This is a genomic window from Actinomadura madurae (assembly GCF_900115095.1).
GTDB classification, from domain to species: domain Bacteria; phylum Actinomycetota; class Actinomycetes; order Streptosporangiales; family Streptosporangiaceae; genus Spirillospora; species Spirillospora madurae.
The window spans coordinates 680,080-792,626 of sequence record NZ_FOVH01000001.1 but is presented as its reverse complement, the minus strand read 5'-3'; the positions used below and the strand labels follow the sequence as shown (position 1 = coordinate 792,626).

Below are 112,547 nucleotides of genomic sequence, written 5' to 3'. Positions count from 1 at the left end.
CGCCCGGCTACAGCGAGCCCGCCATCAGCACGGCCGGCCCCGAGAGCGAGACCGCGCCGTCGCCGGAGAGCTCCTCCCCCGAGGACTCCGCGACCGCGTCCCCGACCACCGGGCCCGGCCACCGCAACGACGAGGGCCCGGGCGGGTCCACCAGCGCCCAGGACGGCGACGAGGGCGGCTTCGCCGCGGCGCCCTGGCTCGCGGGCGCGGTGCTGGCGCTGCTGCTGATGGCCGTGCCGATGACGGTGCGGATGCTCACCCGGCGCCGCCGCTGGACGGCGCTCGCCCCGCCGCCGGCCGATCCCTCCCCGCGCCGGCCGGGCCGGGCGCGGGCGCCCTCGGCCGACCCGGCCGGCGCGGCGCACGCCGCCTGGCGGGAGCTGCGCGCCGACGCGCTCGACCACGGGCTGGAATGGCGGGCCAGCGACTCCCCGCGCGCCACCGCGCGCCGGCTCGGGGAACTGCTCGAACTGGACGCGGAGGGCACGCGCGCCCTCACCCGCATCGCCAGGGCCGAGGAGCTGGCGCGCTACTCGCGGACCCGTCCCAGCGAGCCGGCGGAGCGGCTGCGCGCCGACGTCCGGACGGTCCGGGAGGCGTTCGCCTCGTCCGTGGGGCGCCGCGCCCGGTGGCGCGCCCGGCTGATGCCGCCGTCGACGGTGGCGCAGACCCGCTCCGCGTTCCGCACGGCGGCGGACCGCGTCCTCGACGTCACCGCCCGCCTGAACGAGCTGCCGGCCCGCCTGCGCCGCCGGTAGGCGGCCGACTCCGGACACGGGACCCGGACGCACGGGCCCCCGGACACGCGTTCGTCCCGGCCTCGCGGTCGGCCCGCGAACGGCCGGGACGATCTGAAGACTCCCGCCGGCCGGGCGCCGTCCGGGGACGTCCCCGGAGGACACTCGGCCGCTCAATATCCATCTGGGGGGACGACCCCCAGCCCCCCGAAAAACCGGACTGAGCGTCGTCCTCCACTCCGCAGAACTCCGCTCCAGACGCCGCTCAGTGTCCATCTGGGGGACAACCCCCAGCCCCCCGAAAAACCGGACTGAGCGTCGTCCTCCGCTCCGCAGAACTCCGCTCCAGACGCCGCTCAGTGTCCTTCTGTGCGGCGGCGCCCGCTCTCTTCCATGCGCTCCATGAAGCCCGCCTTGGCGGGGCGGGCCTGCCGGCCCCCGCCGTCGCCCTGGGCGGGCTCGCTGCCGATGCCGGTCATCCGCTTCCAGCTCGTCAGCGCCCAGACGCAGCAGACGACCATGAGCAGGAAACCGGTCACGCTGATGGCGATGGTGACCGTGCCCTCGTTGATCACAAGGCCGGCCATCAGGGCGCTCACGCCCACGACGAACCCGAGGGCCGCCTTGACGATCCGGCGCTTGTAGTGGACCTGGGGGTTGGTCGAGCGAACCGCGTGAGCGAACTTCGGATCCTCGGCGTACAACGCCGATTCGATCTGTTCGAGCATGCGCTGCTCGTGCTCAGAGAGCGGCACGGCACCTCCCAACGACAGCTCCGCGACGGGGTATCCGATGCGGGACGCGAACGTCAACGGTGATATGCCCAGAATACGAGCACTGTCGAGCGTACGAAAGCGAACGGCCCGTCGAGGGCCCGGTGCCGGTCACCCCACAGCCTTCTTTCATTGTCTTCCGTCCCTGCCGTCACGTCCGTCACCATCCGCCGCACGCCGCACCAGCGCGGCGGGACGAACCGCGCCGCGGCCGAACCGGTGCGCGACCTGGTCCATGGCTCGCTCGGCCTCACGCCAGCCGCTGTCCGGCTCGTCGAGGGCGAGCTGACGGGGGGCCTCGCCGGCGGGACGCAGGTTCTCCACCCGCACCCCGACCAGACGGAGTCGTACCCGTTCCAGACCGGCCCCCTCGTACAGCTCGCATGCTGTGACATAGATCACACGAGCGAGATCGGTCGGCTCGGGGAGCGTCCGCGCCCGGGTGATCGTCCTGAAGTCGGCCATCCGCAGTTTGACGCTGACCGTCCGGCCGGCGTTCCCGCTCTCGCGCAGCCGCGCGCCGACCTTCTCGGCCAGCCGCAGCAGCTCCCGGCGGACGACCTCCGGGTCGTCGACGTCGACGTCGAAGGTCTCCTCGGCGCCGATGCTCTTGTCGGGCGTGTGCGCGACGACCTCCCGCGGGTCGCGTCCCCAGGCCAGCTCGTGCAGGTGCGCCCCGAGCGCGTTGCCCAGCTCGCGCCGCAGCGTGGCCGGCGGGACCTGGGCGAGCTGCCCCACGGTCCGCAGGCCCAGCCGGGTGAGCGCCTGCTCCGTCCGCTCCCCGACGCCCCAGAGCGCCGCGACGGGCAGCGGGTGCAGGAAGTCGGTCACGCCGTCGGCGGGCACGACCAGCAGGCCGTCCGGCTTGCACCGGGTCGAGGCGAGCTTGGCGACGAACTTGGTGCTCGCCACCCCGACCGAGCAGGTGATGCCCTGCTGGGCCCGGACCTGCTCGCGGATCAGCCGCGCGATCTCGGCGGGCCGGCCGAGCCGCCGCCGGGCGCCCGCCACGTCCAGGAACGCCTCGTCCAGGGACAGGCCCTCCACCAGCGGGGTGACCGACCGGAAGATCTCGAACACGGCCGCCGACACCCGGGCGTACTTGGCGTGGTCGACCGGCAGCACCACCGCCCGCGGGCACAGCCGCCGGGCCCGCGACATCGGCATCGCCGAGTGCACGCCGAACGTCCGCGCCTCGTAGGACGCCGCGGACACCACCCCGCGCGGCCCGGCGCCGCCCACGATCACCGGGCGGCCGCGCAGCTCGGGGCGGTCGAGCAGCTCGACGCTGACGAAGAAGGCGTCCATGTCGACGTGCAGGATCGAGCAGCCGGAGTCGTCCGCGGGCGGGCCCGGCTGCGGGCCGGGCCGGTGCAGCTGCTGCTTGCGGCTCACGGCCCCGTCATCCGGCCGGCTTGTCGGCCACCAGGTGCAGCTGGGTGGCGAGGTCGCGCAGGACGGGATGGACGGCCGCCACCGACTCCAGCGCGATCAGCGCGTCCGCGGAGCCGGCGTCGCCGTCCAGCAGGCCGCTCGGCACCAGGTCGGCGAAGATCCGGACGCCGTGCAGCTCGGCGACCCGCAGCCCGGCGCCGCGCACCAGCGCCGACAACGTCTCGCGGGTGAACCGGCGGGGCATCCGGTCGCCCTCGCCCCACCGCCCGGCCGGGTCGGTCAGCACCCGGCGGGCGTCGTCGAAGTGCCCGGACACCGCGCGGTGCAGCGCGGCGGCGATCTGCCCGGCGACCAGCACGCTGACCGAGCCGCCGGGGCGCAGGGCGCCGGTCAGCGCGGCCATCGCGGCGCCGGGCTCGTCCACGTACTCCAGCACGCTGTGGCACAGCACGAGGTCGGCGGCGCCGGGGCCGAGCAGGTCGGGGAGGTCGACGGCGTCGCCCTGCATCGCGCGCACCCGCACGCCGGACTCGGCGGCGCGGCGCTCCAGCGCGGCGAGGGCGTCGGGGTTGGCGTCGACCACGGTGACCCGGTGGCCGAGCTCGGCGAGCGGGACCGCGAACCCGCCGGTGCCGCCGCCGACGTCCACGACGTCGCTCTGGCCGGCCTCGGGGGTGATCCGCTCCAGAACGCCCCGCAACGCCTCCCAGAGCACCGCATTGCGAACCCGGCTGTATCTCATTGCGGTCCCCTCCTCCTTCGGGCCTTGGCGGCCCTCCATCGTCGGGAACCGCGCGCGATCGCTGCATCGCTCCGGCTCGCCTCGCGGCTCGCTGCGCGATCAGGTTCTCGCTTCGCTCGACCCTGCCTTCGGACGCGATCGCAAGCGTTGAGGTGGGTGCGTGCCGCGGTGCCGGTTGAGGTGGTCACAGTGAGAACTGCCTGGCCTTTCATCGTCGGCACCCGCGTGCTCCCGGATCAGAGGGACAGGGAGGGCTTGAGCTGCTGGAGGCGGGAGAGGAGGCCGTTGACGAAGCGGGGGGACTCGTCGGTGGACAGCTCGGTGGCCAGGCGGACGGCCTCGCTGATCGCGACGGCGTCGGGAACGTCGTCCACCCACAGGAGCTCGAACGCGCCCATCCGCAGGATGTTGCGGTCGACGACCGGCATCCGCTCCAGCGTCCAGCCGGTCGCGTAGGTGGCGATCAGCTCGTCGACGCGCTCCCGGTGCTCCTGGACGCCCTCGATCAGCCGGACGGCGTGCGGGTACTCGGCCAGCTCGTCCTGGTTGGGGCGGCCCCGGGCGGCGAGCACCGCCGCGGGCTCCTCCTCCCGCAGCTCCGCCGCGAACAGGATGTCCAGCGCCAGTTTGCGCGCCTTGGTGCGAGCCGCCATCAGCCGCGGCCGAGGTACTCGCCGGAGCGGGTGTCGACCTTGACCTTCTCGCCGGTGGTGATGAACAGGGGGACCTGGATCTGCGCGCCGGTCTCCAGGGTGGCGGGCTTGCTGCCGCCGGTGGAGCGGTCGCCCTGCAGGCCGGGCTCGGTCTCGGTGATCTCCAGCACGACGGCCGCGGGCAGCTCGACGTACAGCGGGTTCTCGTTGTTGAAGGCGATCACGGCGTTCTGCTCGGGGAGCAGGTAGTTCGCGGCGTCGCCGACGACGGTGGCCGGGATGTGCGGCTGGTCGTAGGTCTCGGTGTCCATGAAGACGAAGTCCTCGCCCTCGCGGTAGAGGTACTGCATCTCCCGCTTGTCGACGCTCGCCACCTCGACCTTGGTGCCGGCGTTGAAGGTCTTGTCGACGACCTTGCCGGACAGGACGTTCTTGAGCTTGGTACGGACGAACGCGCCGCCCTTGCCGGGCTTGACGTGCTGGAATTCCAGGACGGTCCACAGCTGGCCGTCGAGGTTCAGCGTCATGCCGTTCTTCAGGTCGTTCGTCGTCGCCACTGCGTTGTTCTCCCGGTCGCGACCCGCGCGTCTACAGGACGAGCAGGTCCTTGGTCGTTGTGGTGAGGAGCTCCGGGCCGCCCGCGCGGACCACGAGCGTGTCCTCGATGCGCACGCCGCCGCGGCCCGCGAGGTAGACCCCCGGCTCCGCGGTGATCGGAACCCGATCCACCAGCTTACCGGTCTTGTCGTACCCCATGAGCGGCGCTTCGTGGATCTCCAGGCCGACGCCGTGCCCGAGCCCGTGGGGGAACGCGTCGCCGTGCCCGGCCGCCGCGATGACGTCCCGGGCGGCTGCGTCGACGGCCTTGGTCTCGGCGCCGGGGACGGCGGCGTCGAGCGCGGCCCGCTGCGCCCGGTGCACGAGGTCGTAGAGGTCGCGCTGCCAGTCCGCCGGCTCGCCGATCGCCACGGTGCGGGTCATGTCGGCGTGGTAGCCGCCGTACAGGGCGCCGAAGTCCAGGGTGACGAGGTCGCCGCGCTCCAGCTCGCGCCCGCCCGGGTGGTGGTGCGGGACGGCGCCGTTCGGCCCGGAGGCGACGATCGACTCGAACGCGGGGCGCTCGGCGCCGAGGTCGACCATGGCCCGTTCGAGCGCGACCGCGACGGCCCGCTCGGTGACGCCGGCGCGGATCTCGGAGAGGACGGCCGCGAACGCGCGGTCGGTGATGGCGCAGGCCTCGCGCAGGAGGGCGATCTCCTCCTCGTCCTTGACCCTGCGCAGGTCCTCGACGAGGTGGCCGAGCGGGATCAGCTCCCCCTCGGCGTCCGCGGCCAGGCCGGCGTGCTGCTCGACCGTCATGTCGTGGGCCTCGAAGCCGACGCGGCCATGGCCGTCTTCGGCCGCCCTCTTCAGCAGGACGTGCGCCACCTGCCGGTCGACGATGACGGGCAGCTCGGGGCAGACCTCGGCGGCCATGCCGGCGTACCGGCCGTCGGTCGCGAGGACGGCGTCCCCGCCGGCCGGGACGAGCAGCGCGGCCCGGGAGCTGTCCAGGCCGGTCAGGTAGCGGACGTTGACGAGCCGGGTCACCAGCAGGGCGCCGGCGTCCCGTTCGGCGACGAGCGCGGCCAGCCGGCGGCGCCGCGCGAGGTGCGTCTCCCCCATGGGCAGGACTCTAGGCCACCCGCGCGGCGGCCGTCTCGACGCGGTCACGAACATGAGAAACTCTCGACTTTTGCTGGAGGGCTGGCCTAGGTTGACCGGGCGTGTGCTCCGTCCGTCCCCCCGCATGGACTTCCCCGGGAGTGATTCACCGTGACCCGAGTCAGCCGCCGCAGACTGCTCGGCACAGGCGCCCTCACCGCCGCCGGAGCCGTCGTCTCCGCCGCCGCGGCACCGCCCGCCGCCGCCCGCACCGCACCGCTCGGCGCCGACGTGGTGATCGTCGGCGCCGGGCTGGCCGGCCTCACCGCCGCTCGCGACCTCGTCGCCGCCGGGCGGTCCGTCATCGTCCTGGAGGCCCGCGAGCGGCCCGGCGGGCGCGTGTACGGGATGCCGCTCGGCGACGGCACCACCAACGAGGGCGGCGCCGAGTTCATCGGCCCCACCCAGGACCGCATCGCCGCGCTCGCGAAGGACATGGGCGTCGGTACCTACCCCACGTACAACACGGGCAAGAACGTCTACTACCGCAACGGCAAGCGGTCCCTCTACGAGACCGACGGCATCCTCGGCGCCGTCCCGCCGGACTGGGGCGTCGTCGACCTGGAGCTGGCCCTGCTGCGTCTCGGCACCATGATCAAGGAGGTGCCGGTCGGCGAGCCGTGGCGGGCCGCAAAGGCCGAGGAGTGGGACGCCCAGACCTTCCACACCTGGTCGCGGGCCAACACGATCAGCAGCGGCGCGCGGTTCCTCATGGACGCGTTCGCCTCCTCGACCCTGTCGGTGCGCTCGCAGGAGGTCTCGCTCCTGTACGTGCTGAACTACGCGGCCTCGGCGGGCAACGCGAGCACCCCGGGGACGATCGACCGGCTGATCAACACCAAGGACGGCGCGCAGGAGTCCCGGTTCGTCGGCGGCTCGCAGGAGGTGCCGATCCGGCTGGCGGCGAGGCTGGGCGACATCGTCCGCTACAACGCGCCGGTGCGGTCCATCGTCACCGGCTCGGGCGGCGTGACGGTCACCGCCGACGGCGTCACGGTGTCGGCCGAGCGCGTCATCGTCGCGATGTCGCCCGCGATCGCCGACAAGATCGACTACTCGCCGGCGCTGCCCGCGAGCCGGGCCCAGCTGACGCAGCGCTACCCGATGGGGTCGGTCGCCAAGTTCGTCGCCGTCTACGACACGCCGTTCTGGCGGGCGGACGGCCTGACCGGGCAGGCGATCGCCGACAGCGGCGCGATCGACGCGACGTTCGACAACAGCCCGCCGGACGGGTCGCGCGGCATCCTGATGGGCTTCATGAACCAGGCCAACATGCGAAGGCTGGACGCCGCGCCCGCCGACGACGTCCGCGCGGCGGGCCTGGACTCGTTCACCAAGCTGTTCGGGAGCCAGGCGGCGAACCCGAGCCTGACGGCGTTCCAGCGCTGGGACAACGAGATGTGGAGCGGCGGCGGCCCGGTCGGCGTCGCCCCGCCCGGCGCGCTCACCGCCTTCGGCCCGGCGCTGCGGGCGCCGTGCGGCCCGATCCACTGGGCCGGCACCGAGACGTCCGACTACTGGACCGGCTACATGGACGGCGCCGTCCGCTCCGGCGAGCGCGTCGCCAAGGAGGTCCACGCGGCCCTCTGACGCCGCCTCCCCGCGAGCCGTTCCCGCGCGGTTCCGCCGTCCCGGAAAGTAAGGATCAGATGGCGATCCGGACGGCGGAACCGTGCGTCTCATCCGGAGGACACGGATGAACGACGGAACGGAATCCGATGGTGCGGTACGGGAGACGGTCGGAGCGGGGCCTGGCGGCGCTGCTGGCGTTCGGCGCGCCCGGGGCCGGGCTCGCGATCGTCGTCGCCGAGGCCGCCCTCGCCGCCCACGGCCCGTCGGCGCTCATGGAGAACTGGGCGGGCACCGCGCTGATCATCGTGATGCTGCTCGCCGGGTACGGCCTGATCGTCTTCACGCAGCTGCGCTACGAGAACATCCTGGTGTTCTTCGGCGCCTTCCTCCTGCTGTCCTTCGGGGCGGGATACGTCGCCGAAGCGGTGCGGGAGCAGGCGTTGCACGAGCGGGGACGGACCACGGCGTGCACGGTGCGGAGTGTCGACCGGCGCGAGGTCACCAGCACCGACAGCGAGGGGCACACGACCACGCGCGTCTACTACGACCATGACCTGGCCTGCGCCGAGCCGCGGGTGCGGAAGATCACCACCGGTCCCCCGGCGGCGGCGAAGCGAGGCGACCGCATCCAGGTCGTGTACGACCCGCGCGGCCGCCTCCACCCGCGCCCCGCCGCCTCGGTCGAGGACCCGGGCGCCACCCTGAAGCGGGGAGCCGCCCTGTTCGGGGGCGGCGTCCTCCTGCGCGTGCTGTACGAGCTGAGGGTCCCGCCGTTCGGTCCCGGGTTCGGGCCGGGGTTCGGCGGCCTGGGCCGCAGGTGGCGGACGCGCCGGATGCGGCGGTCCTTCAGAGACCGGCCGCCATCTCCTTGACCTTCTCGATCAGGGCGAGGCGGCCCTTGTGGTCGCCGGCGATCGGGGTCACGTTGAGCGTGGTGACACCGGACTCCTTCATCGCCGCGAGCCGCTCGCGGACGTGCCCCTCGGAACCGATGAGGGACATCTTCTCCAGCAGCTCCTGCGGGACCTTGGCGGCGGCCTCGTCCTTCTTGCCGTCCAGGTACAGGTCCTGGATCTCCTCGGCCTCCTTCTCGAAGCCGTAGCGGCGGGCGAGGTCGTTGTAGAAGTTCTTGCCCTTGGCGCCCATGCCGCCGATGTACAGCGCGGCCATCGGGCGCCCGAACTCCAGGAAGCCCTGCACGTCGTCGCCGATCGCGAGCGGGGACTGCCCGACGACGTCCAACTCGCCGAGGGCCGGGTCGCGCCTGGCCTTGCCCGCGGCGAGGGCCGGGCCCCACACGTCCCTGGCCTTCTCCGGCATGTAGAAGATCGGCTCCCAGCCGTTGGCGATCTCCGCGGTCAGCTCGACGTTCTTCGGGCCGATCGCGGCGACCAGGATCGGGATGTCGGCCCGTACCGGGTGGTTGATGAGCTTGAGCGCCTTCCCGAGGCCGGTGCCCTGTCCCTCCGGCAGCGGCAGCGTGTAGTACTTGCCGTCGTGCTGGACGCGCTCGCGCCGCCACACCTTGCGGCAGATCTCGATGATCTCCCGGGTGCGGCCGAGGGGCGCGGTGTAGGGGACGCCGTGGAAGCCCTCGATGACCTGCGGGCCGGACGCGCCGATGCCGAGGGTGAACCGGCCGTCGGAGACGTAGTCCAGGCCGGCGGCGGTCTGCGCGATCGCGGTCGGCGTCCGGGAGTAGATGTTGAGGATGCCGGAGGCGATCTCCAGCCGCTCGGTCCTGGCGGCGATGTAGCCCATCTGGCTCACCGCGTCGTAGCTGTAGGCCTCCGCGACGTAGACGATGTCGAGGCCGGCCTTCTCGAAGTCGGACAGCTCCTCGACGGTCTCCTTGAAACCGCCCGAGTAGCTGAGCGCCATCCCGATGCGCATGGTGTCCGCGCCCCTTCCCTGCAAACCGAATCCGATTCCGGTCAACGTAACCTACTCCCCCCTCCCGGCCGGGACACGGGGGTCAGCCGAGCGCCGGGCCGTTCAGCGCGTCCAGTGCCGGCCGGTACAGGGCCGTGCGGATCTTGGCCACGACCGCGCCGTCCTTGCCCGCCTGCGACGCGGCGTGCTCGACGGCCGCGGGCAGCACCTCGTCCTCGGCCGCCGCGCGCTGCACGATCCCGGCGGCCAGCGCCTGCTCGGCGGTGTAGCGGCGGCCGGTGAGCATCGCCTCGTGCGCGGTGGCCTTCGGCAGCCGCGAGGTGATCAGCACGTTCATCCCGGGGGTGAAGCTCATCCCGAGGTCGACCTCGGGCAGGCAGAAGTAGCCGCGGTCCGTGCGCATGACGGCGAAGTCGTGGGCGAGGGCGAGCATCCCGCCGCCCGCGAACGCGTGCCCGTTCAGCGCCGCGACGGTCGGCATCGGCAGCGACAGGAGGCGCGCGTACAGCGCGTGCACCCGCCCGAGGTACTCCTCGAACCTGTCCTGGTTGGCGCCGAGCCAGTCCAGGTCGAGTCCGTTGGAGTAGAACTTGCCCGTGCCCACGGTGACGAGGGCGCCGGGCCCTCCGCCCTTGGCCACCTGGTCCAGCGCGCCCTCGACCTCGCCGAGGAAGTCGGGGCTGAACCGGTTCTCACCCGCGTCGAACCGCAGGACGTGCACGTCCCCGTCGCGGCGGAGCTCGATCATGAAGGTCTCCTCGATCCGTGCCTGAGCCCCGACCCTACTCGCCGGTAGCGGGCGGGAAGACCATGCAGGTCGTCGTCCCGTGCGCGACGAGCTTGCCGTCGGCGTTCGTGACGCGCCCCTCGGCCGTCGCGACCCTGCGCCCCATGTGGACGGTCGTGCCCTCGCACACCAGCCGCCCGCCCTCCAGCGGCACCGGCCGGACGAAGTTCACCTTCAGCTCCAGCGACGTGTAGCTCGCCCCCGCGGGCAGCGAGGTGTGCACCGCGCAGGCCATCGCCGAATCGAGCAGCGTCGACATGATGCCGCCGTGCACGGTGCCGAGGGGGTTGCTGAACTCGGCCCGCGGCGCCAGGGCGAACACGACCCGGCCGGGCTCCAGCGTCTCGGCGGTCATGCCGAGCAGCGCCCCGATGCCGTAGCTCGCCTCCCCGTTCTTGCCGAGCAGCTCCTTCAGCTGCTCCAGGCCCGCCGTGGTCTCCATGCCAGAGCCCCCCATTCGGTATGACGTCCGTCATAGCCAGCTTTTTCCATGACGACCGTCATGGTCAACGCGATGACCATATGATGAATGTCATAATCGGTCCATGGGGACCGACAGCCGGGAACGCATGGTGCGCAGCGCCGCCTTCCTCTTCCGCGAGCGCGGCTACAGCGGGACCGGGTTCCGCGACGTCATCGCGCACAGCGGCGCCCCGCGCGGGTCGATCTACCACCACTTCCCCGAGGGCAAGGCGCAGCTCGCCGAGGAGGCCGTCCGCTACGCCGGGGAGTTCCTGAACGCCGGCATCCTCGCCGCCACCGAGAGCGGCGACGCCGCGTCCGCCGTGGACGCCTTCGTGGGCTGGTGGCGGCAGGTCCTGATCAAGAGCGAGTTCCGCGCCGGCTGCCCCGTCGTCGCCGTCACCGTCGAGTGCCACGACGACGCCCCGCAGCTCGCCGCCGCCGCGGCGGCGGCGTTCGGCCGCTGGCAGGACACCCTCGCCACCGGCCTCGGCAACGCCGGCGTCCCGGACGAGCGCGCGTCCCGCCTGGCCCGCCTCATCGTCGCCGCCGTCGAGGGCGCCACCATCCTCTGCCGCGCCCACCGCGACGTCGCCCCCCTCGACGACGTCGTCACCGAACTCAAGGACATGGCCAGACGGGCAGCCCAAGAGGAATGACGTCGCCCTCCGCTCCGCTGGCGCTCCGCTCCGGTCGCCGGTGGGTCCGCGCGCCCTCGCCGGGGGTGGTCCGCTCCGGGCGCGGGTCCGCGCGTCCTCGCCGGGGGTTAGGGGGATTCGGTGGTCAGTTCGGCTATGGCTTGGAGGGCCAGGACGTAGGACATGGGGCCGAAGCCGGCGATGGTGCCGGTGGCCACGCCGGCGACGACGGAGGTGTGGCGGAACTCCTCGCGGGCGGCCGGGTTGGTGATGTGCACCTCGATGAGGGGGGCGGTGCGCTGGGCGAGCGCGTCCCTCAGCGCGTAGGAGTAGTGGGTGAACGCGGCCGGGTTCAGGACGACCGGGATGCGCAGGTCGGCGGCCTCGTGCACCCAGCGCAGCATCTCGGCCTCGTCGTCGGTCTGCTTGAAGTCGACGTTCAGGTTCAGGCGGCGGCCGGTGTCGCGGCACAGCGCGGCGAGGTCGTCGTAGCTGGTCGTGCCGTACTTGTCGGGCTCGCGGACGCCGAGGCGCCGGAGGTTGGGCCCGTTCAGGACGAGGACGGGGGTCATCGGCCGACCTTCCGGTACGCCGCGGCGAGCAGGGCCTCGTCCGGGCCTTCGAGGCGGCCCGGCTCGGCGATGCCGTCCAGGACGACGAAGCGGAGCGTCGCGCCGCGGGACTTCTTGTCGATGGTCATGGTCTCGCGCAGGCCGGGCCAGTCGGCGGCGTAGGAGACCGGCAGGCCGACGGAGGAGAGCACGTCGCGGTGCCGCTGGACGACGGCGGCGGGCAGGCGGCCGGCGAGGTGGGCCAGCTCGGCGGCGTAGACCATGCCAATCGCGACGGCGTGGCCGTGCCGGAACCGGTAGTCCTCGGCCTTCTCGATGGCGTGGGCGAGGGTGTGGCCGTAGTTGAGGATCTCGCGCAGGCCGCTCTCCCGGAGGTCGGCGGAGACCACGTCGGCCTTGACCCGGACGGCGCGCTCGACCAGCTCGCGGGTGTGCGGGCCGTCCGGGGAGGCGGCGCCCCGCGGGTCGTCCTCGACCAGGTCGAGGATCTTCGGGTCGGCGATGAAGCCGGCCTTGATGATCTCGGCGAGGCCGCTGATGTAGTCCTCGCGCGGCATCGTCACGAGCGTGGCGAGGTCGCACAGCACGCCGGCGGGCGGGTGGAACGCGCCGACGAGGTTCTTGCCCTCGGGGACGTTGATGCCGGTCTTGCCGCCGACGGCCGCGTCCACCATGCCGAGCAGCGTCGTCGGGACGAGCACCGCCCGCACGCCGCGCAGCCAGGACGCCGCCGCGAAGCCGGCGAGGTCGGTGGTCGCGCCGCCGCCGACGCCGACGACGACGTCGGTGCGGGTCATGCCGAAGCGGGCGAAGGACGACCAGAGCCCGGCGAGGACGCCGACCTCCTTGGCCGCCTCCCCGTCCGGGACCGGCAGCGCGTGGACGGTGTACCCGGCCTGTTCGAGCGCGCCGCGGACGGGCCGGGCGATCTCCGGCAACCCCTCGGCGTGGACGACGGCGACGGTCCGCGCCCGGTCGCCGACCATGCCGGGCAGCTCGCCCAGCACGCCCGTCCCGATGAGGACGTCGTACGGGTCGGCGCCGCCGACGTGCACCCGCGTCACCGTGCGGACTCCAGCGCCTTCGCGACGTCCTCGACGATGTCGGCGGGGTCGCGGCCGTCGGTGTCGACCTGCACGGTGCCGAGCCGCTCGTAGATCGGGAGGCGCTCTTCCAGCAGCTTGCGCATCTGGCTGCGCGGGTTCAGCACGAGCAGCGGCCGGGCGGACGCCAGGCCGACCCGCTTGATCGCCTCCGACAGGCCGACCCGCAGGTAGACGACGGTGTGCCCGGCCAGCAGCTCCTGGGTCTGCGGCGCGAGGACGGCCCCGCCGCCGAGCGCGACGACCCCCTCGTGCTCGGCGAGCGCCGCGGCGACGGCGTCGCGTTCCAGCTCGCGGAAGCGCTCCTCGCCGTCGTCGATGAAGATCTCGCCGATCGGCTTGCCCGCCGCCCGCTCGATGTCGGCGTCGGTGTCGCGCAGCGGCACGCCGAGCCGGTCCGCGAGCGCGGTGCCGATCGTGGTCTTGCCCGAGCCGGGCGGCCCGATGATGACTGCCTTCGGTCGCATGATGCCGTTCACTTGATCGTCAGGGAGGACAGGTAGCCCCGCAGGTTGCGGGCGGTCTCCTCGGCGGTGTCGCCGCCGAACTTCTCCATCGCGGCGTCCGCGAGCACGAGCGCCACCATGGCCTCGGCGACCACCCCGGCCGCGGGGACGGCGGTGACGTCGCTGCGCTGGTTGATCGCCTTGGCGGGCTCGCCGGTCTTCACGTCGACGGTGTCCAGGCGCCGCGGGACGGTCGAGATCGGCTTCATCGCGGCGCGCACCCGCAGCACCTCGCCGGTCGTCATGCCGCCCTCGACCCCGCCGGCCCGGTTCGTGCGCCGGCGGATCCCCTCGGGGGTGCCGTCGATCTCGTCGTGCGCCCGGGACCCGGGGCGGCGCGCGGTGGTGAACCCGTCGCCGAGCTCCACGCCCTTGATCGCCTGGATGCCCATCAGGGCCCCGGCGAGCCGCGAGTCGAGCCGCCGGTCCCAGTGGACGTGGCTGCCGACGCCGGGCGGCAGCCCGTAGGCGAGGACCTCCACGACGCCGCCGAGCGTGTCGCCGGCCTTCTTCGTCTCGTCGATGTGCGCGACCATCCTCGCCGACGCCTCGTCGTCGAAGCACCGGACGGGGCTGTCGTCCACCCGTGCGAGGTCGCCGGGCCCGGGCAGGACGCCGTCGGGCGCCGCGACCTCGCCGAGGGCGATGACGTGGCTGAGGACGTCCACGCCGAGGGCCTGCTTGAGGAACGCCTTGGCGACCGTGCCGAGCGCGACCCGCGCCGCGGTCTCCCGGGCGCTCGCCCGCTCCAGCACGGGACGCGCGTCGTCGAACCCGTACTTCTGCATCCCGACCAGGTCGGCGTGGCCGGGCCGCGGCTGCGACAGCGGGGCGTTGCGCGCCTGGGCGGCGAGGACGCCGGCGTCCACGGGGTCGGCCGACATGACCGTCTCCCACTTGGGCCATTCGGTGTTGCCGACCTCGATCGCGACGGGCCCGCCGAGCGTCACCCCGTGCCGGACGCCGCCGAGGACGGTCACCTTGTCCTGCTCGAACTTCATCCGGGCCCCTCGCCCGTGGCCGAGCCGCCGGCGGCGCAGTTCCTCGGCGATGTCCCCCGAGGTCACGCGCACACCGGCCGGCAGCCCCTCCACGATCGCGGTCAGGGCCGGGCCATGGGACTCCCCCGCGGTCAACCAGCGCAGCATGCGAACGATCCTATTGACTCCGGGCCGCCGCCCGTGACGGCGTCCACCATCTGAGAGGCTCGTCGGCGGAGGTGAGGGGTATGCGGAGGGTGCTGCTCGCCCAGGCGCGGGCGTGCGCCGACCTCGGGTCGCCGATGTACGCGGAGTTGCTCACGCGGGCGGCGGACGACCCGGGCGAGGCGGTCGCGGACGTCCTGGAGGGCCGGACGGGGCCCGGGTTCGTCCTGGGGATGCTGGGGACGGTGCACCGGCTCGTCCTGGAGGGCCGGGTGCCGGAGCTGGCCGCGCACTACCCGACCGCCGGGGGGACGGCCGACCCGCTGGAGGCGTGGCCCGCCTTCCGGGACGTGCTGGCCGCGCACGCGGCGGAGATCCGCGACGGGCTCGCTGACCCGCCGCAGACCAACGAGGTCGGGCGGGCCGCCCCGCTGGTCGGCGGGCTGCTCGCCGTCGCCGAGGCCGCGCGCCTGCCGGTCCGGCTGCTGGAGATCGGCGCCAGCGCGGGCCTGAACCTGCGTGCCGACCGTTTCCGGCTCCTGCACGAGACCGGCTCGTACGGGCCGGAGTCGCCGGTCGTCCTGCCCGGCGCGTGGCGGGGGCTCCCTCCGGTGGACGCGCCGCTGGCCATCGCGGAGCGGCGGGGATGCGACCCGCACCCGCTGGACGCGGCGTCGGCCGAGGCCCGGCGGAGGCTGCTGTCGTACGTGTGGCCCGACCAGACGGCGCGGGTCGAGCGCCTCCGGGCGGCGTTCGAGGTGGCCGCGCAGGTCCCGGCGGCGGTCGTGCGGGCGGGTGCGGCCGAGTTCCTGGACGGGCTCACCCCCGTGCGGGGGGTCGTCACGGTCGTGTGGCACTCGACGATGCGCGCGTACCTGTCGGGCGAGGAGGGCGCCCGCGTCGACCGGCACATCGAGTACGCCGGGGCGGCGGCCACCGCGGCCGCGCCTCTGGCGCACCTGTCGTTCGAGGGGCGCGACAGCTCGCGGCTCGACGCCGTCCAGGTCGTGGCGCTGCGGCTCTGGCCCGGCGGGGAGCGGCGGATCCTCGGCGAGGGGCCGTCGCACGGGCTGCCGATCACCTGGTTCTAGGCGATCTCCCGCCAGTCGAGGACGGGCGCGACGAGGTCGCGGACGGCGGCGAGGAACCCGAGGCGGTTGGCGCGCCGGGCCGGGTCCTCGTCCATGACCATGACGTCGTCGAAGTAGGTGTCGATGGGCGCGATGAGGGCGGTGGCGGCCGCGTAGAACTCCGGCAGTGCGGGGCGGCTGGGCAGTTCGTCGCGGACGCGGGTGAACGCCTCGTCGAGGGCCCGTTCCGCGGGTTCGGCGAACAGGGCCGGGTCGTAGCTGGCGCGCGTCCCGTCCGGGACGATCCGCAGCACGCGCTGCAGCGCCGTCACCAGCTCCTCGAACCGGGACGACCGCCGGAGCCTCGCCAGATCGGCCGCGGCCTGAGCGGCGTGGGCGGGCGCGCCCGCGTGCGGGAGGACGGCCCGGACGACGCTCACCGGGTGCCCCTCGTCCAGAAGGTTCTGCTCCAGGCGGCGCGCGACGAACCGCTCGGCCTCCGCCAGGGCGGCGGGCGGGACCTCGACCGGCTGGTGCCGGGCGGCGAGGGCGAGGCCGTCCCCGACCGCGACGGGCGCCAGGCGCGGGACGTCCCGCAGGATCGCGGTCAGCGCGAGCGCGGCCCGCCGCAGGCCGAACGGGTCGGAGCTGCCGGTCGGGGCGGAGCCGGTCGCGAACAGGCCGGCCAGCAGGTCGAGGCGGTCGGCGACCGCGAGGACGGCCCCGGGCAGGCCGCCGGGCAGGGCGTCCCCGGCCGAGCGGGGAAGCTCCATCTCGTAGAGGGCCCGCGCGACGGCCTCGTCCTCGCCGGCGCGGCGGGCGTACTCGCGGGCCATCGTCCCGGCGAGGCCCGGCAGCTCGATGACCATGGACGAGGCCAGGTCGAACTTCGCCAGCCCGGCGGCCCGGCGCAGCGCGGCCCGCTCGCCGCCGGCGAGGCCGAGGCGGTCGGCGAGCTCGGCGGCGATCGCGGCGATGCGGGACGACCGGTCGGCCATCGAGCCGAGGCGCTCGGTGAAGGTGAGCCTGCCGAGGCCCTCCTTGATCTGCTCGGGCGTGCTCTGGAGGTCCTGCCGGTAGAAGAACGAGGCGTCCTCGTAGCGGGCGCGGAGGACCGCTTCGTTCCCGGCCCGGACGGCGTCGTGGTCGCATTCGCCGTTGGCCGCGGTCACGAAGTACGGAAGGAGACGGTTCGTGGCGCCGCGCACCGGCAGGTACCGCTGGTGCTTGCGCATGACCGTGGTGAGGATCTCCTCGGGCAGCTCCAGGTACGCCTCGTCGAACGAGCCGAGGATCGCGACGGGCTCCTCGACGAGGTTCACGATCTCCTCGACGAGGTCCTGCTCGGACTCGAAGGCGATCGTGCCCCCGTGCCGCCGCGCGAGCGCCCCCGCGTCCTCGATGACCTGGGACCTCCGCCGGGACGCGGCGGGCTCGATCCCATGCTCGCGCAGGACGCTCAGCAGGGACGCGGCGTCCGGCACCTCGACGAGCGGCGCGGCGGCCGTGCGGTGGACGCGGGTGACCCGGCCCGCCCTCAGGTCCGCGACCGTGAACGGGACCTCCTGATCGTCGAGCAGGGCCAGCAGCCAGCGGATCGGGCGGGCGAACGACAGGCCGGGCGCGCTCCACCGCATGTTCTTCCCGGCGCGCAGCCCCGTGACGATCTCCGCCAGCAGGGCGGCGAGGACCTCCGCGGCCGGACGTCCCACGACCTTCCGGACGAAGCCGGCGTACTCCCCGTCCCCGACGGTCACCCGCCCGACGTCCGCGGCCTCGACGCCCTGGCCCCGCGCGAACCCCAGCAGGGCCCGGGTCGGCGCGCCGGACGCGTCGTAGGCGGCGGCGAGGCGCGGCCCCTTCACGACCTGCTCGGTGTCGGGCTCGCGCGGCTCCAGGTCGCGGACGACCACGATGATCCGGCGGGGCGTCGCGAACGTGTCGAGCGAGGTCGCGTCCGTGGACAGCCCGGCCTCCTCCAGCCCGGCCTCCAGCCGTTCGGCCACGTGCGCGGCGGTCCGTCCGACCTCGTGCGGCGGGAGTTCCTCGACACCGATCTCCAGCGCGAACGTCCCGGCCTGCGTGAGGTCCGGCAGCGGGCCCGGGTCCAGGGCGGCGGGCCGCGTGGAGGCGTCCCCGAGCGGATGCCCCAGCTCGGCGCGGCGCTCCACCCACAACCCGGCGACCTCGTGGGCCAGGCCGCGCATGCGCGCGAACGCGCGGGCCCGCTCGGTCGTGCCGATCGCTCCGCGCGCGTCCAGGACGTTGAACGCGTGCGAGCACTTCAGCACGTAGGAGTGGGCCGGGACGGGGAGCCGGGCGTCGAGCATGCGCCGCGCCTCGGCCGCGTACGCCTCGAACAGCTCCCGGTTCGCCGCGATGTCGGCATCGTCCAGGTAGTACCGGCTCATCTCGTACTCGACCTGGCCGAACGCTTCCCCATAGGTGATCTGGGGGGCGTACACGATGTCCTTGAAGTGGGAGACGCCCTGGAGCGCCATGAGAATGCGCTCCATCCCGTAGGTGATCTCGACCGACACCGGGTCGAGGGTCAGCCCGCCGGACTGCTGGAAGTAGGTGAACTGGGTGATCTCCAGGCCGTCCAGCCAGACCTCCCAGCCGAGCCCCCACGCGCCGAGCGCGGGCGACGCCCAGTCGTCCTCGACGAACCGGACGTCATGGGCGCGCAGGTCGATGCCCAGCGCGGCGAGGCTGCCGAGGTACAGCTCCTGCGCGTCGCCGGGCTCCGGCTTGAGGATCACCTGGAACTGGGTGTGGGTCTGCAGCCGGTTCGGGTTGTCGCCGTACCGGGAGTCGTCCGGGCGGACGCTCGGCTCGGTGTAGGCGACCCGCCACGGCTCCGGTCCGAGGACGCGCAGCGCGGTGGCCGGGTTGAGCGTCCCCGCCCCGACCTCGGTGTTCATCGGCTGCGCGACGAGGCAGCCGCGCTCGGCCCAGTGACCGGTGAGCCTGATCAGCGCGTCCTGCATGGTGAGCACGGCGTTCTCCCAACGAGGTAGGGCATCAAGGGTAGGAGGAGGCCGCCTGCCCGGGAGGGGTCACCTGCGCATGACGTTCAGTTCGACGCCGCCGACGATGCGGCCGCGCAGCAGTTCGGCGAGCCGGTCGGACACCCGCTGGACGGTGACCCGCTCGTCGTGGCCGGGGACGACCGCGAACCGCACCGCCACCTCGGCGGACGTCCCCTCGGTGACGCGGACGCCGCTGACGGACCCGTCGGAGCCGAACGCGGCCTCGACGGCGGCGAGGACGTCGGGGTCCTCATGCGGGGGCGGGACGGGGCGGCCCTCGGCCAGCATGTGCAGGTGCAGCCCCTCCACGGCGAACGGGACGGGGCCCGCCACGTCCACGACCAGGGCGTCGGCGCCCTCGTCCAGGGTGGCGCGGCACGCGTCGCCGCCGCGGACCGTGACGGGGCGGGCGTCGGCGCGCCACGCCTTCATCGTCTCGGTGCAGGTGAAGCCGAGGACGCCGCGCCGCCCGTCGTCGCCGATGAGGGTCGGCAGCGCCATCTCGCTCGCCTTCTCCCGGCGCGGCTCGCCGGGCGCCGCCTGCTCCTCCTCGGTGAGGACGGCGACGATCGGCACCAGGAGCCGCGCCGCCTGGAGGCGGCGCAGCACGGTGTGGGCGCCGGCGCGCCCGGCCGCGTACCCGGCGAGCGCCTCGCACAGGCGGGGGTCGGCGCTCCCGTCGTCCCCCGGGAACTGTGGTTCGGGAATCGTCAGTCCGGACACGGCAGGAAGGCTATAACCTCCGGCGACCGCGGTGGGCGACTATCCGGATACTCTCCGTTTCTCCGGCGCTCGACGGCTCAGCCCAGATCGGCGATGGCGGCGACGGTGCCGCCGCCGGACGGGCCCTGGTGGACGGCCGCGACCGACACGAACACCGCCGGGTCGCCGGTGACGGACGCGGCGACGCCGCCGACGCACGCCTTGATCTGCCGGTGCCAGTGCACGTCGGAGTCGTCCAGCATGATGTTGCGGCGCCCCCGGACCGAGCCGCCCGGGTCGGCCTCGCACTTGATGAACACGTTGACGAGCCGGTCGCCGAGGTCGGACGTGCGGGGCCGGTCGGGCAGGCCGAGGCCCGTCGAGGCGATCGCGTCCCAGATGCCGTCGGCGTCGAGGGCGTCCTTCATCACACCGTGCCCGGCCCGGTACCGGCCGCCGATGCCGCGCACGTTCCCGACGACGACGATCTGCGCCCGGTCCAGCTCCACCCCGGACGAGCAGGACGCCACCGACGAGTACAGCGACAGGTCCTTGTGGATCTGCTCCGCGGACGGCGTCTCGATCTCGCCGAGCGCGACGGCGATGCCGAGCGCGGTCGTGGAGTTGGAGATGTCCATCGACTTCAGCGTGTCCTCGGTGACGACGTCGCGGCCGCGCGCCTTGGCGTCGTTGATCGTGTCGAGGGTGAGCAGCGGCGTCTTGGTCTGGACGTAGTGGACGTCGGCCGGGTCGTCGATCCCCGCGATCTTCATGGCCTCGCGGACGCCGGCCGCGACCGTCTCGACCATCGCGGGGCGCCCGATGTCCTCGGGCAGGATGACCTCGCTCATCGCGACGCCGACCGACAGCCGGGGCTCGTCGGTGCGCGGCGCGGCCGCGGGGTCGGTGGTCGCGAAGACGGTGGCGTGCGGGCTGAGGACCCCGTCGGTCCCGCCGGACCACACGAGCGGAACGCGGGCCACCTCGTCCGCCGTGCGGGTGCCCCTGGCGAGGAGCACCTCGCGGAACGCCCGGTCGGCCAGCAGCCGCGTGTAGTCGTTCACGCCGCCGTTGCCCTCGGTCTTGCCGACGACGGCGAGGACGCGGTCGGCCTCCAGCACGCCGTCGTCGATCAGCCGGGCCAGCCCGGACGCGTCGGTCACGCTCTCGATGGGGATCTTGCGGACTTCGATCGGATCGGGCACGTCATCGCTCCTCAGCTGCTCTGCTCATCGGTCTCTACCCCGGGGCGGGCCTCGATGATCGTCCCGGCCTTGCCGTGCGCGGCGTCGCCGAGCCGCGGCAGCGAGGCGATCGCCGCGCGCCGCCCGCCCGCCGCGACGAACCGCCGCACCGCCTCGACCTTCGGGCCCATGCTGCCGCCGGCGAAGTGCCCGGCGGCGGCGAGCTCCGCCAGCTCCGCGGCGGTCGTGCGGTGCAGGGGGCGGGCGTCCGGCGTCCCGAAGCCGGCCATCGCGTTCTCCACGTCGGTGGCGATCACCAGCGTGGTGGCGCCGAGGCGGCGCGCCAGCAGCTGCGCCGCCAGGTCCTTGTCGACGACGGCCTCGACGCCGCGCAGCGTCCCGTCCGCCCGTACCACCGGCGCTCCCCCGCCGCCCGCGGCGACGACGACGTGCCCGGCGTCGAGCAGGGCCGCCGCGGCGGGCGCGTCCAGGATCTCCAGCGGCTCGGGCGAGGCGACGACGCGCCGCCAGCCCCGGTCCCCGAACCGCTTCCACGCCTCGCCGCGCGCCATGGCCCGGTGCGCCTCCTCCTCGGGGAAGTACCGCCCGATCGGCTTGGCGGGGGCGGTGAACCCGGGGTCGGAGGCGTCCACGAGCGTCCGCGTGACGACCGTGGACACCGGGCGGGCGGCGCCGCGCGCGGCGAGGGCCCGCTCCAGCGCGTTCATGATCATCACGCCGACGGTGGCCTGGGTCTGCGCGCCGCACCAGTCCAGCGGGACGGGCGGCACCACGCCCGCCGCGAGCTGGTTCTTGATCAGCAGGTTGCCGACCTGCGGCCCGTTCCCGTGCGTGAGCGCGACCCGCGCGCCCGCCGCCACCAGGTCGGCCACCGGGTCCATCGCGGCCTCGATCGCCGCCGCCTGCGCGTCCGGCGCGGCGCTGCCGTCCGGCGCGGTCATCGCGTTGCCGCCGAGCGCGATCAGGATCCGCTCGCCGTTGAGCGTCCCGCCGTTCCACGTCACGGACGGACGCTAACCCGCCTGGAGTGCGGCGCTCACGGGCGAAATCCGCCCAGCGGGCGCCGGTTCTTCGGCAGATTCCGACAGTCAGCGCAGCCGGGCGAGGCGCTCGACGGCCTCGTCGATGACCTCGTCCTTCTTGCAGAACGCGAAGCGGACGAAGTGGGCGCCCGCGTCGGCGTGGTCGTAGAACACCTGCGTCGGGATGGCGACGACGCCGGCCTTCTCCGGCAGGGCGCGGGCCAGTTCCATGCCGTCGGTGAAGCCGAGCGGGCGGATGTCGGCCTGGACGAAGTACGTGCCCTGCGGGCGGTAGGCGGTGAACCCGGCCGTCTCGAGTCCGGCGATGAGGCGGTCCCGCTTGGCCTGGAGCGACTTGCGCAGCTCCTCCGCCCACGGGATCTCGTTGCGCAGCGCGTACGCGGCGGCCCGCTGGTAGGGGGCGCTGACCGCGTAGGTGAGGAACTGCTTCACCGTCTGGACGGCCCGGATGTACGGCGCGGGCGCCGTCACCCAGCCGGTCTTCCATCCGGTGACGGAGAACGACTTGCCCGCGGACGACACCGACACCGTCCGCTCGCGCATGCCGTCGAGCGTCGCCAGGGGGATGTGCTCGGTCTCGTCGAACGTCAGGTACTCGTACACCTCGTCGGTGATCGCGACGAGGTCGTGCTCGCGGCAGACGTCCGCGATGGCCTCCAGCTCGGCGCGCGTGAACACGGTCCCGGCGGGGTTGTGCGGCGAGTTCACCAGGATCGCCCGGGTGCGGGGGCCGACGGCGGCGCGCAGCTCGTCGGGGTCGAAGGTGAAGCGGCCCTCGACCGGGCGCAGCATGACGGGCCGGCGCGCGGCCCCGGCGAGCGCGATCACGGCCGCGTACGAGTCGTAGTACGGCTCGAACACGATGACCTCACCGGAGCCCACCAGGGAGAGCACCGAGGCCGCGATGCCCTCGGTCGCCCCCACGGTCACGAACACCTCGGTCGCCGGGTCGTACTCCAGCCCGTACCGCTCCAGCCGCTGCGCCGCCACCGCCTCCCGCAGCTCCGGCAGTCCCGGCCCGGGCGGGTACTGGTTGCCCCCCGACCGGATCGCCTCCACCGCCGCGTCCAGCATCGCCGCCGGGCCCGAGGTGTCGGGGAACCCCTGGCCCAGATTGATGGACCCCGTCCGGACGGCGAGCGCCGACATCTCAGCGAAGATCGTCTCACCGAAACCCTGCATGCGCTCGACCAGTGGCTCACTCACGCCACAAGGTTAAGGCCCGGCGGGGCGGTCAGATCCAGCCCATCTCCTTCGCGGCGCGGGCGGCGGCGGCGCGGGTGGGCTCGCCGAGCTTGGCCATGGCGGAGGAGAGGTAGTTGCGGACGGTGCCCTCGGACAGGTGCAGCCGGGCGGCGATGCGGGCGGTCTCGGCGCCGGTGCCGGTGAGGCGGAGGATCTCGCGCTCGCGCTCGGTGAGCGGGTTGTCGCCGGCGGCCATGGCGCCCGCGGCGAGCTCGGCGTCCAGGTAGCGCCCGCCCGCGTGGATCTTGCGGATGGCGGTGGCGAGCTCCTGCGTGGGGGCGTCCTTGGCGACGAAGCCGCGGACCCCGGCGGCCATGGCGCGGCGCAGGTAGCCGGGGCGGCCGAAGCTCGTGAGGATGCAGACCGCGCAGCGGGCGCCGGACGCGTGCAGCTCCTCGGCGACGGTGAGCCCGTCCGCGCCGGGCATCTCGATGTCGAGGACGGCCACGTCGGGGTCGTGCGCGCCGACGGCGGCGGCGACCTCGTCGCCGCGGCCGGCCTCCGCGACGACCTCCAGGTCGGGTTCGAGGCCGAGCAGGGCGGCGACGGCGCCGCGGATGAGGTGCTCGTCGTCGGCGAGCAGGATCCGGATCACGCGGGCCTCCCCGCCGGGACGTCCGCGCCGCCGGCTCCGGCGTCCTCCCGCGGGAGCGGGACGGCGGCGCGCAGCAGGAACCCGTCGCGGCCGTGCCGGCCGGCCGTGATCTCGCCGCCGAGCACGGCGACGCGCTCGGTGAGCCCGGTCAGCCCGGAGCCCGCCTCGGCCCCGGCGCCGCGGACGCCGTCGTTGCGCACCTCCATCACCACGGAGCCACCGTAGAGGGTGAGCGTGATCGCGCAGTTCCGGGCCTCGCTGTGCTTGATCACGTTGGTGGCGCCCTCGCGGATGACCCAGGCGAGCACCGAGCGGACCTCGGGCGGCAGCCCGCCCGGCAGGTCGCCGATGTCGCAGCGGACCCCGGCGGCCTCCAGGACGGCCCGCACGCCGGCGATCTCGGCGTCCAGCTCGACGGCCCGGTAGCCGCGGACGGCGGCGCGGACCTCGCGGAGCGCCTCCCGGGCCGCGCGCTGGACGTCGGCCATCTCGGCGCCGGCGCGGTCGGGGTCGGTGCGCGCCGTCCGGATCGCGAGCTCGCTCTTCACCGCGATGAGGGACAGGCTGTGGCCGAGCAGGTCGTGCAGGTCGCGGGAGAAGCGGAGCCGCTCTTCGGTCACCGCGAGCCGGGCGAGGGCGTCGCGGGCGGCGTGGGCCTCCTGGTGCAGGTCCCACATGCGCCGCTGGTACCGGTTGACGAACACGACGGCCCCGCAGGTCGCGGTGTAGATGGCGAACAGGGCCGGGAAGAGCGCGTACCAGGGGGCGTCATCGTCGGGAAAGAGGTGGCCCGCCGCGGCCGTGGCCACCGCGGCGACGTACGCCCCGGTGCCCGCGCACAGCGCGCCGAGGCGCCGGCGGTTGATCGGGGACAGCGCCACGGCGGAGAGCCAGAAGGCGGGGATGGCGCTGAACAGCGGGCTGGTGTACAGCATCAGGCTCAGCGCGCCGGCGACGGCGCCGCTCGCCACGATGTCCCGCGCCGGCGCGGTGCCCTCCAGCCCCGCCCGGACGAGCCGCGCGTAGTACCAGGTGAGCAGGGCCAGTCCCGCGACCGCCGCGGCGATGACGGGCACGCCCGCCTTACCGTCGGTGTAGGCGTCCTCGAGCCCGATCAGGCCGGGCAGGACGAAGCCGGCCGCGGCGAGCATGAACGAGCGGTACGTCACCCGCCGGTACCGTTCCAGCCTGCGGGCGGCCTGCTCCTCGATGTCCGCGGTGGTCGCGACCGTCATGTCCTTGTTCCTCCCGGCATCGCACTGTATTCGGTGGCGGCTCAGGCGTGCCGCGGCTCCCAGCGGAACCAGCGGGTGGCCAGGACACGGCCCAGGGCGGCCCAGAAGAGCAGGACGAGGAAGGGCCGCACGCAGGTGAGCCAGCCCTCGCCGAGGCCGACGGACGGGTGGTCGGCCCGGTGCACGAAGTCCTGGCCGAAGTAGCCGGTCCGGACGATCTCCACCACCGGGCTGAGCGGGACGAGCCGGCAGATCTGCTGCCCCCACTCGGGCAGGCTCCCCAGCGGGAACATGACCCCGCCGCCGAGCATGCAGCCGAACATGATCGGCAGGACGGTCAGCTGCGCCAGCTCGGCGTTCGGGGTGATCCCGGACACCGCGAACGCCAGCGTCGCGAACACCGCGACGCCGCCCGCGAGCCCGGCCAGCACCAGGACGGGGTCGGCGGGCATCCGGCCGCCCATCCCGGCCGCCAGCACGGCCACCAGCGCCACGGCCTGGACGGCGTACATCGCGGTCGCGGTGAGGACGCTGCCGCCGGTGATCTCCGCGTCCGAGAGCGCGGTGCCGCGCAGCCGCTTGAGGGTGCGGTCCTCGCGGCGGGCGGTGAACACGGTGACCAGGTTCATGAAGACGGCGAAGACGAGGAAGAACCCGAGGTGGCCGGTGCCCTGCAGCAGGGCCCCGTCCACTCCGTCGATCTCCTCGCCCTTCGCGGGGACGAGCAGGGCGGCGAACAGGATCGGCAGGCCGAACACGGTGAACAGGCCGGTCCGGTTGCGCCAGAGCAGGGTCAGGTCGAGGCGGGCGACGCTGAGCACGGCGGAGGGCTTCATCGGGCGGCTCCTTCGGCGGTGCGGAGGAAGACGTCTTCGAGGGAGGCGCTGCGGGCCGTCAGGCCGTCCAGCGGGACGTCCCGCTCGTCGGCCCAGCGCAGCAGCGCGTAGAGGCCGGCCTGGAGCCCGGCCGCGTCGACGGTGTAGGACGCGACGGCGCGGCCCCGGTCGACGGAGATGTCGGCGCGGACGCCGTGCAGGGCGGGCAGCTCGGCGACCTGGAGCCGCTCGGGCATCTGGAAGGCGATGCGGTCGCCGTGCCCGGCGACGACGCCGGCGACGGTTCCGGACGCCTCGATCCGGCCGCGGTGCAGGATCGCGAGCCGGTCGGCGAGGTGCTCGGCCTCCTCCAGGTAGTGCGTGGTGAGCAGGACGGCTGTCCCGCCGGCCACCACGTCCCGGACGATGCGCCAGGTCTCCTGCCGGGCCTCGGGGTCCATGCCGCTCGTCGGCTCGTCCAGGAAGAGGACGGCGGGGCGGCCGAGCAGGGCCAGCGCGAGGTCGAGGCGGCGCTTCTGCCCGCCGGACAGCTGCCGGACCCGCACGGCGGCCTTCTCGGCGAGCCCGGCCATGGCGACGGCCTCGTCGCGGTCCCGCGGGGCGGGGGTGAAGGCGCGCCAGTGCTCGACGGTCTCGGCGACGGTGAGGTCGGCGAAGAAGCCGCCGTCCTGCAGCATGATGCCGATGCGGGGGCGGACCCTGCGGCGTTCCCGGTGCGGGTCGTGGCCGAGGACCCGGACCGTGCCCTCGTGGGCGGCCCGGTGCCCCTCCAGTGTTTCGAGGGTGGTGGTCTTACCGGCGCCGTTCGTGCCGAGCAGCGCGAACAGCTCGCCGGCGGCGACGTCGAAGGAGATCCCGGCGACGGCCTCGAAGTCCCCGTACCGCTGCCGGAGCCCGTCGACGCGGATGGCTGGGTGCGTTTCCATGCCGACAGCGTCGCGGCCGTGCCGGGGGCGCCGGTAGGAGCGCGTGTCACCGGTTCCGGCGGCGCCTGTCAGCCGTTCGGCATGACGGATGTCATGCGCGAAGGTCAGCCGCCCGCGACGCTGACCACGTGCCCGATGGCGGCCCGGTCGCCCGCCACGTCGAGCAGGGCGGCGGCGAGGTCCCGGCGGGCGATGGAGAGGCCGCCCAGGACGTTGCGGTCGGTGGCCCGGCGGTAGCGGCCGGCGCCGGGGCCGTCGGTGAGCCGCGGCGGCCGGACGATCGTCCAGTCGAGGCCGGAGGCGCGGGTGAGGTCCTCGGCGGCGCGCATGTCGGCGAAGGCGTGCTCGAGGAGCCGCCCCAGGACGAGCGGTTTCACCACGAACCGGGTGAGCGGGTCGTCGCCGGGCCCGGCGTGCAGCCCGGACGCGCTGACGAGCAGGAACCGCTCCGTCCCGGCGGCCCGCATGGCCGCGATGATGGCGCGGGCGCTGTCCGCGCAGACGCTCGTCGGCCGCCGGCCGTCGCGGGTGCCGATGGCGGTGACGACGGCGTCGCGCCCCTTGACCGCCTCCTCGATCGCGGCGGCGTCCATGACGTCGGCCTGGACGACCTCGGCGCAGGCGCGCACCTCGGAGGGCAGCCCGGCCGGGTCGCGGACGACGGCGGTCACCTCGTGCCCGGCGTCCAGCGCCCGCCGGGCGAGCTGGACGCCGGTACCGCCGGTCGCCCCGAAGACCGTGAGCCTCATCGCGTCGCTCCTAGGGTGAGTGAGTATTTACTAACCTATACTCTGGTAAGCGTTCACTCACCTGTCAAGGGGGCCTCATTGAGCGCGCGGGAGCGGATCCTGGACGCCGCGGCGGACATCATGCGGCGGCACGGGGTCGCGCGCGCCACCACCAAGGAGATCGCGAAGGCCGCCGGCTACTCCGAGGCGCTGCTGTACAAGCACTTCCGCGACAAGGAGGAGCTGATACTGCACGTCCTGAAGGACCGCATGCCGGCGTTCACCTCGATGGGCGTCCCCGGCGAGGGCACGGTGGAGTCGAACCTGGTCGCGGTCGTCCACGGCGGGCTGCGCTTCTACCGGCGGGCGTTCCCGATGATGGCGTCGATGGTGGCGCAGCGCCGCCTGATGGAGGCGACGCGGGACTCCCTGCGCAAGTACGGCGCGGGCCCGCAGGAGCCGGTGCACGCTCTCACCCGGTACCTGGACGCCGAGCGCGACCTCGGCCGGGTCGCGGCCGGCGCCGACACGCGGGCCGTGGCGGCGCTGGTGATGGGCGCCTGCTTCCAGCAGGGGTTCCTGCACTACTTCACGGAAGGCGAGACCGGCCCGGACCTGCCGGAGTCGTTCGCCCGCGCCCTGGTCCGCCCCGTCCTCCCGGTCCTGCTGCCCTAGGGGGCGATCGTCGCCAGGCCCTGCGAGGGCCGGTGGCGCGTGTCACAACACCGAACGGTCACAAGGGCCCGGTCGGCCGTTTCACCCTTGAGCCCTTCACCGGCTGACCGTGCGGGCCGCCCGCGGCCGGTCGGGCGAGCCCGTCGACGATCTAGGGGGTGATCTCGGGGAGGCGGGACTTGACGACCTTGCCCATGGCGTTGCGGGGCAGGGTGCCGACCAGGTGGACGACGCGTGGCCGCTTGTGCACCGACAGGCGCTCGGCGACGAAGTCGATGAGCTGCCTCTCGCCGAGCCCGTCGGCGACGACGTAGGCGGTGACCTGCTCGCCGAGGTCGTCGTGCGGGGTGCCGACGACGGCCGCCTCCCGGACGGCGGGATGCGCGAGCAGCGCGTTCTCGATCTCGCCCGCGCCGATCCGGTAGCCGCCGCTCTTGATGAGGTCGGTGGAGGCGCGGCCCACGATCCGGTGCCAGCCGTCCGGGCCGATCGTGGCGATGTCGCCGGTGCGGAACCAGCCGTCCGGCGCGAACGACTCCGCGGTGGCCTCGGGCCGGTTGAGGTAGCCCTTGAACAGCAGCGGCGCGCGGACGTGCAGCTCGCCGGGCGTCTCCCCGTCCGGCGGGACGGGCGAGCCGTCCTCGGCGGCCAGGCGGGTCTCGACGCCGGGCAGTGGGGTGCCGACGTAACCGGGGCGCCGGTCGCCGCCGGCGCGCGCGCTGATCGTGATGAGGGTCTCCGTCATGCCGTAGCGCTCGACCGGACGGTGCCCGGTGAGTTCGGACAGCCGCTCGAAGACGGGCACCGGAAGGGGGGCGCTGCCGGAGACGAGCAGCCGGGCTCCGCGGAGGGCCTCGGCGGTGGACGGGTCGGCCACCGTCCGCGACCAGACGGTGGGGACGCCGAAGAACAGGCTGCCGCCGTCGTCCTTCGCCGCCGCCGCGTACAGCTCGGGCTTGGGGCGTCCGGTGTGGACGAGCGGCGACCCGACCCGCAGGGCACCGAGGACGCCGAGGACGAGGCCGTGCACGTGGAACAGGGGCAGCCCGTGGACGAGCACGTCATCGGGCGTCCAGTCCCAGGCCTCGGCGAGGGCGTCCAGCCCGGCGGCGATCGCGCTCCGCGAGATCAGCACGCCCTTCGGCGCGCCCGTCGTCCCGCTCGTGTACAGGATCAGCGCGGTGGCGTCGGCGGGCACCTCGCCCTGGACGCTCCCGCGGTGCGGCAGCGCGTCGACCGGGACGAGGGGCGGCTCCCCGTCGGCGCGTTCCGCGCCCCCGGCGGCCAGGAGCAGGCTCGCGCCGGAGTCGCCCAGGATGTGGGCGCGCTCGGCGGGCCCGGAGTCGGGCGGCAGCGGCACCACCGGCACGCCCGCGAGGATGCCACCGGCGACCGCGGCGACGGTCTCCAGGGACGCCGTGGCGTGCACGGCCACCGCGTCCGCGCCCTGGATCTCCCCGGCGACGGCGGACGCCCGGCCGAGCAGCTCGTCCCGTGGCAGTTCCCGTCCGGCGACCCGGACCGGGCCGCCCGTCCCGCCGAGCAGGTCCATGTACTCGCCCTCTCCTTCTCGTCCGGCCACCTGGAAGTATGCCGTCCGTGCCGGAATCCGCCATGACCTACCCCGCGCTGGCCGCGCGGCTGCGCGCGCTGCCGCCGTCGTGCGGGCCGGTGCGGATCGTCGCGGTGGACGGCCCGAGCGGCGCGGGGAAGTCGACGTTCACCGACCATCTGGCCGAGGTCCTCCCCAGCTCGCCGGTCGTGCGGTCGGATGATTTCCGCGTGCCGTGGGACGCGGACCCTCTCACCTGGTGGCGTCCCCTGCGCGACACGGTGCTCGGCCCGCTGCGGGACGGCCGCCCCGCGCTCCTGCGCCGCTACGACTGGCACCGCGACCGCTACGGCCCCGAGGAGGAGATCCCGCCCGCTCCGGTCGTGGTCATCGAGGGCGTCGGCGCGGCCTGGGCCGAGTCACCCGCCGCCTACCGCGTCTGGATCGACGCCCCCCACGACCTGCGCCGCGCCCGCGCCCTCGACCGCGACGGCCCCGAGTACGCCGATGACTGGGACGCGTGGGCCGTCCGCGAGCGCTCCCACTTCACCGCCGACGGCACCCGCGCCCGCTGCGACCTCCTCGTGGACGGCACCACCTTCACCCGGCACCGCTTCGAAGCCGATGCCGGCGGGCCTAGAACGTCGCCGGCGGATAGCCGCAGGCGGCCTTGAGCGTCTCGTTGTTGATGTAGATGCCCCCGCCCGTGACGAAATCGCCGTACTTGGCCGACTTGGTGCCCGCGGGAAGGGCGCTCAGGGTGTCGGCGATCTTGTCGATCTCGGCGGCGACCTTTCTGGACTCGGCCGGGCCGTCCTTGTCGAGCCGCCGCCCCACCCTGCGGATCTTGGCCGCGGCGTCGCGGAAGAACGCGGCGTCGGCGGCGGAGAGGGCCTTGTAGTCGCCAAAGAGGGTGCCCGGGGGCGCGGCCATCTTCGCGTGCACCGCGTCCAGCTCGTCGAAGAGGACGCCGCACGGGTCGATCCTCTCGTTCAGACCGCACCCGGCGGTGGTCAACAAGGCGCCTAAGAGAACGGCGGAACCGGCGATCCTGGTCGCGGACATCGGCGAGGTACATCCCTTCGGTGGCGTTCGATCACCACTTCGATGCGGCGGTCCCGGAGCCGGTTCCTCAACGCCGGCCGTCCTGGTGGCGGGGGTGCCGGGGGTCGACGTTGGCGGTCAGGGTGCCGAGGAGGCCGGGCAGCTCCGCGACGGTCTCGGCGGGCAGGCCGGCCACGGTCTCCTCCGCCAGCGCGCACCACAGCTCCTTGACACGGCCGGCCAGCGCCGTGCCGCCGCCGGTGAGCTCGACGACGCTCGCGCGCCTGTCGGACGGGGCGGGGGTGCGGCGGATGTGGCCGGCGGCCTCGAGCTTGCGGGTCATGAGCGTGACGCTCGGCGGCTCGATGCCGAGCGCCTCGCTGAGCTCGGCCTGGATCATCGGGCCCGTCCGGGCCGGTTCGAGCAGCAGCGCCTCCTGGCCGGGATGCAGGCCGAGCGGGGCCGGCAGCGCCGCCGCCCTGGCCCGGTGGCGCAGGCTCAGGAGGCGGATGGCCTGGTGGTGAACGGCTACCTGCTCACCTTCGCCGGCTTCATGCTGCCGGGAGACCGCGCGGCCGACCTGTTCGGCCATCGCCGGACGCTGGTCGCCGGGCTGCTCCTGTTCTCCGCCGCCAGCCTGGCCGGCGGCCTGGCGACCGCGCCGGAGGTCCTGGTGGCGGCCCGCGTCGCGCAGGGCACGGGAGCCGCGCTGCTGGCCCCGGCGACGCTGGCCGTCGTCAACACCGCCTTCACCCACCCGCGCGCGAGCACGGGCGTTCGGCGCGTGGTCCGCCGCGGGCGGGGTCGGCGGGATGGCCGGCGCGGTCGCGGGCGGCGCCCTCACCGCCGGCCTGTCGTGGCGGTGGGTCTTCCTGATCAACGTGCCGATCGGCGCGGTGCTGATCACGGCTGGGCGTCCGCGCCCGTCGCCGGACCGGCCACGGCGGGCCTGGCCCTGCTCGCCGGCGCGCTCCGGGCCGGCCTCGGCCAGACACCCGCGGCCGTGACGTTCATGGTGGTCGCGCGCTTCACCGCCGCCCTCCTCCCGCGCACGGGCGTGCGCCGGCCGCCACCGCCTCGGATGTGAGATCGTCTAGTTCTGGACGATGTGGCGTGCCGAGGTGGTCGCGATGCAGGACTCCTCCGATGCTCCTCCGGCCGATGCCGCCTACCTCCTGCGACTGGAGGGGGCACGGCCCTTGACACTGACTCTTGTTCTGACCTGTGGACCCTTCGCCGCCTTCGGCGGGGTCCAGCTGGTGCGCGCCCTCCTCGGCTCGGGTTCGGGCGTCTACGGATGGCTCGCGCTGACGCTCTTCCCGCTGCTCTGCATCGCGCCGGCGGTGGCGCTCGTCCGGCGCTCCGACCGCGAGCAACGCCGCGCCGTACCCGGCGGGGTCATCCTGGCCGTCGAAGAGACCGGCCTCTACCTGGGCGAAGCACCCGCCCGCCGCATCCCCTGGTCGGCGATCGCCGAACTGGTCGTGTTCCGCCAAGCGATATCCGACGCCGCCAACGCCCCCACACTGGTCGTCGTACCGCGAAAGTCCGGCCTGGCATCCGTCCCCGCCGAACGCCGCCCGCACGACCCGCGCGAGTGGGGCACTCCTGTAGACCTCCACCTACGAGAACCCAAGCTGCGGAAACTCACCACCGCAGTGCACCAGTACGCCCCGGAAATAAACATCTGGGACGCCGGCCTTATCTAGCACTTCTCCGGACCCCGCGGGAATGAAGCCGGATTGAAACTGGTCGATGCTACGTTCCGGGCTACTCGGACTCCTACGGAGGTGACTCCCAATGTTCACTCTGAACATCCCCGAAGGTGCGGAGCTGCTCGACGAGCTCGGTGAGGTCGACGACAACAGGCCCGTGTGCTTGATGACCTTCAACTACTGCCCTGTCACTGACTGACGGGACATGGCCGCCGCGCACGGCATGGCACCGCCGCCGCGCGGCGGCCATGGCGTCCATTCCAGTGAGGCTCCCATGGCCGGTCCGGCCGAAATCGACGAATACAAGGTCTGCTTCGACGGAACACATCGCGCACGGCTCCCCGAGGACACCCTGCGAGCGTTGGAGCCGATCCTCGACCAAGTCGGCATCACTCGGATCGCCGACGTCACCTGGTTGGACGAGATCGGGATTCCCGTCTATCAAGCGATCAGGCCGGACTCGTGGTCCCTGTGCGTGTCACAGGGCAAAGGGCTGACCGGCGACCTGGCGAAAGTGTCGGCCGTGATGGAGTCGATCGAGCTGTGGCATGCGGAGCGGATGCCGGCCGGCCAGGTCCTCGCATCCCCGCGCGAACTCGCGTCCGAACTCGGATATCCGGTCGAGGAGCTTCCGCTCGCCCGCCGAAGCGCACTCGGCCCCGACATGCAGATCGAATGGTCGCAGGCGACGGAGATCGGCACCGGTGAGCGGACGTGGCTGCCCAGCGACCTGCTGAACATGGACGGCCGGACCGGGTCCCGGTGGTGCATGCCCTTGTTCGAGAAATCGACGAACGGTCTGGCGAGCGGCAACACGCTGACCGAGGCCTTGCTCCATGGCCTCTACGAGGTCGTTGAGCGCGATGCGCTGGCCGGTGCAGGCGCCGGGACCGGTGCCTCTGTGCTCGCGCTGGACAGCGTGGCCGGTCCGGCCGAGGAACTGATCGACCAGCTGCGGCGGGCCGGCGTCGACGTGCGGGTCGCGCTCCTCCCGTCGCCCGTCGGGCTTCCGTGCTTCCAGGCCAAGATCTGGAGCGACGGCCTTCCGATCGTCTTCAGCGGTGCGGGATGCCATCTCGATCGCGACGTCGCCCTGTGCCGCGCTCTCACCGAGGCGGCCCAGTCGCGCCTGACCATGATCTCTGGGACGCGGGACGACATGACCGAGTCGGAGTACCACCGGGCGGAGGGCGTGGTGTCCGGACGCCTCAGCCCGCCTGACTTCGCGGCTCTGGCCGACGGCACGCGGATGGTCGCCCACTCGGACGTCCCCACCGTGCAGCAGCCCGACCTGGTCGAAGATCTGCGCATGACCGCCGACCGTGTGAAGGCCGTGACCGGCCGGGAGCCGCTCTACGTCGACCACACGCGACCAGAGCCGGGTGTGTCGGTGGTGCATGTGGTCTGCCCGGGGATGCGGTTCGACCCTCGGCACAGCTGAGAGGACATATGCGGTACCTGTTCGCCGGGCCGACCCTGCCGGACGTCCGTGATCTCGTCGATGGGAACGCCGTCCGGCTCCTGCCTCCGGTCGCCGCCGGCGATCTGCTCGGCCTGCCACTGGCGGAGGGCGATGTCGTCGGCGTCATCGACGGATACTTCCATCAGCGAATGGCGGTGCGGCACAAGGAGATCTTCGCGGCCCTGGCCGGCGGGGTGCGCGTGCTGGGCGCGAGCAGCATCGGCGCGTTGCGCGCCGCCGAAATGGATCGCTACGGAATGGAGGGTGTCGGCCAGATCTATGCCGACTATCGAGCCGGGCTCGTTGTCGGTGACGACGAAGTGGCACTGCTTCATGGGCCCGCCGAGGCCGGCTACCCCGCTTTCTCCCAGCCTCTGGTCAACATCCGCGCCACGCTGGCGGCAGCGGCACGTGAGGCCGTGATCGAAGAAGATGAAGGTGACAGGCTGATCGGCGTCCTGGCCGCCATGCCCTACCAACGGCGCGATTATGAAGTCCTCGGTAACCTGGCCGGAGAACTCGGCATCGAGCGGAAAAAGGGCGCTGCACTCGTCGCCTTCTGCCGGGAACGCGCCGTCGACCTCAAACGCCGCGACGCCCTGCTCCTGCTGGACAGGCTGAACGAGCCGCCCGAACAGGTCACCCCCAGGCCCCGGCTCAGCCGGACGCAAATGCTGGCCAACTGGGAACTCGCCGCCGGCAGGACGTCGCCTCACGATGGCGGCACCCGGACGGGCCATGCGTCCTCGCTCCGTGTCTGCCAGTTGTTCGCCCAGGACTACCCGGAGTTCCATCGACGGCTCGCCTTCACCATGATCACGGACGAATGTGCCGGGGAATGCCCGGAATATCGCGAGGACAGCCCAGGGCCGCGGGCAGTGGTGGCCCATGGGCGGCATCGCCGCTTCTACACGGAGAGCCCGCACCGGCGGGACCTCGACTTCCTGACGCGGTGGACGACCGAGAACGAGCGGTCGACGCGGACGCAGGAGGAACTCCTTGCCACCTTCATCGTCCGCAGCTTCCGCGTGGGGGCGGTGGCGACGCCCCGGGCGGCGGCTCTGCGGGCACTGGAGACGTCGCCGGCCCTTGACCGGGCCGGCGCGATCATCGAGGCCGCCGCCCAGATGGAAGCCACGCTCCAAGGGAAGAACTCCGGCTACGACAGGTCCAAACTGATGGACGAGCGGATCCTTCACTGGTTCTCGGAGCGCTGGCAGGTCGAGCCCGAGAATGCCGAGTTCGCCGCCATGGACCGTGGCTTCGCGTCCCTTGATGCGTTCTTGGAAGCCGCCAAGCCCTTCTACCTTCTGGCCAAGTACAACGAGGACCTCGTGGACTTCACCGTCTCGCCGTACGAGCACGATCGGCGGGTCACAGGAAGCGGCGGAGGGGGGTGATGGACAGTTCCTTCGCCCGTTGCGTCAGGGAGCGCCGCGCCCAGCGCGCGTGCTCGACGCGTTCGCTGCGGGCCAGGTCCGCGTCGAAGTGCTCGTCGAGGGTCGCGGTCAGGGTCGGGTCGACCACGGCGAGCATGACCTCCTCGTCGTGGTCGAGGGACCGCCGGTTGAAGTTCGTCGACCCGATGAGGGAGACCAGCCCGTCCATGGTGATGATCTTGGTGTGCAGCATCGAGGGCTGGAACTGGTGGATGCGCGCGCCGCAGTCCAGGAGGTCCTCGTAGTGCCGCTGGCTCGCCAGGCGGCTCACGCGCTTGTCGGCGTGCGGGCCCGGCAGGAGCAGCTCCACCTCGACGCCCCGCCGGATGGTCTCGCACAGCAGGCCGATGAAGTAGGCGTCAGGGGCGAAGTAGGCGGAGGCCAGCCTCAGCCGCCGCTCGGCCAGCTGGAGCACGGTTCGGAAGAGGGTCTGCATGTCCTGCCATCCGAAGCTCGCCGATCCCCGGACGACCTGCACCACGGCGTCGCCGGCCGGCTCGTGGCGGGTGAAGCGGTCGCGGTCGTCGAACAGCACGTCGTGGCACTCGGCCTAGTTCTGGGCGAACGCCGCCGCGATGCCGTCCACCGCGGGCCCTTGGACCCGGAAGTGGCTGTCGCGCCACTCGTGCTCGTCGCGGGCGTCGCCGCACCACTCCTCGGCGATGCCGACTCCGCCCGTGAAGGCCACCTGCTCGTCCACGACGAGCACTTTGCGGTGACAGCGGTGGTTCTGCTTGAACGGCGAGAGGTAAGCCGGTTTGCGGAACCAGCCGACCGTGACGCCCGCGCGGTCCATCTGGTCCAGCAGGTCCTTCTCGATCTGCCAGCTGCCGATGCCGTCGAGGAGCAACCGGACGCGGACCCCGGCGCGGGCGCGGTCCGACAGCGCGTCGGCGAACCGGCGGGCGATGTCCCCGCGCCAGTACACGTAGGTCATCATGTCGACCGTGTGCCGCGCTCCGGCGATGGCGCCCAGCATCTCCGGGAAGATCTCGTCCCCGTTGCGCAGGGGCGTGACGGCGTTCCCCTCCGTGGCCGCCACGCCGATGAGGCGCTCCAGGGACCGGCGGATCCGGTGGGCCCGGTGAGCGGACGGTTCGACGGCCTCCTCGCTGGAACCCGTCTGTTCCTGCGGCACGGTCATCTGCTGTCTGCTCCTCACGACCGGACACACGCGAGCGCTCGTCGCTCCGGCGCAGGTTCGTCCCCCCTTTTGCGAACTTCATGCCGTTCCACAAGACCGGCTTTGCCCTCCCGGGCGTCGTGAACGGTGGTCCCGCGTGCCGGTAGCGTGGCCGAGCGATGATGATCGACGTCGACCGCACCAGTGTCGCCATGGGCGACGACGCCCTCCCCCACGCGGAGACGATCGACCTCCCCGGGGAGACGCCCCTGGCCGAGGTCGTCGCCTACCTCCTGGAACGGAACTTCCTCGCCACGATCGCGAGTGGGAAGGCCACGTGGATCCTCATGGCCGACCGTCCCCTGGCGGTCGTGGCGCAGCAGTGGGACGAACCCCGCTTCCTGGTCGACGCGTCCCGCCCGATCAGCTCGTTCGCGGCAGAGGGGCGCGGTGTCTCGCTGTTGTTCCGCTACTGGAAGCAGCACGACCCCGACCACGTCTACGAGGAACTCGCCGCCGGCCGCCTGCCCGAGCGCTGACCTCCAGGCGGCGCACGCTCCGTGAGGTGGCGATTGCGGTCCGGGCGCGCTCCTGATAGCAAGATCGCGTCCTATCTCCGGGCGCGGCAGGGAGAGGCGCATGCGGGCACGGCGATCGATGCGGGGGCGGGCCGCGGAGGCGGGGATCGGGGCCGTCCGGCGGGTGCACCGGCAGCGGCGGGGCTGGCCGAACGCGGTCCAGATCGCGCCCGGAGCGCCGCTGGTCGCCGTGGCGGTGGGCCTGGTCTTCGTCTTCGACTGGCGGGCGGCCTTCCTGGTGCCCGTCCTGGCGTGGGCGGGCATCGCCTGCTGGGTGCTTCTGGGGCCCCTGCCGGAGCCGGGCGGGCCGCGGCGGAGCTTCGCGGTGTGCGACGGCGGGATCCTCGTCGCGTCACAGGCGACGGCCGTCGCCATCCCATGGGACGCGTTGGCCCGGCCGGTCCTGGACGCGAAGGGGGCGGTGCTCCGGCTCGTGTGGACCAAGGGCGACGAGGAGCGCCACATTCGCGTCGGACCGGTGAGCGCGCCCCGGGACCTCGGGCGGGCGGTCAGGAAGCAGGGCCCGGTGCGCCCACGGGCGGCGCCGCGGTTGGCGGTCGCCGCGACCGGAGCGGCCGTCCTCGCGCTGGTGGGATGGATCGCGCAGCCCTGGCTCGTCCGGACCGTCCTCGGTGAGCGCCCCGAGCACCTCAAGGATCTCGCCCGCCTGTGCTCCCGCCAGGACCGCCCCTACGAGCGGGCGGCCGCCTACAGCGGGTCGGGCTCGCACCCGCTGGTGTTCTTCCGTGAAGACCCGGCCCGCCCCGCGCTCGTCACGGCAGGCGGCGGCAGGGCACGGCCGGCGCCGGACGAGGTGCAGCTGGTGGCGTGCGGCAGCCCGGCGGGACGGGTGTCGGGCACGCCTATCCAGGTCTGCCGCTATGAGGGCGGTTTTCGCCTCGGCACCTACCAGGGACGCCACAGTCTCGACGTCTTCGAGGCGCGCACCGGCCGGAGGGTCGGCCGGCAGGTATTGACCGGTACGGACAGCGTGGGCGCATGCCCCGGCTTCCAGCTCGTCTGGGGCAGCCGCGAGCAGTATCCCCTGAGCGAAGTCGACACCTCCCCCACGCAGGCCCAGTACGATGCGGCGCTGCGCGCGTACGCGACCGGCCCGCGGCGTTCCTAACCGCGGAGGAACTCCACATCGAGCCGCCCGAGGCGCTCGGGGTCTGCGATGACGTCGATCGCGGTGATCCGGCCGTCCGCGACGGTGAAGGAGAAGACCGTCCGGAGCCGTCCGCCGGGGGCCCAGGCTGCACCCGCGACCCCGTCGACCAGGGCCGGACGGGCGGCCTGGGCATGCCCGGAGAGCCGCCGGGCGATGCCGGCCGCGCCGCTGATCCCGGCAGCGCCCAGCCGCGCGGCCGTCCGGTCGGGCCGCAGGACGGCGTCGGGGTGCAGGAGGGCGAGCAGCGCGGCGAAGTCGCCGTCGCGGGACGCGGCCAGGAACGCCTCGACGACGTGCCGCTTGCGGCCCGGGTCGGCGGCCGGGGCGGCGCCGGCGCCCTGGACCCGGCGGCGGGCGCGGCTCGCGAGCATCTTCGTCGCGGCTGGCGTCCGGTCGAGGAGGGGGGCGATCTCGCGGTACGGCACGGCGAACATGTCGTGCAGGACGAGCGCCAGCCGCTCGGCGGGAGCCAGCGTGTCGAGCACGACCAGCAGCGCGGCGCCGAGCGAGTCGGCGAGCAGCGCCTCGTGCTCGGGTCCGGCCGCCGGAGCCTCGGCCGCCTCCGCGGGACGCGCGTCCAGCGGCTCCTCCCGCCGCGCGGTCCGCGAGCGCAGCATGTCGAGGCAGATCCGGCCGACGACCGTCGTCAGCCACCCGCCGAGGTTCGCCACACCGGCGGCCTCCGACCGGTGGAGCCGCAGCCACGCCTCCTGGACGGCGTCGTCGGCCTCCCCGGCCGAGCCCAGCATCCGGTAGGCCACCGCCCGCAGGTGGGGGCGGTGCTCCTCGAAACGCTCGGCCAGCCACTCGTGCTCGCTCATCGTTACCTTCCCCGGCGGCCCTCCGTCATCAGGGTGACGGACCGGAACCCGCCGGCGTAACACCGGCAGCGAGGAGACGCAGATGGCGGAACCGATCATCCAGGCCGAGGGCCTGGTCAAGCGTTTCGGCGAGGTCGAGGCACTGGCGGGGCTCGACCTCGTGGCGCGCGGCGGGCAGGTCACCGCCGTCCTCGGCCCCAACGGGGCCGGGAAGACCACCTTCGTCCGCTCGGTCGCCACGCTCGTCCGGCCGGAGGCGGGACGGCTGCGGGTGGCCGGGATCGACGTCGCCCGTCACCCCGAGCGGGTGCGACGGATCATCGGCCTGGCGGGGCAGTACGCCGCGGTCGAGCCGACGATGACCGGCCGCGAGAACCTGCGCATGGTGGCGCGCCTCTACGGCGGGTCGCGGCGGCAGGCGGCGGCGAGCGCGCGGGAGGTGCTGGCACGGCTCGGTCTGGAGGACGTGGCCGACCGCCAGGTCAAGACGTACTCCGGCGGCCTGCGGCGGCGGCTCGACCTCGGGGCGACCCTGGTCGGCGCGCCCCGGCTGCTGCTGCTCGACGAGCCGACGACCGGCCTCGACCCGCGCGGCCGCGGCCGGCTGTGGGACGCCATCCGCGACCTGGTGGCCCGGGGCACCGACGTGCTCCTCACCACGCAGTACCTCGACGAGGCCGACCAGCTCGCCCACCAGGTCGCGATCATCGACCACGGGACGGTCATCGCGCACGGCCGGCCGGCCGAGCTCAAGGCCCGCGCCGGGCGGGACGTGATCGAGGTCCGCGCGCATCGCGCCGCGGACCTGCCGGAGCTGGCGCGGGCGCTGGCGCCGGTCGGCGCCGGGAAGCCGCGCGTCGACGCCGGCACGGACCGGGTGAGCGTGCCGGTGACGGGCGGTGCGCGGGCGCTGACGGCCGCCGTCCGGGCCCTCGGCGACCTCGGCCTGGAGGTCGACGACATCGGCCTGCGCCGGCCGACGCTCGACGAGGTGTTCCTCACCCTGACCGGATCGCCGCCGCGTCCCGGCGGCGGCCGGACCGACCGCGCGCATGCCGGCCGGGCCTGACCGGACGAGCCGAAGGAGGCAGAACATGACCGTCGACAGTGCCGTCACCGCTAAGGCCGGGACACGGCCCGCCGCACCGGGCGCGGGCGCGGCCGTCACCACGGGGCAGGTCGCCGCGCGGACGATCCGCAAGTACATGCGCTCGCCCCAGTTGCTGATGGCCACCATGGTGGGAAGCGCCGTCTTCCTCCTGCTCTTCCGCTACATCTTCGGCGGGGCGATCCGGCTCGGGACGGTCCCGTACGTCGACTTCCTCATCCCCGGCATGGTCGCGACCAGCATGCTCATCACGGGTACGGGCGCCGCGGTCGGCGTCGCCGAGGACGCCGACCAGGGCCTGGTCGACCGGTTGCGGTCCCTGCCCGTCCCCCGGATCGCGCTGCTCACCGGCCGGGTTCTCGGCGACCTCGCGATCGTGGCGTGGGCGACCGCCGTCACCGTGGCCCTGGGGTTCGCGGTCGGGTTCCGGCTGCACGGCGGCGCCGGGGAGGCGCTGCTCGCGTTCGCGCTGTGCGTGGTGTGCGGCTTCGCCTTCCTCTGGATGTACATGTGCCTGGGACTGGTCTCCCCGAACGCCCAGGCCGCCCAGAGCACGTCGATGTTCGTCTATCCGGTGATCTTCGTGTCGAGCGCCTACGTGCCGGTCGGCACGCTGCCGGGCTGGATGCGGCCGGTGGCCGAGCACCAGCCCGTCACCGCGATCGCGAACGCGGTGCGCTCGCTCGCCCTGGGCGACCCGGCCATGGCGGGCCTCGACCACACCGCGGGCTACTGGGTCCTGGTGTCGCTCGCCTGGTCGGCCGGGATCGCGGCCGTGTTCGCACCGCTGGCGGTGGCCCTCTACCGGCGCTCGTGACGGCCGCCGGCCTCCCCGAGGGTGTCGACGTCGGCTGCGGTGAGACCGCCGGACAGCTCGGGGTAGCCGGGGCCCCGGTCGAAGAACGGGACGGCGCCGCGCTCGGCGCGCAGGCGTGCGCGCAGGGTCGCGGTCGCCTCGCCGTCCACCGCCCCGCCGGCCAGGACGACGCCGTAGTCGTCGCGGGCGCCGTCCGGGGACACCTTGCCGTCGCGGACGTCGGCGGCGACGCGGGACGGGTCGCGGTTCAGCGGGTCGCCCCATCCGCCGCCCCCGGTCGTGCGGATGCGGATGGTCTGCCCGGCCTTGACCGGGTGGTCGTCCACGAGGCCGTCCATCTCCTCGCCGTCGATCTCCACCCGGAAGGGACGTCCCGCGCGCCCCCCGTTGACGCCCCAGCACGAGAGGATCGAGCGGTCGGCGATCGACATGTAGCGGGCGTCGCGGAGCATCCGGATGTGCTTGTCGTATCCGAGGCCGCCGCGGTGCTCCCCCGGCCCGCCGGAGTCGGCGGCCAGGCCGAGGCGCTCGACGACGAACGGCCAGCGGGCCTCGGCGAACTCGGCCGGGATGTTGCGGGAGTCGGGCACGACGTGGATGGTGTCCTCGCCGTCGGCGTAGTAGCGGCCGCCGGAGCCGCCGCCGAGGACCTCGCGCATCAGGTACGGGCCGCGGTCGTCCTCGCCGTAGACGCCGGTGTAGCGGATCGTCTCCTGGTCTGCGGGCATCCGGCCGTTCGTGGCCTTGGCCAGGACGCCCGCGAGGACGCCGAGCAGGCGCAGGATGACGAACGTGCGGGCGTTGGTCGGGGCGGGGAAGACGGGGGTGAGCAGCGTGCCCTTCTCCGGGAAGCGCATCTCGATGAGCGGCACCACGCCCTCGTTGACGTCGAGCTCGGCGGCCCGCTCGGGGGTGTCGGCCAGGTTCCGCAGGACGGGCGCCAGCCACTTCTTCAGGAACACCCCGCCGGCGTAGTCGCCCGCGTGGTTGATGGGCCCCTTGGCCTGCGGGGACGTCCCGGTGAAGTCGATGACCAGGGGGACGGCCGCCGCCTTGTCGACGGTCAGCGTGATCCGCTGGGCGTGCAGGCGGGGCGGGTCCACGCCGTCGTGCTCGGCGTAGTCCTCCCACACGAACGTCCCGTCCGGGATCTTGGCGAGCAGCTCGCGGCGGAACGTCTCGGTGGTCCGGTCGATGATCGCGTCGAAGCACGCCTCGACGTCCGCGCGGCCGTAGCGGGCGAACAGCTCGCCGAGGCGGCGGGCGCCCATCAGGCAGGCCGAGCACTCGGCGTCGAGGTCGCCGGCGAGCGAGTCGGGCATCCGCGAGTTGCGGGTCATGATGGTCAGCGCCGCCTCGTTCGGGACGCCCCGGTCCCACAGCCTGATCGGCGGGACCATCAGCCCCTCCTCGAACGCGCTGCGGGCGTGGCTCGGCATCGACCCGGGCACGGCGCCGCCGATGTCGTCGTGGTGGCCGAACGCCTGGACGAACGCGACCACCTCGCCGTCGTGGAACACCGGCACCGTCACGCACAGGTCCGGCAGGTGCCCGATGCCGCCCTCCGACAGGTACACGTCGTTGTGGAAGAACACGTCGCCGGGACGCATCTCCTCCAGCGGGAAGTCGCGGGCGACCGGCTGGACGAGCGCCGAGTACGAGCGCCCGGTCAGCTTGCGGAGCCGCCGGTCGTGGATGCCGGCGCGGAAGTCGTGCGCGTCCCGGATCATCGGGGACCGGGCGGTGCGCGCGATGGCCGTCTCGACCTCGCGCTCCACCGACGCGAGCGTCCCCTCCACGATCTCCAGCAGGATCGGGTCGATCATCGCGTCACCACCAGGTTTCCGTAGCCGTCGAGGACGGCGGTGAAGCCGGGATGCAGGGGGAGGGTGGAGCCGAACTCCTCGACGACGGCCGGTCCCTCGATCGTGTCGCCGGGGGCGAGCTTCTCGCGCCGGTAGACCGCCGTCTCCTCCCAGGCGTCGAAGAAGACGTCCCGCGTGCCGGTGCGGGCCCGCGACGGATCGCCGTCCCCGGGCGGACGCTCCGCGAGGCGTGGCCGGTCGATCGGGCCGATGCCCGAGACGCGCAGGTTGACCCATTCGACCGGATGGCGCGGGTCGTCCCGGTAGCAGTAGCCGTAGAGGGCCTCGTGGGCGTCGTGGAACCGGCGGACCACCTCGGCGCGGAACGCCTCGTCCGGCGCTCCGGCCGGGGCGGCGACCCGCACCTCGAACGCCTGCCCGTAGTACCGCAGGTCGGCCGAGCGGGCGAAGCGGCGCCGGTCCGCGGGGAACCCCTCTCGGGCGAGGGCTTCCGCGGCCTCGTTCTCAAGGTCGGCGTAGACCTCGGCGAGAAGCGCTGGGGCCAGTTCGGCGTCGCGGACGACCCGCGTGCGCACGTAGTCGTTCTTCACGTCCACCGTGAGCAGCCCGTACGCCGACAGGTTGCCGGGGTTCTCCGGGACGACGGCGGCGGGCAGCCCGAGGACGTCGAGCAGCCGGCACGCCAGCAGCGGCCCCGAGCCGCCGAACGCGACGAGCGGGTAGTCGCGGACGTCCAGGCCCCGCTTGACCGTGATCTGCCGGATGGCGTTGGCCTGGTTCCACGCCGAGATCTCCAGGATCCCAGCGGCGGCCCGCTCCACCGGCAGGCCGAGGTCCCCGGCGAGGGCGCCGAGCCCCGCGCGGGCGGCGTCCACGTCCAGCGGCACCTCGCCGCCGAGCAGGTGCGGCGGGATGCGGCCGAGGACGGCGTGCGCGTCGGTCACCGTGGCCTCGGTGCCGCCGCGCCCGTAGCAGAGCGGCCCCGGGTCGGCGCCCGCGCTGCGCGGCCCGACCTTCAGCGCGCCCTCCGGCGACCGCCACGCGACCGACCCGCCGCCCGCCCCGACCGTCACGATGTCGATCATCGGGATCTTGACGGGGTGCCGGCCGATCGAGCCCTCGGTGGTGAGCGTCGGCTCCCCGTCCAGGACGACGGCGACGTCGGTGGACGTCCCGCCGCCGTCCAGCGTCACGACGGAGCCGTGGCCGGTGTGCGAGACGACGAACGCCGCGCCGAGCGCCCCGGCGGCCGGGCCGGACAGCACGGTCGTGATCGGCTGCCGTGCGACCTCCTCCGCCGACAGCACGCCGCCGTTGCTCTTCATCACCAGCGGCCGGGACGCGACGCGCTCGGCGATCCGCGCGAGGTAGCCGTTCATGGCGGGCTTCACGGCGGCATCCACGAGCGTCGTCACCGACCGCTCGTACTCGCGGTACTCGCGCAGCACCTCGCACGACAGCGACACCACCGCGTCCGGGTGCTCGCGGGCCAGCACGTCCCGCATGGCCAGCTCGTGGGACGGGTCGGCGTAGGAGTGCAGGAAGCACACCCCGATCGCGAGGATCCCCGCGTCGCGGAACCAGCGGGCCGCCGCGACCGCCGACGCCTCGTCGAACGGGCGGATCTCGGCGCCGGTGTGGTCCAGGCGCCCGCCGACCCCCCGGACCCGGTGCACCGGGACGATCCGCGGCGGCTTCACCCAGAAGTAGCTGTTGCCGTAGCCGTCCGGGACGCTCTGCCGCGCGATCTCCAGCACGGACTCGAAGCCCTCGGTGGTGACGAACCCGAGGTCGTCGATCCGGTCCTCCAGGAGCCGGTTCGTCGCGACCGTCGTGCCGTGGGACAGCGCGGCGACGTCCCCGGGGGCCGCGCCGAGCAGCCCGAGGACCTTCGCGACCCCGTCCGCGAACCCCTCCGCGGGGTCGGCGGGCGTCGAGGGGGTCTTGGTGGTGGTCAGGCCCCCGCCCTCGTCCAGGGCGACGACGTCGGTGAACGTCCCGCCCGTGTCGATCCCGATCCGCAGCCGCCTCGCCATGATGAAGGGTCTACCGGACGCCGCCCACCTGCGAAACCGTCGCAATCTGCCAACGGACGCGGTGTTCTTTCGTGAGGCCGCGTTGGGGCTAGGCTGAGCACCTTCCTTTCCATGCATCCGATCAGACCGCTGGAGCCTCTTCATGGCGCTTGAACGCCCCGAGATCGACTTCCCCGAGGGTCAGCCGCCCACGTACCTCGACATCACCGACATCGCGGTGGGCGACGGCCCGGAGGCCGCCAAGGGCTCGAACGTGTCGATGCACTACGTCGGCGTTTCGTGGTCCACCGGTGAGGAGTTCGACGCGTCCTGGAACCGCGGCTCCACCCTGGACTTCGAGCTCGGCGCCGGCCGCGTCATCAAGGGCTGGGACATGGGCATCGCCGGCATGAAGGTCGGCGGGCGCCGCAAGCTCGTCATCCCGCCGCACCTGGCCTACGGCGACCGCAGCCCGAGTCCGGCGATCAAGCCCGGCGAGACGCTGATCTTCGTCGTCGACCTGGTGGGGGTGAGCTGACCCGCGGGGCTCATCTCCCCCGGCGGCCCAGCAGGTAGCCGACGGCGACGCCGGCGAGGGCGACGGCCCCGCCGGAGACGAACGCGGCGGCCATCGGCCAGGCCGCGCCGGCCGTCCGGTCCGGGACGGCCGGGGCGCGTCCCGGGTACACCGGGCCGGCCTGCGCCGGCTCCGGCGGCGCAGCCGGCGGGGCGTCCGGCGGGGCGGGCGACACGACCGGCGCCGGAGCGGTGAGGTCGCGTTCGACGGCGGCGAAGAACTCGCCCGCGGTGCGCCTGGCGACGCTGCCGAGCATCCGCTGCCCGACGCCGCCGACCATCCCGCCGACGACCGCGTCCGCGTCGTAGTCGATGCGCGTCCCGCCGTCGCCGTTGGAGAGCCGGACGCGGACGGTGGCGTCCACCGTGCCCGGCGCCCCCTGGCCGCGGGCGCGCAGCACGAACGAGCGCGGCGGGTCGGGCTCGGCGAGCTCGACCCGCCCCACGTACGTGCCCTTGATCGAGGCGACGCCCGCGGTGACCGTCATACGGTAGGTGTCGGGCGCCGTCTCCTCCAGGGAGCTGCATCCGGGGATCGTCCTCGCCAGGACGGCCGGATCCTGGAGCGCGTCCCAGACGCGGTCGAGCGGAGCGGCGACGCTGGCACTGCCGGTGAGCTGCATGAATCGACTGTAGAGAACGCCGCCGCGGCACCGAACGGCAACATCTGCCGAGTACACGCCGAGGATTGGGCAGATGCGCCCCGGAGCGGCCTGGAAATGGTCAGATATGTCCGGCAGGTTCCGGCGGGGCGCGAACCCGGGAGGCGGCGCGCGCGTCAACCGTTGCAGCGCCCGGAACGACCGCTCAGGGCAAGACGAGCAGCTTAGCCGAGAGAAGAGGAGCACGCGGCAGATGCGAGGGAAGACGCCCGTGATCGCCATGGTCGCCGCCGGAGTGTTCGGCGTGGCCGCGGGCGGCTGGCCCGTCGTGACCGCCCCGTTCGGCGGCGACTCCGGGCCGTCCATGCGCACGCAGCTCGCCGCCGTGCTCGGCGACCAGCGGTGGCAGACGCCGAAACCCGGTTCCTGGACGATGCCGGCGCCCGCCGCGAACGGCCTGCCCCCGGTCATCAACCGCATCGAGACGCAGGACCGCGTCGTCTTCCTGACGATCGACGACGGCTACACCTACGACTCGGAGTTCGTGAACCTCGTCCGCAAGGAGAAGGTGCCCATCCTGACGTTCCTGACCTCCACCTACATCAAGGGGCAGGGGCAGTATTTCTGGGCCATGCGCAACGCCGGCTCGCAGATGGAGAACCACACCGTCAGCCACCCGAACATGGCGACGCTCAGCGCCGAGGCGCAGAAGAAGCAGATCTGCGACTCCTCCGACGAGATCCAGAAGCAGTACGGGCGGCGTCCGCAGATCTTCCGCCCGCCGTTCGGCAGCTTCAACCAGACCACGCTCCAGGTCGCCAAGGAATGCGGCATCAAGTCGGTGCTGCTGTGGTCGGCGGAGTTCTACAACGGCACCACCGGCCCCGGCGTCGGCCGCGACGGCTTCGCCCGCGGCGACGGCGGCAAGGGGTTCAGGCCCGGCGACATCATCCTGATGCACTACCGCAAGGGCCTCGCCCACCAGTTCCAGATGATCCTCGGCTGGATCAGGCAGGCCGGGTTCCGGCCCGCGGCGGTCGAGAACTACCTGCCGAAGTCGCTCGGCGGCAACGTGCCCGACAAGCCCGCGTCGGACAAGCCCGGCCCCTGAGAGCCACCCGTGAGCGCCACGCGCGAACCCCGCCCGATAAGCGACCTTCCCGGACGAATCGCGGTTAGGCCGAGGGCCCGCGGCGGCCTTCACTAGGGTCAACACGCTGGCGGGGCCGAGGTCCCCCGCTACCCGAGCCGGCCCCGCCAGCACCGGCTCTCCCGGCATCGGCTCCGTCGGCATCGGCTCTGCCGGCATCCGTCCGGGCCGCCGCGGTCAGCCGGCCCGCACGCCCTCCCGGACGCGCAGGGACGGGTCGCTCGCGGCCCGTTCCCTGAGCGTGTAGAGGGCGTCCGGGGAGAGCGGCATCGCGTCCACGCGGACGCCCTCCGCGTCCTCGACCGCCGACGCGATCACGGCCGACACCGGGATGACCCCCGCCTCCCCCGCGCCCTTGATGCCGAGCGGGTTCAGCGGCGACGGCGTCTCCAGATGGTCGGTCTCGATGCGCGGGATCTCCGTCGCGTACGGCATCAGGAAGTCCATGAAGGACGCGTTCAGCAGCTGCCCCGACTCGTCGTAGGCCATCCGCTCGTACAGCGCGCCGCCGATGCCCTGCGCCACGCCGCCGTGGATCTGCCCCTCCACCACCATCGGGTTGATGAGCCGCCCGCAGTCGTGCACGACCGCGTACCGCAGGACCGCGATCTCCGCGGTGTCCGGGTCGACCTCCACGATCGCGGCGTGCGCGCCGGCCGCGAAGGTCGACCGCACCGGCGAGTAGTAGTCGCGTCCCTCCAGGCCGGGCTCGTCCCCCTCCGCGACCGGCGGCTCGGTGACCGGGCGGCCCACCGCGAACTGCGTCGCCGCCGCGGCCTCCTCGTCGAACGCGTACCGCAGCGGGTTCGACAGCACCGCGACCGTCCGCAGCGGGACGGCCGCCGACGGGTCGCCGCGGACGTGCACGACACCGTCGGTGATGTCCAGGTCGTCCGGGTCGGCCTCCAGGGCCTCGCCCGCGATGCGCAGCGCCTTGGCGCGCACCTTCCGGGCGGCCAGCGCGATCGCGTTGCCGCTCATCACGGCGGCGCGGGACGCGAACGTCCCGACCGCGTACCCGAACCGGCGCGTGTCGCCCGTCGTCACCCGCACGTCCTCGATCGGGACGCCGAGCTCCGCCGCGGCGATCTGCGCGAACACCGTCTCGTGCCCCTGGCCCTGCGAGGTCAGCCCGGTCGACACGTGCACCCGCCCGGCGGTGTCGACCTCGACGTGGCCGCCCTCGTACGGCCCGACGCCCGTCCCCTCCACGTAGACGCCGAGGCCGATGCCGAGCCGGCGGCCCCGGGCCGCGGCGGCGGCGCGCTCGGCCGCGAAGCCGTCCCAGCCGATCAGGTCTCGCGCCTTGCGGAGCAGCTCGGGGTAGTCGCCCGAGTCGTAGATCAGCGGGCGGCCGTCCTGGAACGTCAGGCCCTGGTCGTAGGGGAACTCCTCGGGCCGGATGAAGTTCGCTGCGCGCACGTCCGCGCGGTCGAGGCCGAGGTGGCGGGCGATGCGGTCCATCGTCCGCTCCATGCAGAACACGCCCTGCGGGCGGCCCGCGCCCCGGTACGGGGTGACGATCAGGGTGTTGGTGTAGAGGCTGACGACCTCCGCCCGGTACGCGCCGATCTTGTACGGGCCGAGGAGCTGGGTGGACGTGACGATCGGGATGATGATCCCGTACGGGGTGTAGGCGCCGTGGTCGTGCAGGATCCGCACGTCCAGGCCGAGGACGCGGCCCTCGTCGTCGAACCCGACCCGCACCCGCTGCAGCTGGCCGCGCTCGTGCGCGGCCGACACGAAGTGCTCGCGGCGGTCCTCGGTCCACTTCAGCTCGCGGTCCAGCAGCCGCGCCGCCCAGGGGACGAGCACCTCCTCCGGCCACGGGTGCACGATCTTCACGCCGAACCCGCCGCCGACGTCCGGCGCGATCACCTCGACCTTGCCGTTCGGCAGCCCGAGCCGCGCGGCGATCGCCGCCCGCACGCTCGTGGACGCCTGCGTGGAGGAGTACACGCGCAGCGACCCGTCGTCGGCGTCCCACCGCGCGTAGACGCCGCGCCCCTCCAGCGGCATGGACGCGCTGCGCTCGATCGCCAGGCCGAACTCCAGCACGTGCGGCGCGGCATCGATCGCGGCGCCGGCGTCGCCGGTCTCCTGGACGAGGACGGCCCCCACATTGCCGGGCACGTCGCCGTGGACGAGATGCTCCGCCCGCTCGGCCGCCTCGATGCCGACGACGGCGGGCAGCGGCTCGTACTCCACGCGGACGCGCTCGGCGGCGTCCTCGGCCAGGTACCGGTCGCGGGCGACGACCATCGCGACGGGCTCGCCGACGTGCCGGACGACGTCGCGGGCCAGCGGATACCCGGTGCGGCCGTGGGTCAGCGACGGATGCGGGATGAGCAGCGGCAGCGGCTCCCCGACCCGCCCGGGCAGGTCCTCCCAGGTGTAGATGGCGACGAGGCCGTCGACGTCCAGCGCCTCCGACACGTCGATGTCGGCGATCCGGGCGTGCGCGTGCGGCGACCGCACGAAGGCCGCGGCCAGGGCGTCCTGCCCGAGGTCGTCCAGGTACCGGCCGCGGCCGGTGAGGAGCCTGCCGTCCTCGCGGCGCCTGACCGGTTCGCCGAACACGCGGGTGCCCATCACGACTCCTCAGCAGTCTCCCGGCGAGGGGGCGCCCCCTCGCCTCCCCCGGACTCGTCGAGCAGGTCGGCGGCGCGGTGCACCGACTTGACGATGTTCTGGTAACCGGTGCAGCGGCACAGGTTCCCCGAGATCCCCTCAAGGACCTGGTCGTCGGTCGGACGCGGGGTCTCCCGCAGCAGCGCCGTGACCGTGCAGAGGAACCCGGGCGTGCAGAAGCCGCACTGCAGGCCGTGGCATTCGCGGAAGGCCCGCTGCACCGGCGACGGCGTCCCGTCCGGGGCCGCGAGCCCCTCCACGGTGGTGACCTCGTGGCCGGACGCGGTGACGGCGAACATCAGGCACGACCGCACCGGCTCCCCGTCGAGCAGGACGGTGCAGCAGCCGCAGACTCCGTGCTCGCAGCCGACGTGCGTGCCGGTGAGCCCGAGGTCGTGCCGGAGCAGGTCCGACAGCAGCCGCCGCGCCGGGACCCGTGCGGCGCGGTGCGTCCCGTTGACGGTCAGCGCGACCTCGAAGCCCTCCTCCATCAGTCCCCCGCCTTCCGCAGCGCCTCGGCGGCCGCCGCGCTCAGGGCGCGCTCGGTGAGCACGCCGGTCAGGTGCCGCCGGTACGCGGCGCCCGCGTGGATGTCGGGCTCCGGGTCGATCCGCTCCCGGACGTGGGCGGCGGCGGCCGCCCAGTCGCCGCCCGGCCCCGCGGCGCCGGCCAGGTCGAGCACGAGCGGCGTCGCGGCGATGCCGAGGTAGCCGGCGCGGGCCTCGCGGACCCGCAGGTCCTCGTCCAGGCCGACGACGGCGGCGACGCCGGACAGCGCGTAGTCGCCGTGCCGCCGGGCCGTCTCGGCGAACGCGGTGCCGGTGCGGGGCGGCGCGGCCGGGAAGAACGCGGCCACGGCCAGCTCGCCCGGTTCGAGCGCCGACTCCAGCGGGCCGCGGAAGAACGCGGCGGCCGGGATCGTGCGGCGCCCCCGCGCCGACACGGCCTCGACCGTCCCGCCGAGGACGGCGAGCACGGCGGGCAGCTCGGCGGCCGGGTCGGCGTGCGCGAGGCTGCCGACGACCGTCCCCCGGTTCCGGATCACCGGGTGCGCGACGTGCCGGAGCGCCTGCCCGAGGAGCGGCTGGACGGCGGCGGCCTCCGCGGAGCGCTCCACCCGGGCGTGCCGGGCGAGCGCGCCGACCCGCACGCCGCCGTCCCCGACGTGGACGGTGTCGAGGTCGGCGACGCGGTTGATGTCGACCAGGTCGGACGGCGCCGCGAGCCGCATGTTGAGCAGCGGGATGAGGCTCTGGCCGCCCGCGAGGACCTTGCCGCCCGGCGCGGCGGCCAGCGCGTCCAGCGCCTCGGCGAGGGTGGCGGGCGCGTGGTAGCCGAACGGGGGCGGCTTCACCGGGTCGGGCCGCCGATCTCCGTCTCCGACGGCGCGATGATGCCGCCGCCCGAGTCGTCCGGTCCGCGCAGCGCGTTCAGGACGTGGTAGCCGAGCAGGACGGCGATGGTGCCGAGCGCGATGCCCTGCAGCGGGAAGTCGTCGGTGATCTGCAGTGTCACGTTCCCGATCGCCAGGATGACCGCCGCCGCCACCGGGACGAGGTTGACCGGGTCGCCGAAGTCGACGCGGTTCTCGACCCAGATCTTCGCGCCGAGCAGGCCGATCATGCCGTAGAGGACGACGGTGATGCCGCCGAGCACGCCGCCCGGGGTCACGGCGACGAGCGCGCCGAACTTCGGGCACAGCCCGAACAGGACCGCCACGAGCGCGGCGAAGTAGTAGGCGGCCGTCGAGTAGATCCGGGTCGCGGCCATGACGCCGATGTTCTCGGCGTAGGTGGTGGTGGGCGAGCCGCCGACGGAGGTGGCGAGGGCGGTGCCGACGCCGTCCGCGGCGATGGCCCGGCCGAGGACGGGGTCCAGGTCGTCGCGCGTCATCGCCGCGACGGCCTTGACGTGCCCGGTGTTCTCGGCGATCAGCGCGATGACGGCGGGCAGCGCCAGCAGGACCGCCGAGGTCTTGAAGTCGGGCGAGTGCAGGCTCGGGAAGCCGAACCAGTCGGCGGCCTTCACGCTGGTGAAGTCGACCCGGTCGTGCGGGAACGCGGTGGCGACGCAGTACGGGCCCTCGGCGGTGCACGCCCTGCCCGTCCCGTCCAGCAGGTTCTGCCCCGGCAGCACCGAGGTGATCTTGCCGGAGGTCTGGTCGAGGACCCAGGAGAGCGCGAAGCCGAACACCAGCGCCAGCAGGATCGTGATGCGCGCCCAGAAGCCGCGCAGCAGCACCGCGCACAGCACCGCGAAGCCCAGCGTCGCCAGCGCGACCCACTGGTCCTGCGGCCAGTAGACCGTGGCGACCACCGGGGCCAGGTTGAATCCGATCAGCATCACCACGGCGCCGGTCACGACCGGCGGGAACACCCGGTGGATGAGGTCCCCGCCCACGAAGTGGATCAGGACGCCGACCGCGGCGAGGACCAGGCCGGAGACGAGGATCGCCCCGGTCACGGTCGCGCTGTCGCCGCCCGCCGCGCGGATCGCCGCGACCGCGCCGACGAACGAGGCGCTCGTGCCGAGGTAGCTCGGCACCCGGCCGCCCACGATCAGCAGGAACAGGATCGTCGCGACCCCGGACATCATGATCGCGAGGTTCGGGTCCAGGCCCATCACGACGGGGAACACGAACGTCGCCCCGAACATCGCCACCACGTGCTGGGCGCCGATGCCCGCGGTGCGCGGCCACGACAGCCGCTCGTCCGGCCTCACGACCTCCCCGGGCGGCGGCGTGCGTCCGTCGCCGTGCAGCTTCCAGCCGGTCACCATCGGGGTCCTCCTGCTCGGCCGACCGCGTTCATGCGGGCAAGGTAGATCTACCCCGATGGGCGGGCATCGGCGACATCTGCCAAAGCCCGGGCCCAGGATTGGGAGGACGGGCCGGTGCGCCGGCGCGTCATCCGGATATCACCCCGGCGATGAGACTACTCTCAGATACCGCGCATGCGCAGCACGTGCAGGGCGAGGGTGAGGTTGAGCCGGAGATGCGCGTCCTCGGTGAACGCCCCGAGCATCCGCTCCAGCTTCCCGATGCGGTACCGCAGCGTGTTGTAGTGGAAGTGGAGCCGGCGTGCGGTCTCGGCGACGTTGAGGTTGGTCTCCAGCAGCACCTGCAGCGTGCGGCGCAGGTCGACCAGCTCGGGCTCGTCGTCGGTGGCCAGGTCGCCGAGCGTCTCCCGGACGAACGCGTGCAGCTCGTCCGGGTCGGAGACGAGGCTCAGCAGCCGGTACACGCCGAGCTGGTCGAAGTGCGCCCGCGCGCCCGCGCCGTTCAGCTGGCGCCCGACCCGGACGGCCTTCACCGCCTGCTCGTACGCCTCCGGCAGGTCGGCCGGGGACGTCACCGTCCGGCTGATGCCGGTGGAGAACGTCCGACGCACCGGCAGGTGCTCGGCGAAGATCGACGACGCCTCCTTGACCATCGCCTGGACCGGTCCCGTGGTCAGCTCGGCGGGGTCGTCCCCGTCGGCGCCGACGACCGCGACGACCTCGTGCGCGAAGCTCGCGACGGCCGCGCCGCGGTCGTGCCGGCGGACGGCCGTCGTCCACGCGGCGGCGAGCCGCTCCTGCGCGGTCCGCTCCTCGACGCCGCGGACGCCGCGCGCGCCGCCGTCCGGCTCGGCCGCCTTGCCGCGCGCCTTCCCGTCGGGCTCGGGGGCGGCGGCGCCGCGCGGCCGGCCGTCGAGCTCGGCGACGACGACCATCACCGGGCGGTCCAGGTCCCAGCCGAACCCGCCGCAGTGCGCGATGACCCGGTCGTCCTCGCCGGCGCGGCCCGCGAGGACGTCGCGCAGGAAGTCGGCGCGGTACTTGCTCTCCACCGCGGCGACGGCCTGCTGCTTGGTCACCACGAGCGCCGCGACGGTCGCGGCGCGCTCCAGGATGCCGAGGTCGGTGCCGCGCAGCGTGCCGCCGGGGCTGAACGCGACGATGCGGCCGTGGTCGAATCCGCCCGCCATGACCGGCACGACCAGGTGGTCGCCGGTGCCGTGCGCGCCGATGATGCCGCAGCCGCCGCGCCCGCACGCCGCGTGCCGGCCGGCGTCGAACGCGCGCATCGCCTGGACGTGCTCCTCCGGCCCGGCGCCGGCGAGCACCCGCTGCTCGCCGTCCAGCACCACGACCGCCACGTCCAGCAGGGACGCGACCTCGTCCACGACCTCCTGGAGGCCGCCGCCGCACAGCACGATCTGCACGAGCGCCCGGTGCACCTCCTCGGTGCGGGCGAGGACGGCCGCCTGCCGGTTCAGGATGTCGGTGAGGACCTGGTTCAGGATGTCGTCGAAGCCGACGTCGTTGGGGAGCAGGATCAGCGGGAAGCCGCGGCGGTCGGCCTGCGCGATCATCTCGGCGGGGAGCGAGTCCAGGTAGCGGCCCAGTTTGATGGCCAGGGCCGCGAGGCCGCGCTCGTCCAGGTCGGCGACCAGGTTGTCGAGCGACTGGGGGGTGTTGCGGAGGGGGTAGCCGGTGGTGAGGAGCAGCTCGTTCGGTTTGACCCACGACAGGATGTCGGGGACCTCCATCACGTTGAGCCGCTGGACGACGCGTTCGAGGCCGGACCGTCCGGCGATGAGGCGGGCGCCGTTCAGGGTGCTGACGCCGAGGACCTCGCCGACCGACAGGCCATAGGTCAGGGTTCCGGTACTCGCGAGCCGGAGGGCCGGTGGGCCCGGGTCCGCGCTGGTGTAACTCATGCCAGGGGTCACCTCGCCTTTTGGAGCGTACATCGCCCGTTACGGCGAGATCGCTACCTGTTCCTGATCAACACTGACAACAAAGACGAACGATGACAACCATCCTTGGCAGCTTTATCCATACGTCCCATGCGAGGGCCGTTCTACCGTCGTCGCGGAGGCCGGGCCGCCCGCGCGCCGGGCGGCCGCCGACACCGGCCTCGGGAGGATCAGTGACCGCACTCGTCCGCGACCCGGTCCGGCTCGCGGCCCGGCCGGGCCGGCGCCCGCCCACCGCGGGCGCCGCGAGCCTCGCGCTGCGGCCGCTGCTGGACCCGCCGCGCCGCGCGGCCCGCGTCATCGCCGTCTTCCCGGCGGCGCTGTACCTGGAGATGCGGGGCGGGCCCGAGCCGCGCGTGCTCGCCGTCGTCACCTCCGACGCCGGCCGGCTGCCGAACGCGGTGGTGATCGTCGCCACCCGCCGCGACCATCCGTTCCGGTCCGTCCGCGAGGGCGGGGACGCGTTCGTCGGGGACGGCCGGGTGGAGGCGGACGGCCTGAACGTGCGGATCCGCCGCTGGTGGGACCCGTCGCCGGCGCTCGGCGCGATGCAGCCGGCGGCGCTGGCGCGCGGGGTGCGGGCGCTGGAGGGGGAGCTGGCCGCCGCGGGGGCGCTCACCGCCGCGGGGACGGCGGGCGGTGGGCTCGCGGGGCATCCCGATCCGGCGGCGCTGGCCGAGGCCTGCGCGGCGGGCGACCTGGCGGGCGCGGTCGAGGCGGCGGAGCGGATCGTGGGGCTCGGCCCCGGGCTGACGCCGAGCGGCGACGACATCCTGTGCGGGCTGCTGGTCGCGCTGCGGCTGGTCGGCGACGCGGTCCGGCACGGCGGGACGGCGGTGCGGCTGGCCGACTGGCTCGGCGCCGCCGTCACCGCGGACGCGGGCACCCGCACGACGGCGCTGGCGGCGACGCTGCTGCACTGCGCGGCGGGGGGCGACGCGGGCGCGGAGGTGACGGCGGTCCTGCGCTGCGTCGCGGGCCACGAGCCGGCGTCCGCGGCCGTCCGCCGCCTGCTCGCGGTGGGGCACACGTCGGGCGCCGACCTGGCGCACGGCGTCCTCACGGGTTGCCGCGCCGTTCTCGCGCTCACGGCCCCGGCTGCCCGTCGTGGTTCAAGGGTCACAGCATGAGCGCAGCGAACCGGGGGGTGTGGGGGGTCGTCCCCCCACCAGAAACACGCATGAGCGCAGCGAACCCGGGGGTGTGGGGGGTCGTCCCCCACAGGAGGTGCGTGTGAACGAATCGGTCGAGGTGCGGCGGGGGCGCTACCACGATTCGGTCACGCTCATGCGGGTGAGCCGGCTGCTGTCGGAGCGGCCGGGGGTCGCGGCGGCGATGGTGGCGATGGGCACCGGGCTGAACCGCGAGATGTTCGGCCGGATGGGGTTCGAGGTGCCGGGCGAGACCGGGCCGGACGACCTGGTGGTGGCGATCCGGGTCGAGGACGGCGGTCTGGACGAGGCGCGGGAGGCGCTGGACGGGCTGCTGCGCGAGGCGGCGCGCCCGCCGTCCGGGGGCGGGGTGCTCGGGGCGCCGGAGCCGGCCCGGACGACGGGGTCGGCGGCGGCCCGGACGGAGGCGACGGTGGCGCTGCTGTCGGTGCCGGGGCCGCAGGTGTTCCCGGAGGCGATGGACGCGCTGGACGCCGGCCTCAACGTGATGATCTTCAGTGACAACGTGCCGCTCGCCCAGGAGATCACGCTGAAGGAGGCGGCGGCGCGGCGCGGGCTGATCGTGATGGGCCCGGACTGCGGGACGGCGGTGATCGGCGGCGCGGGCCTGGGGTTCGCGAACGCGGTGCGGCCGGGGCCGGTGGGCGTGGTCGCGGCGTCCGGGACGGGCGCGCAGCAGCTGATGTGCCTGCTGGACGCGGCGGGAGCCGGCGTGAGCCACGTGCTGGGCGTCGGCGGGCGGGACCTGTCGCCGGAGGTGAGCGGCCGGTCGGCGCTGGCCGCGCTGGCGGCGCTGGACGCCGACCCGGGCACCGAGCTGATCGTGCTGGTGTCCAAGCCGCCGGCGCCGCAGGTGCTGGACCTGATCCGGGAGGCGGCGCGGCGGCTGGACACGCCGGTGCTGTTCGCGCTGCCGGTGCCCGGCGAGAACGACCTGACGCGGGCGGCCGAGGAGGTCCTCGCGGCGCTCGGCCGGGCCGTGCCGGAGTGGCCGCGCTGGACGTCGTCGCGGCGCCCGGCGCGGGCGCGCGGGCGGGCGCTGCGCGGGCTGTTCGCGGGCGGGACGCTGCGCGACGAGGCGGAGATGATCGCGCGGGACCTGCTGGGGTGGGAGCAGCTGGAGGCGCGCGGCCACCGGTTCGCCGACTTCGGCGACGACGCCTACACGCGGGGCCGCGCGCACCCGATGATCGACCCGACGCTGCGGCTGGAGGCGCTGCGGGGCGAGGCCGCCGACCCGGCGTGCGGCGTGCTGCTCCTGGACGTGGTGCTCGGGCACGGCGCCGAGCCCGACCCGGCCGCGCTGCTCGCCCCGGCGGTCGCCGAGGCGGTGAAGGAGCGTCCGGACCTCGCGGTCGTGGTGTCGCTGTGCGGGACGCCGGCGGACCCGCAGGGCCGCGACGGGCAGGCCGCCGCCCTGCGCGACGCGGGCGCCGACGTGTTCGCGTCGAACGCCCAGGCGACCCGGCACGCCTTGGCGAAGGTGGACGGGCAGGCGGCGGAAGGGGCGTCCGGATGAACGAGCGGCACCGGCTGGGCGGGCTGCTGACCCGCGATCCGCGGGTGGTGACGGCGGGGGTGGAGATCCTCGCGGACGCGCTCGCGGAGCAGGCCGTGCCGGTGGAGGCGGTCGACTGGCGGCCGCCGCCGGCCGGGACGGAGGCCGCGCTCGCCGCGGTCCTCGGGGCGCCCGGGCACGCCGAGGCCAACGCGCGCGCCGTCGGGCGGATGGTGACGGCGCGCCCGCACCTGGTGGACGTCCGCCCGGCGAGCGAGGTGCTCGGCCTGGAGAAGGGGACGTTCCTGCACGCGGGCCCGCCGCTGGACTGGGACCGGGCGTCCGGGCCGATGCGCGGCGCGCTCGTCGGCGCGATGCTCCTCGAAGGGCTCGCCGAGACGCCGCTCGGCGCGCGGCGGGAGCTGGAGCGCGGCGCGGCCGCGTTCGAGCCGTGCCACCACCACGCCGCGGTGGGGCCGATGGCGGGGGTCGTCAGCCCGTCCATGTGGATGTTCGTGGTCGAGGACGCCGAGCACGGCGGGACGGCGTACTGCTCGCTCAACGAGGGGCTCGGGAAGGTCCTGCGGTACGGGGCGTACGGCCCGGAGGTGATCGAGCGGCTGACGTGGATGGGCGAGGTGCTCGGCCCGGCGCTGCGGTCGGCCGTCCGGCGGCACGGGCCGCTGGACCTGATCTCCCTCATCGCGCAGGCCCTGCAGATGGGCGACGAGCTGCACAACCGGAACCGGGCGGCGACGTCGCTGCTGCTGCGCGCGCTGGCGCCCGCGCTCACGGCGGCCGAGGACGTGCCCCGCGACCGGGCCGCCGAGGTGCTGCGGTTCGCGGCGGGCAACGACCACTTCTTCCTGAACGCGGGGATGGCGGCGGCGAAGGCGTGCGCGGACGCGGCCCGCGACGTCCCCGGGTCCAGCCTGGTCGTGGCGATGGCCCGCAACGGCACCGACTTCGGCGTCCAGGTGTCGGGGACGGGCGACCGCTGGTTCACCGGACCGGCCGGCGTGCCGGACGGCCTGTACCTCGGCGGCTACGGCCCGGACGACGCCAACCCCGACATCGGCGACTCGGCGATCACCGAGACGGCCGGGATGGGCGGCTTCGCGCTCGCCGCGGCGCCGGCGATCGTCCGGTTCGTCGGCGGCGAGGTGCCGGACGCGGTCGCCGCCACCCAGCGGATGTACGAGATCACCCTCGCCGAGCATCCGGCGCTGCAGATCCCGCTGCTGTCGTTCCGCGGCACTCCCGCCGGGGTGGACGTCACCCGCGTCGTGCGCACCGGGATCCTGCCCGTCATCGACACCGGCATCGCGGGGAGGGAGGCCGGGACGGGCCAGGTCGGCGCGGGCCTCGTCGAGCCGCCGGCGGGCGTGTTCACCGACGCCCTGCACGCCCTCGCGGAGATCGCGTAGCCGCCCCGGCACGGGGTAGCGTCCGGGGCATGAGCGAGTCGATCACCGGGGAGCAGTACGCCCTCAGCGCCGGGCCCTACCAGGCCGTCATCACCGAGTCGGGCGCGAGCCTGCGCGAGCTGACGCACGAGGGGCGCCCGCTGGTGCTGTCGCACGGCGCCGACGAGCCGGCGCCGGCCGCGTTCGGGCACCTGCTGGTCCCCTGGCCGAACCGGATCGACCGCGGCCGCTACACCTACGGCGGGACCGAGCACCAGCTGGACCTGTCCGAACCGGCCCGCGACAACGCGATCCACGGCCTCGCCCGCTGGGCGCCGTGGACGGCCGCCGAGCACGCGCCGGACCGGGTGCGGCTCACCCACCGCCTCCTCGGCACGGCCGGCTACCCGTTCCGCCTCGATCTGGAGGCCGAGTACGCCCTGGACGCCGCCGAGGGCCTCCGCGTCCGGATGACCGCCCGCAACACCGGGACGCGGACCGCCCCCTACGGCCACGGCGCCCACCCCTACCTCACGGTCGGCGAGCCGATCGACGCCTGCGCGGTCACGCTCGGCGCCGACCGGTACCAGCCAGTGGACGAGCGGATGATCCCGTCCGGGCCGTCCCTCGACGTCACCGGCACCCAGTACGACCTGCGCAAGGGGCCGGTGCTCAGCGACCGGCGGATCGACTCGGCGTTCACCGGGCTGAACCGGGACGGCGCCGGCCGCGTCTGGGTCACCCTGGCCGGAGCCGAACGGACTGTACGGCTGTGGGCGGACGAGGCGCACCCGTGGATGATGATCTTCACCGCCGACACCACCCCCGATCCCCGCCGGGGCCTCGGCGTCGAGCCGATGACGTGCCCGCCCAACGCCTTCGCCTCCGGCGAGGGCGTCGTGGACCTCGAACCCGGCGCCCGGTTCGACGGCACCTGGGGCATTCAAGCGTCCTGACGCTCCGGCTCGGGTTCGCGGACGCCGAGCGCCCCGTAGACGCGCGTCACCGCGGCCGGCGACAGCGCGGAGGTCTCCGGCCTGCCGGTGCGGAGGTAGGGGCTCTGGCTCTCGTCGATCAGTTCCCTGACGACCTCGGGCTGCCGGCCGTCCCACCCGGTGGCGGCGCGGGCGACGGCCGCCGCGGCGCCGCGCGACGCCAGCGCGGCGACGAGCAGATGCTCGATGCAGATGACGCGGTGGCGCGCGTCCGCGGCCGTCCCGGCGGCCGCGGACAGCAGGTCGAGAACGTCCGAGCCGACGTCGACCGTCCCGCCGGGGGCCGCCCGCCGCCACGGCCGCCGCGGCACCCGGCGCAGGAGGCGGGCGAGGAAGCAGAGGACCGTGAGCGTCCGGACGACCAGCCTCCGCACCAGCGGCAGGGCGTCCTCGAAACCGTAGGCGGCGAGTTCCAGGAGAACGTCCCACGCCGTGACCGACGGACGCCCCGCCGCTGCGGCCCCGGTGGCCGCTTCGTCCAGATCCCGAACGAGGTCGCGGTCGACTTCCGCGCGGCCGGCGGGCCGGGCCACGAGCCGCCCGGTGTCGCCGAACGCGCCCATCGCCATGTGGCCGGCCCAGTGGAGCGGCAGGCCGGACTCACCGCCGCTCTCCCGCCACCGGCCGAGCCGTCCGGTCTGGACCGTGCGCAGCGCGTCCACCAGGTCGTGGCCGGCGAGCAGATGCCTGGTGAGCACCCTGTCGATACCGCCTTCGTCCGGTGTCGGGTAGCCGGTCACGATCAGCCGGTCGGCGCCGGCCCACAGCATCGCGGGTCCGAGGACGAGCCACTCCCCCTCCGCGGCCTGGCGCAGGTCGGCGCTCTCGCACGCCAGGAGCAGCACCTGGCGGGGGATGCGCACGGCGGGGCCGTCGATGAGCCGGCCCGCGGTGAGGATCTCCGGCGTTCCCCGCCCCTCGATGGGCGGGCAGAGCAGGAGCCCTCCGCTGAGCGGCGTCCCGTTCCCCGGATGCGTGTGGCAGGCGAAGACCGCGCTCGACTCGGCCGGGACCTCCTCCAGCAGGCGCGCGAAACCGTCCACGTCGACGGCGCTCTTCTGCGACACCACCGTCGCGCCGGACGGCATCAGCCCGGCCAGGCTCGCCGCCTGGTCGAGCCTGGCGTCCGGGGCGGCGAACGCGCCGCCGGGGTCGAGCACGGCCAGCGCGACCGGCGCGGTGTCCGTACGCCGCTCCCGCCGGGCGATCGCGGCCAGCAGCGCGGCCGGCGGCGCGATCGCGAGCCGGCACCGCTCGACCAGCCGGAGGTCCCGGTCGTCGTCGGGAAGGGCGACGAGCGGCCACGGCACGCCGGCCAGCGCCTGCGCGGGCGCGATCGCCAGCCGGAGGTCGTCCGGCCCGGCCAGCTCCTCCCGCAGCCGGGGCGGCAGCAGCCGGCCGAGGCTGCGCGCCAGGTCCAGTTCGGCGTGCGGCGGGCCGCACAGCGGGCCGTCGAGCACCCGTGCCGCGCGCTGGGCGCCGGTCTCGCCGGAATGGGGCAGCGGCAGCGCGTCGTGGAGCCGGGCGAGCGCGCCGCCGAGGCCGGTGCCGGGCCCGCGGTCGAGGACGCCGCCGGTCACCGGGCCGTCGGGCGGGACCAGGGCCCAGAAGACGCGGTCGGCGGTCGACCAGGTGCTCCACCACCACGTCCCCGCGCCGAGCGCGGCCGCCGCGAGGTCCTCCAGGTCGTGGACGGGCGGCCGCTCGCCGGGCCGGTACCAGGACGCCGCCTCCAGCCGCGAGACACCGCGCATCCTGATGAACGGTGCCGGCGTGTCCGCGGCGCCCGCCGCGTCCTCGTGTTCCCCGGGACCGAGTTGCAGCCGCGCCGACTCGATCAGCTCGGCCAGCGTGTCCCAGTCCTGCCCGGCGGCGGCCTGGACCATGGCCCGGTCCATGGTGTCGCTGACGGCACGCCACCACAGCCGCCGCTCCTCCAGGTCGCGGACCCGGTGCCGGTTCCAGTGCAGCACGGCGAGCGCCTCGATCCTGTGGTCCAGGGCGCTCAACCGCTCTCCGGTCGCCTCATGGTGGTCCGCCAGCTCGTTGAGGAAGGCCGCGGCCTCCATCGGCCGGTTGGCCCGGAGCAGCAGCCGGGAGGTGTCCAGTTCGGAGTGCGGGACGATGTCGCCGAAGGACGGGGCCCGCGTGTCCATCTCGACGACCTGGATCAGGGCGATCGCGCGGAGCGACTCGAGGTTGAGGTCCCGCACCGGGTCGATGAGGCTGAACTCGCGGATCCGCCCGTCCTCCGCCTTCTCGATGAGGACGTACGCCGCCGCCGCGAGGTACCAGGCCAGCTTGGGGTCGGACGGCCGCTGCGCCTCGGCGACCAGCCGGAGCATGGTCGCGACGCCCGGCACGTCCGGACCGCGCACGGTCGCGGGCATCCGGCGCGCGATGGCCGCCGCCAGCTTGAGGGCCGGGGCCTCGCGGCAGAGCAGCCGCCCGTGCGCCAGGACCTGCTGGTCGTGCAGGACGCGCCAGGCCCCCGACCGCCCGCGTGGCGCCGGAGCCGCCTCCAGAGCGGACCGGGCCGCGGCGAGGTTCTCGAGCTCCAGCTCGGCGAGCCCGGTGACGAGGGCCTTGACGGGCGCCAGCTCCCCGCGGAGGCCGCGCACGGCCGCCTTGGCGTCGCCCGGCTGCGCGGCACCGAGCAGCGCCCAGCCGTGCAGTCCCGCGAGGACGGGGGGAAGCGGGGCGGGCGCCTCCGCCAGCAGCCGCACCGCGGTCACCGGCCGCCCGGCGCGCAGGGTCCGGCGGACGCGCCGCTCCAGCGCCCGCAGGCCGCCCGCTCCGCCGGGGATCCGCGGCACCGGGACGGGGCTCGCCGGGGGCCGCTCCGTCATGATGATCAGGACGCGGGCGAGCGTCCCCGCCGCCGCGGCCGCCGGGACCGGCCACAGCGGGCCGCCGAGGAGCGCCGCCACCGCCAAGGGCACGACCGCGAACCCGGACGACCGGCCCGCGATCAGCAGGACGGGCAGCGCGTACAGCGGCCAGAGGTCCGTCGCCTGCGCCGCGAGCACGGCCACCGGCACCGCCGCGACGACCGCCACGACCAGCCGGCGCCACGCGCGCCGCGTGGAGAACGTCTCCGGCACCGAGGCCAGGCAGGCGATCTCCAGCGGGATGGAGTCCGGTCTCTCGCCGAAGAAGCGGTGGCGGCGGGCCACCAGCGCCTCGGTGCCCGCGCCGACCGCCTGGAGCGCCACGAGCAGCACGAGGAACGTCGCCGCGGCCGCCGGCTCGCCCAGCAGGCATGCCAGCACGAGCCAGCAGCCCGGCAGAGGCCAGCGGGTGCGCAGCTGCAACGGGCCTACCGGGTCGACGAGGTACGGACGCGGTTCGCGGGAGTCCCTGGACGACAGCAGCGCCAGCGGAGCCAGGAGCCAGGCCGGTCCGCCGGTCGTCGCGAGCAGCACCCCCGCGGCACCGAAACGGAGCAGGAGGTGGACGCGCGTGCCGATCCGGAAGATCCGCTTCCCCCGCGAGATGCGGTAGATCCCCGGCAGCTCGTCCCCGTCCTCCTCGTCCTGGATCTCCCCTTCGAGGCGGAGCAGGTGCTGGTTCAGGATCTCCCCGGGATCCTCCAGTGTCCCCAGCCCGAACGCCGCCGCGATCTCCTGTACCGCGGCGCCGCCCAGGCCGGACGTCAGGGCCAGGGCGACCGCGAGATGGGAGATGCCCGTGTGCTCATGGCCGTAGACGCGGGCGGCCTCTCTCGCGACGGCGGTCACATGGGTGAGCTCGTACGGCGTGTAGGACGGTCCTGCCCGGCGCAGCGAGTCGACCTGCTCCGGCGGCAGCCGCGTCAGGACCCGCGTCCACTCGGTGGTGGCGATGACGTCGAGCGCCCGGATGATGCGGTCGCGCTCCCCCATCCGGATCGGCATGGAGTTCACGGCCGTGAGCAGCCGCAGCGCGGCCTCGTCCAGGGGCGGCAGCGAAGTGGGAACGGTTCCTCCTTTAGGAGCCCGTGGGAGCGGCCTGGGAGGCGGACCGGGCCCCGTCCTCGGCGGTCTGGGTCTCGTCCCCGTCGGTCCGGGACCCGTCCCCGGCGGGCCGGTCCGGCGGTGCGACGCGGCGCGGTTCGGGGAAGCTGACATGGATGGCGCCGATCATGGACCCGCGCAGCAGGACCCGCGCGGCGCGCGAGAGCGTGCGCTCGGCGTAGCCGGTGCCGCTCCAGGCGATCGGGCGCTGCAGGACCAGGTCCCGGCGGGCCGGGTCCTCGTCGATGGCGGCGTACCGCAGGTAGCCCTCGACCAGCCGCCCGTCGACCAGCTCGACGGCGAGGTAGGGGCGGCGGCCGGTGCGTGAGCGCGCGGTCACGGTGCGGGCGAACAGCGTCCCGGGCCTGATCTGGCCTACCCCGCTCCGGCTGAGCCGGCCCATGGCCACGCCGGCGGCGGCACAGGACAGCGCGCTCAGCGCCAGGGCCAGCGCGCCGGAGAGGACGGCGGCCCAGGCATGGGCGCGCAGTTCCCTTCCGCCGCCGAGCAGCATGTCGAGGGTCACCAGGCCCGGAACCGCCTGCGCCAGGCCAAGCACCACCAGGGACGCCGCGAACGACCCCAGCGCACCGGCGCAGAACAGCTCGACGATCTCCTCCGTCGCGGTGCGCTTCTCGGCGGGGACGCGGCGCCGGTACACCCGGTGGTAGGCGAATCCCGGGGCCAGGGCGACGATCAGGACGGCGAGGGCGATGGCGTTGCTAGGCATTTCCGGGCCTGTCCTGCGGAGGGGGCGCCTGCGTCACGGCCGGCGGGAGGAGCAGCTCGCCCGAGCCGTCCTCGTCGTCGAGCAGGGGCTCCTCCGCGTATGAGCGGAACCTCAGCTTCCGCTCGTTCTCGGGCTCGTCGTCGGGGATCTCGGGGACCAACGCGCGGCTCCTTCGCGTCGGCGGGGGGCGGGACGTTCCGTCCGAAGGGGCAGGCGCGCCGCCTTCAGGGGGAGCCGCGGCTTTAAGAAGCATCCCCGCTGGGCGACCGCCGTAGCGATCACGGACCGGATGTGGTCAGACCGGTTCCGCCCGCCGGGTCCGCGGGATGCGGCCGGGAGGGCGCAGTTTCGCCGAGCCGGTTCCCTCCCCCGCCGCACGTGAGGGATCATGTTCAGGTGAACCTCAGCGTCTCCTCGTACGACGATCTGTCCGCGCGCATCGCCGCCGTCCGCGACGCCCACGGCGAGCGCTTCCCCGGGGGCGCGGAAGGCCGCCAGCCGGTGCACACGGTGTACGTGCCGGCCGACCGGTTCTCCCGCTCGACGCCCGCCGACTTCGGCGCCGAGGCGCTGCGGCTGCTGAACACCCACACGCCGGGCGCCGGGTCGTTCGGCGCCGCGTTCGGGCTCGACCCCGAGCTCGCCGGGCCGGTCCGCGAGCGGGTCGCGGCGAAGCTCACCGCCGAGCCGGTCGAGGACGTGCGGATCGACTTCGAGGACGGCTACGGCGTGCGCGACGACACCGAGGAGGACGCGCACGTCGACCAGGTCGTCGAGGCCGTCGCCGCCGCGTACCAGGTGAAGGGCCTGCCGCACTACTGGGGGTTGCGGGTCAAGTCGTTCGCCGACGGCGGCCACGAGCGGGCGATGCGGACGCTGGACGGGTTCCTGACCGCGCTGCGCGACCGGCTCGGCCGGCTGCCGGGCGGGTTCACCATCACCTTCCCCAAGGTGATGTCGGTCGATCACGTCCGGCTGTTCGTGGAGTTCCTGGACCGGCTGGAGACCTCGCTCGGGCTCCCGCAGGGCATCCTGCGGTTCGAGATCCAGATCGAGACGCCGCAGGTGCTGCTCGACGACGAGGAGAACCGGGCCGGGCTCCAGTCGTTCGTCTCCGAGGCGAAGGGCCGGATCACCGCCGCCCACTTCGGCGTGTTCGACTACACCGCCGCGCTCGGGCTGCCGCCGCACGAGCAGCGGCTCGACCACCCGGCCTGCGACTTCGCCCGGCACATCATGCAGGTGTCGCTCGCGGGCACCGGCGTCCGGCTGTCGGACGGCTCGACGAACGTGATCCCCCGCAACGACGGACCGGACGAGGTCAACGCGACCTGGGCGGTGCACGCCGCGCACGTCCGGCACTCGCTCCGGCACGGCTTCTACCAGGGCTGGGACCTGCACCCCGCGCACCTGCCGAGCCGGTACGCGGCCGTGTACGCGTTCCACCTCGGCGGCGTCGACGACGTCATCGGGCGGGTCCGGGCCTGGCACGAGCAGGCGGCGGGGAACGCGAGCGGCGTCATGGACGAGCCCGCCACCATCAGGGCGCTCACCGCCCGCCTCCGCCGGGCGGTCGACTGCGGCGCGCTGGACGAGAGCGTCCTGCCCGCGTCCTGACCCGGTCCGCGCCCGCCCGCGGGCGGGCCGTCACCGGGGTTCGCGGCGGTCGAGGGCGGCGTCCATGGCGGCGAGGTCGCCGGGGGTGTCGATGTCGTCGGGTGCGGCGACGTCGTCGCACGCGACCGGCGTGACCAGCTCGGGATGGGCGCGCAGGTACCCGCGCGCCCCCTGGTCGCCGACCGCGGCCTCCGCGACGCCGGCGAAGTGCCCGGCGCCCAGCAGGACGGGGTTGCGCGGCGCGCCCCCGTAGGTGGCGACGGCGATCTCGGCGCCCTCCTCGTGCGCGGCGATCAGGCGCCGGACGGCGGCCGGGGTGACGAGCGGCTGGTCGACCAGCGCGACCACCACGGCGGGGCAGCCCGGCGGCAGCGCGGCGAGCCCGGCGCGCAGGGACGACCCCATGCCGTCCCGCCAGCCCGCGTTGGGGACGACCACGGCGCCGATGACCTCGATCTGCGCGGCCCCGGCCACCACCACGACCGGCGAGCAGCCGGCGTCCCGCAGCATCCGCACGCCCCGGTCGACCAGGCGCTCGCCGTGCAGCTCCAGCGTCGCCTTCGGACGCCCGAGGCGGCTGCCCTCCCCCGCCGCGAGCAGCAGGCCGGCCGGGTTCCCCTCACCGCGCAACGTCATCCGGCGAGGGTAGTGCGCTCAGGTCGCGTCGGCATGGATCCGGCCGCTGGTGTCGGTCAGCGGGCGGCCGGAACCGCCCCAGCGGAGCTGGACGAGCTCCGCCGCGATCGACACGGCCGTCTCCTCCGGCGTCCGGGCGCCGAGGTCGAGCCCGATCGGCGAGCGCAGCCGCCCGAGCTCGGCCTCGGACAGGCCCGCCTCGCGGAGCCGGGCCAGGCGGTCGTCATGGGTGCGGCGGGAGCCCATCGCGCCGACGTAGCCCGCGTCGGTGCGCAGGGCCACCTCCAGCAGCGGCACGTCGAACTTGGGGTCGTGGGTGAGGACGCAGATCGCCGTCCGCTCGTCGATGGCGGCGCGGGTCTCCTCCAGGAACTTGTGCGGCCACTTCACCACGACCTCGTCCGCCTCGGGGAACCGCTTCGGCGTCGCGAACACGGGCCGCGCGTCGCAGACCGTCACGTGGTACCCGAGGAACTTGCCGACCCGCGCGACCGCCGCCGCGAAGTCGATCGCGCCGAAGACCAGCAGGCGGGGCGGCGGGGCGAAGGAGTGCACGAACACGGTCAGGTCGTCCAGCCGGCGCTCGCCCTCGCGGCCGTAGTGGCGCTGCCCGGTGAGCCCCTGGGCGAGCATGCCGCGCGCGTCGTCGTCGACCGCGGCGTCCAGGCGGGCGGCGTACGGCTCGCCGGGCGCGAGCGACCCCGACGCCCGGTCGGTCCAGATGACGCGGCGGGCGCCGATCCGGCCCGGACCGGCGACGACGGTCGCGACCGCGACGGGCTCGTGCGCCTCGATCGCCGCGGCGACCTCCGCGAACTCGGGGAAGGTGGCGGGCCCGACCGGCTCCACCAGGACGTCCAGGATCCCGCCGCAGGTCAGGCCGACGGCGAAGGCGTCGTCGTCGCTGACCCCGTACCGCTGGACGACGGGCTCGCCGGTCTCCAGCACCGACTGCGCCAGGTCGTAGACGGCGCCCTCGACGCAGCCGCCGGACACGCTGCCCGCGACCTCCCCGCCCGGCGAGACGGCCATGGCGGCGCCCGGCGGGCGCGGCGCGCTGCGGAAGGTGTTCACGACGGTCGCGAGACCGAACGTCTCCCCGGACGCGTACCAGCCGGCGATGTCGTCTAGGACGTCACGCATGAAGCCTCCCCTTTCCGGAGCCCGCCACGAGGCGGGCCAGCTCCTCCAGCGCCGCGAGGCTGTGCCCGGACGTGAAGTCGTCGACGTGCGGGAGCGCCGCCGCCATGCCCGCCGTCAACGGCTCGTACCCGGGGCGCGCCTTGTGCGGGTTCGCCCACACGACCCGGTGCGCGAGCCGGTGCAGCCGCGCCATCTGCGCGCCGAGCAGCCCGGCGTCGCCGCGCTCCCAGCCGTCCGAGGCGATCACCACGATCGCGCCGCGGGCCAGGCCGCGCTGCCCGAACCGGTCGAGGAACTCCTTCAGCTCCTCGCCGAGGCGGGTGCCGCCGCTCCAGTCCGGGATGCTCGCGGACGCCGCCGCCATCGCCGCGTCCGGGTCGCGGTGCCGCAGCTCGCGGGTGAGGCGGGTCAGCCGCGTCCCGGCGCTGAAGACCTCCACGTCCCGCCCGCCGGAGCGGGCCGCGGCGTGCGCGAACCGCAGCAGCGCGTCCGCGTACGGGCTCATCGACCCGCTGACGTCGACGATCAGGACGACGCGCCGCGGGCGGGTGCGGTGGGCGCGGTGCCGCAGCAGCGACGTCTCGCCGCCGCGCCGCAGCGTCTCCCGGACGGTCCGGGCCGGGTCGAGGCGGCCGGTGGAGGCGGGCGCGAACCGCCGCGACCGGCGCCGCTCGGCGCCCGCGTCCAGCAGCGCGATGAGCCGCGCGACCTCGGCGCGCTCGACGGCGCTCAGCCGCCCCACGTCCCGGTCGCGGAGCACCTCGACCTCGCTGGCCGTCGCCGCCTTCAGCTCCCCGGCCTCGTCCTCGCCGCCCTGCGCGCCGGGGTCTGGCATCGTCATCCGGCGGACCACCACGGGGGGCGGCCTGCGCCCCGGCCGGACGGTCGCGCCGGAGAAGTACGCGGCGAAGCACCGGTCGTAGCGGGCGAGGTCGTCGGGGTCGGCGCACAGCGTCAGCCGCCCGGCCCAGTACACGTCGCGCGGGTCGAGGACGTCGAGGTGGTCGAGCGCCGCCAGCATCGCCTGGACGCGCTCGGGATCGGCGGTCCCGCCCGCCGCGCGCACCGTCCGGGCGAAGCCGACCATCGTCTCGGTGACGTCCCGCTCCACGGCTAACCCCCGTTGAGCAGGGCCTCGAGCCCGGCGCCGAGCACGCGCTGCTGGTCCTCGCGGTACTTCAGGACGGCGCCGAGCGTCACCGCCGCCGTGCCCGGGTCCAGCTCGCGGACGCCGAGGGCGACGAGGGCCTCGGTCCAGTCCAGGGTCTCGGCGACGCCGGGCGGCTTCAGCAGGTCGGTGCCGCGCATCCGCTGCGCGACGCGGGCGACCTGCGCGGCGAGCCGCTCCGCCGCGTCCGGCAGCCGCCGCCTGATGATCGCGACCTCGCGGTCGAACGACGGGTGCTCCAGCCAGTGGTAGAGGCAGCGGCGCTTCAGCGCGTCGTGCACCTCGCGGGTGCGGTTGGAGGTGACCACGACGACGGGCGGCTTCTCGGCCCGGATCGTGCCGAGCTCCGGGACGGTGATCGTGAAGTCGCTGAGCACTTCGAGGAGGAACGCCTCGAACTCGTCGTCGGCGCGGTCCAGCTCGTCCACCAGCAGCACGCTCGGGGACGTCTCCAGCGCCTGGAGGAGCGGGCGGGCCAGCAGGAACCGGCGGTCGTAGAGCTCCCCCTCCAGCCGCGCCACGTCGCTGACGCCCGCGGCCTCGGCGGCCCGCAGGTGCAGGAGCTGGCGCGGGAAGTCCCAGTCGTACAGCGCCTGGGAGGCGTCCAGCCCCTCGTAGCACTGCAACCGGATCAGCGGCGCGCCGAGGCCCCGCGCGAGGGTCTTGGCCAGCTCGGTCTTCCCGACGCCGGCCTCGCCCTCCAGGAACAGCGGCCGCCCCATCCGCAGCGCGAGGTAGCACGCCGTCGCGAGCCCCTCGTCGCACAGGTAGGCATGCCGGTCGAGCAGGCCCGCGAGCTCCGCGGGCGATCCGACCTGGTCCACGGTCATCGGCGCCGCCTCCCCCACGGATCACAGGCTACTCAGCCCGAGACGGAACTCACACGTCCCCGCCGCTCCGGATTTTGCCTGGTAAATGAGTAGGGAAAGGTGACTTTCGGGTGGGCGCTGAGCAGCATCGGGTGCATGCGATCCGGCGACAAGGACGACTGTGACCTGACCGACGAGGCGACCTACGAGAGCGTGCGCGCGCCCTCCCGCCGCGGGCTGCTGCGCATGTCCGCTGGAGCGGGGCTGACCGCGGGGCTGGCGGCGGGCCGTCCGCCTTCGGGTCCCAGCAGGGGCAGGCCGCGTCCGGCACGCCGTGGCGGCTCGGCGCCGTCGGCATGGCCCGGTGGCGCGGGGTCCGCCTGTCGGCCGTCCTGCGGCGCGCAGGAATCACCCGCGAGGCCGTGGACATCCTGCCGCGCGGGTTGGACGCTGAGTACGTGGACAAGGGCGAGAACCTCGGCCGCGTGCGACGTCCCCTTCCGGTGGCGAAAGCCATGAAGGACGTCCTCCTCGCCTACGAGATGAACGGTGCCCCCCTGCCCCCCGACCACGGCCACCCCGTCCGCCTCGTCGTGCCGTCGTGGCCGGGCATCGCGAGCGTCAAGTGGCTCGGCGACGTCCAGGTCGCCGGCGAGCCGCTGTTCTCGCCGTGGAACACCCGCTACCACCAGCGAGTCTGCCTCACCGGGCAACCCGCTACGACCGATTAGGACCCCCATGGCACTCTGGAAGCCGGACCCGACCTTCTACGCCTCCCCGCGCGACGCCGCCTCCGCCCCGCCGGAGAGGCTCGCGCGTGGACTCTACTGCTACCCTTGGCCTGCGCCAGCGCCCTGACGGGCGCGGCTTCCTTCCCTCGCGGGTCGGATTTCCTGCTTCGATGCGGGCTGCCCCGGGGTCTCCCCCGGCGGTCTTCCGCTCGCTCCACAGGCTGTCACCGCCAGCCCGGCGGCCAGAATGTTCTTGGCGGCGTTGATGTCCCGGTCATGCCGAGCGCCGCAGTCCGGGCACGTCCACTGACGTGTACCCAAATCCAACGTCGCAAGCAGATGTCCGCATGCGCCGCATTTCTTGGAAGATGGGTGCCACCGATCGATCACTACCACTCGACGCCCGAGTCGAGCGGCCTTGTACTCCAGCATCGACCGGAACTCACCCCAGCCACTGCACGAAATTGCGCGGGCCAAGCGAGAATTGCGGACCATGCCGACCACGTTCAGGTCTCGATGACGATCACGTCGTATCGGCGAACGAGGTCCGTGGTCATCTTGTGCAAGAAGTCCTGCCGGGCGTCGCGCACCCGGGAGTGCGACCGCGCGAGCTTCCGCCTGGTCTTCTTGCGGTTCTGGGAACCTTTGATCTTGCGGGCCATCCTCCGCTGGTACCGTCTGAGCCGCTCCTCGTGACGCTGCATGTGTTTCGGGTGAGCAACGCGACCACCGTCGCTGGTGACCGCGAAGTCCGTCAACCCCAGATCAACACCTACCGTCTTTTCGGTAGGTAGCGCGGGAGCAGGGTCGTCCTCATCGACTACGAGTGTGACGAACCAGCGGCCGTCAGCCTCCCGAGACACGATCACCGTTGTCGGACTCAGAACCGCCAGGTCCACATTCGGCCACGACCACACCACATCCAGAGGCCTGACGGTCTTGGCTAGCCACAATCGGCCGCCGCGCATCCGAAACGCCGAGCGGGTGTAGTGCGCGGACTGACGTCCAGTACGAGCCTTGTAACGCGGATAGTGTGCCCGCCCAGCGAAGAAGTTGGTGAACGCGGCGTGCTGATGCCGCAGCGTTTGCTGCAGCGGAACTGACGACACCTCATTCAGAAACAGCAACTCGGGGTTCTTTTTCCAAACTGTCAGAGCCGCACTCGTCTGCTTATACGAAGTCTGCTCGCCTTCAGTCTGATACCGGGCGCGACGCTCGGCGAGGGTCTTGTTCCAGACGAGCCGCACACACCCAAATGTACGGTTCAGCATAATCGCCTGCTCTGCATCCGGATACGCCCGGCACTTGAATGCCGTCCTCACGACAATAAAATTACAGCGATCTAGGTCCCGCATGGGGAGAACTCGCGAAAATGGAGCGTGTTCCTACTGCAAATTTCGGGTCCTTCAGGTTATAAGTGTCGAATGTCCGACGGATCGCTCGCCGCGCTGGTGGCGCTCGGCGCGTTCCACGGCCTCAACCCCGCCATGGGCTGGCTGTTCGCCGTGGCCCGGGGCCTCCAGGAGCGCAGCCGGTCCCTCGTGCTGCAGTCGCTCCCGGCGATCGCCGCGGGCCACGCCGCCTCCGTGGGCGCCGTCGCGGTCCTCGTCGCGCTCACCCGCTCCGTCGTCGCGACCCGGGCGGTCGCGATCGGCGGCGGCGCGCTCCTCGTCGGCTTCGGGCTGTGGCGGCTGCTGTCCCAGCGGCACTTCCGCTGGGTCGGCATGCGGATCTCGCTGTGGCAGCTCGCCGGCTGGTCGTTCCTGATGTCCTCGGCGCACGGCGCGGGCCTCATGCTGCTGCCCGTCCTGACCTCGTCCGGGACGGCCCCGGCGGGCCACGACCACGGCCTGGCGTCGGCCTCGGGCAGCGCCCTGTCCACGGGCGTCTTCGTCACCGCCGTCCACACCCTCGCGATGTTCGCCGTCGCCGGCGTCATCGCCGTCCTCGTCTACGAGATCGTCGGCCTGGCCATCCTCCGCCGCGCCTGGTTCAACCTGGACCGCCTCTGGGCCGCCGCCCTCATCACCGCCGGCACGATAACCGTCCTCACCGCCCTCTAGGCATGGCGCCACACCTTGGCCGGTGTTCCTACCGCCGCTTGGTGACCGCTGTGAGGTCGATCTCGATGGGGAACGGCCCTGTCACTTTGAGCTGGTCATGGTGGATGCCGGTCATGACGTAAGCCGCACAGGCGGGGTCGAACTCGTAGACATAGACGATGGTGCTCCCCTCGTCCTCCTCAACGCGCCAGTAGTGCCGGATACCGGCCTCCCGGTACCTGCGCGGCTTGATCTCCCTGTCACGGATCTCTGAATCGGGGGAGACCGCCTCGACCACGAGCACGACGTCTTCCGGGAGATAGTAGGTCGACGGCTCGTCCCGTTCGTAGGCCTCGGTCGAGACGATCAGAACGTCCGGCTCGGGAGCGTGGCGATCGGAGAGTCTGACGGTCATTTCGCGGTCGGCGCACAGATACTCCGGCGCCTGACGGTTCAGTTCGGTCCGCAGCAGGTCGATCACGCGGACGTGCCACTTGCGCTGCGGACTCACGAAGACCAGGCTCCCGTCGATCAGCTCCGTGTGCCGGGGCAGACCGCGCATGCGCAGGAAGTCGTCGGCCGTGTAGCCGCCCGGCGGGGGGAACACCCAGTCTGGCAGCGGCTCAAGCTCCATGTGGCCACTTTCCGCGATCGCCTCGATACTCTGAGCGCTCATGAGCCCACTGTCGCACACGAACGCGTTCCTGGTCCGGGCAACAGCCTAAGCCAGAGGTTCTCAGGCGGGGTCGGGGGCTTCGCCTCGGGTGTGGAGGAGGGACTGGAGTTCGGCGAGCTGGCGGGCGGCGAGGGTTTTTTCGGCGCCGTTGATGCCCATCGCGCCGATGGAGGTGCCGTCGGCGAGGTCGAGGGTGGGCCAGGGCTCGCCGGGGCTCATGGTGACGTCCACGACCTCGGGCCATTCGAGGCGGCGGGTGCGGAAGGCGTTGACGACCGTGAGGCCGGAGTCGTCGGCGGTGACGCGGCAGCGGGCCAGCATGTGCAGGATCCACGCGATCAGCGCGCCGAACGCGACCATCAGGATCCGGTCGAACAGCTTGAACTGCGGCGCCACCACCACGGCGAGCACGATCAGGCCGAGCATGATCACGCCCGCCGTGAGGTAGGCGACGAGCCGGGTGGTGCGGGGACGCCACACGGTCGGCAGCGCCGGAGCGTCAGTCAACGATCTTCGCGATGGGGATCTCGAGGATGTCGTGCGCGCCCGCGGCCTTGAGCGCCGGGATCAGCGTGTTGACGCCGCGCTTGGCGACCACGGACTCCACGGCGTTGGACTCGCCGCCGGCGAGCGAGGTGACCGTCGGCGACGCCATGGCGGGCATGATGTCGAGGACCTTCCGCAGGTCGGCCTGCGCGACGTTCAGCTTCAGCAGCACCTTGCCGCGGGCGCGGATGACGCCCTGCAGGAGGAGGGCGATGTCCTCCATCGCGGCGCGCTTCTCCGCGTCCTCGTAGGCGTCGCGGTTCGCGACCAGCTCGGTGTAGCTGGTCAGGAGCGTGTCGAGGATGCGCAGGCCGTTCTTGCGGAGCGACGAGCCGGTCTCGGTGAGGTCGACGATCGCGTCCACGATGTCGGGCACCTTCGCCTCGGTCGCGCCGTAGGACGGGACGACGGTGGCCTTGACGCCGTGCTGTTCCAGGAACCGCCGGGTCATCGCCGGGAACTCGGTGGAGATCCGGACGCCCTCGGGGAGGTCGGACACCGACCGCCAGGGCGCGCCGTCCGGCACCGCCATGATCACGCGGACCGGGTTGGCGGTCGCCTTGGAGTACTTCAGCTCGCCGAGGCTGACCACGTCGGCGTCGGTCTCGGTGATCCAGTCGCGGCCGGTGATGCCGAGGTCGAAGAGCCCCTGTTCGAGGTAGGTCGGGATCTCCTGCGGGCGCAGGACGCGGACCCGGTCGATGCGGGGGTCGTCGATGGAGGCGCGGTAGTCGCGGTCCGACGTCCGCTGGACGGTGAGGTCGGCGGCGTCGAACAGCTGCATGGTCGCCTTCTCCAGCGACCCCTTGGGCAGGACTAGTGACAGCACGGAGTTGCCTTTCGGATGAGATGAGATGCGTACGGGACCGGGGACGTTCAGGAGCCCAGATGCTCCGCGCCGTGCCCCGCGTGACCGTGATGCCGCAGACCTCGCAGGGTCAGTGCCGTGTCGAGTGCGGCCACAGTCGCCTCCCATCCCTTGTCCTCGGAGCTGCCCGGCAGCCCGCTGCGTTCCAGTGCCTGCTCAATGGTGTCACACGTGAGGACCCCGTTGCCCACCGGAGTCGACTCGTCGAGCGCGACGCGGGTCACACCGGCGGTCACCGAGTCGCAGACGTAGTCGAAATGGGCGGTCGCGCCCCGGATGACCGCGCCCAGGCAGACGACGGCGTCGAGGTCGCGGGCGAGCTGCTGGGCGATCACCGGCAGTTCGAGCGCGCCGGCGACGCGGGCGACGACCGGCTCGTCGACGCCGCACGCCTTGGCGGCGGCGAGCGCGCGGTCCAGCAGCTGGTCGGTGATCCTGCCGTGCCAGCGGGTGCAGACGATGCCGAGCGTCAGCCCGGCCGCGTCGACGGTGAAGTCCTCGGGGCGTCCCGCGCCGCTCATGAGAGTCCCTCGATCTGGTGTCCGAGACGGTCGCGCTTGACCGTCAGGTAGCGCCGGTTGTGCTCGGTGACGATGACGGGCATGGACTCGCGTCCCCGCACCTCCACGCCGAAACCGTCGAGGCCCTTCAGCTTCTCCGGGTTGTTGGTGAGCACCCGCACCGAGCGTACGCCCAGCTCACGGAGCATGTGCGCGGCGTTGGAGTACTCGCGCGCGTCGGCGGGGAGGCCGAGTTCCAGGTTGGCGTCCACGGTGTCGGAGCCGTTGTCCTGGAGCGCGTAGGCCTGCAGCTTGGCGAGCAGGCCGATGCCGCGTCCCTCGTGGCCGCGCAGGTACAGGACGATGCCGCGCCCCTCTTCGGCGATGCGTTCCATGGCGGCGTCCAGCTGGGTTCCGCAGTCGCAGCGCTCGGAGTGCAGGACGTCGCCGGTGAGGCACTCGGAGTGGGCCCGGATCAGGACGTCCTCGCCGTCGCCGACGTCGCCGAGGACGAGGGCGATGTGCTCGCCGCCGTCGATGGCGCTGGAGAAGCCGACGGCCTTCCACGCGCCGTACCGGTTGGGCAGGCGGGTCTCGACGACGCGGGTGACCATCGCCTCGGTCCGCCGGCGGTACTCGGCGAGTTGTTCGATGGAGATGAGCTTGAGCCCGTGCTCCTTGGCGAAGATCTGGAGTTCGGGCAGGCGCGCCATGGTGCCGTCCTCGTTCACCACCTCGGCGAGGACGCCGGCGGGGGCGAGCCCGGCGAGCCGGGCGAGGTCGACGGCGGCCTCGGTGTGCCCGCGCCGCCGCAGGACGCCGCCCTCCCGGTAGCGGAGCGGGAAGATGTGGCCGGGGCGGACCAGGTCGCGCGGCTCGGACGCCGAGTCGCACAGGGTGCGGATCGTCCGGGCCCGGTCGGCCGCGGAGATGCCGGTGGTGACGCCGAGGCGGGCGTCCACGCTGATCGTGTACGCGGTGCGCATGCGCTCGGTGTTCTGCGCCGTCATCAGCGGGATCTGCAGCCGGTCGAGGTCTGCGCCCTCCATCGGGACGCAGATGACGCCGCTGGTGTAGCGGATCGTGAACGCGAGCAACTCGGGCGTCGCCTTCGCCGCGGCGAAGATGATGTCGCCCTCGTTCTCGCGGTCCTCGTCGTCGACGACCACGACGGGGCGACCCGCCGCGACGTCCGCGACCGCCGCCTCGATCGGGTCGAAGATGCCCGTGTCGCCGATCCCTGTGTCGTTGCCGCTCATGCGGTCACCGCCTTCTGCCCGAGGGCCTGCCCGCCCCGGGACTCCCGGAGCCAGTTCCTGAACCCGACCATCACCATCACGAAGAAGATCCCGTAGACCGCGCCGGACACGTACAGCCCGGACCTGAGCGCCAGCGGCACCCCGACCAGGTCCACGAGCACCCAGACGATCCAGAAGTCGACCAGCGCGCGGCTCTGCGCGAACGTCGCGACCGCGCTGCCGACGAAGATGTAGGCGTTCGCCCACGGCGACCAGGCGATCCTCAGCCAGTCGAGGTGGACGAACAGTTCGGCGACGACCGCCGTGCCGATGACGAGCGCGCCGATCAGCACGGCGCGTTCCTTGGGCGTCGCCTGCCGGACGACGAGGCCGCCCGTGGTGTCGCGCCGCCCCCGTGTCCACATGGCCCATCCGCTGAGGGCGAGCCCGATGAACAGCACCTGTTTGAGGGCGTTGCCGGGGACGTGCGCGTGCGTCGACGCGGCGAGCAGCAGGAGCGCGCCGGCCAGCTGCACGGGCCACGTCCAGAGGGTCTTGCGCATGGCGAGCCAGACGACGGCGAGCGAGAGCACGTTGCCGACCAGGTCGGTCCACAGGATGTGCTCGCCGAACACCTCGAAGCCCGCGCCGAGCCAGTTCACGACCGGTCGCCCATCATGCGCTCGACGTATTTGGCGACGACGTCCACTTCGAGGTTCACGGGCTCGCCCGGCTGCTTGTGGCCGAGCGTGGTGAGCGCGAGCGTCGTCGGGATGAGGGCCACGCTGAACCGGTCGGCGGCGGCCTCGACGACGGTGAGGCTGATGCCGTCGACGGTGATGGAGCCCTTGTCGACCAGGTAGCGGCTCAGGCTCGGGGGGAGGGACACCGTGACCACGTCCCACCGCTCCCCCGGCTCGCGGGAGAGGATCTCGCCCACGCCGTCGACGTGGCCCTGGACGAGATGGCCGCCGAGCCGGTCGGAGAGCCGGACGGGGCGTTCCAGGTTGACCTTGGAGCCCGGTTCCAGCGCGCCGAGGCCGGACTTGTCGAGGGTCTCCTTGATGACGTCGGCGGTGAACACCCCGTCTTTGACGTCCACCACGGTGAGACAGACGCCGTTGACGGCGATCGACGCGCCGTGGACGGCGTCCTCGGTGACGAGCGGTCCGCGGACCGTGAGCGTGACCGAGCCCCCCAAGGGGTCGACCGCCACGATCTCGCCGAGCTCCTCGACGATGCCGGTGAACATCTCCCGGGCCTCCCTGTTCAAGGCTCCGGGGGACGTACGGCCGTCAGCGCACGCCCCTGGCCAGGGGCGTACCGCGCGCTGCCTCCCATCCGGACTTTCACCGTCGGTCCCGGAGTTCCACCGGGTCAACCGGCCGATGGCTTCGGCCGGGTCGCGGACTGTCACCGCCGGTTCGGAATTTCACCGACCCCGGAGCACGCGTTCATGCTTTGCCAACCAGTGTGCCACGCATTCTCTTCCCCGCCCCTGTGACCATCGCCACGGTCACCGGGACGGCCCGCCGAAAGGTAGATACTTAAACGTTCAACGATCTTCGACTCGGGGTAGGTGACGGGACACACGTGACGCATGACGACATTCCCCCTGGAGGCAGTCATGGACGTCGTCGCCCTCATCGCCCGCGTCGCCTTCGCGGCGCTCTTCGCCGGCGCCGCCGTCGGCCACCTCACCGCCACCGAGGCGATGGCCGGCTACGCGGCGGCCAAGAAGCTCCCGATGCCCAGGCTCGCCGTCCAGGTGTCGGGCGTCTACATCCTGGTGGCGGCGGTCCTGCTCGTCCTCGGCGTCTGGCCCGACCTCGCCGCGATCGCCTTCGTCCCCTTCCTGCTCATCACGGCCTTCGTCTTCCACGACTTCTGGAGGCAGGAGTCGCCGGAGACGCGCCAGCAGGAGCAGATCCAGTTCAACAAGGAGATCGCCCTCGTGGGCGGCGCCCTGGCCCTGTTCGTCCTCTACGCGTCGGACGAGCACCCCGGCCTCAACCTGGTGGGCCCGCTCTTCGGCTGACGGCCCGCGCCGCCCGACCCCGTGCCGCCGGGCCCGTGGTGACCGCCATCCCGCCCGGCCCGGCGGCGCGGCCTTTCCCTCCCAGGGGTCAGCCGGTGGTGACGTGGAGACCGTCCGTTGAGGCCGCCACGCGGGTCAGGTCCTGGACGATGTGGTGGGCCGCCGTCAGGAAGTCCTGCGCGTGGCTCGTGAGCACCGCGAGGACGGTGGCACCCGCGGACCGGCCTGCCGCAATGCCGGCGGGGGCGTCCTCGATGACGACGCAGTCGGACGGAGGCACGCCCAGACGCCCGGCCGCCTGGAGGTAGCCGGACGGGTCTGGTTTGCCGGACGCAACGTCGTCGGCGGTCACCACTACGGGTGGGAGCGGCACACCCGCCGCCTCTGTGCGGGCCTTGAGATGGGCCCGGTCCATCGAGGTGACGAAGGCGTGAGGCAGGCCGTTCATGGACGTCAGCAGCTCCATGGCGCCGGGGAGGGCGGTGATGCCGTCGGTGCGGGACGCTTCCAGGGCGTCCAGGCGGGCGGTGGCTTCGCGCACCTCGTCCGGTGGGAGGAAGTCGGCCACGCGGTCGCTCGTCCGGCGGCCGTGGGCGTCCGACAGGAACTCGTCCGGGTCGATGCCGTACTCGGCGGCCCACTCGCGCGCGGCGCGCTCGACGAGCGGTGTGGAGTCGACGAGGGTGCCGTCCACGTCGAACAGGACGGCGTTGCAGGTGAGGATCACCAGGAGATCACCAATCGGCTTTGGCGGTCGCCTCTTCGGCCTGGGCGCGGAGCTTGCGCACGGCCTCGGCGGGGTCGTCGGCGCCGTAGACCGCGCTGCCTGCGACGAAGACGTCGGCTCCCGCGTCGGCGCAGCGTTCGATGGTCTCGGCGCTGACACCGCCGTCGACCTGGAGCCAGACGGGAAGGTCGCGGCCCTTGATGAGCTCCCGGGCGCGGCGGACCTTCGGCAGGACGACGTCCAGGAACTTCTGGCCGCCGAAGCCCGGCTCGACGGTCATGAGCAGCAGCATGTCGACCTCGCCGAGGAGGTCCTCGAAGCCGTCGACCGGGGTCGCCGGGTTGACGCCGAGGCCCGCCCGCGCGCCCGCGGAGCGGATGGCGCGCAGGGTGCGGACGGGGGCCTTCGCCGCCTCGGCGTGGATGGTGACGCTCTTCGCCCCCGCCTCGGCGTACTCCGGCGCCCAGCGGTCGGGATCCTCGATCATCAGGTGGCAGTCGAGCGGCAGCGCGCTGTGCCTGAGCAGGGCCTGCACGACGGGCAGCCCGAGGGTGAGGTTCGGGACGAAGTGGTTGTCCATGACATCGACGTGCACCCAGTCCGCGGTGCCGGCGACGCGCGCGACGTCCTCGGCCAGGCGGGCGAAGTCGGCGGACAGGATGCTGGGCGCGATCTGAGGAGCCATGATGGCCCCGAGTCTATTGGCGTAGTTCGGCCCGTTCGTCACCCGGGCGGGTGAGACCGGGGGTGGAACGGGCGGCCAGCCCGGTCCGGACGAAGACCTCCGGCGCGCCGGCCGTGACCCAGAGGACCAGCAGGGCCTGGACGACGAAGGCCTGGACCAGGTGGGTCCCCTCGAAGAAGGCGATGACCGCCGCGCCGGCGAGCCCCACCGGGAGGCGCGCGAGGCGCTGCCAGGCCTTCCCGCCCGGCTCGAACCAGCCGCGGGCCGCGAGGACGGACAGGCCCATGAGGGCGCCGCAGAAGGCGCCGGAAGCCTGGGCCGCGTCGGTCGCGGTCACCGGCTCGGTGGCTCCGCCGGCCGCTCTGACGGCCTCCGCCCAGGCCTGCGGCCACTGCCAGTCACCGAGGCGTTCCGCCGCACCCCAGCCCGCCGCCAGGAGCAGCAGGGAGGCCGCCAGGGAGAGCGCCATCTGCATCGCCAGATGCTGCCGCCTCCACCACGGGACGACGATGGGTTCCAGCCCCAGGACGGCCACGAGAAGGACCAGGCCGATCCCCCATCCCGCCGCGACCTGGCCGACCGAGTGGACGCCGAGGTACACGCGGGAGTAGCCGATCAGCAGGATCATGGCGGCGGCGCCGGCCCACAGCGTCCACCGCCTGGTCTGGGCGGCGAAGAAGCCGTAGCCCACGATGCCGTTCTGGGCGTGCCCCGAGGGCATCCCGAAGGACGTCAGCGATTGCTCGCCCTTGATGTCGGGATCCGTCCAGTAGGGGCGGGGGTCGTGGAAGACGAGCTTGAGCAGCGAGTTGACGACCGCGCCGAGCAGCAGGACGACCGACGCCCGCGCGGCGAGGCGCGGTGCCACGCACCAGAAGAGCGCCAGCAGCAGTGGGACGTAGAAGGCCGCGCTGCCCAGGTACGACACGAACTCCATGAAGCCGGTCAGCACGGATCCCCCAAGGGCTAGGTGCGGCGTAGAAGGGCCAGGAACATCGCGTCGGTGCCGTGCCGGTGCGGCCAGAACTGCGCGTACGGGCCGTCCCCCACGTCGGTGAGCCGCGGCGCGATCGCCGTCAGGGCCGCCGGGGCGTCGAGCCGTTCGACGTCGCCGCGCCCGCGCAGGACGTCGTCCACCACCACCCGGGTCTCGGCCAGGTGGGGCGAGCAGGTGACGTAGGCGACCACGCCGCCGGGCCGCACGGACTCCAGCGCCGTCGCGAGCAGCTCCCTCTGCAACGGGCCCAGTTCGGCGACCGACTCGGGCCCGCGGCGCCAGCGCGCTTCGGGACGCCGGCGCAGCGCGCCGAGACCGGTGCAGGGGGCGTCCACCATGACCCGGTCGAACGCGCCCGGACGCCAGGCCGGGGCGGTGCCGTCGGCGGCGACCACGGCCGCGCGGTCGTCGACCGCCCGCCGGACGAGGCCGGCGCGATGCGGCTGGAGGTCGGCCGCGAGGAGCCGGGCGTCCCGCTGCGTCGCCAGGGCCGAGAGGAGCCCGGCCTTGCCGCCGGGGCCCGCGCAGAGGTCGGCCCAGCGCGCGTCCGGGCCGTCCAGGGAGACCTCGGCCAGGGCGAGGGTGACCATCTGGCTCGCCTCGTCCTGGACGGCGGCGCGCCCATCGCGGACCGCCTCGATGCCCGCGGGATCGCCCTCGGCCAGAACCGCGGCGTAAGGCGAGTAGGGAGCGGGCTCCGCGCCTCCGTCGTACAGCTCCTGCGGTGCGGCCCGGCCCGGACGCGCCACCAGGGTCACCCGGGGGCGGGCGTTGTCCGCGGCGAGAAGGTCGTCGATCTCGTCCGGCCCGACGGCGTCCCGCAGGGCGGAGACGATCCACTTGGGATGGCTGTGCGCGACCGAGAGGCGGGTCGTGGTGTCGGCGTCCGCGGGTGCGACGATCCGCAGCCAGGCGTCCAGGTCTCGCGTCGCGACCTTGCGCAGCACCGCGTTGGCGAACTTGGCCTGGCCCGGACCGGAGACGGTCCGGGCCAGCTCCACGGTCGTGCCGACGGCGGCGTGCGGCGGGATGCGCGTGGCGAGGATCTGGTGGGCGCCGAGGCGCAGGACGTCCAGGAGCGGCGCGTCGATGCGGCGCAGCTCGCGGTCGCTGCACAGCGAGAGCACCGCGTCGTAGGTTCCCCGGCCGCGCAGGGTGCCGTAGGTCAGCTCGGTGGCGAGGGCGGCGTCGCGTCCGGTCAGGCCCCGGTCGCGCAGCCGGCTCGGCAGCAGGAGGTTGGCGTACGCGTCCCGGGTCTCGACCGCCCGGATCACGTCGAACGCCGTGCGGCGGACGAGGTCCTGCGGGCGGCCCGTCTTGCGGGGACCGCCCGGTCGGCGGTTCTGCGTGCGGCGGCGGTTGCGGGCGGGAGGCATCAGTGCAGAGCGTCCTTACCGGTGAGGTCGACGCCGCGGATCCAGTCGGTGGCGGCCATGCGGCGCTTGCCCTGCGGCTGCACCTCGCCGAGGGCGACGGGATGCGTCGCCGTCCCCACCAGCGCCTCGTTCTTGCCCGCCCGGATCTCCCCGGGGGACAGCTCGGCGGCGCCCGGCACCGGACGGACGGGCCCCAGCTTGACCCGCGTCTCGCGGAAGGTCGTCCAGGCGCCGGGCGCGGGCGTGCAGGCGCGGACGAGGCGGTCGATGTGCAGGGCGGGGCTCTTCCAGTCGACGCGGCCGTCCTCCGGCGTCAGCTTGGCCGCGTGGGACACGCCCTCGGTCGGCTGCGGCCGGGGCTCCAGGACACCGGCCTCGATGCCGTTCAGGGTGTCGAGCAGGAGGCTCGCGCCGGCGACGGCGAGCCGCCCCAGGAGGTCGCCGGAGGTGTCGGTCGGCCGGATCGGCTCGGTGAGGACGCCGTAGACCGGTCCCGTGTCCAGCCCCTCCTCGATCTGGAAGGTGGCCGCGCCCGTCACGTCGTCGCCGTGCAGGATCGCGCGCTGGACGGGCGCCGCCCCGCGCCAGGCGGGCAGCAGCGAGAAGTGCAGGTTCACCCAGCCGTGCCGGGGGATCTCCAGGGCCTCGCGGGGCAGCAGTGCGCCGTAGGCGACCACGGGGCAGCAGTCGGGCGCGATCTCGCGGAGCCGGTCCAGGAACTCCGGATCGCGGGCCTTCTCCGGCTTCAGCACCTCCACGCCCGCCTCGGCGGCGAGCGAGGCCACCGGGCCGGGGCTCAGCCGCCGCCCACGGCCCGAACGGCCGTCCGGGCGGGTCACCACCGCCGCGACCTCGTGCGAGGACCCCAGGAGCGCGGTCAGGGCCGGGAGCGCGGTCTCGGGGGTTCCGGCGAACACCAGCCGCACCTAGATCGCCTTCCCCAGGGTGCGGTGCGGCGACTCCTTGACGACGGGCGCCGGCTCGCCGAACCACTCGGCTTCGCGGATCGCCTTCATCGCGGCCTTGCGCTGCTCCGGGTCCATCCGGTCGATGAAGATGATCCCGTCCAGGTGGTCGGTCTCGTGCTGCACGCACCGGGCCAGCAGGTGCGTGCCCTCCAGCGTGATCGGCTCCCCGTGCATGTTGAAGCCCTTCGCGACCACGCCGACGGAGCGGGGCGTCGGGAACGCGAGGCCGGGCAGCGACAGGCAGCCCTCGTCGTCGGTCTCCTGCTCGTCCGACAGGTCCAGCGTCGGGTTGACCACGTGCCCCAGGCGGTCGTCGACGTAGTAGGTGAACACGCGCAGGCCCACGCCGAGCTGGGGCGCGGCCAGGCCGGCGCCCGGCGCGTCGATCATCGTGTCGGTGAGGTCCTTGACGAGCTGGCGCAGCTCCTTGTCGAAGTCCTTCACCGGCTCCGCGGGCGTGCGCAGCACGGGATCGCCGAAGAGGCGGATGGGCTTGACGGCCAACGGGGACTCCGTTTCCTGCGAGGTTCTGCGGCTGGCGAGCGAAGTGGGATGCGGCCTCCAGTCTACGGAGCCGCACCCCTTGGTTTTCACGCCGATCACACGCCGCGGTGCGCTCCCTGGCCCGCCGAGCGGGCCTTGTAGGCGGCGGTGCGGGCGGCCTTGGCGGTGGCCTTGTCCGGATGGTGGGCGCCCAGGGCCTCCAGGACGTCGGCCGCGCCGGGATGCTGGGTGCGCCACAGCTCGTCGACCATGACCCTCATCTCCGCCTCCGGCGGCGCGTCGATCAGGGCGGCCTCGACCGCCTCCTCCGGTTCGGCGGTCTCCAGCATCCCGGCGACCGTGTCGACGAACACCCAGAGGTACTCCTCGCGGGCCAGCTCCCGCCCCGCCGGGTCGCCCGCGGCGTTGAGCCACATCGCGGCGTAGGGCGACACGAGCGGATGCTCCCGCGCGGCGCGGACGACCCCGGCCGCCTCCGGCCCGATCCGGTGCAGGACCGCGGCGGCGAGGTTGCGGGCGCCCGGGCCGCCGGTCCGCATGACGTCCAGCAGGTCGGCGGCGGCGTCCTTGGGGTCGTGGGCGGCCAGCCAGCCGTCGATCTCCTCGTCGGCGGCCTCCGGCCGGTACCAGGTCAGGCCCCCGATCAGCTCGGACGCGCGCGCTCCGGCCAGCTCCCCGATGACCGGGGCGGTGAAGCCGTCCGCGACGAGCAGTTCCCTGACCGCCCACACGCCGAGGGGAGTCAGCGCCAGGCCCTTGCCGGACGGCTCGACGATCCCCCAGCCCTCAAGGGCCGAGAGCTCCAGATGGAACGCGTCCGACACGAGCGCGAACATGGCGTCGGCGTCGGTGAGGTCGTAGGCCTCCTCGACATGGCCGAGGAGAGCCTCGACCAGCCCCTCGGGCCCGGTGGGCTCCTCCTGCTCGTACAGGTGGATGAGGACGCCGGTCATCTCGTTCTGGACGAGTTCGACCGCGTCCAGGCCGTCCGCGTAGTCGTGCCCCGGCACCACGAGGGCGTCGAACAGCGGCAGCCAGGCGGCGAGCAGCTCCGCGTCGTCGCCGGACTCCAGCTTCGCCAGGGCGGGCCCTGGGCGGGCGGTGCCCTGCTCCGCCGTGATGACGTTCGCCTCAATGGCGGCCCACCACAGCCTTTCCAGCTCGCCCTCGTCCTCCATCTGGCCATGGCTCCGCGGCGTCTCCAGGCCGAGGGCGGCGCGGGCGGCAGCGGCGTCGTCCCGGGTGAGCGTCTCGTGTTCGGTGAGGGCCCGCTCGCCCGTCCAGCCCGCGAGGGCCAGGACGGCCGCGGTCAGGCGCGAGCGGCGCGCCGCGTCCGCCAGCTCGGCCTCCGGCGCCAGCCTGGCGGGCGGCACGACCAGCTCTCCGGCCTGCCTCAGATACTCCTCGGTGCGGGCGTAGCGCTCCTCCTCGGGCCGCTCCTCGAAGTCGCGGACCCACGCGTCGACGGCCTCCTGGTCGTCCAGGGAGACCCCGTCGGCCTGCATCAGCCCGGCGATGACCTCGGCCGCCGCCTGCCGCTCGTCGCTGTCGACCGCGGCGACGACCTCGGTGAACTCCGGCGCGGTCCGGTCGATCTCGGCCTCCAGCGCGCCGGCGTCCGCCTCCGGGACGGCGCCGGTGTCGCGCAGGAAGGCGACGATCCGGCGGAGCGCGTCGAGGACGGTGGGGACGTCCTCGCGCCCGGCGACCACCGACTCGGGGAACGCCTCCAGCAGCAGCTCGCGGACGCCGGCCGGGGTCAGCGCGGCCGGCCCCGGGAGTTCCAGCTCCTCGCGCGCCAGGTCGAGCAGGATGCGCACGCCCTGGTCGTCCAGTGTCTCGCCGCGTTCGTCCGCCCACCGCCGCAGGTCGCCGGCGGTCGTCTCCACCCAGTTGTCGGCCACCCGAGAACCCTATTGGTCAGATCAGCTCCAGGGGGTCGATCTGGACCCGCACTGTCTCCGTCGCCTTGCGCGCGCTGCGCACCCCCTGGGCCTCCTTCAGCGCGCGCGCCAGTGCGAGCCCCGCGGCCCGGGGCACGCGTATCAGGGCACGCTCCTTTTCCTGGACGTCGGCGCCCGCCTGCGGGACGGGCACGGGCCCGAGGACCTCCGCGCCGTCCGGCAACCGGGCGTCCGCCAGGAGCTCCCGTATGGCGGCGGGCGACGCGGTGAGCGACGCCATGCGCGTGGCGGGCGGGAACCCCGCCTCCTTGCGCTCGGCCAGCTCCCGCTCCGCGTACGTGACCGGGTCCCACCGGACGAGCGCCTGGACGGCGGGCAGCGCCCCCTCGGCGGCCACGATCACGGGCCCCTGCGACCGGACGAGCGACGCCGCGTTCATCCAGCGCCGGAGCGTCTCCTCGCCCGCGCGCAGATCCGGCCGCCCGAGCAGCACCCAGCCGTCCAGCAGGAGCGCGGCCGTGTAGCCGCCGTCCGCGCGCGGTTCGGCTCCCGGGGTGGACACCACGAGGGCCCGTTCCGGGCCGATCTGGTCGAGGACGGCGTCCCGCCCGGACGTGCGCACCGCCACGCCGGGGAACGCCCTGCCCAGCTCCTCCGCCGTGCGTTTGGCGCCCACCACGACCGCGCGCACCTGGAAGAAGCCGCACTCGGGGCAGTGCCAGTCTCCCGCGATATGGCCGCACCAGCGGCAGTACGGGGCGGCGTGGGACGAGGCCAGCGCCAGCGGCCCCTGGCACGCCCGGCACTGGGCCGGCGTGCGGCACCGCCCGCACGCGATGCCCGGCACGTATCCGCGCCTGGGGACCTGCACGAGGACGGGACCGTGCTCCAGAGCCTGCCTCGCGGCCTCGAACGCGACGTTGGGCAGGCGAGCCGTGCGGGCGGCGGCGTCGCGGGCGAGCTGCGCGTCCTCCCCCACGTACCGGACGCGCGGCATCACCGCCCGGACACGTCCCCGGTCGGCGGCGAGCGTGTGCGCCCAGCCGGTCTCCACCAGCTGTGTGGCGTCGGTGGTCCTGGTGAACCCGCCGATCAGCGCTCCGGCGCCCGTCCTGTGCGCGCGCAGGGCCAGCACGTCGCGGGGATGCGGGTAGGGCGCGTGCGGCTCGGCGTGCACGTCGTCGCCGTCGTCCCAGAGCACGACCAGGCCGAGATCCGCGACGGGCGCGAACATGGCGGCGCGGGTGCCGACGACCGCCCGCGCCTTGCCGCGCAGCGCGGCCAGCCATCTGCGGTAGCGCTCCGCGGGCCCCAGCTCCGCCGTCAGGGCGACGTGCAGCCCCTCCCCCAGCTCCGCCTTCAGCGCCGCGTCGACCCGCGCCGCGTCGCGGCCGTCCGCGACCACGACGAGCGCACCGCGCCCAGCGGTGAGCGCGGCGGCGACGGCCCGCGCTATGGCGGCCGTCCAGCCGGGCCCCGGCAGTGCCGTCCACACGGCTCGCGGCGCCTTCCCAGCGGCCAGCGCGCTGAGGAACGACTCTCCGGCCGGGTAATCCAGCCAGGGGCCGGCGCCGGCCGGCTCGGGCGGGGCCGGCTCGCCCTCCGCCACCGGCTCGGCCTCCACGCGCGCGTGCCGGGGCGGGACGGCCAGCCGCAGGACGTCCGCGAACGTGCCCGCGTACCGAACGGCCACCTCCCGCACGAGCGCGGCGATCTCCGGCGTGAGGACGGGTTCGGGCGAGGTGACCCGCTCCAGGAACAGCAGCTTGCCGTCGTGATCGCTCTCGGCGACCCGCTCCAGCACGAACCCGTCGACCAGCTGGCCGGCGAAACGCACCCGCACCCGGCAGCCGGGGACGGCCTTGGCGTCCAGCTCGGCGGGCACCAGGTAGTCGAACGGGCGGTCCAGATGTGGGAGCGACATGTCGACCGCGATCCGCGCGACGGGCCGCTCCCCGGCCGGACGGCGCGCCCCCTTCTTGCCGGACTTGGCGGCCTTACCGGGCTTCTTCGGCTTGTCGGCGGATGTCCGCGGAAGGGCGTCCAGCCCCGGGATCAGGTCCGTTCCCCCGCCGTCCTTGGTCACGCCCCCGTCCTACCAGATCGATCCGACAGGCGGTCCCGCGCGCTAGGGTTGGTCCGTCTGAACGGGGCGCGCACCGTTCCCGCCGGCCCATTGCCCGATGTCTCCCGCGCCCCTCGCCGTCCGTCGAGCCCATGCAGGCGAAGTGACCACAGCTCAAACCCCAGAGCGGACGGACGCCCCGGTCGAGTACGGGGCGTCCCGCCGTTCCACCACGACCTCCGCGGCCTCCAAGTGGAAGAAGCGGGCACGCCACCCCGTCGTGGCCGCCACGCTGGCCGCGGGCGTGCTCCACCTGGTGTGGGCGCTCTTCCTCGCGACTGAGGGAGGCGACCTGGCCGCGCAGGCCGCGTGGACCGACTTCGTCTGGAAGCACCCCGACGCGGCGTACAGCTTCGCCTGGTACGGCGGGATGCACCCCGCCTCCTACAGCGTGATGTCGCCGCATCTGATGGCGCTGTTCGGCATCCGCACGGTCGCGGTCGTGACCGGCACGGTCTCCGCCGGGCTGACCGCCGCGCTGCTCAAGCAGTTCCGGGCCCCCGTCGCCCTGCCCGCGTCCCTCTGGGCCGCGTTCGCGCTGTCGTGCAACGCCGCCTCCGGCCGCGTCACGTTCGGCCTGGGGCTGATGTTCGCGCTCATGGCGACCATCGCGGCGTTCACGCCGCGCGGCACCCCCGCCCTGCGCGCGGTCGGGATGGTCTGCCTGAGCGTGCTGGCGTCGCTCGCGAGCCCCGTCGCCGGCCTGTTCCTGCTCGTGCTGGCCGCCGCCCTGTTCCTGACCGGCCGCCGCCGCGCCGGCGTCTGCGTCGCCGTCGGCCTCCCCGTCGTGGTGGGGACGACGAGCCTGCTGTTCCCGTTCAGCGGCGTCCAGCCCATCTCCCTCACGGCGATCGTGCTGCCCGCCGTCACCGGGGTCATCGCGATCCTGACGTGCGCGCCCAAGAACTGGGCGTTCGTCCGGATCGGGGCCGGCGTCTACCTCATCGGGATCCTCCTGACCTGGCTGATCCCCTCCCCCGTCGGCAGCAACGTCGAGCGCCTCTCGCTGCTGTTCGGCGGGATGTTCCTGCTGTCGGCGGTCGCCCGCGCGCACGGGCGGGTCCGGATCGCGGTCCTGTCGGTGGCCTTCATCGTCACGGCGTCCTGGCAGGTCGTGAAGCCCGTCGACGACCTCATCCACACCGAGCCCGCCGACTCGGCCGCCGCCCACGCCCGCGGCCTCATCGCCGCGCTGGACGGCCTGGACGCCGAGCGGTCGCGCATCGAGGTCGTGCCGCTGCGCTCCCACTGGGAGTCGGCCGGCCTCAGCCGCCACTTCATCCTCGCGCGCGGCTGGAACCGCCAGGTCGACGCCGAGCGCCACGAGCTGTTCTACGAGGACGGCGCGCTGACGCCCGCCTCGTACCGCGACTGGTTGCACGAGTGGGCGGTCCAGTACGTCGTCCTGCCCGAGCAGGAGGTCGACTGGTCGGCGCAGGACGAGGCCGCCATCGTCGAAGGCGGCCAGCCGTACCTGAGCGAGATCTGGCGGGACGAGCACTGGCGCCTGTTCCGCGTGGTGCGGCCCACCCCGCTGGTCGACCGGCCCGCCTCGGTGCGCCACCTCGACGCCGGCGAGCTCGTCGTCGACATGCCCTCCGGCGGGTCGGCCCTGCTGCGGATCTCCTGGTCCCCCTGGCTCAGGGTCACCGGCGGGGACGCGTGCCTGGCGCGCGCGGGCGACTTCGTCAGGATGACCGCCCGCGCCCCCGGCCGCTACACCATCGCCGCCAGCTACGCCCTGCACCGCGGCAACCACTGCGGCTCCTGACGTCCCGCACGTCGAAGGGCCCCGGGGGGACGTCCCCCGGGGCCCTTCGACGAGGCGGGTTACAGGCCGGCGGCGGAGGCCAGGTCCTTGGCGCGGTCGGCCGACTCCCAGGAGAAGTCGGGCTCCTCGCGGCCGAAGTGGCCGTACGCGGCGGTCTTCTGGTAGATCGGGCGGAGCAGGTCCAGGTCGCGGACGATCGCGGCGGGCCGCAGGTCGAACACCTCGTCGACGGCCTTCTCGATCTTCTCGGGGGCGACCTTCTCGGTGCCGAAGGTCTCCACGAACACGCCGACCGGGTGGGCCTTGCCGATCGCGTAGGCGACCTGCACCTCGGCGCGGTCGGCGAGCTGCGCGGCGACGATGTTCTTGGCGACCCAGCGCATCGCGTACGCGGCGGACCGGTCGACCTTGGACGGGTCCTTGCCGGAGAACGCGCCGCCGCCGTGCCGGGCCATGCCGCCGTAGGTGTCCACGATGATCTTGCGGCCGGTGAGGCCGGCGTCGCCCATCGGGCCGCCGATCTCGAAGCGCCCGGTCGGGTTCACCAGCAGCCGGTAGCCGCCCGTGTCGAGGTCGAACTGGGCGAGCACGGGGTCGACCACGTGCTCCTTCACGTCCGGGGCGAGCAGCTCCTTCAGGTCGATGTCGGGAGCGTGCTGGCTGGACACCACGACGGTGTCGAGGCGGACCCCGCGGTCGCCGTCGTACTCGATGGTGACCTGCGTCTTGCCGTCCGGGCGCAGGTACGGGACGTCGCCGCTCTTGCGGACCGCCGAGAGCCGCTGCGCGAGCCGGTGCGCCAGCGTGATCGGCAGCGGCATCAGCTCGGGCGTCTCGTTGGTGGCGTAGCCGAACATCAGGCCCTGGTCGCCGGCGCCCTGCCGGTCCAGGTCGTCGACGCCCTCGCCCTCGCGGGTCTCGTAGGCGTCGTCGACGCCCTGCGCGATGTCGGGCGACTGGGCGCCGATCGACACCGACACGCCGCAGGAGTGGCCGTCGAAGCCCTTCTTGGACGAGTCGTAGCCGATCTCCAGGATCTTCTCCCGGATCACGCCCGGGATGTCCACATAGGTCTCGGTGGTGACCTCACCGGCCACATGCACCTGACCCGTCGTGATCATCGTCTCGACGGCGACCCGGCTCTTCGGGTCGTCCTTGATCATCGAGTCGAGGATCGCGTCGCTGATCTGGTCCGCGATCTTGTCCGGGTGCCCTTCGGTCACGGACTCGGAGGTGAACAGGCGGCGAGACACGTACGTGAACTCCTTGCAGCGGCTGCTGACTGACGTCGCAGGACGGATTTTTGTCGAGTCCGGCGGGGGAGCCCCGCCCCCCGCCGCGGTTCCCCACGGATGATAGGGCGCAAGTCTAGCGGGATCGCCGCCCGCCGCCGTCACGCCCGCGTGGCCACGGGTTTCAGGCGCGCGGCGACGAGATCCCAGACGACCTCGGCGAGCGCCTCCTTGGCGCCGCGCGGCACCTCGGTGAGCGAGCCGTCCGCGCCGAGGATCACCGCGGCGTTGTCGGGGCGCCCGAAGGCGAGGTCCTCGCCGACCTGGTTGACGACGAGGAGGTCGCTGCCCTTGCGGGCGAGCTTGGCGCGGCCGTTCTCCAGCACGTCGTCGGTCTCGGCCGCGAAACCGACGATCACCTGGCCGGGACGGCGGTCGGCCCCCAGCCCGGCCAGGATGTCGGGGTTCTTGGCGAGCCGGATCGGCTCCGGCTCCGCGCCCTCCGCCTTCTTGATCTTCGACCGGCGGTAGCCCTCCGGGCGGAAGTCGGCGACGGCGGCGGCCATCACGACCGCGTCGGCGGACGCGGCGGCGGCCACCACGGCCTTGTGCATCTCCTCGGCCGACCCGACGGCGACGATCTCGGCCCCGGCCGGGTCGGGCAGGGCGACGTTCGCGGCGACGAGGGTCACCCGGGCGCCGCGGGCCACGGCCGTGCGGGCGAGGGCGTAGCCCTGCATCCCGGACGAGCGGTTGCCGATGAACCGGACCGGGTCGATGGCCTCCCGGGTGCCGCCGGCCGAGACGACCACGTGCCGGCCGGCGAGGTCGCGCCCGTCCGCGCCGCGCGCCAGGACGTGCCGCGCGACCTCGAACAGCTCCGCCGGGTCGGGCAGCCGCCCCGGCCCGGTGTCGGCGCCGGTGAGGCGCCCGGACGCCGGCTCGACGACGACGGCGCCGCGGTCCCGCAGCGTCGCCACGTTCGCCCGGGTCGCGGGGTGCTGCCACATCTCGGTGTGCATCGCGGGCGCGAACACGACCGGGCAGCGGGCGGTGAGCAGGGTGTTGGTGAGCAGGTCGTCGGCCAGCCCGTGCGCCGCCTTGGCGAGCAGGTCGGCGGTGGCGGGCGCGACGAACACCAGGTCGGCCTCCTGGCCGAGCCGGACGTGCGGGACGCCGGCGACGCCGTCCCACACCCGCGGCGAGACGGGCTTGCCCGACAGGGCCGCCCAGGTGGGCTCGCCGACGAAGCGGAGCGCGTCCTCGGTCGGGACGACGGTGACGTCGTGCCCCGACTCGGTGAGCCGGCGGAGCAGCTCGCACGCCTTGTACGCGGCGATTCCGGCGCTGACGCCGAGGACGACGCGCGGCTTGGGGGAGGTCATGGTGCCACGATGCCATCAGGCCCCGGGCGCCCGGGCGCCGGGGTCCGGGAGCCTCAGCCCTCGATGGGCTCGGCGTTCAGGAGGCCTTCGCGCGTCTCGCGGAGCGCGATCGACAGCGGCTTCTCCTGCACCTGGGTCTCGACGAGCGGGCCGACGTACTCCAGCAGGCCCTCGCCCAGCTGGGCGTAGTAGGCGTTGATCTGCCGCGCGCGCTTGGCCGCGATGCTCACGAGGCCGTACTTGGTGTCGACGACCTCCAGGAGCTCGTCGATCGAGGGGTTGGTGATGCCCTCATTGCTGGCTGCCACTCGGTGGCCTTCCACTAGGTCTAACGGCTACTGGTCAGCCATCAAGGCTAGCAGCTCGTCGCACACGCCTTGGACGGACGTGTTCACGAGCGTGATGTCGAACTCCTTCTCGGCGGCGAGCTCGACGCGGGCGGCGTCCAGCCGGCGCTCGATGACCTCGGGGGGCTCGGTGCCGCGGCCGGTGAGGCGGCGGACGAGCTCCTCCCAGCTGGGGGGAGCGAGGAACACCAGCAGCGCGTCGGGCATGGTCCGGCGGACCTGCCGGGCGCCCTGGAGGTCGATCTCCAGGAGCACCGGCTCGCCCTGGGCGAGGCGTTCCTCGACGGGCCGGCGGGGGGTGCCGTAGCGGTTCCCGGCGAACTCGGCCCATTCGAGGAGCTCCCCTTCGGCGACGAGCCGGTCGAAACCGGCGTCGTCGACGAAGAAGTACTGCACACCATCGGTCTCACCCGGGCGGGGGGCCCGGGTGGTCACCGAGACCGACAGCCACACCCGGGGGTGTGATCGCCGGATCTCGGCGACGACCGTGCTCTTGCCGACGCCCGACGGCCCGGACAGGACCGTCAGACGCCGCGCGAGCGGGCCATGCGGTTTGGAGCCTTCCGGCGCAGCGATGGGTGCGCCGGAGCCGGGCGGGATGGTGCCGGGCTCGGGTCGCCCCGAGCCGGCCGCGGCGGCCTGACCGCCGCGCCCGCCCGTGAGTCGCGCGTCAGCGGTTCGCACTTCCGCCGAACTCACGCTCCAGGGAGGCGCGCTGGTTGGCGCCGAGGCCCCGCACACGGCGGGACTCGGCGATGCCCAGACGCTCCATGATCTGCTTCGCACGGACCTTGCCCACACCGGGCAGGGACTCCAGGAGGGCCGACACCTTCATCTTTCCGATGACGTCGTCGGACTGACCCTCTTTGAGAACCTCGGCGAGCGAGGTTCCCCCGTGCTTCAGCTTGTTCTTAACCTCGGCCCGCTCCTTGCGAGCCTTGGCAGCCTTCTCCAGGGCTGCGGCGCGCTGTTCGGGGGTTAGGGGCGGAAGAGCCACGCCGGGTCACCTCAGGTTTCCACTCGACGGAGTCGGACGGGTTGGGAAACTAGCGAGTTCACCGCCCATTAGGCAACGTGAAGTGCCGTTTAGCCCGCCATAAATTCACGAAAATCACTCCTTGGAGTGTCCTGAATACAGAGTGTACCCAACTCGGGGCCTCCGGCGGCCCATCCCCCTGCCTTGCTGGGACTTTCGCATGATCGTGAAAATCCCCCCTTTCCGACCCCATATGCGGCACTTGGCACCGGCTCGCCGCTCCGGTTCCGCGGCTCTCCCGGGCCGTCCCGCCGCCCTCCCGGCACCCCGCCGGAGCGCTGCCGGCCGCCGCCGGGAGGCCCCCCACAAACGATCCCGACCGAGTGACGCTCATCACGCCACGCCGTTCCGCACGTCGCCGCGGGACCGTTACTGTCATCCTCGACAGCACCACCGCCAAGATCGCCCGTTCCGTCCCGGAGGACAGCGCCACCGCACCAGCTCCCCCGCCCGCCGCCAGGGCACCGTCACGGACGCGGAACCACCGGCCGGCCGCCGGCGGCGTTCCCGGCCCGGAATCGCCACTCCGCGTGAACGAGTTCGCCGTTCGCCGCGTATCCCAATGCGGTGGAGTCGGTCTCCGCATTCGCAGACGGCCAATCTCACAAAGCGCGATCCCGTGCGCCCAAGTTGATCCCCTGTCAAATAGCCGCGCACAAACAAGTTCTGCGCCCTGGCGCACCATTGGCCCCGCGCATGACGCGCCGAGGCGCGCGCCCGGCCGCCCGCGGCGCGGGCGCGGGGGCGGCTCAGGAGGTGCCGGCGGACGTCCTGCGGAGCGCCGCGGCGATGGCCGCCGCGGCGGCGCCGGGGTCGGGGGCGCCGGTGATGGGGCGGCCGATGACCAGGAGGTCGGCGCCGGCGGCGAGGGCGTCCTCGGGGGTGGCGACGCGGGCCTGGTCCTGGTTGCCGGAGCCCGCGGGGCGCACACCAGGGGTGATGAGGGTGATGCCGGGGCCGACCTCGGCGCGGACGGCGGCGGCCTCCTGCGGGGAGCACACGAGGGCCTGGGCGCCGGCGTCGACGGCGAGGACGGCGAGGCGGCGGACGGCGTCCGGGGCGGGCCCCGCCAGGCCGAGCGCGGTGAGGTCGGCCTCCCCGAGGGACGTCAGGACGGTCACCGCGGCGATCCTGGTGGCGGGGGCGGCCTCCACCGCCGCGCGGATCATGGCGGGCCCGCCGGCGGCGTGCACGGTCAGGTAGGACGGCTTGAGGCGGGCCACGGCGCGGGCGGCGCCGCGGACGGTGGCGGGGATGTCGTGCAGTTTGAGGTCCAGGAAGACCTGGACGCGGCTGGCGCCCCGGACGCTGGCGATGACGTCCGGCCCGTACCGCAGGTACAGCTCCAGGCCGACCTTGACGGTGGAGACGTGCGGTGTGACCAGGGTGGCCCAGCGCGCGGCCGTCTCCAGGTCGGGCGCGTCCAGCGCGACGGCGATGGGGGCGGAGGTCACAGCTTCTCCTTCTCGGGCTCTTGCGGGAGCACCTGGGGCGGGACGTACCCGGCGGGCTTGTGCGCGAGGCCGACCGCGTCGGCGAGGCGTCCGATGCGGCGGGCCGCGAGGGCGTCCTCCAGCTCGCGCAGGACGCGGGGGCCGGCCGCGGGGTCGTGGAAGACCGCGGTGCCGACGGCGACGGCGGACGCTCCGGCGAGGATGAACTCCAGGGCGTCCAGCCCGGTGGCGATGCCGCCGATGCCGATGATGGGCGTGCCGGGCAGGGCGGCGTGCACCTGGTAGACGCAGCGGACCGCGATCGGCCGGATCGCGGGCCCGGACAGACCGCCCGACACGCCGGTGAGGGCCGGGCGCAGCGTCAGCGGGTCGATCGCCATGCCCTCCATGGTGTTGATCAGGGCGAGGCCGTCGGCGCCCGCGTCGACGCAGGCGAGCGCGATCGTGACGATGTCGGTGACGTCGGGGGCGAGCTTGGCGAAGACGGGGACGCCGGGGCGGGCGTGGTCGCGGACGGCCCGGACGACGGCCGCGGCGGCGGCCGGGTGCCAGGCGAACATGCGCCCGCGGTCCTCGACGTTCGGGCAGGCGATGTTGACCTCGATCGCGGCGACGCCCGGGACGTTGCGGAGGCGGCGCGCGAGGTCGCCGTACTCCTCCACGCTGTTGCCCGCGACGGACACGATCGTGCGGACGTCCTGCTCCATGAGCCACGGGAGGTCGCGTTCCAGGAAGGTCTCCACGCCCGGCCCGGGCAGGCCCATGGCGGTGAGGAGGCCGCTGGGCGTCTCGGTCACGCGCGGGGTGGGGCGTCCGGCGCGGGCCTGGGCCATCACGGACATGGTGACGAAGGCGCCGAGGCGGGACAGGTCGAAGAACTGGGCGAGCTCCCGTCCCGTCCCGCCGCATCCGGAGGCCGTCAGGACGGGGTTGGGCAGTTCCAGGGGTCCGAGGGTGGTCTTGACCCGGTCGCTCACTGGGAGCCCCCTTCGGTGACGCTCAGGACGCGCGGCGCGCCCAGCGCGTCGAACGGGATGGTTCCGAGGTCGCCCCAGCGGACGCGGTCGCCGCGCAGGACGGGCCCGTCCGCGCAGGCCCGGACCATGCGGGTCACGCCGTCCTCGCCGTGGACGGGCAGCATGCACGTCATGCACACGCCGATGCCGCACGCGCCGGTCTCCTGGAGGAACTCCTCGACCGACACCTGCGAGGGCAGGCCGAGGTCGCCGGCGACCTGCGTGACCGAGCGGAGCAGGGCGGTGGGGCCGCAGCCGTAGACGACGTCGGTGCCGGTCTCCTCGATGACGCGCGGCAGGACGTCGCGGACGGTGCCCTTCTCCCCCATCGACCCGTCCTCGGTGGTGACGGTCGAGCTGTCGCCGATGCGCTGCGCCATGCGGGAGCCGAAGACCTGCTTGGCGGACGGCCCGCCGAGCACGAAGTGCACCTGGCAGCCGCGCCGCAGCAGCGTGTCGGCGAGCGCGAACACGGCCGCGCCGCCGGGGCCGCCGCCGACGAGCAGGCAGCTGACCGGGTCGCGGGGCAGCCGGAACGGGCGGCCGAGCGGCCCGACGAGGTCGAGCTGGTCGCGGGAGCGGCGGCCGGCCAGCCAGCGGGTGCCGGGCTCGGTGCCGGCGAACACCAGCTCGACGGTGCCGCCGTAGTCGGACTTGACCTCGTGCACCCCGAGGCAGCGGCGGACCAGGCGGGAGGTGTGCTCGCCGCCGACCGCGAGCGCCACGAACTGGCCGGGCCTGAACCGCTCGGCGATGGCGGGGGCCACCAGCGTGATCGCGTGGTAGTCCTGCACCTGGCGGACCGTCAGGACCGTCGCCGACGTCTGCACCGGTGTGTCGGACACCCGTCTCCCTCTCCTCGTCGTGCGCCGGGCGCGGGCGGGCGGGGCCGCCCGTCCGCGCCCGGCCCCTGTCACCCGGGCGCCACGGCACCGCCGCCGTCCGCCGCCGGGGTGCCCGCGCGCCCGTGGGCGCCGCTGAGCCGCTCGGCGTGCTCCTGGAGGGAGCGGACGCCGACCTGGCCGCCGGCGACGGCCTCGATGCCCTGCACGGCCGCCGCGAGCCCCTGCACGGTCGTCACGCACGGTACGCCTCGCAGCACGGCCGCGGTACGGATCTCGTAACCGTCGAGCCGCGGCCCGGACTGGCCGGGGCTGCCGAAGGGAGTATTGACGATGAGGTCGACCTCGCCGTCCAGGACGCGCCGCACGATCGTGGGCTCGCCGGACGGGCCCGGACCCTCGCTGTGCTTGCGCACGATCTTGGCACGCACGCCGTTGCGGCGCAGGACCTCCGCGGTCCCTTCCGTGGCAAGAATCTCAAAGCCCAGGTCAGCGAGGCGCTTCACCGGGAACACCATGTGCCGTTTGTCCCGGTTCGCCACGGAGACGAACGCGCGTCCCTTGGTCGGCAGCGAGCCGTAGGCGGCCTGCTGCGACTTGGCGAACGCGGTGCCGAACACCTCGTCGATGCCCATCACCTCGCCGGTCGAGCGCATCTCCGGGCCGAGGACGGTGTCGACGCCCTGGCCGAGCTCGTTGCGGAACCGGTCGAAGGGCAGGACGGCCTCCTTCACCGCGATGGGCGCGTCCAGCGGCAGGCTCCCGCCGTCGCCCGTCTCCGGCAGCAGCCCCTCGGCGCGCAGCTCGGCGATGGCGGCGCCCATCATGACGCGGGCCGCGGCCTTGGCGAGCGGCACCGCGGTCGCCTTGGAGACGAACGGGACCGTCCGGGACGCCCGCGGGTTGGCCTCCAGCACGTACAGGACGCCCGCGGACAGCGCGTACTGGACGTTCATCAGCCCGCGCACCCCGACGCCCTTCGCGAGCGCCTCCGTCGACTCCCGGATGCGGCGGATGTCGTCGTGCCCGAGCGTGATGGGCGGCAGCGCGCACGCCGAGTCGCCGGAGTGGATGCCGGCCTCCTCGATGTGCTCCATCACGCCGCCGAGATACAGCTCCTCGCCGTCGTACAGGGCGTCGACGTCGATCTCGATGGCCTCGTCCAGGAAGCGGTCCACGAGGACGGGGTGTTCAGGGCTCGCCTCGGTGGCGCGGGCCATGTACGACTCCAGCGTGGCGTCGTCGTACACGATCTCCATGCCGCGCCCGCCCAGCACGTACGAGGGCCGGACGAGGACGGGGTACCCGATCTCGGCGGCGATCTCGCGCGCCTCCTCGTAGGAGGTGGCGGTGCCGTGCTTGGGCGCGAGCAGCCCGGCCCTGTGCAGCACGCGCCCGAAGGCGCCCCGCTCCTCGGCGAGGTGGATGCTCTCCGGGGAGGTGCCCACGATCGGCACTCCCGCGTCCTTGAGCTTCTGGGCGAGCCCCAGGGGTGTCTGGCCGCCGAGCTGGACGATGACGCCCGCGACCTCACCCGACCGCTGCTCCGCGTGGACGACCTCCAGCACGTCCTCCAGCGTGAGCGGCTCGAAGTAGAGCCGGTCGGAGGTGTCGTAGTCGGTGGAGACCGTCTCGGGGTTGCAGTTGATCATCACGGTCTCGTAGCCCGCCTCGGCCAGCGTGAACGACGCGTGGACGCAGGAGTAGTCGAACTCGACGCCCTGGCCGATGCGGTTCGGCCCGCTGCCGAGGATCAGCACCTTGGGCTTGGCGCCCGGCGGCACCTCGGTCTCCTCGTCGTAGGCCGAGTACAGGTACGGCGTCCGCGCCTCGAACTCGGCGGCGCAGGTGTCCACGGTCAGGTAGACGGGGCGGACGCCGAGCGCGTGCCGCAGCTCCCGGACGACCTCCTCGGAGAGACCGCGCAGCTCGCCGATCTGCGCGTCGGAGAACCCGTGCCGCTTGGCGCGCAGCAGCTTGTCCCTGGTGAGCGCGTCGTCCGCCGTGCGGATCTCGTCGGCGATCTCGTTCACCGCCGCGATCTGGTCGAGGAACCAGGGGTCGATGCCGGTCGCCTTGTACAGCTCCTCGATGCCCGCTCCGGCCCAGAGCGCGCGCTGGACGTCCTTGAGGCGTCCGTCGTGCGGGCGCCTCGCCGACTCGACCAGTGCTTCGGCGTCGGCGTCGCCCGCCCAGCTGAACGACGAGCCCTTCTGCTCCAGCGACCGCAGGGCCTTCTGCAGCGCCTCGGTGAAGCAGCGCCCGATGGCCATGGCCTCGCCCACCGACTTCATGTGCGTGGTGAGCGTGCCGTCCGCGCCGGGGAACTTCTCGAACGCGAACCGGGGCACCTTAACCACGACGTAGTCGAGCGTGGGCTCGAACGACGCGGGCGTCACCCGGGTGATGTCGTTCGGGATCTCGTCCAGCGTGTAGCCGATCGCCAGCTTCGCCGCGATCTTGGCGATCGGGAAGCCGGTGGCCTTGGACGCCAGGGCCGACGACCGCGACACCCGCGGGTTCATCTCGATGACGATCATCCGGCCGGTGCCGGGGTGCACGGCGAACTGGATGTTGCAGCCGCCGGTGTCCACGCCGACCTCGCGGATCACCGCGATCGCGACGTCCCGCATGTTCTGGTACTCGCGGTCGGTCAGCGTCAGGGCGGGCGCGACCGTGATCGAGTCGCCGGTGTGCACGCCCATCGGGTCGAGGTTCTCGATCGAGCACACGATCACCACGTTGTCGTGGCGGTCGCGCATGACCTCCAGCTCGTACTCCTTCCAGCCGAGGATCGACTCCTCCAGGAGCACCTCGCCGGTCGGGGACGCGTCGAGGCCAGCGCCGGCGATGCGGCGCAGGTCGTCCTCGTCGTGGGCGAAGCCGGACCCGGCCCCGCCCATCGTGAACGACGGCCGGACGACGACCGGGTAGCCGAGCTCGCCGGCGGCCGCCAGGCACTCGTCCATCGTGCGGCAGATCAGCGACCGGGCGGACTCGGCGTTCAGACCGTGGTCGCGCGCGACCTTGGCGACGACGTCCTTGAACCGCTCCCGGTTCTCCCCGGCCTGGATCGCGTCCACGTCGGCGCCGATCAGCTCGACCCCGTACTGGGCGAGGACGCCGCCCTCGTAGAGCGCGATGGCGGTGTTCAGGGCCGTCTGGCCGCCCAGGGTGGGCAGCAGCGCGTCCGGCCGCTCCTTGGCGATGATCTTCTCGACGACCTCGGGGGTGATCGGCTCGACGTAGGTCGCGTCGGCGAACTCGGGGTCGGTCATGATCGTGGCCGGGTTGCTGTTGACCAGCGTCACCCGCAGGCCCTCGGCCTTCAGCACCCGGCACGCCTGGGTCCCGGAGTAGTCGAACTCGCAGGCCTGCCCGATGACGATCGGCCCGGAGCCGATGACCAGGACGGACTTCAGGTCTTCACGGCGCGGCATTCTTCGACGCCTCCATCAGGTCGCAGAAACGGTCGAAGAGCCCGGACGCGTCGTGCGGGCCCGCGGCCGCCTCCGGGTGGTACTGCACGCTGAACGCGGGCCGGTCGAGGAGCCGCAGCCCCTCCACGCAGCCGTCGTTGAGGTTGACGTGGCTGACCTCGGCGCGTCCGTACGGCGTGCCGAACGGGCCGTCCGTCGGCGCCTCCACCGCGAAGCCGTGGTTGTGGGCCGACACGTCGACCTTGCCGGTCGTCCGGTCCTGGACGGGCTGGTTGATGCCGCGGTGCCCGAACCGCAGCTTGTAGGTCCCGAGCCCGAGCGCGCGGCCGAAGATCTGGTTGCCGAAGCAGATCCCGAAGAACGGGGTGCCCGTGTCGAGGACGCCCCGCAGCGCGTCCACCGCGTAGCCCGCGGCGGCCGGGTCGCCGGGGCCGTTGGAGAAGAACACGCCGTCCGGGTTCAGGGCGAGGATGTCCTCCGCGGTGCTGGTCGCCGGAAGGACGTGCACCTCGCACCCCCGCTCGGACATGCGGTACGGCGTCATCGACTTGATGCCGAGGTCGACGGCCGCGACCGTGTGGCGCTTCTCCCCCATCGCCCGGACGACGTAGGGCTCGGGAGTGGTGACGTCCCGGGCCAGGTCGGCGCCTTCCATGGACGGGCTCTGCCGGACGCGTTCGAGCAAGGCGTCCGCTCCAGGCCCCACGGCGTCCGCCCCGCTGAAGATGCCGGCGCGCATCGCGCCCTTGTCGCGCAGGTGGCGGGTCAGCGCGCGCGTGCCGGAGACGGCGATCCCCACGATCCCCTGGTCGCGCAGCGCGGACCCCAGCGAACCCGTGGCACGCCAGTTGGAGGCGACACGCGCGGGCTCGCGCACGACGTACCCGGCCACCTGGATGCGGCGCGATTCGGGATCCTCGTCGTTGACGCCGGTGTTGCCGATGTGCGGGGACGTCATGGCCACGATCTGGCGCGCGTACGAAGGGTCGGTCAGGGTCTCCTGGTAGCCGGTCATGCCGGTGTTGAAGACCATCTCGCCGAAGGTCTCCCCCTCGGCGCCGTACGCGACCCCGTAGAACGTCCTACCATCTTCGAGAACCAGCAGTGCAGGCTTGGAAGCCTCACACATAGTTTCACCTTCTGCTACCATTTGATTACTGATCGCGAGAGCCAAGCGATTCGGTGTGCACGACCGCCCCGGGGCCCGGGGTGGCAGCGCGGGGAGCCCTCCAGGCGTTGGCCGGGGTGATGAACCGCGAACCATCTGGCGACAGCCGGAAACCGCGGCCATGCGCCGCGGGGAGGTCAATGGAGCTTCCCTTCGAGGACGGTCGGACGGCCGCGCAGGAAGGTCGCGATGACCCTGCCGGGCAGTTCGAGCCCGGCGTACGGGCTGTTGCGGCTCTTCGAAGTGAAGCCCGACGGGTCGACCACGGCGCGAGGCGACGGGTCGTACAGCGTGATGTTGGCGGGCGAGCCCACCTCCAGCGGACGGCCCTGTCCGGAAAGGCGGCCGATGCGGGCGGGACGGGCGGACATGCGGTCGGCGACCCCGGCCCAGTCGAGCAGGCCGGTCTCGACCATGGCCTCCTGGACCACCGGGAGCGCCGTCTCCAGGCCGATCATGCCCATCGCGGCCACGGCCCACTCGGTCTCCTTGGCCTCGACCGGGTGCGGGGCGTGGTCGGTGGCGACGCAGTCGATCGTCCCGTCGGCGAGGGCGTGCCGCAGCGCGGTGACGTCGTCGGCGGTGCGCAGCGGCGGGTTGACCTTGAAGATCGGGTCGTAGGACCCGGCCTTGCCGTCGTCGAGCAGCAGGTGGTGCGGGGTGACCTCGGCGGTCACCGGGCAGCCCTTGCTCTTCGCCCACCGGATGATCTCCACCGATCCGGCCGTGGACACGTGGCACACGTGCAGCCGCGACCCGACGTGCTGGGCGAGCAGCACGTCCCGGGCGATGACCGCCTCCTCGGCCACGGCGGGCCAGCCGCGCAGGCCGAGCGCGGCCGACATCTCGCCCTCGTTCATCTGCGCGCCCTCGGTGAGGCGCGGCTCCTGCGCGTGCTGGGCGACGACGCCGTCGAACGCCTTCACGTACTCCAGCGCGCGGCGCATGATGACCGCGTCCGACACGCAGTGCCCGTCGTCGGAGAAGACCCGCACGCCCGCGGCGGAGTCGGCCATCGCGCCGAGCTCCGCGAGCTGCTCGCCGGCGATGCCGCGCGTCACGGCCCCGACGGGCCGGACGTCGCAGTACCCGGCCTCGCGCCCGAGGCGCCACACCTGCTCGACCACGCCGGCCGTGTCGGCGACCGGGTCGGTGTTGGCCATCGCGTGGACGGCGGTGAACCCGCCCATCGCGGCGGCCCTCGTCCCGGACTCGACGGTCTCGGCGTCCTCGCGGCCCGGCTCGCGCAGGTGGGTGTGCAGGTCGACCAGCCCTGGGAGGGCCACCAGGCCCGCGGCGTCGACCACCTGCGCCCCGGCCTCGTCCAGTCCGGTGCCGACGCCGGCGACGGCGCCGCCGCGGACGAGGACGTCCGCCGCCTCGCCGCCGAGGATCCGGGCGCCCCTGATGATGTACGTCGTCACTGGGAGACCTCCTGGCCGATGGCGGGCTCGGACCCTCCGAGCAGCAGGTAGAGGACCGCCATGCGGGCGCTGACGCCGTTGGCGACCTGCTCGACGATCGTGGACCGGACGGAGTCGGCGACCTCGGCGGCGATCTCCACGCCGCGGTTCATCGGCCCCGGGTGCATGACGATGGCGTGGTCGGGCAGCTGCGCCATGCGCTCGGCGTCCAGCCCGTACCGGCGGCTGTACTCGCGCACGGTCGGGAAGTAGGAGGCGTTCATCCGCTCCTGCTGGACGCGCAGCATCATGATGACGTCGCTCTTCGGGATGACGCCGTCCAGGTCGTAGGAGACCGAGCACGGCCAGGTGTCGACCGCGACCGGGAGCAGGGTCGGCGGGGCGACCACGGTGACGTCGGCGCCGAGCGTGGCCAGGAGCAGGACGTTGGATCGTGCCACCCGGCTGTGCAGCACGTCGCCGACGATCGTGACCCTGCGGCCGTCCAGGCCGCCGAGGCGCTTGCGCATCGTGAACGCGTCCAGGAGCGCCTGCGTGGGGTGCTCGTGCGTCCCGTCGCCGGCGTTGACCACGCTGCCCTGCACCCACCCGGCGAGCCGGTGCGGCGCCCCCGAGGCGCCGTGCCGGACGACGACGCCGTCCGCGCCCATCGCCTCCAGGGTGAGGGCCGTGTCCTTCAGGCTCTCGCCCTTCGACACGCTGGACCCCTTGGCGGAGAAGTTGATGACGTCCGCCGACAGCCGCTTCGCCGCGGCCTCGAACGAGATGCGCGTGCGGGTGGAGTCCTCGAAGAACAGGTTGACGACCGTCCGGCCGCGCAGCGTCGGCAGCTTCTTGATGGAGCGGCCGGCGATCTGCGCCAGCTCCTCGGCGGTGTCGAGGACGAGCAGCGCGTCGTCCCGGCTGAGGTCGGCGGCGGAGATCAGATGGCGGTTCATTCGGCACCCCCCGTCGGGCCGAGCAGCACCGCGTCGCGCCCGTCGTTCTCGTCCAGCAGGACCTTCACGGTCTCCCGCATCGAGGTGGGCAGGTTCTTGCCCACGTAGTCCGCGCGGATCGGCAGCTGCCGGTGCCCGCGGTCGACCAGGACGGCGAGCTGGACGGCGCGGGGCCGGCCGAGGTCGTTCAGCGCGTCCAGCGCGGCGCGGACCGTCCGCCCGGAGAACAGCACGTCGTCGACGAGGACGACGACCTTGTCGTCGACGCCCCCGGCGGGCAGCTCGGTGCGCCCGAGCGCGCGGGCCGGGCGCATCCGCAGGTCGTCCCGGTACATGGTCGCGTCGAGCGAGCCCCAGGGCACCGGGCGGCCCTCGACCTCGCGCAGCGCCCCGGCGAGCCGCTCGGCCAGCGTCACGCCGCGGGTCTGGATGCCGAGCAGCAGGACGTCGTGGCCGCCCTTGGTCCGCTCGACGATCTCGTGTGCGATGCGGGTGAGCGCGCGCCTGATGTCGGGACCCTCCAGAACGGCCTTGGGCCGGGGGTCACCGTCCGCCACGCGCGCCCCCGCCGGCCGTTCCGGCCTGGAGGCAGCATTCACCACCGAAACCTCCTTTCCCGCCTCACGGGACGGGCCTTAAAGGACGTTGTGTCCTGCCCACGGTAGCAGCCGGGCGCGCCTGCCCGGTCCCCGGCCCGCCCCGTGTCTTCGCAGGTGAGAGGCGTCACATTCGGGGGCCCGCACGGCGGCGGCCCGGGAGCGTGACGGCGCCGCCACGCCCCGCCCGCACGGCGCGGGGACGATCCGGACGGACCGGATCGAGTCCTGCGGATTCGACCGCTTTTTTCCAATCAGCTTGACCTGGCGCCGTACCCGTTTTACCGTCACTGTCCGTAACCATCCCTGGAGACAGACTCCCGGGGCCCCCTGGCTTCGCGAATCTGTCTCCCCCCGGTGACAAACCGGGGTTCGACGACGACAAAGTGAGCCTTGGGGGGCCGCAGAATGCCGTCTGAATACGCAAAGGCTCTCGGTGCGCGCCTGCGCGCCATCCGCACCCAGCAGGGCCTGTCCCTGCACGGTGTGGAAGAGAAGTCACGTGGCCGCTGGAAGGCCGTCGTCGTGGGTTCGTACGAGCGGGGCGACCGCGCCGTCACCGTTCAGAAGCTGGCCGAGCTCGCCGATTTCTACGGCGTGCCGGTTTCCGAGTTGCTGCCCGGCGGAGCCGCGCCGAGCCCGCTCGGGCCTACACCCAAGCTCGTGATCGATCTAGAGCGGTTGCAGCAGCTTCCGAAAGACAAGGCCGGTCCTCTCGCCCGCTACGCCGCGACGATCCAGAGCCAGCGGGGCGACTACAACGGAAAGGTCCTGTCCATCCGCCAGGAGGACCTGCGTTCACTGGCGGTCATCTATGACAAGTCCCCGACCGAGCTCACCGAAGAGCTCATCGGCTGGGGCGTCCTCGACCCGGAGGCGCGCCGCGCCGTCGAGTCGTTCTGATCCGCCCGCTCCACCGCACGATCCGCTCCACCGGACGGGGCCCGCCGCACCTCGCGGCGGGCCCCGTCCGCGGTCCGGGGGCCCGCACGCCCCCCCCCGCGATCACGGAGAGTCACGAGATGGGCGCGGTGTGGTACTCCGCCTCGCCGCGCACGACGTCCCCGGCCCGGCGCCGCCGCCCCCGCGGGGCGAGGAGCGCCAGCGGGAGGACGACGGCCATGACCGCGGCGCTCACGGCGAAGCCCGTGCTGTAGCCGCCCTCGCCGGGGACGGCGACGATGACGACCGCGCTGATCTGCGTCCCGAGGGACGCCCCGACCGTCCTGATGAGCGTGTTGACGCCGGTCGCGACACCCGTCTCCCCGGTCGGCACGGCGGCGACGACCAGGTTCGCCACCGCGGCGTAGGCGAACCCCAGGCCGATGCCGCGCGCCAGGCCGCCGACGTAGAGCTGCCACATGGCGTCGTGCTGGACCGCCACGAACGCGTAGCCGAGGCCGGTCATCAGCGAGCCGCCGAACAGGACCGCCCGGGAGCCGACGCGCCGGTCGAGGAGGCCCGCGGTCATCCCCGCGACCGTCATGCCGATGCTGGCGGGCAGCTGGAGCAGGGCCGCCCGGGTGGCCGTCCCGCCGAAGCCGAAGCCGGTGTCCTCCGGAAGCTGGACGAGCAGGGGGAACAGCAGGCCGCCGGCCATGAGCGCGTAACCGGACAGCAGCGAGGCGGCGTTCGCCGTCCAGACTCCGCGCACGCGCATGAGCCGCGGATCGATCAGCGGGTCGCGGACGCGGCTCTCCACCCACAGCCATGCGACGGCCGTCACGAGCGACAGCGCGAGGAGGCCGAGGACGCCGGGGGACGCCCACCCCCACTCCATGCCCTGGGTGAGGGCGGTGAGCGCGGCCACCAGCCAGGCGGCGAAGAGGGCGGCGCCCCACCAGTCGACCTTCGCCGCCGTCCGGGGCACCGGGCGCGGGACGATCCGCCAGGCGAGGACCATGCCGGGCACCAGGCCGGCGACCGGGATCCACAGCAGCCACCGCCAGCCGAGGAGGTCGATGACCGGCCCGGCCAGGCACCACGACACCGCGCCGCCCAGCCCCAGCATGGACGACATGAGGCCGATGGCCGAGGCCCTCCGCACGGCCGGCACCACGTCCCGGATGATCGTGTACGCCAGCGGGAAGACGCCGCCGCCGATGCCGCTCAGGGCGCGTCCGGCCAGCATGGCCGGCACCGTCCCGGCCAGGGCGGCGACGACCGTCCCGGTGGCCGCGACGGCCAGCACGGCGAGCAGGACGCGGCGCGGCCCGTACAGGTCGCCGAGCCGCCCGACGACCGGCGTGGCGACCGCCGCGGAGAGCGTCATCGCGGTCAGCGCCCACGCCGCGCCCGCGGGCGTGGTGTCCAGGCCGTCCTGGATCTGCGGCAGCGCGGGCGTCACGACGGCCATGGACAGCGAGTAGGCCATCACCCCGAGGAACGCCAGCAGGGGGACCAGCCCGCGCCCGCCCTGCCCCGCCACCGAGCCCTCCCCTAGTTCGCCCCCCTAACAATCTCACAGTCGGACGAACCGCCATCTATCCCCCCATGAGGGAGACGACCGACGGCGCTAGGCGATCGCGCCCTTGCCCCGCAGCGCCTCGATCCGCCGCGGGGACGCGGACAGGACGTCCCGCAGCACCTCGTCGGTGTGCTCGCCCAGCATGGGGGCGGGCAGGGGGGCCGCGGCGGCGTCGAGACGCAGCGGGGATCCGGGGGCCAGATGGGGTCCCACTCCCGGCTGGTCCAGCACGGCCATCAGCGGCTCGTCGCGCAGGCCGGCGGCCACCTCCGCGAAGCCGCGGTAACGGGACCAGAGGACGGACGTGCCGGCCAGCCCGTCCGCGACCTCCTCGCACGTGCGGGACGCGAACCAGGGGGCGAGCACGCCACCGAGGACCTCCCGGTGGCCGTAGCGGTCACCGGCGCGGCGGAAGTCGGCGTCCAGGGCCCGTTCGAGGGCGGCCGTCACCTCGCCGAGACCGGTGGCCTCCACCAGGTCGCGCCAGTGGCGGGCGGTGAGGATCGCGACCATGACCCGCCCGTCCGCGGTGGCGAAGTCGCGTCCGAAGTCGCCGAACAGGTGGTTCCCCAGGCGCGCCCTGGGCTCGCCCAGCTGCGCCTCGGCGAGGTAGCCCAGGTTCCCCGCGGTGGCCAGGGCGACGTCCTGCAGCGCCACCTCGATGCTCTGCCCCTCGCCCGTGCGCAGGCGGTGCCGCTCGGCCGCGAGCAGGCCGACGGCCATGTAGAGGCCGCACGCCACGTCCCACGCGGGCAGGGCGTGGTTGACCGGCGCCTCCCGGCCGGGCGGACCCGTGATCAACGGAAACCCCGTGGCGGCGTTCACCGTGTAGTCGACGGCGTTGCCTCCATCGCGCGTCCCCTGGAGCCGGACATGGATCAGATCCGGCCTGACCGCCTTCAGCTCCTCGTACGTGAGACCCGGCCGGGGTGGAGCGTTGGTCAGGACGGTGCCGGCTTCGGCGATGAGACCCGCGACGACCTCGCGCCCCTCCGGCGACCGCAGGTCGACGGTGACCGAGCGCTTGCCCTTGTTCAGCCCGGCCCAGTACAGGCTCCGCCCGGACGGCGCGAGCGGCCACCGGTCGATGTCGGGCCCGCCGCCGATCTGGTCGACCCGGATGACGTCGGCGCCGAGCTGCGCCAGCGTCATTCCGCCCAGCGGCGTCGCCACGAAGCTGGACAGCTCGACGACGCGCATCCCGTCCAGCGGCAATGTCCCGGCCATGCGGCGATGTCTATCAGGCGGCCGGCCGAGCCGCGCGGGGCGGGTGCGCCGGAGGGGGATCGCGCCGGCGGGACCGGCTCGGGGGGTTGCGGCCGCCGCCGGCGCGATCGTCACGGCGCCGGAGGCCGGGCGGCGGGCCGCGGTGAGGTGGCGGCGGCCGCCCCGGCCTCCGGCGGGGGCCCGGTCCGGGGAGGGGGACGGGCCTCCAGGGTGGCTCAGTCGGCAGGGTGGCTCAGTCGGCAGGGTGGGCTCAGTCGGCAGGGCGGCTCAGCCGGCTTCGGGGACCGGGAGGGTCGGCTGTCCGGTGACGCCGAGGGTGTCCTCGACCAGGGTGACGAAGACCTCCGCGTCGTGCAGGAGCTCCTCGGCCTCCCGCGCGGTCACGGCGCGCGGGAGGCCCGCCTCGGCGGCGGCGCGCTTGTCGGCGCCGGCGGCGAAGAAGGCCGCCCACTCGCGCAGGGCGGGCTCGGCCTCGGGCAGCAGCACCCACACGCTGCGCGGGCGGCCGCGGCGGTGGGTCTCCAGGGGCTCCTTGGACGCCAGCACCGCGGCGGCGGCGCGCAGCGCGGCCAGGTGGGCGCAGACGTAGCGGACGGCGGGCGAGGTGGCCTCGGCCGCCTCGGCGAGGCCCATGCGGGCGGCGTGCAGCTGGCCGGCGGCCGTGTGCGCCGGACGCGGCGCGGGCAGCGGGCGGTGGCGGGGGCGTGGGCTCGGTGCTGGGACGGACTGGGCGGCGGAGTGGATCCCGCGTGCGGTCATCGTTCCGGACATGTCTGCCTCCTTCCGGGCTCGGGCCGGCCGGGCGGAGAGCTTCCCCTCACTCCGCCCGGCCGTCCGTCCCGCCGAAACACCGCGACCGGCGGGGACGTCGCCCTGGTGCGGGCCGCGAGTCCCGCACCACCTCGAACATAAGTTCGAGGCATTCCCCAGTAAACAGGCCCGGCGACGATTCGTCAACGTGTTCGAACGCGTGTCCCGCACCGCAGGTCAGAGGGTATGCAGACGGTCGAACGGCGAGTCCGGGGGTCCGCCCGCGGGACGGCTAGCGAGGCCGCCTGACGTGCACGGGAACGTTGGTTCCGAGCAGGTCCGGGAAGTACTCGGCGATGTGCATCGGCAACCGCACGCAGCCGTGCGAGGCGGGGTACTTGGGGACGTCCAGGGCGCCGTGGAAGGCGATGCCGCCGTTGAAGTAGATGGGGTTGTAGAGGCGCCCCAGGGGCGACGTCTCCCAGCCGGAGGCACGGCGTCCCGTCCGGAAGTCGCCCGTGCCGGTCGAGGCGTAGCGGCAGCGCGGGACGGTGGCGCCGCGGTCCTTGGCGCAGTAGTACTCGCCCGAGCCGGACGAGATGTGCGAGATGAGCCGCGGCTTCCCGTCCTTGTAGAGGACGAGGTACTGGCGCTTCAGGTCGACGTCGACGCGGTTCTTCTCCCGCTTCTTGGCCATCGGACGCGGCTCCTTGGGCGCGTCGAGGGCCTCCCAGAAGGACTTGCCGAGGGTGGTCTTCTGCTTGAGGCGGTTGACGGCCTGGAACGCCCAGACGGCCGTCTGCGTGGACGGCCCGTACTTCCCGTCCGCCTTGCCCGGGTCGTAGCCGAGCTCCTTCAGCCGCCGCTGGAGCGCCTTGACGTCGGAGCCCTTGGCGCCCGCCTTGAGCTTGCGGTGGGTGGGGGTGGGCGCCGGCGCGGGCGACGTCGCCGTCGCCGACGGTGAGGCCTTCGGCGGGGCGGGCGACGCCGCGTCCGTGTCGTTGCAGCCCGTCAGCCCGACGGCCGCGATCAGCAGAACCGCGCTCTTCCGCACGTCGATCGGTCTCCCTCGCATGCGCTGACCTTAAAGTGCTACCCATGCATCCGAATGCCGAAATCGTCGCGAAGGCCCTGCGCGACCAGGGCGCGACCGGAGCCATCGTAGAGCTTCCCGACTCCGCGCGGACGGCGCAGGCGGCGGCGGACCAGCTCGGCTGCGAGGTCGGCGCGATCGCCAACAGCCTGCTCTTCGACGCCGACGGGTCGCCGCTGCTGGTGATGACCAGCGGCGCGCACCGCGTCGACACGGCCAAGGTGGCGGGCCTGGTGGGCGCGGCGAAGGTGCGGCGGGCGACGCCGGAGTTCGTCCGGGAGGCGACCGGCCAGCCCATCGGGGGCGTCGCGCCGATCGGCCACCCGGCGCCGATCCGCACGCTCGTGGACGTGTGGCTGGACAAGTACGACGTGGTCTGGGCCGCGGGCGGGCACCCGCACACCGTCTTCCCGACGTCGTACGAGGAACTGCTGAGGATCACCGGGGGCACCCCGGCGGAGGTGGAGTGATGGAGATCTGGCACAACCCGCGCTGTTCCAAGAGCCGTGCCGCGAAGGCGGCGCTGGACGAGGCGGGCGTGGAGTACACCGAGCGCCGCTACCTGGACGAGCCGCCCACGGCGGAGGAGCTGGACGCGGTCCTCACCCGGATCGGCGCCGAGCCGTGGGAGGTGGCGCGGCTGAACGAGCCGGTCGCCAAGGAGCTCGGGCTGAAGGACCTCGAGCACGACCGGGCCCGGTGGATCGAGATCATGGTGGCGAACCCGGTGCTGATCCAGCGGCCGATCGTGCTGACCGGCGGCACCGCCGTCGTGGCGCGCGACGACGCCTCGGTGCGCAAGGCCCTCGACAGCCGGTGACGCCGGTGTGATTCTGGGGAGTCGGGGAACGACGATCGGTGACCTCCGGAGGGGCGATGACGGCGCAGATGCGCACCGGCCCGGCGGCGCGCGACCCGGGCTTTCGCGGGATCGACCCGCCGGCGCTCGATCAGGTCATCAGGCAGATGCAGGACGCGCAGAACGCGATCCAGGGCTGGCTGAACGGCCACCGCCCGCCGCCGGGCGTCTCCGCGGCCGGGTACAAGCAGGCCGACGAGGTGGCGCGGTGGGCCGCCGAGCAGCTCGGGATGCTGGCGCGCCGCTACAACTACGCGGTCACCAACCCGTCTCCGGGCGGCGGGGTCGACGCCCCGCCGCCGCCGCGCCCCGCGCCGTCGCCCGGGAGCCCGGGGCGCGCTCCGGTCGGGACGCCCCGGCCGGTGACGCCGCCGCCGCGCCGGACCGCGCCCGAGCCGACGCCGAGCGGCGCCGGGGGGATCGGCAACTTTCCCACCCGGCAGGCCGCCGCCAGGGCCGCCAAGACCGACGCGCTGGCCGTCGTGGCGTCGGTCCAGGACGGCAGGCCCGTGTCCGACACCGTGTGGAAGCACCTGAAGGCCAACGCCGACGATCCCGACTACACCGAGAAGCTGTACGAGAGGCTGGGCCCGGCGGCCACGGCCGCGCTGCTGAAGGACGCGCAGGGGCACGAGGCCCGGCTGCGGGTCGTCCAGGAGTCGCTCGGCACGTCCAGCCACCATCTGACGATGGACGTGAAGTGGCTGCGCGCCTTCCTGGCCGAGGCCGACCGCGTCGGCGTCCGTCCCGTCGCCGTCCAGGTGCTCCTCGGGGCGGACATGAGCGCGCGGACGCGCGAGGCCGTCGCGAAGCTCGATCTGCGGCCCCCCGAAGCCACGAACTCCCCAGCCATGAACTCCCCAGCCATGAACGTCGCCTGAGAGGTCGCCATGGCCGCTCCGCCGCCTCCCGGCAGCCTGCCCCCTCCGCTCACCGGCACCGCCGCGGCGGAGCTGTCCCCCACGGAACGTCCCAATCCGGAGTACCAGCAGCTCTACCAGGCGTACGCGGACGCCTACGGCAGCATCGACCGCCTCCGCCGGGCCCTGGACGCCCCGGTGAAGACGCTGCGCGGGACGGACGCGTGGCTCGGGCCGGAGGCGCGGGAGTGGGGCGGGCACCTCGACGCCAACCGGGGGGCGCTGCGGAAGGCCGCCGACCGCATCCTCTGGGACATCTACGATCGGCTCTCCGCCACCCAGCGGACCATCGCGCGGGTCTAGTCTCTGTCGGGTGAGGGACCCGAAGCTGCGCGAGATCGACGAACGCGCCTTCCTACGCAGGCTCGGCCCCATGCTGGACGTGTACGCGGCCGCGATGGACCCGCCGAACGAGCAGCTCCCGGGCCGGCACACCATCATGGAACGGCACGCCTCGTATCCGGGGTTCCGCGCGCTGGTCGTCGAGCGCCGCGGGGCGCTGCCGGTGGTGCCGGGTCCCGTCCTGGGGTTCGCCTACGGGTTCCACGGGACACGCGGCCAGTGGTGGCACGACGTCGTCCACCAGGCGCTGTCCGACCTTGAGGGGCCCGAGCACGCCGAGGCGTGGCTGGAGGACACGTTCGAGGTCGCCGAGCTGCACGTGCACCCGCGGGCGCAGGGCAGGGGCCTCGGCCGGGGCCTGCTGACCGCGCTGTGCGAGGGCAGGCCGGAGCGGACGGTCGTGCTGTCGACGCTCGACAGGAGCCCGGACACCCCGGCCCGCACCCTGTACCGCTCGGTCGGCATGGTCGACCTGCTGACCGGCTTCGAGTTCCCGGGCGGAGGGCCCCGCTACGCGGTCATGGGCGGGACCCTGCCGCTGGCGCCGTACCCGGCCCCGTCCAGCAGCGAGTAGACCTCGCGCGTCGCCGTCGACTTGTTGAAGGTGATGAAGTGGATGCCGGGCGCGTCCTGGCCGAGCAGTTCCCCGCACAGCTCGGCGGCGTGCTCGATGCCGAGCCTGCGGACCGCCTCCGGGTCGTCGGCCACCGCGTCGAACCGGGCCTTGACCTCGGGCGGGAACGGCGCGCCCGACAGCTGCTCGGACCGTTCGATCGTGCTGATCTGCGTGACCGGCATGA

The 112,547-nt window shown here is 73.7% G+C and carries 108 protein-coding genes, 3 pseudogenes and 1 riboswitch (2 of these 112 only partly in view); of the genes and pseudogenes, 33 read left to right on the top strand and 78 right to left on the bottom strand.

Going from position 1 to position 112,547, the window contains the following annotated elements; genetic code table 11:
- Positions 1-758, top strand: the end of a protein-coding gene (locus BM339_RS03785; protein WP_075019889.1) for a transglutaminase TgpA family protein. It extends 1,711 nt beyond the left edge of the window; only the last 758 of its 2,469 coding nucleotides appear in the window; the start codon falls outside the window, past its left edge; its stop codon occupies positions 756-758.
- Positions 759-1,093: 335 nt separating this feature from the next.
- On the opposite strand, the gene BM339_RS03780 is transcribed toward BM339_RS03785, so the two are convergent.
- The 6 genes from BM339_RS03780 to BM339_RS03755 form a co-directional block, all read right to left on the bottom strand.
- Positions 1,094-1,492 carry a DUF3040 domain-containing protein gene (locus tag BM339_RS03780; RefSeq protein WP_075020140.1) on the bottom strand — a complete coding sequence of 133 codons (399 nt, stop codon included), beginning with the start codon at positions 1,490-1,492 and terminating at the stop codon, positions 1,094-1,096.
- Positions 1,493-1,639: 147 nt separating this feature from the next.
- Positions 1,640-2,905: a DNA polymerase IV gene (locus tag BM339_RS03775; protein WP_021595579.1), complete on the bottom strand. Its 1,266-nt coding sequence runs from the start codon at positions 2,903-2,905 to the stop codon at positions 1,640-1,642.
- A 7-nt stretch (positions 2,906-2,912) separates the two neighbouring features.
- Complete coding sequence (locus BM339_RS03770) at positions 2,913-3,647, bottom strand: methyltransferase domain-containing protein (protein ID WP_024935577.1); 735 nt, start codon at positions 3,645-3,647, stop codon at positions 2,913-2,915.
- A 236-nt stretch (positions 3,648-3,883) separates the two neighbouring features.
- Positions 3,884-4,300 carry a transcription antitermination factor NusB gene (gene nusB / locus BM339_RS03765; protein ID WP_021595581.1) on the bottom strand — a complete coding sequence of 139 codons (417 nt, stop codon included), beginning with the start codon at positions 4,298-4,300 and terminating at the stop codon, positions 3,884-3,886.
- A complete protein-coding gene (efp, locus tag BM339_RS03760; protein WP_021595582.1) occupies positions 4,300-4,857 on the bottom strand; it encodes an elongation factor P in 558 nt (185 codons plus the stop codon). Before efp ends, nusB begins: the two co-directional genes overlap by 1 nt.
- A 31-nt stretch (positions 4,858-4,888) precedes the next feature.
- Entirely contained in the window at positions 4,889-5,965 is a 1,077-nt protein-coding gene (locus BM339_RS03755; RefSeq protein WP_021595583.1) for a M24 family metallopeptidase, read from the bottom strand.
- 150 nt (positions 5,966-6,115) lie between these two features.
- Here BM339_RS03755 and BM339_RS03750 point away from each other — a divergent pair, with 150 nt between their 5' ends.
- Complete coding sequence (locus BM339_RS03750; RefSeq protein WP_075019888.1) at positions 6,116-7,594, top strand: flavin monoamine oxidase family protein; 1,479 nt, start codon at positions 6,116-6,118, stop codon at positions 7,592-7,594.
- Between the two features lie 131 nt (positions 7,595-7,725).
- The gene (locus BM339_RS03745) at positions 7,726-8,448 is read left to right on the top strand and encodes a hypothetical protein (protein WP_143118269.1); all 723 of its coding nucleotides are present in this window, start codon (positions 7,726-7,728) and stop codon (positions 8,446-8,448) included.
- Here BM339_RS03745 and BM339_RS03740 read toward each other — a convergent pair.
- The 3 genes from BM339_RS03740 to BM339_RS03730 form a co-directional block, all read right to left on the bottom strand.
- The gene (locus BM339_RS03740) at positions 8,423-9,469 is read right to left on the bottom strand and encodes an LLM class F420-dependent oxidoreductase (RefSeq protein ID WP_021595586.1); all 1,047 of its coding nucleotides are present in this window, start codon (positions 9,467-9,469) and stop codon (positions 8,423-8,425) included. The genes BM339_RS03745 and BM339_RS03740 overlap by 26 nt on opposite strands.
- 82 nt (positions 9,470-9,551) lie before the next feature.
- The gene (locus tag BM339_RS03735; RefSeq protein WP_075019886.1) at positions 9,552-10,217 is read right to left on the bottom strand and encodes an enoyl-CoA hydratase-related protein; all 666 of its coding nucleotides are present in this window, start codon (positions 10,215-10,217) and stop codon (positions 9,552-9,554) included.
- Positions 10,218-10,251: 34 nt separating this feature from the next.
- The gene (locus tag BM339_RS03730; RefSeq protein WP_021595588.1) at positions 10,252-10,698 is read right to left on the bottom strand and encodes a PaaI family thioesterase; all 447 of its coding nucleotides are present in this window, start codon (positions 10,696-10,698) and stop codon (positions 10,252-10,254) included.
- Between the two features lie 103 nt (positions 10,699-10,801).
- Here BM339_RS03730 and BM339_RS03725 point away from each other — a divergent pair, with 103 nt between their 5' ends.
- Positions 10,802-11,377 carry a TetR/AcrR family transcriptional regulator gene (locus tag BM339_RS03725; protein ID WP_021595589.1) on the top strand — a complete coding sequence of 192 codons (576 nt, stop codon included), beginning with the start codon at positions 10,802-10,804 and terminating at the stop codon, positions 11,375-11,377.
- Positions 11,378-11,484: 107 nt separating this feature from the next.
- Here the strand turns inward: BM339_RS03725 and aroQ are convergent, their stop codons facing one another.
- Genes aroQ through aroC form a run of 4 tightly spaced genes read right to left on the bottom strand, consistent with a single transcriptional unit; the run spans position 11,485 to position 14,685 of the window.
- Entirely contained in the window at positions 11,485-11,928 is a 444-nt protein-coding gene (gene aroQ, locus BM339_RS03720; RefSeq protein ID WP_021595590.1) for a type II 3-dehydroquinate dehydratase, read from the bottom strand.
- A complete protein-coding gene (aroB, locus tag BM339_RS03715) occupies positions 11,925-12,992 on the bottom strand; it encodes a 3-dehydroquinate synthase (protein WP_075019885.1) in 1,068 nt (355 codons plus the stop codon). Before aroB ends, aroQ begins: the two co-directional genes overlap by 4 nt.
- Positions 12,989-13,498 carry a shikimate kinase gene (locus tag BM339_RS03710; RefSeq protein WP_024935578.1) on the bottom strand — a complete coding sequence of 170 codons (510 nt, stop codon included), beginning with the start codon at positions 13,496-13,498 and terminating at the stop codon, positions 12,989-12,991. Before BM339_RS03710 ends, aroB begins: the two co-directional genes overlap by 4 nt.
- 8 nt (positions 13,499-13,506) lie before the next feature.
- Positions 13,507-14,685, bottom strand: a complete 1,179-nt coding sequence (gene aroC, locus BM339_RS03705) for a chorismate synthase (protein ID WP_075019884.1) — start codon at positions 14,683-14,685, stop codon at positions 13,507-13,509.
- Positions 14,686-14,765: 80 nt separating this feature from the next.
- Between aroC and BM339_RS03700 the strand changes: the two genes are divergently transcribed.
- Positions 14,766-15,773: a DUF2332 domain-containing protein gene (locus BM339_RS03700; protein WP_075019883.1), complete on the top strand. Its 1,008-nt coding sequence runs from the start codon at positions 14,766-14,768 to the stop codon at positions 15,771-15,773.
- Here the strand turns inward: BM339_RS03700 and BM339_RS03695 are convergent.
- The 10 genes from BM339_RS03695 to BM339_RS03650 form a co-directional block, all read right to left on the bottom strand.
- Positions 15,770-18,742 (bottom strand): glycine--tRNA ligase, encoded by a 2,973-nt coding sequence (locus BM339_RS03695; protein WP_075020139.1) that lies wholly within the window; start codon positions 18,740-18,742, stop codon positions 15,770-15,772. The two genes, BM339_RS03700 and BM339_RS03695, sit on opposite strands and share 4 nt — an antisense overlap.
- A gap of 69 nt (positions 18,743-18,811) precedes the next feature.
- Entirely contained in the window at positions 18,812-19,507 is a 696-nt protein-coding gene (locus BM339_RS03690) for an SseB family protein (protein WP_021595596.1), read from the bottom strand.
- Positions 19,508-19,584: 77 nt separating this feature from the next.
- A complete protein-coding gene (gene bar / locus BM339_RS03685; RefSeq protein ID WP_075019882.1) occupies positions 19,585-20,691 on the bottom strand; it encodes a barbiturase in 1,107 nt (368 codons plus the stop codon).
- Between the two features lie 11 nt (positions 20,692-20,702).
- Complete coding sequence (locus BM339_RS03680) at positions 20,703-21,695, bottom strand: carbamate kinase (protein WP_075019881.1); 993 nt, start codon at positions 21,693-21,695, stop codon at positions 20,703-20,705.
- A gap of 84 nt (positions 21,696-21,779) precedes the next feature.
- Positions 21,780-22,940: a pyridoxal phosphate-dependent aminotransferase gene (locus tag BM339_RS03675; RefSeq protein WP_075019880.1), complete on the bottom strand. Its 1,161-nt coding sequence runs from the start codon at positions 22,938-22,940 to the stop codon at positions 21,780-21,782.
- 28 nt (positions 22,941-22,968) lie between these two features.
- Entirely contained in the window at positions 22,969-23,574 is a 606-nt protein-coding gene (locus BM339_RS03670) for a response regulator transcription factor (RefSeq protein WP_021595142.1), read from the bottom strand.
- Positions 23,571-24,809 (bottom strand): sensor histidine kinase, encoded by a 1,239-nt coding sequence (locus tag BM339_RS03665; protein WP_075019879.1) that lies wholly within the window; start codon positions 24,807-24,809, stop codon positions 23,571-23,573. Before BM339_RS03665 ends, BM339_RS03670 begins: the two co-directional genes overlap by 4 nt.
- Positions 24,810-24,850: 41 nt before the next feature.
- A complete protein-coding gene (locus tag BM339_RS03660; protein WP_021595140.1) occupies positions 24,851-25,645 on the bottom strand; it encodes an ABC transporter permease in 795 nt (264 codons plus the stop codon).
- The gene (locus BM339_RS03655; protein ID WP_021595139.1) at positions 25,642-26,571 is read right to left on the bottom strand and encodes an ABC transporter ATP-binding protein; all 930 of its coding nucleotides are present in this window, start codon (positions 26,569-26,571) and stop codon (positions 25,642-25,644) included. Before BM339_RS03655 ends, BM339_RS03660 begins: the two co-directional genes overlap by 4 nt.
- 104 nt (positions 26,572-26,675) lie before the next feature.
- The gene (locus tag BM339_RS03650; RefSeq protein ID WP_021595138.1) at positions 26,676-27,320 is read right to left on the bottom strand and encodes an NAD(P)-dependent oxidoreductase; all 645 of its coding nucleotides are present in this window, start codon (positions 27,318-27,320) and stop codon (positions 26,676-26,678) included.
- Between the two features lie 78 nt (positions 27,321-27,398).
- On the opposite strand from BM339_RS03650, the gene BM339_RS03645 reads away from it, so the two are divergent.
- Positions 27,399-27,974: a TetR/AcrR family transcriptional regulator gene (locus tag BM339_RS03645; RefSeq protein ID WP_021595137.1), complete on the top strand. Its 576-nt coding sequence runs from the start codon at positions 27,399-27,401 to the stop codon at positions 27,972-27,974.
- A 151-nt stretch (positions 27,975-28,125) separates the two neighbouring features.
- Here BM339_RS03645 and BM339_RS03640 read toward each other — a convergent pair whose 3' ends face one another.
- Positions 28,126-29,526: an acyl-CoA synthetase gene (locus tag BM339_RS03640; protein ID WP_075019878.1), complete on the bottom strand. Its 1,401-nt coding sequence runs from the start codon at positions 29,524-29,526 to the stop codon at positions 28,126-28,128.
- Positions 29,527-29,588: 62 nt separating this feature from the next.
- On the opposite strand from BM339_RS03640, the gene BM339_RS03635 reads away from it, so the two are divergent.
- Positions 29,589-30,200, top strand: a complete 612-nt coding sequence (locus BM339_RS03635) for a uridine kinase family protein (protein WP_218163558.1) — start codon at positions 29,589-29,591, stop codon at positions 30,198-30,200.
- Here the strand turns inward: BM339_RS03635 and BM339_RS03630 are convergent.
- The gene (locus tag BM339_RS03630) at positions 30,163-30,591 is read right to left on the bottom strand and encodes a hypothetical protein (RefSeq protein ID WP_218163557.1); all 429 of its coding nucleotides are present in this window, start codon (positions 30,589-30,591) and stop codon (positions 30,163-30,165) included. The two genes, BM339_RS03635 and BM339_RS03630, sit on opposite strands and share 38 nt — an antisense overlap.
- A gap of 67 nt (positions 30,592-30,658) precedes the next feature.
- Complete coding sequence (locus BM339_RS03625) at positions 30,659-31,162, bottom strand: MarR family winged helix-turn-helix transcriptional regulator (protein ID WP_075019875.1); 504 nt, start codon at positions 31,160-31,162, stop codon at positions 30,659-30,661.
- On the opposite strand from BM339_RS03625, the pseudogene BM339_RS51135 reads away from it, so the two are divergent.
- From BM339_RS51135 to BM339_RS03600, 5 genes and pseudogenes are all read left to right on the top strand, one after another.
- Positions 31,124-31,273: pseudogene (locus tag BM339_RS51135) on the top strand (MFS transporter); the annotation flags it as partial. The gene BM339_RS03625 and the pseudogene BM339_RS51135 sit on opposite strands and share 39 nt — an antisense overlap.
- A 109-nt stretch (positions 31,274-31,382) precedes the next feature.
- The gene (locus BM339_RS51130; protein ID WP_075019874.1) at positions 31,383-31,577 is read left to right on the top strand and encodes a hypothetical protein; all 195 of its coding nucleotides are present in this window, start codon (positions 31,383-31,385) and stop codon (positions 31,575-31,577) included.
- A gap of 99 nt (positions 31,578-31,676) precedes the next feature.
- Positions 31,677-32,279, top strand: coding sequence for a hypothetical protein (locus tag BM339_RS03610; RefSeq protein WP_075019873.1), 603 nt, complete (start codon positions 31,677-31,679; stop codon positions 32,277-32,279).
- Between the two features lie 211 nt (positions 32,280-32,490).
- The gene (locus BM339_RS03605; RefSeq protein ID WP_083597223.1) at positions 32,491-33,726 is read left to right on the top strand and encodes a YcaO-like family protein; all 1,236 of its coding nucleotides are present in this window, start codon (positions 32,491-32,493) and stop codon (positions 33,724-33,726) included.
- 8 nt (positions 33,727-33,734) lie between these two features.
- Positions 33,735-35,147 (top strand): TfuA-like protein, encoded by a 1,413-nt coding sequence (locus BM339_RS03600; protein ID WP_075019871.1) that lies wholly within the window; start codon positions 33,735-33,737, stop codon positions 35,145-35,147.
- Here the strand turns inward: BM339_RS03600 and BM339_RS50580 are convergent.
- Entirely contained in the window at positions 35,122-35,721 is a 600-nt protein-coding gene (locus BM339_RS50580; protein ID WP_218163555.1) for a phospholipase D-like domain-containing protein, read from the bottom strand. The genes BM339_RS03600 and BM339_RS50580 overlap by 26 nt on opposite strands.
- A 15-nt stretch (positions 35,722-35,736) precedes the next feature.
- Complete coding sequence (locus tag BM339_RS50575) at positions 35,737-36,330, bottom strand: phospholipase D-like domain-containing protein (protein ID WP_218163554.1); 594 nt, start codon at positions 36,328-36,330, stop codon at positions 35,737-35,739.
- A 158-nt stretch (positions 36,331-36,488) separates the two neighbouring features.
- Here BM339_RS50575 and BM339_RS03590 point away from each other — a divergent pair, with 158 nt between their 5' ends.
- Both BM339_RS03590 and BM339_RS03585 read left to right on the top strand, forming a co-directional pair.
- Positions 36,489-36,848: a hypothetical protein gene (locus BM339_RS03590; RefSeq protein ID WP_083597221.1), complete on the top strand. Its 360-nt coding sequence runs from the start codon at positions 36,489-36,491 to the stop codon at positions 36,846-36,848.
- Between the two features lie 100 nt (positions 36,849-36,948).
- Positions 36,949-38,016 (top strand): hypothetical protein, encoded by a 1,068-nt coding sequence (locus tag BM339_RS03585; protein ID WP_143118267.1) that lies wholly within the window; start codon positions 36,949-36,951, stop codon positions 38,014-38,016.
- Here BM339_RS03585 and BM339_RS03580 read toward each other — a convergent pair.
- Entirely contained in the window at positions 38,013-38,879 is an 867-nt protein-coding gene (locus BM339_RS03580) for a sigma-70 family RNA polymerase sigma factor (protein WP_075019869.1), read from the bottom strand. The genes BM339_RS03585 and BM339_RS03580 overlap by 4 nt on opposite strands.
- Before the next feature lie 82 nt (positions 38,880-38,961).
- Between BM339_RS03580 and BM339_RS03575 the strand changes: the two genes are divergently transcribed.
- Together BM339_RS03575 and BM339_RS03570 are read left to right on the top strand one after the other, a co-directional pair.
- Positions 38,962-39,948, top strand: coding sequence for an ATP-binding cassette domain-containing protein (locus BM339_RS03575; protein ID WP_075019868.1), 987 nt, complete (start codon positions 38,962-38,964; stop codon positions 39,946-39,948).
- 25 nt (positions 39,949-39,973) lie between these two features.
- A complete protein-coding gene (locus BM339_RS03570; protein WP_075019867.1) occupies positions 39,974-40,804 on the top strand; it encodes an ABC transporter permease in 831 nt (276 codons plus the stop codon).
- Here the strand turns inward: BM339_RS03570 and BM339_RS03565 are convergent.
- The gene (locus BM339_RS03565) at positions 40,789-42,630 is read right to left on the bottom strand and encodes a hydantoinase B/oxoprolinase family protein (RefSeq protein WP_021595120.1); all 1,842 of its coding nucleotides are present in this window, start codon (positions 42,628-42,630) and stop codon (positions 40,789-40,791) included. The two genes, BM339_RS03570 and BM339_RS03565, sit on opposite strands and share 16 nt — an antisense overlap.
- Positions 42,627-44,666 (bottom strand): hydantoinase/oxoprolinase family protein, encoded by a 2,040-nt coding sequence (locus tag BM339_RS03560; protein WP_024935583.1) that lies wholly within the window; start codon positions 44,664-44,666, stop codon positions 42,627-42,629. Before BM339_RS03560 ends, BM339_RS03565 begins: the two co-directional genes overlap by 4 nt.
- Positions 44,667-44,808: 142 nt before the next feature.
- On the opposite strand from BM339_RS03560, the gene BM339_RS03555 reads away from it, so the two are divergent.
- Positions 44,809-45,183 carry an FKBP-type peptidyl-prolyl cis-trans isomerase gene (locus BM339_RS03555; protein ID WP_021600461.1) on the top strand — a complete coding sequence of 125 codons (375 nt, stop codon included), beginning with the start codon at positions 44,809-44,811 and terminating at the stop codon, positions 45,181-45,183.
- A 10-nt stretch (positions 45,184-45,193) separates the two neighbouring features.
- Here BM339_RS03555 and BM339_RS03550 read toward each other — a convergent pair whose 3' ends face one another.
- Complete coding sequence (locus BM339_RS03550; protein ID WP_024935584.1) at positions 45,194-45,844, bottom strand: SRPBCC family protein; 651 nt, start codon at positions 45,842-45,844, stop codon at positions 45,194-45,196.
- 232 nt (positions 45,845-46,076) lie between these two features.
- On the opposite strand from BM339_RS03550, the gene BM339_RS03545 reads away from it, so the two are divergent.
- On the top strand, positions 46,077-46,934 hold the full coding sequence (locus tag BM339_RS03545) for a polysaccharide deacetylase family protein (protein ID WP_075019866.1): 858 nt from the start codon (positions 46,077-46,079) through the stop codon (positions 46,932-46,934).
- Between the two features lie 216 nt (positions 46,935-47,150).
- Here BM339_RS03545 and cutA read toward each other — a convergent pair whose 3' ends face one another.
- The 5 genes from cutA to BM339_RS03520 form a co-directional block, all read right to left on the bottom strand.
- Positions 47,151-49,565: an aerobic carbon-monoxide dehydrogenase large subunit gene (gene cutA / locus BM339_RS03540; protein ID WP_075019865.1), complete on the bottom strand. Its 2,415-nt coding sequence runs from the start codon at positions 49,563-49,565 to the stop codon at positions 47,151-47,153.
- Positions 49,565-50,095, bottom strand: a complete 531-nt coding sequence (locus BM339_RS03535; protein ID WP_075019864.1) for a (2Fe-2S)-binding protein — start codon at positions 50,093-50,095, stop codon at positions 49,565-49,567. Before BM339_RS03535 ends, cutA begins: the two co-directional genes overlap by 1 nt.
- Entirely contained in the window at positions 50,095-50,958 is an 864-nt protein-coding gene (locus BM339_RS03530) for an FAD binding domain-containing protein (RefSeq protein WP_021598897.1), read from the bottom strand. Before BM339_RS03530 ends, BM339_RS03535 begins: the two co-directional genes overlap by 1 nt.
- Complete coding sequence (locus BM339_RS03525; RefSeq protein WP_075019863.1) at positions 50,955-52,382, bottom strand: uracil-xanthine permease family protein; 1,428 nt, start codon at positions 52,380-52,382, stop codon at positions 50,955-50,957. The genes BM339_RS03530 and BM339_RS03525 overlap by 4 nt, the downstream gene beginning before the upstream one ends.
- Positions 52,383-52,543: 161 nt before the next feature.
- Complete coding sequence (locus BM339_RS03520; protein ID WP_075019862.1) at positions 52,544-54,307, bottom strand: PucR family transcriptional regulator; 1,764 nt, start codon at positions 54,305-54,307, stop codon at positions 52,544-52,546.
- 212 nt (positions 54,308-54,519) lie between these two features.
- Here BM339_RS03520 and BM339_RS03515 point away from each other — a divergent pair, with 212 nt between their 5' ends.
- The 4 genes from BM339_RS03515 (at position 54,520) to BM339_RS03500 (ending at position 59,378) form a co-directional block, all read left to right on the top strand.
- Complete coding sequence (locus tag BM339_RS03515; protein WP_075019861.1) at positions 54,520-55,476, top strand: oxamate carbamoyltransferase subunit AllH family protein; 957 nt, start codon at positions 54,520-54,522, stop codon at positions 55,474-55,476.
- A gap of 103 nt (positions 55,477-55,579) precedes the next feature.
- Complete coding sequence (locus BM339_RS03510) at positions 55,580-57,037, top strand: FdrA family protein (protein ID WP_075019860.1); 1,458 nt, start codon at positions 55,580-55,582, stop codon at positions 57,035-57,037.
- Positions 57,034-58,443 carry a YlbE family protein gene (locus BM339_RS03505; RefSeq protein ID WP_075019859.1) on the top strand — a complete coding sequence of 470 codons (1,410 nt, stop codon included), beginning with the start codon at positions 57,034-57,036 and terminating at the stop codon, positions 58,441-58,443. Before BM339_RS03510 ends, BM339_RS03505 begins: the two co-directional genes overlap by 4 nt.
- Before the next feature lie 29 nt (positions 58,444-58,472).
- On the top strand, positions 58,473-59,378 hold the full coding sequence (locus tag BM339_RS03500) for an aldose 1-epimerase family protein (RefSeq protein WP_075019858.1): 906 nt from the start codon (positions 58,473-58,475) through the stop codon (positions 59,376-59,378).
- On the opposite strand, the gene BM339_RS03495 is transcribed toward BM339_RS03500, so the two are convergent.
- The 3 genes from BM339_RS03495 to BM339_RS49570 all read right to left on the bottom strand — a co-directional run bounded on the left by BM339_RS03495 (position 59,366) and on the right by BM339_RS49570 (position 64,302).
- A complete protein-coding gene (locus BM339_RS03495; RefSeq protein WP_143118266.1) occupies positions 59,366-63,313 on the bottom strand; it encodes a CHAT domain-containing protein in 3,948 nt (1,315 codons plus the stop codon). The genes BM339_RS03500 and BM339_RS03495 overlap by 13 nt on opposite strands.
- 73 nt (positions 63,314-63,386) lie before the next feature.
- Positions 63,387-64,142 (bottom strand): DUF6338 family protein, encoded by a 756-nt coding sequence (locus BM339_RS03490; protein WP_021596093.1) that lies wholly within the window; start codon positions 64,140-64,142, stop codon positions 63,387-63,389.
- Entirely contained in the window at positions 64,135-64,302 is a 168-nt protein-coding gene (locus BM339_RS49570) for a hypothetical protein (RefSeq protein ID WP_021596094.1), read from the bottom strand. The genes BM339_RS03490 and BM339_RS49570 overlap by 8 nt, the downstream gene beginning before the upstream one ends.
- Before the next feature lie 236 nt (positions 64,303-64,538).
- Here BM339_RS49570 and BM339_RS03485 point away from each other — a divergent pair, with 236 nt between their 5' ends.
- A complete protein-coding gene (locus tag BM339_RS03485; protein WP_021596095.1) occupies positions 64,539-65,759 on the top strand; it encodes a DUF6986 family protein in 1,221 nt (406 codons plus the stop codon).
- Positions 65,760-65,789: 30 nt separating this feature from the next.
- Here the strand turns inward: BM339_RS03485 and BM339_RS03480 are convergent, their stop codons facing one another.
- Genes BM339_RS03480 through BM339_RS03465 form a run of 4 tightly spaced genes read right to left on the bottom strand, consistent with a single transcriptional unit; the run spans position 65,790 to position 69,554 of the window.
- Positions 65,790-66,395 (bottom strand): nucleotidyltransferase family protein, encoded by a 606-nt coding sequence (locus BM339_RS03480; protein WP_021596096.1) that lies wholly within the window; start codon positions 66,393-66,395, stop codon positions 65,790-65,792.
- An 18-nt stretch (positions 66,396-66,413) separates the two neighbouring features.
- A complete protein-coding gene (locus BM339_RS03475) occupies positions 66,414-67,538 on the bottom strand; it encodes an XdhC family protein (protein WP_021596097.1) in 1,125 nt (374 codons plus the stop codon).
- The gene (locus BM339_RS03470; protein ID WP_083597305.1) at positions 67,531-68,625 is read right to left on the bottom strand and encodes a vWA domain-containing protein; all 1,095 of its coding nucleotides are present in this window, start codon (positions 68,623-68,625) and stop codon (positions 67,531-67,533) included. The genes BM339_RS03475 and BM339_RS03470 overlap by 8 nt, the downstream gene beginning before the upstream one ends.
- Before the next feature lie 26 nt (positions 68,626-68,651).
- On the bottom strand, positions 68,652-69,554 hold the full coding sequence (locus BM339_RS03465) for an AAA family ATPase (protein WP_337959896.1): 903 nt from the start codon (positions 69,552-69,554) through the stop codon (positions 68,652-68,654).
- Positions 69,555-69,841: 287 nt separating this feature from the next.
- Between BM339_RS03465 and BM339_RS03460 the strand changes: the two are divergent.
- Positions 69,842-70,246 (top strand): annotated as a pseudogene (locus BM339_RS03460) (molybdopterin-dependent oxidoreductase); the annotation flags it as partial.
- A gap of 99 nt (positions 70,247-70,345) precedes the next feature.
- Here BM339_RS03460 and BM339_RS03455 read toward each other — a convergent pair.
- A pseudogene (locus tag BM339_RS03455) lies at positions 70,346-71,568 on the bottom strand (RNA-guided endonuclease InsQ/TnpB family protein).
- A gap of 102 nt (positions 71,569-71,670) precedes the next feature.
- Here BM339_RS03455 and BM339_RS03450 point away from each other — a divergent pair.
- Entirely contained in the window at positions 71,671-72,309 is a 639-nt protein-coding gene (locus BM339_RS03450; protein WP_075019856.1) for a hypothetical protein, read from the top strand.
- Between the two features lie 28 nt (positions 72,310-72,337).
- On the opposite strand, the gene BM339_RS03445 is transcribed toward BM339_RS03450, so the two are convergent.
- From BM339_RS03445 to BM339_RS03415, 7 genes are all read right to left on the bottom strand, one after another.
- The gene (locus BM339_RS03445) at positions 72,338-72,922 is read right to left on the bottom strand and encodes a Uma2 family endonuclease (RefSeq protein ID WP_075020136.1); all 585 of its coding nucleotides are present in this window, start codon (positions 72,920-72,922) and stop codon (positions 72,338-72,340) included.
- 102 nt (positions 72,923-73,024) lie between these two features.
- Positions 73,025-73,471, bottom strand: coding sequence for a PH domain-containing protein (locus BM339_RS03440; RefSeq protein WP_075019855.1), 447 nt, complete (start codon positions 73,469-73,471; stop codon positions 73,025-73,027).
- Complete coding sequence (gene hisG, locus BM339_RS03435; protein WP_075019854.1) at positions 73,464-74,339, bottom strand: ATP phosphoribosyltransferase; 876 nt, start codon at positions 74,337-74,339, stop codon at positions 73,464-73,466. The genes BM339_RS03440 and hisG overlap by 8 nt, the downstream gene beginning before the upstream one ends.
- 47 nt (positions 74,340-74,386) lie before the next feature.
- Positions 74,387-74,899 (bottom strand): 6,7-dimethyl-8-ribityllumazine synthase, encoded by a 513-nt coding sequence (gene ribH / locus BM339_RS03430; RefSeq protein WP_075019853.1) that lies wholly within the window; start codon positions 74,897-74,899, stop codon positions 74,387-74,389.
- Entirely contained in the window at positions 74,896-76,137 is a 1,242-nt protein-coding gene (locus BM339_RS03425; protein ID WP_021596107.1) for a bifunctional 3,4-dihydroxy-2-butanone-4-phosphate synthase/GTP cyclohydrolase II, read from the bottom strand. The genes ribH and BM339_RS03425 overlap by 4 nt, the downstream gene beginning before the upstream one ends.
- Positions 76,134-76,778, bottom strand: coding sequence for a nicotinamide riboside transporter PnuC (gene pnuC / locus BM339_RS03420; protein ID WP_021596108.1), 645 nt, complete (start codon positions 76,776-76,778; stop codon positions 76,134-76,136). The genes BM339_RS03425 and pnuC overlap by 4 nt, the downstream gene beginning before the upstream one ends.
- The gene (locus BM339_RS03415; RefSeq protein WP_075019852.1) at positions 76,775-77,368 is read right to left on the bottom strand and encodes a riboflavin synthase; all 594 of its coding nucleotides are present in this window, start codon (positions 77,366-77,368) and stop codon (positions 76,775-76,777) included. The genes pnuC and BM339_RS03415 overlap by 4 nt, the downstream gene beginning before the upstream one ends.
- Positions 77,369-77,439: 71 nt before the next feature.
- Positions 77,440-77,570, bottom strand: a riboswitch (FMN riboswitch).
- Between the two features lie 146 nt (positions 77,571-77,716).
- Here BM339_RS03415 and BM339_RS03410 point away from each other — a divergent pair.
- Positions 77,717-78,154 (top strand): DoxX family protein, encoded by a 438-nt coding sequence (locus tag BM339_RS03410; protein WP_218163553.1) that lies wholly within the window; start codon positions 77,717-77,719, stop codon positions 78,152-78,154.
- A gap of 88 nt (positions 78,155-78,242) precedes the next feature.
- Here the strand turns inward: BM339_RS03410 and BM339_RS03405 are convergent, their stop codons facing one another.
- From BM339_RS03405 to BM339_RS03370, 8 genes are all read right to left on the bottom strand, one after another.
- A complete protein-coding gene (locus BM339_RS03405) occupies positions 78,243-78,881 on the bottom strand; it encodes an HAD-IA family hydrolase (protein WP_075019850.1) in 639 nt (212 codons plus the stop codon).
- 7 nt (positions 78,882-78,888) lie between these two features.
- Entirely contained in the window at positions 78,889-79,566 is a 678-nt protein-coding gene (gene rpe, locus BM339_RS03400; protein ID WP_021596112.1) for a ribulose-phosphate 3-epimerase, read from the bottom strand.
- Positions 79,567-79,579: 13 nt separating this feature from the next.
- Entirely contained in the window at positions 79,580-80,518 is a 939-nt protein-coding gene (locus BM339_RS03395; RefSeq protein WP_075019849.1) for a phosphatase PAP2 family protein, read from the bottom strand.
- A gap of 14 nt (positions 80,519-80,532) precedes the next feature.
- Entirely contained in the window at positions 80,533-81,939 is a 1,407-nt protein-coding gene (locus BM339_RS03390) for an RsmB/NOP family class I SAM-dependent RNA methyltransferase (protein ID WP_024936274.1), read from the bottom strand.
- Positions 81,939-82,865, bottom strand: a complete 927-nt coding sequence (fmt, locus tag BM339_RS03385) for a methionyl-tRNA formyltransferase (RefSeq protein ID WP_021597637.1) — start codon at positions 82,863-82,865, stop codon at positions 81,939-81,941. The genes BM339_RS03390 and fmt overlap by 1 nt, the downstream gene beginning before the upstream one ends.
- On the bottom strand, positions 82,866-83,411 hold the full coding sequence (def, locus tag BM339_RS03380; protein ID WP_021597638.1) for a peptide deformylase: 546 nt from the start codon (positions 83,409-83,411) through the stop codon (positions 82,866-82,868).
- Positions 83,412-83,506: 95 nt separating this feature from the next.
- On the bottom strand, positions 83,507-85,315 hold the full coding sequence (locus BM339_RS03375; protein WP_075019848.1) for a hypothetical protein: 1,809 nt from the start codon (positions 85,313-85,315) through the stop codon (positions 83,507-83,509).
- Between the two features lie 16 nt (positions 85,316-85,331).
- Positions 85,332-87,401, bottom strand: coding sequence for a primosomal protein N' (locus BM339_RS03370; RefSeq protein ID WP_083597217.1), 2,070 nt, complete (start codon positions 87,399-87,401; stop codon positions 85,332-85,334).
- A 142-nt stretch (positions 87,402-87,543) separates the two neighbouring features.
- Here BM339_RS03370 and BM339_RS03365 point away from each other — a divergent pair, with 142 nt between their 5' ends.
- Positions 87,544-89,211: an MFS transporter gene (locus tag BM339_RS03365; RefSeq protein WP_244938860.1), complete on the top strand. Its 1,668-nt coding sequence runs from the start codon at positions 87,544-87,546 to the stop codon at positions 89,209-89,211.
- 59 nt (positions 89,212-89,270) lie between these two features.
- Here the strand turns inward: BM339_RS03365 and metK are convergent, their stop codons facing one another.
- The 13 genes from metK to pyrR all read right to left on the bottom strand — a co-directional run bounded on the left by metK (position 89,271) and on the right by pyrR (position 104,050).
- Complete coding sequence (gene metK / locus BM339_RS03360) at positions 89,271-90,464, bottom strand: methionine adenosyltransferase (protein ID WP_021597643.1); 1,194 nt, start codon at positions 90,462-90,464, stop codon at positions 89,271-89,273.
- A 140-nt stretch (positions 90,465-90,604) separates the two neighbouring features.
- Positions 90,605-91,828: a bifunctional phosphopantothenoylcysteine decarboxylase/phosphopantothenate--cysteine ligase CoaBC gene (coaBC, locus tag BM339_RS03355; RefSeq protein WP_021597644.1), complete on the bottom strand. Its 1,224-nt coding sequence runs from the start codon at positions 91,826-91,828 to the stop codon at positions 90,605-90,607.
- A gap of 53 nt (positions 91,829-91,881) precedes the next feature.
- Positions 91,882-92,136 (bottom strand): DNA-directed RNA polymerase subunit omega, encoded by a 255-nt coding sequence (gene rpoZ, locus BM339_RS03350; RefSeq protein WP_021597645.1) that lies wholly within the window; start codon positions 92,134-92,136, stop codon positions 91,882-91,884.
- Between the two features lie 27 nt (positions 92,137-92,163).
- On the bottom strand, positions 92,164-92,751 hold the full coding sequence (gene gmk, locus BM339_RS03345) for a guanylate kinase (RefSeq protein WP_052357909.1): 588 nt from the start codon (positions 92,749-92,751) through the stop codon (positions 92,164-92,166).
- Positions 92,752-92,845: 94 nt separating this feature from the next.
- Positions 92,846-93,172, bottom strand: a complete 327-nt coding sequence (gene mihF / locus BM339_RS03340) for an integration host factor, actinobacterial type (RefSeq protein ID WP_021597647.1) — start codon at positions 93,170-93,172, stop codon at positions 92,846-92,848.
- 788 nt (positions 93,173-93,960) lie between these two features.
- The gene (gene pyrF, locus BM339_RS03335; RefSeq protein WP_024936275.1) at positions 93,961-94,665 is read right to left on the bottom strand and encodes an orotidine-5'-phosphate decarboxylase; all 705 of its coding nucleotides are present in this window, start codon (positions 94,663-94,665) and stop codon (positions 93,961-93,963) included.
- A complete protein-coding gene (locus BM339_RS03330) occupies positions 94,662-95,642 on the bottom strand; it encodes a dihydroorotate dehydrogenase (protein WP_021600321.1) in 981 nt (326 codons plus the stop codon). Before BM339_RS03330 ends, pyrF begins: the two co-directional genes overlap by 4 nt.
- Positions 95,639-96,526 (bottom strand): iron-sulfur cluster-binding protein, encoded by an 888-nt coding sequence (locus BM339_RS03325; RefSeq protein ID WP_024936276.1) that lies wholly within the window; start codon positions 96,524-96,526, stop codon positions 95,639-95,641. The genes BM339_RS03330 and BM339_RS03325 overlap by 4 nt, the downstream gene beginning before the upstream one ends.
- Before the next feature lie 68 nt (positions 96,527-96,594).
- Entirely contained in the window at positions 96,595-99,963 is a 3,369-nt protein-coding gene (carB, locus tag BM339_RS03320) for a carbamoyl-phosphate synthase large subunit (RefSeq protein WP_075019846.1), read from the bottom strand.
- Complete coding sequence (carA, locus tag BM339_RS03315) at positions 99,950-101,092, bottom strand: glutamine-hydrolyzing carbamoyl-phosphate synthase small subunit (RefSeq protein WP_083597215.1); 1,143 nt, start codon at positions 101,090-101,092, stop codon at positions 99,950-99,952. The genes carB and carA overlap by 14 nt, the downstream gene beginning before the upstream one ends.
- A gap of 176 nt (positions 101,093-101,268) precedes the next feature.
- Positions 101,269-102,555: a dihydroorotase gene (locus BM339_RS03310; RefSeq protein ID WP_075019844.1), complete on the bottom strand. Its 1,287-nt coding sequence runs from the start codon at positions 102,553-102,555 to the stop codon at positions 101,269-101,271.
- Positions 102,552-103,493 (bottom strand): aspartate carbamoyltransferase catalytic subunit, encoded by a 942-nt coding sequence (locus BM339_RS03305; protein WP_021597994.1) that lies wholly within the window; start codon positions 103,491-103,493, stop codon positions 102,552-102,554. Before BM339_RS03305 ends, BM339_RS03310 begins: the two co-directional genes overlap by 4 nt.
- Positions 103,490-104,050 carry a bifunctional pyr operon transcriptional regulator/uracil phosphoribosyltransferase PyrR gene (gene pyrR, locus BM339_RS03300; RefSeq protein WP_075019843.1) on the bottom strand — a complete coding sequence of 187 codons (561 nt, stop codon included), beginning with the start codon at positions 104,048-104,050 and terminating at the stop codon, positions 103,490-103,492. Before pyrR ends, BM339_RS03305 begins: the two co-directional genes overlap by 4 nt.
- A gap of 447 nt (positions 104,051-104,497) precedes the next feature.
- On the opposite strand from pyrR, the gene bldD reads away from it, so the two are divergent.
- A complete protein-coding gene (gene bldD / locus BM339_RS03295) occupies positions 104,498-104,992 on the top strand; it encodes a transcriptional regulator BldD (RefSeq protein WP_021597992.1) in 495 nt (164 codons plus the stop codon).
- 112 nt (positions 104,993-105,104) lie between these two features.
- Here the strand turns inward: bldD and BM339_RS03290 are convergent, their stop codons facing one another.
- The 4 genes from BM339_RS03290 to BM339_RS03275 all read right to left on the bottom strand — a co-directional run bounded on the left by BM339_RS03290 (position 105,105) and on the right by BM339_RS03275 (position 109,608).
- Positions 105,105-106,517, bottom strand: coding sequence for an MFS transporter (locus tag BM339_RS03290; protein WP_075019842.1), 1,413 nt, complete (start codon positions 106,515-106,517; stop codon positions 105,105-105,107).
- Positions 106,518-106,604: 87 nt separating this feature from the next.
- Positions 106,605-107,783: a CoA transferase gene (locus tag BM339_RS03285; protein ID WP_033333584.1), complete on the bottom strand. Its 1,179-nt coding sequence runs from the start codon at positions 107,781-107,783 to the stop codon at positions 106,605-106,607.
- 267 nt (positions 107,784-108,050) lie between these two features.
- Positions 108,051-108,554, bottom strand: coding sequence for an SAV_6107 family HEPN domain-containing protein (locus BM339_RS03280; protein WP_075019841.1), 504 nt, complete (start codon positions 108,552-108,554; stop codon positions 108,051-108,053).
- A 271-nt stretch (positions 108,555-108,825) separates the two neighbouring features.
- Positions 108,826-109,608 carry a L,D-transpeptidase family protein gene (locus BM339_RS03275; RefSeq protein ID WP_021600333.1) on the bottom strand — a complete coding sequence of 261 codons (783 nt, stop codon included), beginning with the start codon at positions 109,606-109,608 and terminating at the stop codon, positions 108,826-108,828.
- 23 nt (positions 109,609-109,631) lie between these two features.
- On the opposite strand from BM339_RS03275, the gene BM339_RS03270 reads away from it, so the two are divergent.
- Genes BM339_RS03270 through BM339_RS03250 form a run of 5 tightly spaced genes read left to right on the top strand, consistent with a single transcriptional unit; the run spans position 109,632 to position 112,321 of the window.
- The gene (locus BM339_RS03270; RefSeq protein ID WP_021600332.1) at positions 109,632-110,096 is read left to right on the top strand and encodes a YbaK/EbsC family protein; all 465 of its coding nucleotides are present in this window, start codon (positions 109,632-109,634) and stop codon (positions 110,094-110,096) included.
- Complete coding sequence (locus BM339_RS03265; protein ID WP_021600331.1) at positions 110,096-110,446, top strand: arsenate reductase family protein; 351 nt, start codon at positions 110,096-110,098, stop codon at positions 110,444-110,446. Before BM339_RS03270 ends, BM339_RS03265 begins: the two co-directional genes overlap by 1 nt.
- A gap of 56 nt (positions 110,447-110,502) precedes the next feature.
- Positions 110,503-111,366, top strand: coding sequence for a hypothetical protein (locus tag BM339_RS03260; RefSeq protein WP_075019840.1), 864 nt, complete (start codon positions 110,503-110,505; stop codon positions 111,364-111,366).
- Between the two features lie 9 nt (positions 111,367-111,375).
- Positions 111,376-111,708: a hypothetical protein gene (locus BM339_RS03255; protein WP_021599836.1), complete on the top strand. Its 333-nt coding sequence runs from the start codon at positions 111,376-111,378 to the stop codon at positions 111,706-111,708.
- Positions 111,709-111,718: 10 nt separating this feature from the next.
- A complete protein-coding gene (locus BM339_RS03250) occupies positions 111,719-112,321 on the top strand; it encodes a GNAT family N-acetyltransferase (RefSeq protein ID WP_021599837.1) in 603 nt (200 codons plus the stop codon).
- Here the strand turns inward: BM339_RS03250 and metF are convergent.
- Positions 112,258-112,547: the final stretch of a methylenetetrahydrofolate reductase [NAD(P)H] gene (metF, locus tag BM339_RS03245; RefSeq protein WP_021599838.1), read on the bottom strand. 643 nt of this gene lie beyond the right edge of the window; only the last 290 of its 933 coding nucleotides appear in the window; the start codon falls outside the window, past its right edge; it ends in the stop codon at positions 112,258-112,260. The two genes, BM339_RS03250 and metF, sit on opposite strands and share 64 nt — an antisense overlap.

Excerpts from the sequence above, each read along its gene's own strand:
- BM339_RS03770 (WP_024935577.1), bottom strand. The coding sequence starts at position 3,647 with ATGAGATACAGCCGGGTTCGCAATGCGGTGCTCTGGGAGGCGTTGCGG.
- nusB (WP_021595581.1), bottom strand. The coding sequence starts at position 4,300 with ATGGCGGCTCGCACCAAGGCGCGCAAACTGGCGCTGGACATCCTGTTC.
- BM339_RS03755 (WP_021595583.1), bottom strand. The coding sequence starts at position 5,965 with ATGGGGGAGACGCACCTCGCGCGGCGCCGCCGGCTGGCCGCGCTCGTC.
- BM339_RS03740 (WP_021595586.1), bottom strand. The coding sequence starts at position 9,469 with ATGCGCATCGGGATGGCGCTCAGCTACTCGGGCGGTTTCAAGGAGACC.
- BM339_RS03735 (WP_075019886.1), bottom strand. The coding sequence starts at position 10,217 with ATGATCGAGCTCCGCCGCGACGGGGACGTGCACGTCCTGCGGTTCGAC.
- BM339_RS03730 (WP_021595588.1), bottom strand. The coding sequence starts at position 10,698 with ATGGAGACCACGGCGGGCCTGGAGCAGCTGAAGGAGCTGCTCGGCAAG.
- BM339_RS03725 (WP_021595589.1), top strand. The coding sequence starts at position 10,802 with ATGGGGACCGACAGCCGGGAACGCATGGTGCGCAGCGCCGCCTTCCTC.
- aroQ (WP_021595590.1), bottom strand. The coding sequence starts at position 11,928 with ATGACCCCCGTCCTCGTCCTGAACGGGCCCAACCTCCGGCGCCTCGGC.
- BM339_RS03710 (WP_024935578.1), bottom strand. The coding sequence starts at position 13,498 with ATGCGACCGAAGGCAGTCATCATCGGGCCGCCCGGCTCGGGCAAGACC.
- aroC (WP_075019884.1), bottom strand. The coding sequence starts at position 14,685 with ATGCTGCGCTGGTTGACCGCGGGGGAGTCCCATGGCCCGGCCCTGACC.
- BM339_RS03700 (WP_075019883.1), top strand. The coding sequence starts at position 14,766 with ATGCGGAGGGTGCTGCTCGCCCAGGCGCGGGCGTGCGCCGACCTCGGG.
- BM339_RS03695 (WP_075020139.1), bottom strand. The coding sequence starts at position 18,742 with ATGCAGGACGCGCTGATCAGGCTCACCGGTCACTGGGCCGAGCGCGGC.
- BM339_RS03665 (WP_075019879.1), bottom strand. The coding sequence starts at position 24,809 with ATGACGGTCGCGACCACCGCGGACATCGAGGAGCAGGCCGCCCGCAGG.
- BM339_RS03660 (WP_021595140.1), bottom strand. The coding sequence starts at position 25,645 with ATGAAGCCCTCCGCCGTGCTCAGCGTCGCCCGCCTCGACCTGACCCTG.
- BM339_RS03655 (WP_021595139.1), bottom strand. The coding sequence starts at position 26,571 with ATGGAAACGCACCCAGCCATCCGCGTCGACGGGCTCCGGCAGCGGTAC.
- BM339_RS03650 (WP_021595138.1), bottom strand. The coding sequence starts at position 27,320 with ATGAGGCTCACGGTCTTCGGGGCGACCGGCGGTACCGGCGTCCAGCTC.
- BM339_RS03640 (WP_075019878.1), bottom strand. The coding sequence starts at position 29,526 with ATGGACCTGCTCGGCGGGACGGGCGGCCCGGTCCGGGTCGCCGGACGG.
- BM339_RS03635 (WP_218163558.1), top strand. The coding sequence starts at position 29,589 with ATGACCTACCCCGCGCTGGCCGCGCGGCTGCGCGCGCTGCCGCCGTCG.
- BM339_RS03630 (WP_218163557.1), bottom strand. The coding sequence starts at position 30,591 with ATGTCCGCGACCAGGATCGCCGGTTCCGCCGTTCTCTTAGGCGCCTTG.
- BM339_RS03625 (WP_075019875.1), bottom strand. The coding sequence starts at position 31,162 with ATGGCCGAACAGGTCGGCCGCGCGGTCTCCCGGCAGCATGAAGCCGGC.
- BM339_RS51130 (WP_075019874.1), top strand. The coding sequence starts at position 31,383 with ATGGCCGGCGCGGTCGCGGGCGGCGCCCTCACCGCCGGCCTGTCGTGG.
- BM339_RS03610 (WP_075019873.1), top strand. The coding sequence starts at position 31,677 with ATGTGGCGTGCCGAGGTGGTCGCGATGCAGGACTCCTCCGATGCTCCT.
- BM339_RS03605 (WP_083597223.1), top strand. The coding sequence starts at position 32,491 with ATGGCCGCCGCGCACGGCATGGCACCGCCGCCGCGCGGCGGCCATGGC.
- BM339_RS03600 (WP_075019871.1), top strand. The coding sequence starts at position 33,735 with ATGCGGTACCTGTTCGCCGGGCCGACCCTGCCGGACGTCCGTGATCTC.
- BM339_RS50575 (WP_218163554.1), bottom strand. The coding sequence starts at position 36,330 with ATGACCGTGCCGCAGGAACAGACGGGTTCCAGCGAGGAGGCCGTCGAA.
- BM339_RS03590 (WP_083597221.1), top strand. The coding sequence starts at position 36,489 with ATGATGATCGACGTCGACCGCACCAGTGTCGCCATGGGCGACGACGCC.
- BM339_RS03585 (WP_143118267.1), top strand. The coding sequence starts at position 36,949 with ATGCGGGCACGGCGATCGATGCGGGGGCGGGCCGCGGAGGCGGGGATC.
- BM339_RS03580 (WP_075019869.1), bottom strand. The coding sequence starts at position 38,879 with ATGAGCGAGCACGAGTGGCTGGCCGAGCGTTTCGAGGAGCACCGCCCC.
- BM339_RS03575 (WP_075019868.1), top strand. The coding sequence starts at position 38,962 with ATGGCGGAACCGATCATCCAGGCCGAGGGCCTGGTCAAGCGTTTCGGC.
- BM339_RS03570 (WP_075019867.1), top strand. The coding sequence starts at position 39,974 with ATGACCGTCGACAGTGCCGTCACCGCTAAGGCCGGGACACGGCCCGCC.
- BM339_RS03565 (WP_021595120.1), bottom strand. The coding sequence starts at position 42,630 with ATGATCGACCCGATCCTGCTGGAGATCGTGGAGGGGACGCTCGCGTCG.
- BM339_RS03560 (WP_024935583.1), bottom strand. The coding sequence starts at position 44,666 with ATGGCGAGGCGGCTGCGGATCGGGATCGACACGGGCGGGACGTTCACC.
- BM339_RS03555 (WP_021600461.1), top strand. The coding sequence starts at position 44,809 with ATGGCGCTTGAACGCCCCGAGATCGACTTCCCCGAGGGTCAGCCGCCC.
- BM339_RS03550 (WP_024935584.1), bottom strand. The coding sequence starts at position 45,844 with ATGCAGCTCACCGGCAGTGCCAGCGTCGCCGCTCCGCTCGACCGCGTC.
- BM339_RS03545 (WP_075019866.1), top strand. The coding sequence starts at position 46,077 with ATGCGAGGGAAGACGCCCGTGATCGCCATGGTCGCCGCCGGAGTGTTC.
- cutA (WP_075019865.1), bottom strand. The coding sequence starts at position 49,565 with ATGGGCACCCGCGTGTTCGGCGAACCGGTCAGGCGCCGCGAGGACGGC.
- BM339_RS03535 (WP_075019864.1), bottom strand. The coding sequence starts at position 50,095 with ATGGAGGAGGGCTTCGAGGTCGCGCTGACCGTCAACGGGACGCACCGC.
- BM339_RS03525 (WP_075019863.1), bottom strand. The coding sequence starts at position 52,382 with ATGGTGACCGGCTGGAAGCTGCACGGCGACGGACGCACGCCGCCGCCC.
- BM339_RS03520 (WP_075019862.1), bottom strand. The coding sequence starts at position 54,307 with ATGAGTTACACCAGCGCGGACCCGGGCCCACCGGCCCTCCGGCTCGCG.
- BM339_RS03505 (WP_075019859.1), top strand. The coding sequence starts at position 57,034 with ATGAACGAGCGGCACCGGCTGGGCGGGCTGCTGACCCGCGATCCGCGG.
- BM339_RS03500 (WP_075019858.1), top strand. The coding sequence starts at position 58,473 with ATGAGCGAGTCGATCACCGGGGAGCAGTACGCCCTCAGCGCCGGGCCC.
- BM339_RS03495 (WP_143118266.1), bottom strand. The coding sequence starts at position 63,313 with ATGCCGATCCGGATGGGGGAGCGCGACCGCATCATCCGGGCGCTCGAC.
- BM339_RS03490 (WP_021596093.1), bottom strand. The coding sequence starts at position 64,142 with ATGCCTAGCAACGCCATCGCCCTCGCCGTCCTGATCGTCGCCCTGGCC.
- BM339_RS03480 (WP_021596096.1), bottom strand. The coding sequence starts at position 66,395 with ATGACGTTGCGCGGTGAGGGGAACCCGGCCGGCCTGCTGCTCGCGGCG.
- BM339_RS03475 (WP_021596097.1), bottom strand. The coding sequence starts at position 67,538 with ATGCGTGACGTCCTAGACGACATCGCCGGCTGGTACGCGTCCGGGGAG.
- BM339_RS03470 (WP_083597305.1), bottom strand. The coding sequence starts at position 68,625 with ATGGTCGGCTTCGCCCGGACGGTGCGCGCGGCGGGCGGGACCGCCGAT.
- BM339_RS03450 (WP_075019856.1), top strand. The coding sequence starts at position 71,671 with ATGTCCGACGGATCGCTCGCCGCGCTGGTGGCGCTCGGCGCGTTCCAC.
- BM339_RS03445 (WP_075020136.1), bottom strand. The coding sequence starts at position 72,922 with ATGGAGCTTGAGCCGCTGCCAGACTGGGTGTTCCCCCCGCCGGGCGGC.
- ribH (WP_075019853.1), bottom strand. The coding sequence starts at position 74,899 with ATGAGCGGCGCGGGACGCCCCGAGGACTTCACCGTCGACGCGGCCGGG.
- BM339_RS03425 (WP_021596107.1), bottom strand. The coding sequence starts at position 76,137 with ATGAGCGGCAACGACACAGGGATCGGCGACACGGGCATCTTCGACCCG.
- BM339_RS03415 (WP_075019852.1), bottom strand. The coding sequence starts at position 77,368 with ATGTTCACCGGCATCGTCGAGGAGCTCGGCGAGATCGTGGCGGTCGAC.
- BM339_RS03410 (WP_218163553.1), top strand. The coding sequence starts at position 77,717 with ATGACGACATTCCCCCTGGAGGCAGTCATGGACGTCGTCGCCCTCATC.
- rpe (WP_021596112.1), bottom strand. The coding sequence starts at position 79,566 with ATGGCTCCTCAGATCGCGCCCAGCATCCTGTCCGCCGACTTCGCCCGC.
- BM339_RS03390 (WP_024936274.1), bottom strand. The coding sequence starts at position 81,939 with ATGCCTCCCGCCCGCAACCGCCGCCGCACGCAGAACCGCCGACCGGGC.
- coaBC (WP_021597644.1), bottom strand. The coding sequence starts at position 91,828 with ATGACCTCCCCCAAGCCGCGCGTCGTCCTCGGCGTCAGCGCCGGAATC.
- carB (WP_075019846.1), bottom strand. The coding sequence starts at position 99,963 with ATGCCGCGCCGTGAAGACCTGAAGTCCGTCCTGGTCATCGGCTCCGGG.
- carA (WP_083597215.1), bottom strand. The coding sequence starts at position 101,092 with ATGTGTGAGGCTTCCAAGCCTGCACTGCTGGTTCTCGAAGATGGTAGG.
- BM339_RS03305 (WP_021597994.1), bottom strand. The coding sequence starts at position 103,493 with ATGAACCGCCATCTGATCTCCGCCGCCGACCTCAGCCGGGACGACGCG.
- bldD (WP_021597992.1), top strand. The coding sequence starts at position 104,498 with ATGCCGTCTGAATACGCAAAGGCTCTCGGTGCGCGCCTGCGCGCCATC.
- BM339_RS03285 (WP_033333584.1), bottom strand. The coding sequence starts at position 107,783 with ATGGCCGGGACATTGCCGCTGGACGGGATGCGCGTCGTCGAGCTGTCC.
- BM339_RS03280 (WP_075019841.1), bottom strand. The coding sequence starts at position 108,554 with ATGTCCGGAACGATGACCGCACGCGGGATCCACTCCGCCGCCCAGTCC.
- BM339_RS03275 (WP_021600333.1), bottom strand. The coding sequence starts at position 109,608 with ATGCGAGGGAGACCGATCGACGTGCGGAAGAGCGCGGTTCTGCTGATC.
- BM339_RS03270 (WP_021600332.1), top strand. The coding sequence starts at position 109,632 with ATGCATCCGAATGCCGAAATCGTCGCGAAGGCCCTGCGCGACCAGGGC.
- BM339_RS03265 (WP_021600331.1), top strand. The coding sequence starts at position 110,096 with ATGGAGATCTGGCACAACCCGCGCTGTTCCAAGAGCCGTGCCGCGAAG.
- BM339_RS03260 (WP_075019840.1), top strand. The coding sequence starts at position 110,503 with ATGACGGCGCAGATGCGCACCGGCCCGGCGGCGCGCGACCCGGGCTTT.
- BM339_RS03255 (WP_021599836.1), top strand. The coding sequence starts at position 111,376 with ATGGCCGCTCCGCCGCCTCCCGGCAGCCTGCCCCCTCCGCTCACCGGC.